Raw genomic sequence first — 102,916 nt, 5'->3', positions numbered from 1 at the left:
CGGCTAAGTGGATAAGTTGGCTAATGACCGGCGTTGAAAACCCTTGCCGGGTAGGTTGCTAAGCCTACATTTACTATATGCCCTTATGGGCGCAGTACCTCGTGGTCACAAATGCCGCCGCCGTTCTGTTTGAGCATCCAGACGCAATCCATCTGCGACGGATAGACGCTCTTGATACCCCGGCTTGCCAGTCCTTTGAGGTTGAGGTCGGGAAAGGTCTGGTGCGATCCGTCATACTTCGGACGCACGAAACAGTTGAACTTGCGGTTGTACATCGTTGTCAGCCTCTCCTTGAACTGCGGCGACTGCTCTTCCAGCCATTCCGAGAACCCGTTGCGAATCTCGTCGATCTTGGCGTTGGCGAGCTGTATGCCCTCGCTGTCACGCACCTTGATGTCATTGCCATGCTCATCCTTTCCTATGGACTTCATCATGTCAGGGCAGGTGTTGTGCAGGGCGTGTTTCAACAGGTGCATGCCGTCATAGTTCCGGTAATAGCCCTTCACTAAAAACTCGTCCGTGATTTTCATGGTGCGGTAGCCGCACGCCACCGAAAACTCGTCCATGCTTGCGGAGTAGGCGATTTTCACGTCCGTGTCGAACAGGTGGCTCATATAGGCGGCGTACACGCCCGTCGGAATCCAGCGTTCCCCGAAATTGAAGTCGAGGTCCTCAAAGGCGATGCGCTGCGGCTCGGCTTCTTTCAGAGCCTCCAACGCCTGCTTCACTTCCGGCATACGTCCGTTTTCGGGGTTGTCGCCTATCCATGCCTCGATGCGCTCCGCCTTCTCTATCACGTTCCCGGCGATGAACCTGTCCTTTATCTCGTAACCGGTTACGAGCGGGTTGTAGAAGATGCGTCCTTTGAGGGCGTCAAGCAATCCCTCTTCCGTGCTGTCGGTTATCTCCCGCATATAGTCGAGATTGACCGTGCCGAACTTGTTGAGCGATGCGGATAACGCCTCTTCGGGAGAGCTTACGTTGGCATGGCTCTCCACAGAGAAGGAAACGGGACGTTCGAAGATGTCCGCCTTGACGAACCTGCCGTCCTCCGCCCGTTCCAGCGAAAGGATGTCGCGTCCGGCGGCATCCATCATCAACAGTTTCACGTTATGCTTGGCATTGAGGTTGCCGTAGCGCATGACAAACTCATCGTAGCAGGTATTCAACGCTCCGCGTTGCGCAGACCCTTCATCGTGATACTCCGCCTCGTAGCGGTAAAGCCGCTCGTATGCGTCACGGAGTGACACATACAACATCGCTTTCTCCTTCTGGTAGCCGGTCAGGTCAAGCGGTTGGAATGTCGCGCCGTAAGGCGTGAGGCCCTTCAAATAACCGAGATTGCGTGAAGCATCCAGTACCATAGAGCCGTCACGGTAGTGCGGCTCCAGCATACCGTTGAACGGACGGGGAGAAAGGTCGAGAGGTTCCTCCTTCGGCTTTTCCGTTTCAAATTCAGGGAAAAGGGAAGTTGTTGTCTCACTTGCGTTATTGTCCGTAACGGGAACGGTTGCGACTTCCGGCTGTGCTTCGGGTCGTTTTGTCGCTTCCTTTTCCGGCATGTTAGTGGCGGGAGCGGCTTTCACCGCCGTCCCGTCCACCCGTTGTTTCTCCTGATGCTGTGCCGCCAGCCTGCGAAGCTCCTTGCGTCGCTCCGGCGTGAGGTCCATCATCATTTCATAGAAGCCGTTGATGGGCGGATTGGTGTCCCAATCCAAAGTGGCGTAAATATCATCCGGATCGGCTTTGGCTGCGACACTCACCGGCTTTGTTTCATGGCTGTCCCTGTTCTCCGTCAGCGGTGCGGCAGACGGCTGTGGCGGTGCGGTCGTAACCTGCGCCTGTGGTTTGGGAGGCATACGCCTTGCCGGGCTTCCCTTTTTCGCTGTCTTTTTCTTCTTGGAGGGTGCGTCCTGCTTGCGTACTTCCTCGGTCATGCCCCAGAGGTCGAGCAGGGAGAGCTGCACGCCCTCCGAATAATCGGGGCGGCGCGGCTCTATCTCCGGCTTTTCTTCCTCCGGCTGCGGTGCTGCCGCTTCGGGTTTCGCTGCCATTTCATGACGTGGCTGTATCTCAGGAGTGACAACCGGTGTGGAAATGGTTTCTGTAACCGTGCTTTTCCCTTGTGCCGGATGCAGGCTGTGCATTTCATACAGTTTTCTGTCCAACTTATACAGCTCGATATCCATATGTTCCCGCAAGTCCTCCGCCATTTGCCCGATGCCGCCCCGGTGCATGACTTTATAGGCAGGTTTCCCGTAAGGGTCCGTGCCGCTTATCAGATCCGAGTGGGGAATCATGCCGATGCTGCCGACATACCCGTTCTGGAAACTGCCTATCGGTGTCTTTTCCGTCTGCACGAACAACTCTTCATAATCGTACAGCTCCCGTTTCTTGCCGCTGTTCTTTTGAAGGATAATCAGGTCGCTGCCCACCTCCGTACCCGCGTTGTCCGTGAAGAGGTTGTTCGGCAGGCGTGCGACACCCACCAGATTGGCATTACGCATCATATACTCGCGTATAGGCGCGTTGGACGGTGCGTCCAGCACTCCATGCGAGGTGATGAACGCCACGATGCCGCCCTCACGCACCGCGTCAAGGCTTTTCAGGAAGAAATAGTTGTGTATTGCCTTCTGTGCGGAACGCCTTGCCGGGTCTTGGCTTCCTGTAAACTCCGGGTCGAACACAGCCACGTCGCCGAACGGGATGTTCGAGATGGCAAGGTCGAAATAGTCCGTGAAGGGCTTCTCTATCTTCTCGAATCCCTGCACCCTTACCTTTTGGTCGGGATGCAGGTGTCCCAATATCTTGCCCGTCATCAGGTCTTTCTCGAAAGCCATGACATCCGCGTCCGGCTTGTTTTCCAGCACGGCATCCACGAATGCGCCCACACCCGCCGACGGCTCCAGTACACGGTCGGGACGTATGCCGTGTTCATGCAGTACGTCCGCGATAGTGCCGGTTATCTCCGGCGGGGTGTAGAAAGCGGTCAGCACGGACTGCTTCATGGCATCCACGTACCGCTTGTACTCCGTATCGTCCTTGCTGTTTTCACGCACCAGCCTGTGCAGCTCCACCGTCGGGGCAAACAGTTCGAGGTCCGATTTCGCCCAATGCACGGCATCCGTCAGTTCCTTTGCCGGGTTCAGTATGCACTTCAACCCGCCGAAACCGCAATACTTCCGAAGTATGGCTTGTTCCTCGGCGGTTGCCGTCCTCCGTTCCCTGTCAAGGATGAATGCCGTCCGTATCGCCTCGATGTTGTCCCGCAGCCGTTGTTTGCGGTTAAACGCCATATTCCCCGATATAAAGGACGACGGCTCCCGTCAGCTCCGTGTAGAGCAGGTCGTATTCGGGCGACAGGGCGAAATTGTCGTCCGAAAGGTCATAAGCGGAGAATACATTACCGACAGGCGGCAGCAGCTTTCGGATGAAGGCCTCGCGTTTCTTTTCCGGCACTTCTTCGGCAAACTCGTTTTCCACGACTTCGCGGAGGATGGCGTACTTGGAATAGCGAAGCCCCCGCAGGAGCGTGTCCATCGCCAACTCCTGCGCCCCTTCGGGCGGATAGCCTTCGAGCCGCGCACGCTCATACGTTTCGGCGGCACGGTCGGCGCGTTCCCGGATGAAGGCATCATCGGAAGCCTGTTCAAACTTGTTCGTGCGGAGATAGTCCAGCAGGTACAGACCGTAATAGGAAAAGTCGGTCTGACCCTCGTTTTTCTTCTTGTTGTTCATTACTTTGGAATTTAGTGGATTGGTAATGACGGGGATAATCGTCTGGAAAGGAGAAAGAAAAGGCACTCGGTATCCCTCCGAGTGCCACCACTAAATCCAAAGTATGAGTGTAATCCGGTATCGAAGAACAATTCATTACTCTGAACCAGTGGCAAAGTTAATACTATTTCTTCCGTCCTGAAAATTTCCTGCTCGTTTTCCTTTCGGGGAACACGAAAGTCGTGTTATAGTCCCCGTCAAAGGCGACTATGGCATCGAAGCTCTTGCCCTGCTTGCTCTTGAAGCCTTTGAGCAGCTTCGTATGCCCGTCGGTGAGCAGCTCTTTGATCTCGTCGTCGGAAAGGGTGCGGTTCGCCTTCAGGCGGAACACGGGCAGCCCGCACTCCGCATTGTCGCAGCGTACCACCTTGCCGTAGAACTGCATGCTGCCCGTCCCGCACTTGGGACACTTGCAGCCGGAATCCCTGCGGGAGAACAGCTTGTTGCACGAGAGCAGTTCGGAGGTGATTTCGCGTGTGTACGCCTCTATTTCCCTGCGGAAAGTGTCTGCGGGCAGTTCCCCGCGCTCGATGCGTGCCAGATTCTTCTCCCATTCGCCCGTCATGGCTACGTCGGCGATGCGCATCGTCTTCACGACAGAGTAAAGGGCAAGCCCTTTTTCAGTCGGCACAAGCGATTTCTTGCAGCGTTCCATGTAGCCGCGCTTGAAGAGCGTTTCGATAATCGCCGCACGGGTGGCGGGCGTGCCGATGCCGCAGTCCTTCAACGCCTGACGCAATGCGTCGTCCTCTATGTCCTTGCCCGCCGTTTCCATTGCCGATAATAGTGTGGCCTCAGTATGCAGCGGCTTGGGTTTGGTCTTTCCCTCCGTGATGGAGCAGCCTTTCAGCGTCAGCGTGTCGCCTTCCTGCCAATTGGGGATGGCGGTTTCTTCCTTGTCCTCCCCGCCATAGACGGCGCGCCATCCGGCTTGCCTGATAACGCTGCCTTTCACCGTGAACTCCACTCCGGCACACTCCGCCGTGACGGTGGCGGTGTCCTTGACGCATTTTTCGGAGAACGCCTCGATCATGCGCCCGGCAACCATCTGATAGACGGTACTGTCCTCTTTGGAGAGGAACAGCGGTTTCTCGCCCGTGACGAGCAGGGCGTGGTGGTCCGTCACCTTACCGCCGTCCACGCTTCTGCGTGTCGGGACGCATTTCGGCTGCACCTTGCCTTTCCATTCGGGCAAAGCCCCGATGAAGGCGAGCAGCTTGGGGATTTCGGCGAACACGTCTTCGGGGATGTAGCGGCTTCCGGTTCGCGGATAGGTGATGAGCTTCTTCTCGTAGAGCTTCTGCGCGATTTCAAGCGTCTGTTCCGCCGTGAAGCCGTGCTTGGCGTTGGCTTCCTTCTGGAGCGTCGTCAGGTCGTACAGCAGCGGTGTTTCCTCCGTCTTCTCCTTGCGTTCGGCTTTCGTGACGGTGGCTGTGCCAGCCGACTTCACCTTATTATATAGTTCCGTCGCAGGCTCTTTCTCTTTCCACTTTTCGGAAGAGGAAAACTTCACCGTTCCTTCATTGCAGCCGTCCGTTGCGATATGGAGCTGCCAGAAGGCTTCGGGTGTGAAGCGGCGATTCTCCCAATAGCGTGCGCACACCATCGCCAGCGTGGGTGTCTGCACCCGCCCGACGGAGTACGTGCCGTGTCCGGCGGCGATGGAGAGTGCCTGCGTGCCGTTGATACCCACGAGCCAGTCTGATTCGCTCCGCGCTTTGGCAGCAAGATAGAGGTTGTCGTATTTGCCGCCTTCTTCAAGGTTTCGCAGTCCCTCGCGGATAGCCTTGTCGGTAAGCGAGCTTATCCAGAGGCGGACGAACGGGGTGGTGCATCCGGTGTAATGGTAGAGGTAGCGGAAGATAAGTTCACCCTCGCGTCCGGCATCGGTCGCCACGATGATCTGTTCGCTTTCCTTGAAAAGACGGGTGACGGTTTTAATCTGAGCCACCACGCCGCTGTCGGGCTTGTAGCCCTTCTCCGTCTTTACCTGACGGGGGACGAGCGTGAAGGTGTCGGGGATGACGGGCAGGTTGTCACGGACAAAGCCGCGTATGCCGTAGCCGTCGGGCATGGCAAGCTGCACGAGGTGTCCGAACGCCCATGTCACGGCGTAGCCGCCTCCCTCGAAATATCCTTCCTCTCTCTTTGTCGCGCCCACGATGCGGGCAATCTCACGTGCCACAGAAGGCTTTTCTGCAATGATTGTCTTCATATTTTTTCTGTCGTTTTGAATTTTACAAATGTTACTTCGGATTTAGTGGCGGACACGGGATTACATCTTCATGCCCTTGTTGTTTCTTTTCTGCTGCTGTTGCTGTGCGGTGTCCTTTGGGGCGGTCTGTCCCTTCCGCAACGGCTCCTTCAGGTTCTTGGTAGCCTCGTTGGTCTTGCCCTCGCTGTTCACTGCCACCTGTGTGCGGCTCTCGTTGGACGGGGCGACCTTCTGCGCGTTGTCGGGATTGGTGTCGTAGCGGTACGGGCGTCCCTTCTCCGAATTGAACTTGATGTACATCGTGGCGTGGAAGCCTTGCTTGTCGGTCACGTTCTCTAATTTCACGGCTTTGCCAGCCACGTAGTCGGCTTTCTGCTGTTCGGTGAAGTCCACGCCGCTCCATTTGCTGATGGGGCGGATGCTGCCGTCGGCGTTCGTCCACGTGTTGCGGCGTTGCTCCTTGTTCGTGCCCCCGGCATTCTCCGTACCCTGCGCCTGTCCTTGTGCGGGGTTGTTCTTCGTTTCCTGCGTCCGGGCGGCACGGGGGGACCTGCTGGTTCCCGGCACGAACTCCACGCCGCGCTGCTCCACGTTCACTTGCAGGGTGGTGAGGAACTTCCTGCCGTCCTTGCGCTCGATGAGCTTGTCACGCACGGGCAGCCCGGCACGCAACATGTCCTGCTCCTGCTTGGTGATTTCCGTCTTGCCGATGCGCTCCGGTATGCGCACCTTGTTCGCCGGGACATCCGTGATTTCGTTCGTCTTGCGGTCGATGCTGACGAACGAGGGGATGATCTCGCCCGTTTCCCTGTCCACGAGGTCCACGACCCTGCCGAGGTTGCCCGTTTCGCACAGGTTCTTCCGGTCGTCGTCGGAGAACTTGTGTTCCTTGTACTCGTCGAGTTTCTGCTCCTTGCGGATGAAGTGCGGCACAAGGCTGACATTACCCTCGCCGTCCCTCTTGAAGGAGAGGCGGGCGTCCAACTCGAAAGCCTCTCCACCGAAATTGGGCGACACCCTCACCAAGTCGGACTTACCGTAGTTGAGCATCCTGTCAAGGTTGCCCGACTTTTCAAGGTCGTCGCGCTTCACGCCCCATTTCTCCTCCAACTCCTGCCAATTGATCTTGCTCTCGTCGATGGGCTGGTAGCCCCGGTTGCCCTGCGTCTGCTGCGGGCTTTCCTGATTCTGTTCGTTTTTCTGTTCCATTTCTTCCTGTTTTTTAGGTTCGTCATCTTGTTTCTGTTCCGGTTGTTCCTGCTTTTCGGCGGACTGCTCCTCCTGTACTTTCTTTTCGTAGCCGGAGGTGTCCACCTTGTGGGGCGCAAGCATCTCCTTGTTGCCGTCGGGGTCTTTCAGCAAGTCCTTGATAACCTCCAGCAGCTTGTCGGCTTGGTCCGCCGCGACACGGTAGAAACCGAAGCGGCTGGGTTCCTTGCACTGCCGGAAGAAGTTCTTGAAGAAGTTGTCCAGCACGTCGCCGTGCCGGTCGAATTGCAGGAAACTCTGCGCGTTCTCCGCTTTCGCGGGGATGCGCTTGGGGGAACCGTCGGCGTTCAGCCCGGCTACCACGCTGATTTCGCCCGTCTTCTCGTCACGGACAACCAGCACGTCCTTTTCGTCTTTTTTCTTTGCCATCTGAAAAATGTTTTAATGGTTATTTTTGAAAGAAATTATGGATACGAGCCTTGTAGAAGGCTATATCTTCCTTGCGGAAGTCCTTTACATGTTCGGAGAGGAACGTCAGCACGTCCGCCTCGCTGTAATAGGTCTTTTTGCCGAGTGTCTTGTAGGGCAGCGCGCCGATGCTGCGGTAGCGTTGCAGGGTGCGCTTGCTGATCTGGAGCAGCATGCACAGGTCTTGGTTGTCGAAAAGCCTGATCCCGTCCATCGGGTTCGGGGCTTTGCCGGACGGCTGCATGGAGAGCAGCATCTCGTCCTGACGGTCGAGCCGTTCCATCACCTTCTGCATCCAGTTCTCAAAATTGTTGCGGGTAAGCAGTTCCATGTCCTATGTCCTCCTTCCTTTGGGTTTGCCGCCCGTGCGCAGCGTGTGGTTGCGTTTCATCTGTTCCGGTGTCGCGGCATCTCCCGTGACGGTACTGTCTTCGAGCAGGCGGTCTATCTCCGACTGCCGGTAGCGGCACTTGCCGCGCAGCACGACATAGGCGATGCGCTGTTCGCTGCGCATGCGCTGGAGGGTGCGGCAACTCACGTTCAGCAGGTGCGCCGCCTCGCGAGTGGTGAGCAGCCTGTCGGGGGATTCTTCCTTCCTCCCGCCGGAAACGGCACGCACGTGTGCCGCTATCTCGGCTATCTGTTCCGTCAATGCGGTGAAGACGGAACTTTCCATCGTTATCACTTTCATATTCAGTCCTTTCTTTTGGTTTCTGCGGCAAAATTCAGCAATAAACCAAAGGGGCTTTAACAGCTCACTACGTGGCTCACGTAAGATTTTTACGGATAATGGCTCCGTTACCCGGACAGACGGCGCAACAAGCTGCCTTTTAGCGGGAAACGGTGCATGTTCATAGCGGCTTCGTTACCTTTGCGGCAAACTCTGAAATGTTTTGCTTATGGAAATAGTATCTATCGAGAAAAAGACCTTCGAGATGATGGTGGCGTCCTTCAACGCCCTCGCGGAGAAGGTAGCCGCCCTGAGGCGCAGGAGCGACGGCGGGCGGCAGGAAAGATGGCTCACGGGCGAGGAGGTCTGCGGGCAGTTGAGAATCAGCCCGCGCACGTTGCAGACGTTACGCGACAAGCGGCTTATCGGCTACTCGCAGATAAACCGCAGGTTCTATTACAAGCCGGAAGAAGTCAGGAGACTGATTCCGCTTATCGGTACGCTCTATCCCGGCGGCAGATAATCTTATTATTCACCCACTGAATCCAAAGTTATGATGAACGAGAACAACGATGTTTTTACACTGGAGGACGAGCCGCTTGCCACAGTGGTGCAGAATATGCGCAAAGGCTCTAAATGGCTCTCCGCATTTTTGGAAAGTTACCGTCCGCCGCTGGACGGGGAACGTTACCTGACGGACAGGGAGGTGGCGGACTTGCTCCGTGTCAGCCGCCGCACCTTGCAGGAGTACCGCAACAACAGGGTGCTGCCCTTTATCCTTTTGGGAGGGAAGGTGCTTTACCCCGAATCCGGGTTGCGTGAGCTGTTAGAGGTGAACTACCGCAAGCCGCTGGAATAATGTTCTGGCATTCCGGAATAAAATGCGTACCTTTGTAGTTAAAAATGAAATACCATTATGCTTCGGAGTGAATTTGCAAAATTGTTAGAATCCACAATAATTCCTGAAGGAATAGAGCAAGAGGACATAAAATCTCGAATCTATCCAATAAGTGCAGCATTGATGTCAATGTTGCCGCAAAAACTGTATAGATATAGGAGTTGTTCAACATTAAACCTTGATGCTTTTGATAAGGATTTGGTTTATGCTGTTACTGCTGATAAGTTTAATGACCCCTATGACACTCTTGTTTATTATAGTTTGGATAATATTCAAGAGCAAATGAGAGCCTGTTGTACAGAAGAATTTCTTGAACAATTCAAACAGATACTTGAAAATAAAGATTTTGATTTTCCTCCAAGTGTAATCCAATTTTTCGGAAAAAACAATTTGGCAGGTTTTAAAAAACAGGTAATATCATGTAATGGTATAAATCCATTGAGATTAGCTCTTTTTAGTGCTGCAATGGAAAACATATTGAAAGAAATCCTATTAAAAATGGGGGATACATTAAAGATCGTATCTACGATAGCATGTTTAAGCGAAAACATAGATTCTGTTATAATGTGGAGCCACTATGCCCAAAATCATGAAGGGTTTGCATTGGAATATGATTTAAGGTTCTTATTAGAACAAGGAGAAATGAATTGTTGTATTTTGCCTGTTATATATGATAACGACCGTTTTGATGCAAATAGCTTTATTCAATGGTATATAGCAAAGAGTTTGGGGCTGGATGTTAAAAATATAGATTCACTATCACATTTGAAAATGGCTATTCACAAATCCACACAGTGGGAATATGAAAATGAATGGCGTATTATTCATTCCGAGAAACAACCTGCCACACATTCTCGTGCAACAAGCCTGAAAATTGTTCCTAAAGCAATCTATTATGGAGAGAGAATTTCAAATATCAACAAGAAAATATTGCATTATATAGCACAAGAAAAAGGAATTGCGGAATTTGATATGTACATTGATTGTGGCTCATTAAAGTATGAGATGTTATATAAGCCATCTCAATTTTGATACCTCATATTCTTTAACAAATAATTCGTATATTCCAAATTGACTATCTTAAAGTTAAAACGGACAGCTTGATGGTTGTCCGTTTTTAATTGATTGTCATCGTCTTTTCAGCAGTAACCGCCTTTTCCGCTATGTACGAATACCATGTAGGCGATATGCTTGTCTTTTGCGAGTGCCTTGTCCATCAGCCAGCGGCGGAAAAGATGGGCGTGGTAGGTGTTCAGCCGAAAGGCGACAGGGATGATGATTTCCAGCGAATACACGTCGGCTGAAAGCCCGTTTTCAAGCCGCATGTAGCGGCACACCTCGTAGTCGTTCAGCACGTCCGGCTTGCGGACGGCTCTGATGGCGGCGTTCACTGCCGGGACGCCCGTGTGGAACAGTCCGGCGATTTCTGTGGCGGTCATCCATATCTCGTTACCGGTTACGCTGACCGTGTTGTCCTCTATGATAATTATATCACGTTTCATGGCTTCTCTGTTTTAGATGGTGCAACCTGCAAATTCCTCGATGCCGTTCAACCTTGCGGCAAGATTCTCCATGTCTTGGTTGAGCTTCTCTTTGGTGATTTTCGCGTATATCTGTGTAGTCTTTATGCTCTTGTGTCCCAGCATGGAACTCACCGTTTCGATGGGTACGCCGTTGGAGAGGAACACCGTCGTGGCTGCCGTGTGGCGGCTCTGATGCCACGTGATGTGCTTGGTGATGCCGCAACGCTTGGCGACGGAACGGATTCCGGCAAGGCACGTGTTGTAGTGGGGAACGGGGAAAATCCTGCCGTTCCCGCACAGCCCCCGGTATTTGTCGATGATGCGCTTTGCGATGTCGAGCAGGCGGATATTGGATACCACGCCCGTCTTCTGGCGGTTGATGTTTATCCACTCGTGTTCGTCGAAGTAGGTATGGATGTTCTCTTCCGTCAGGTTGCGCATGTCGGCGAACGACAAGCCCGTGAAGGCGCAGAACAGGTAGAGGTCGCGGTAAAGCTCCTGCTTGGCGTTTTTCAGCCTGCCATCCATCAGCAGCCGGATTTCCTCTTTCGTCAGGAAACTGCGTGTCGTTTCCTCCTTCTTGATTTCATACTCGCGGAACGGGTCGCGTGTGAGCCACTCGTTGTTGATGGCGATGAACACCATCGTCCGCAAGGGGCAGACATACAGCCACACGGTGTTGGTGCAGCAGTGCTTGTCCGTGCGAAGGAACATTTCGAAGTCGGAGATGAAAGCGGACGTAAGCTCTTTCAGCGCGATGTCCTTCACGCGGTAGCGGATGGTGAGGAACTCTTGCAGGTGCTTGTAAACGGTCTTGTACTTCAAGAGCGTGCCTTTGGCTTTCATGCCAGCATCCACCTGTTTCTCGTAGTCCTCGTTGTGCTGGCGGAACACCTGCATCAGCGTGTGGTAGCGGTGTTCCAGTCCGAGAAAGGCGTTCTTGACCTTCTCCGCCGTGACGAAATTGTCACGCTCCATGATTTCCTGATAATGTTTGTTGATGCGCACACGCATCTTGTCGAGCATGCGGTTCGTTTCGAGTGCCGCCGAGCTTCTGCCCGTGACACGTCCCCCTTTGGTGTCCCACAGCTTGGGATCGACGGTCAGTTTACAACTGAACTGCGTCTGGCTGCCGTCCACCGTGATGCGTCCCATGACGGGTACTGTCCCGTCCTTTTTCACTACCTGACGTTTGAGGTAGTAGATTACTGAAAATGTACTCTTCATCGTCCTTAATTTTTTTAGGTTCAAAATTAGTTGGTGAAGAGTCCGGTGTCGGTACGCAAAACGGGGAGGAACGGCGCAATCTTTTTTCGTAACCGGATTTATTGCGTGGGTTGTCAGTAACTCACTAATCTTTAACGCCTTGTTTCGCTATCCGTGTCCGTTTGTCGCCCTTTCGGGCATGGTTACGGACAAGTAACGTAGCGGCGTCCTGATTTGGCTTCAGCGGTGATTGCGATGGCTTCACGAATAATCGGAAACCCGACTGAAACCCTTGTAACTCAATTCTATCACTATATCTTTCCGCATTTCACTTTTTTGTAGTAACTTTGCAATGGAAAGCACCAGTATTTATTGGGTTCCTATTTGGCGCATTTTGGAATGCGATTTTGATGTTAAATTGGTTAACCCTTATTTCATCCGTCAACTCCCTGGTCGTAAAACTGATATTAAAGATGCCCAATGGATTGCGACTGTTCTTCAGAAAGAGCTAATTAAGGGAAGTTATATTCCTGATTCAAAAATACAGGAATTACGTCAGTACAGTCGTCGTATCTTCCATTTGACTCGTCGCAAACAGCAAGCTGAATCTGCTATCGATCTAACGTTGCAACGTTGCAATATTCGTTTGAGTAATTATGTTTCTGATATTGGTTGTAAATCCATGCGTAAGGTGGTCAATGCATTAATCTGTGGTGAAACTGATTCTGAAGTATTAGCTCTGTTGGTTCACAAGCGTATTCGTAATAAACATTGTCATGAGGTTATTAAGTCGTCTTTGACTGGTATTGTATCTTCATCAGACAGAGACATGCTTAAAATGAGTTTGGAAGAAGTGGAACTTTATGATCGTCAGCTTCTTGAGTGTAAAGAGAAAATGCGAATAATTTGCGAGGGACATTATGCCGAGGAACTGGAAATCCTTCAAACAGCTCCTGGGATAAAAGAGGAAAGCGCTATGAGAATCATAGCAGAAATCGGTGTTGACATGAAAGCCTTTCTAACAGCATCAGCTTTAGTTGGCTGGGCTGGATTAAGACCGCGAAATGATCAAAGTGCAGGAAAGATCAAAGGAAGAAAGACTTTACATGGAAACAAGTATTTACGTGTTATGCTTACACAATGTGCATGGGGAGCCTGCAGGACTCAAACATCTAAATTTTATAGCAGATATCATACCTTGAAAAAGAGAATGAATCACAACAAGGCTTTAATGGCAAATGCTCGAAAGCTACTCGTTGTTATTTGGAATTTATTAGCTAAAAAGCAACCTTATATGCCATTGGTGAATTAATGGTTGCTTCTTAATGAGCGTTCCAAGACCCTTATATTTGTGGTGGAGTAAACCCCGTTTTTGCAAACTGGTATACAGGCACGCTCTGGCAAGGAATTGCGTCTGAGACAAACAAGCTCGAAGAGGAAATTATTTATCACTCTCTACATAGACAAAATGTAGGGACAGCTACAAAGTGATCTTATTTTAACGGGAGTTCGAAATAAGGTTAGTGTAACTTTTATTACACAGAAAATAATAAGAAAAAAGGGACCCTTATACAGACTCCCTCCCAAAGATCATACATTTCATAGTCAAGACTGTGGCAATGTTATCTCTTTGTGTTTTTCATAGTTAAAATCTTTTCGTCAAAGGACAGGTTTATTTTTCTTTAATACAAACTTTTTGTTATATTTTTACACATACATGTTATTAAACATGGCTTGACTGTTATTCTGAGGAAGGTTATGGTACTTATTTCGAACTCACGTTTGTTTATTTATAGAGGAAATATACCTTAATAAAAAACACTTTCACTGGTTTGAAATTGATTATCATCACCAGTAGATATTCAGAAGCAAGCACACATTTAAAAACGAATATTTTTCAATCTACAATATAATATTTTATCTATTTTCATTTATTACCAATTGGTAAGTTCATCCGGAGGTTAAAGGCCTACCTTTGCGGGCGTTATTATTAAAAACCAATTGATATGCAGAGGGATAGCCTTGATTTCAAAAGCATGAGCGTAGGAAAACTATTTACCAAATTACTGGTTCCTACCATTATGGGAATGGCCGCATCGGCACTATTTACCGTTGTAGACGGTATTTTCGTCGGGAACGGGATTGGAAGTGATGCAATGGCAGCAGTCAATATCTCCGCCCCTATTTTTATGATTATTACCGGAGTCGGATTGATGTTCGGCATGGGAGGCGGGATACTCACTTCCATCAACTTGTCGCAGGGTAAAAAGAAAGTTGCAAATATTAATTTTACCCAGTCGGTCATCGCATTGGTATTCATCAGCCTCGTTATGACGTTGTTGCTAACGATATTTCCGCATAAGATAGCCACCCTTTTCGGCTCCGATGAATATCTGATGGATATGGTGGTTGAATATTTATTCTGGTTTTCCATCAGCCTGCCATTTACGGTACTGGTGGTTGCCCTTCCGTTTTTTATCCGGCTGACGAATCCCAAGATATCCATGTGGGCGATGCTGGCTGCTACCGTTGTGAATATTATTCTCGACTATTTGTTTATTTTTGTTTTCAAATGGGGATTGTTCGGGGCAGCGATTGCAACAGATATAGGTGAGTTTGTTGGTGCCGCCATTATGATTGTCTATCTGTTCCGGCATTCGATAGCCATACGGTTCGTGTGGTTGAAACTGAGTGTCAAGAGTCTGCTGTTGACGCTCCGAAATGTAGGTTATATGATTAAGCTCGGCTTTTCCGTATTCCTTAGTGAGATAACGATATCCGTTATGATTATTTCCGGCAACTATGTTTTTATGGATTATATGGGAGCCGACGGCGTAGCGGCTTACAGTGTCATTTGCTACCTGTTCCCAATCATATTCATGGTTTTCAACGCAACCGTACAGTCCGCACAGCCGATTATCAGCTATAACTACGGATGCGGCCAGATGAAACGTTCGGATAACGCTTTACGTTTATCCATGCTTTTCACTTTGGTATTCGCATTCAGTATCATGCTCCTGTTTATATGTTTTACCCGGAGCATCGTTACTCTTTTCATTCCCGATACAGCCAGTGCGGCATGGGGATATGCAGTAGCCGGCTTACCGCTGTTTGCTACCGATTACCTGTTTTTCGGTATCAACATCATTATAATCGGTTATTATACCAGTATCGAACGGTTACGGCGTGCGATATCACTGACAGTTTTACGGGGAATATTGCCTGTCGTATTCTTTTTCACATTACCTTTACTACTGGATGTCAATGGTATATGGCTGGCAGTAGCGGCAGGGGATATTACCACGACAGTTGTTATCGTCATTTTATTAATTGTAGATAAAGTACGTAGGAATGGATAAATTAATTGAAGAAATAGACAACCGGTGTAACCTAAGCGATACGGAAATGACATTGCTCCGGCAGACACTCCGTATCCTGCATTTCCCCAAAGGTAGTATTGTCATAGGGGAAGGCAAGACGGACGATTCCATCTATTTTCTGGACAAAGGTGTATGGAGAGCCTACATCGAAGAAGAAGGCGAACAGCAAACCCTTTGGTTTGCTATCCCCGGGGAGACCATATTCTCTTCCTGGGGATATTTCCGCGGACATCCTTCACGTTACACAATCTGTTCGTCGAGTGACAGTATTGCCATCGAAATGAGAAACAGCACAATACAAAAACTGTCGGAGTCTTCGCCGGCTTTTCTGAAATGGATACAAGGTCTTCTGATGGATATACTCGTTAATGAAGATGATGTTCTGGTCGATATATCCAGCCCGAAGGCGGAAAAGCGTTACCTGGCTTTCATCAAAAAGATGCCGGAGTTGTTTAATAGCGTTCCTTTGAAAGAGATAGCCGGATATATCGGTGTAACTCCCCAGTCACTCAGCCGCATCCGGGCCGGGCTGAACAAAAACAAATAGAAAAGAAAGTAACCTTAACAGCCAACGTTTTAACAGACATTAGTTGTTAAGGTTATTTCATATTATAAACAGATGCTTTCTATAGCGCGATTTTATTTATTCCAGATATAGCGATAATTAAATCTTCGGTTAGGAGCCGCATCACCATCTACACACAATGATATAGGATCTTTCAAATTAGCAGGATTATCAGTCCATTTAAAATCAAAGACAAATGAATCACCAATTAATCCTAAATCTGCACGAGGTATTGATAATTCCAATTGATTTCCATTCACCCGATATGACAATGTATTTACTTTCTTCCACTCTCCGGCTTGTTCATCATACCTCATCAATTCTGTCGACTGCGCATCAACAACCTTTTTATTTACTATAAAATCATAACCGTACCAGCCGGTCGAAGCATTATTATCCGCATCGATAAGTAATAACATCCAGTTCGGATCAGAAAATGGGGACAATTTATCCATCGCTTCCACATAAAAGAATATGTTATCCTTATCTACTGCAACTTTCGATAAAACAATATCATTTCTACCAGAATTATTTACATAATGATTTCCGCCATATCCTTTATGGTCACGATGAGTTACATCTCCTTTGGTATCCCGATATTCAACCTTGACTTTATCCCATTCCTTAAATGTCCCGTCTATTCGGATTTTCTGGTATCCACTACTCTGTGGTATGGGACGAACTCCTTTATAACGACGAATATTCTGTGCCATCTGCATATAATAGTTATCCGTATAGCCACCTTTCATAGGTTGGATTGTACGATTAAATTCTGCATTATACTGATCTACAAAATAAAACGGATTTTTACGTCCCAAAAACTCTGTCGGTCCGGGTAATTCAGACCCGGGAGCTTTCCCTGAGTTATATTTTCCAGCAGTCCATTCATTCCAGTCATTCAAATACAGAAACTGAGGATCGTTTTTCAATGCTTCATCCCAGCGATCCTGAAAATAGATACCGTATGCTGTAGGATCATTTACTGTTTTCCCTAGCCAGGAGACATAAGTCGGTTCAGGCATATCATGGTCATTCAACTTCGGTTCCTTTTTATCACGAGTCCAGGATTTTCCAATTATGGAAATAGGATGTTGAGCCGGAGTAACTGCAGCTTGTTCATTTTCTCCTCGATAAGTTGCAACCAAATCCGACGGTGACATTTTACATACTCGTTCGTCACCCAAATCGTAGCCAAAACTCCAGTTTCCTTCTGTTCCGACAAAACGTTCACCAGCCCACTCATAGTATCCCCACCACATGGTTCTGAGCGTGAAAAAATCTTTCACATCCTGGGTATAATCCGTATAAAACTCGTTTATGTAATCCGGATCATTATAGTGAGGATGTGAAGGGTCAGTCAATGCTTTGGGATCATAATGAGGATTCGGGTTCTTCACACCTCCGCCATTAGCATCCATTGTCGGTTTTCCGTTATACAACAGTAAAGGTTTATCTCCCCAGTAGAACCATAAATCCTTATATTTGTTTTCTTTATATACTTTATCATATAAATCTTGTACAACAGAAATCACAGGTCCGTTGAAAGCCCAAAAACAAAATTGAGGGACTTTGTTACCTTCTGCTTTCATTTTTTGCATCGTTGTAAACAGAGTTTCCCACTCATCCCAATAACGGACTGCATTTGTTACATCCATAACTAATACATCCACACCGGCATCGGCCAGCATCGACATATCTTTACGAATCACATATTCATCACGACTAAGGAAATATCCCAATTCAGGTTCCCCCCAATGGTAAGAACCTTCTGTCCATGCCGAATGATTAGCATCCAGACGAGCTTCGGGAGCTTCTTCCAACACCTTACTTACATCAGCACGATAAGGAGCCTTCAAATTAGCCAAATTATCCGAATGCCACGTGATATAAAAAATACCAACCACACGACGCTTATCATTCTTGACATTTCCGACCTCTTCTTGTGTCGGCATAGTCCGTCCCAAAGCATCTGTTGCCACCCAGGTATCAGAATAAGTATCCCAACAAGAATCAGGCATATTCACATTCGAATGAACGGTATCCTTTTGATTTCCACATCCCGACAGGGCCATTATCCCTATCAGTCCAAAAGTCCATAATTGATTTATACAAAGACCATTAACATGTTTCATAATCTATAAATTCAGAGTTTATAAAAATAAGACAAAACTGATTCAAAACGAATTATATATTTCTTTATTCTTTATAAATTTCTATTTGGTATACTCCCGATGGAAATTTATAAAGAGACACTTCCTCCTCGCTTCCAATAAGTGGATAATCAGCCTTATTAAAAGAACGTTTGTTTACATGTACCTTTTTACTATCAGGTAATGCTACAATGCCTGATGTATTAGGAGGTAATGTTATTATCCATACCAGACTATTTTCTTCTTGGGACCATTCGCTTGCCGTTCTCCCATAAGGTGTTTCTATCGAAGCTTTTGCCCAGGAAAGATAAGATGTCATTGTTGGTTCAAAGTGTATAACTTTAAAACCCGGACCTGACACATCCGGTCGTATGCCTGCTATATCTTCATAAAACCAAGTGTCATAACCGCCCTGCATGGGATGATTAAGTGAAGATCCTGCCAAACACTTTTCCTTACTCTTTCCATTTACCGGAAGAATCTCCCAAAGAGATGTAGCATCAGCATCCGTCCACATATAAGCAAAACTATTCTCACCTGTTTTAGTAAACATATCCCATGCCATTTTACTATTGCCAAAACGTGATAATGCTTGTCCAATACGCCCTAGACCAAATATCCCCGTATGCATAAAACCATCATATTTTTCTTTCATATTCCTGACAATCGCATCAGAAACAGCTTTTTCATCTCCGGCAGGAACCAGTCCAAAATCAAGAGCCATTGCATCAGCAGTCTGACTACCGAATGTTGTACTTTCTTCATCGTAAAATTCGGCAACAAAAGCAGCTGCAATCTTATCCTTCAAACCACTGTAATATCCGGCATCATCATTCTTTCCTAATATAGCAGCCGTTTTAGCCAAAATCGAAGCATCAAGATAATGGAAAGCTGTAGAACTCAAAGCAACAGGACAATCAATCGCATTGTTCCCTTCCGGCGGACACCAGTCACCCAATCCATAAGGTACAATATGTTTGGTTGAAAGCGTATCATTAAGCGTTAGACTCTCCACGTGATCCACCCATTGTTTCATTTCCTGATAATATTTATGCAAAGGCTCTTCATTGCCGAAATATAAATAAGTGTACCAGGGTAATTGAACTACGGCCGTCCCCCAATCCGGAGAAGCGACTCCACAAAGACGTTTTCCCGGAGAAATCATATACGGGATTCCCGGCGCTTTATCTGCAAAATAAAATATTGTATTAAAAAGTTTTTGATGAAGTGTATTTTTCTCAAATGCGGAAGAAGTCGAACTGATATCTTCCATATATTTCATCCAAAAATTATTCAGGTCAAAATTATAATTCTCAAAAGGAGCTACGGTATGTGCATCTCCCAACCAACCACATCGTTCTCTGTGAGGACAATCCGTCGGCAAACCATGCGTATTATTGAGCATTGTCCTGACCGCTAACTCATGCAATTTATTAATTTGTTCATCAGAACATTCAAATTCACCTCTCTTATTGACATCCGTATGTACAACAATTGTCTTTATCCAATCCAATTCAGGCTCCGCTGCCATACCGGAAAGTTCCAAATAGCGATAGCCATGGTAGGTAAAACGAGGGTTCCAGACTTCCCGACCGTTTCCGGCACAAATATATTCATCTGTTTGTACAACACCTGTAGCAAAGACTCCGGTTGTATTATATTCGATTGAACCATCCTCACGAAGAAGTTCTCCCATCCGCATTTTCAAATGTGTTCCTTTTGGCTGATCTACCGTTATTTGTGGTACACCGGCAATATTACCCCCAAAGTCAAATATCCAATTTCCGGAAGGATCCTTCCATTTCTTTATCGCTCTGATTTCATTCTTCAAACGAATAGGTTCCATAACCTGAGGAAACAAATTCACCGGAATAACACCTTCTGCAACTACAGCATTTTTCCATCCATTCAGTTGAGTTCCAACTTCTGACCAACCTTTAATTTCCTTTGTAGCATCATACACCTCACCAGCATATATATTACCCTTTAACACAGGTCCGGAAGTCCACAGCCAGGATTCATCTGAAACAATCATTTCCTTAGAACCATCCTCATAAGTTATTTCCATTTGTAATCTAAAAAGAGGATCGCCATATTTAGCCCAAGGTCCCCAGACACTGTTTTGCCCGTACCAACCTTCACCAAGTATCACACCTAAACAATTTTCACCTTTCACTAACCCGGATGTGATATCAAATGTAGAATACAGGGCATACTGCTCATAATTCGTTTGTGCAGGGTCAAGGATTCGTTTTTTATCGACAAGTTCACCATTCAAATAAAGATCACCGCATCCTAAACCACAAAAATAGACAACAGCTCTTTGTAGTTTCGATTCTGCCTTCCCTGTATCAAATACTTTACGAAAATAAGGCATCGGACTATCTTTTTTCCAAACAGAAGTTATCCACTTAGCTTTCCAATCAGACGTATTTAACCCCAAAGAGAAAAAAGAAGGTTCACTCCAGGCCGTTACTTGTCCTTTCCCATCCCAAATGCGCAAACGCCACCAATAGAGTGGCCCTCTTTCTAGTATTGCGATATCCGGACGTACATTCACTTGCTGTTCTGAAACAGTCTTTCCTGAATTCCAAATATAATTACCATCCTCCAAATCCTCTCGGGAAGAAGCAATCTCTATTTCCCAAGCAGACTGAATAAAGCCATTCTCCTCTGACTCGATTTTCCAACTAAAAACGGCTTCATCTATTCCTTCTGGGGTTACCAGACCACGACACTTCAAATCCACCACCTTCGCTTTACTCCCGACACAGTTATCAGTACATCTCGTAAACCCTAAAAGAAAAATGAAAAGCAATAATAAACAAAGACTCTTTGACTTCATACATTTCCTATTTAATCGTATCAGACGCAAATATCATATAATGATATATTTTAAAGACTTCTCCATATCTCATAGAAGAGGGTGATACTATAAATTTTTGAAACTCCTGTATACACCCTCTCTATCATTTATCGAAAAATCATTTAAATCGTATATTTCTGATATTTATTGTAACATCAGCATTTGTACCGAAATCACAACGCATATAATCACCTGAATTACCCCAGCCGACAGTAGCCATTCCGGCTGTATAGTCCTGTTCAAATGTTGTCCATTCTTCTGCTGCCGGAAACTCTATCGTTGTCGAATTAGCTTCAGATGGTCCGGAAGACGAAGTACACCAGAATATTTGTAACTTAACACTTTTAGTAGACTTATATCGGAATACCATGGTAGAACCTTTTTTTGCGGCAGCTAAGCCATTTGAATAAATATAAGGGTCCCCTCCTGTTGTTACAATCGTATATTCATTTGAATTCTCCGGATTAGAAGCAACCAATGTCATATCATTAATTGTAGCCTGGAAAGTTACATATTCCACATCGGGATAAACAACATCATCCGGATCAATAACCGGAGTAATCACATACTCTTTTTCTACAGACTTTCCACCATCCGCTTGATTCACTGCATAAACCGTCAATTTTGTTTCAGCGATAAAACCGGTAACAACATATACCCCTGTTTGAGTTGCATCAATAGTAACTTCCTGTTTCACATTATTTTTATCCAGATATGAAGCTATCAGGTCAACTCCCACAAATGTCTCATTTGTCCAGAAAATCTTTGCACCACCACTTGCCGGTTCCATTTCAACGGTTTCGATTACATAATCTTTTGCCTCCTCTATACCCTGAGGAACACCTTTCACCGTTACAGAAGATGAGGATTCTCCACCATATCCATAAGATGTCAAAACAAACTCATGTTCTTCCGTATCTGTAAATCCTCCAACAACAACCGATACGTTGTTATTAGCATCAGCACTATATTTACTAACCTTTTTATTCACATTTTCTCCTTGGGAATTTCTATAGGAAATCAATGTATAATAATAATTGGCATCTGTTGGATTCATCCAATTCAATGTGACGGAACCAATAAAAGGTATACACTCCACATTGCTGACAGGATCTATATGGCCCTTATTATTGTCATCATTGTCGCATGCATAAATAAAAAGCGAGATGAACATTACTAATAGAATATATTTCTTCATTGTATACTTTTTTTTAATTATATCTTCAATTACCATCCCGGATTCTGCCAGTTAGCACCCGTATGTTTCAACATCTTGGCTACTTCTGTCTGTTTAATCGGGTAGAGCAAATATTTCTCTGAATTTGTCCCACGCGATGCAAGTTTGATTCGATTGTATGTGAAAGTACCATCCTCCTCTTTTACAATTTTCATACCTGTCACAAAATCATCTGTTTCATTTAAAATTTTCCAACGACGAACATCAAAGAAACGATGTTCTTCGAAAGCTAATTCTACACGACGTTCATTTCTATAACGTTTTTCAAAAGAATCTTTCGACATGCCTGACGATAATGCCGGTATACCGGCACGAACCCTGATTTTATTAACAGCATCTCTGGCTGATAACGCCTCTGCCCCTACTTTGGATACCACTTGTCCATCCGGACCTACAGCCTGATAAGCAGCCTCTGCAAAATTCAAATATAATTCAGCCAAACGAAAAATACGCATAAACCCATCTGCATCCTGCCCGATTCCGGATTTGAAATTATTGAATTTACGCATATAATATCCCGTACGAGTATAACGGATATCCGTCACCTTATCAGAGATACCACAATTTCCACCCACATATGTTCCTACAACATCTCCATTAGGTTGATCTAAATATCGAATAGCCCCATTATAATAAACCGACGCATAGAAACGAGGATCACGATTCGCATACGGATTTTTCGGATCATAAGAAGATGCCGTATTTAATATCGGCCGCAAATGCTCTGCATCCGAATAACCTAAAATGGGTTGAGTACCATCAATCATTTCATAACTATCTACCAACTCCTGCGAAGGTCCAGCTCCAGCTTTTTCCATACCATTTGTAATAGGAGTCCCGGCAAACTTCCAGACATTTAAACGCCAGGAGGTCGTTTCATAGATAGTTTCCCTATCCCATGAACGGCTTGGATCTGAACGAGTAATGAAATAATAGGCATATGCATTCTGAGCGATTGCAGGATCCGGAGCCTGACTATACAACTCAAAACCATGTTGCAAACAAAGATCTAAAGCCTCTTTGGTAATTTCTGTTGTTTTCTCCCATGTGTATTTACTGCTTCCGTTCTCATTCCATAAAGGACTTGCTGCATATAAAGCCGTCTGAGATTTCACAGCACAAGCAAAAGCACGTGTCAATTTTCCTCTTTCGTTATCATTTATTTGCCAACGAAAACCAATTGATTGTCCTTCGGACTCTACCGTAGCCAAAGCCTTATCACATTCTGAAATAATAAAATCTGCACATTCCTCAAAAGAGGCACGTTTATCTGTCGAGAAATCATGATTCGTCTCGTAAGGAGTTTCTATTAGAGGAACTCCCCCATAACGTTTTATCAATTGTAAATAATAAAACGCACGTGCAACACGAACCTCGGCAATCCAACCATTTTTTTCTACTTCATTAAAAGTATAAGTGGCCATTTCCGGATCATTTATACAAAGCAAAAAAGTATTACAACGACGAATACCTTCAAAATAATGCGACCAAGGATCCATATAACTGGCTGTTAAAGGATTATATTCAGGAGTCGTATATCCTTTATACCACTTGGATACCGGTCCGTCCTGATTGTCATTTGCATCATGGGCTTCATCACAAAAAGAAGCCAAAGGAGTATTCGTATTTTCATACGTAAATCCAACCTGAGGCATATATCCCAAGCAATTGGAGTAATAAGCAGATGTACGTTCATATCGATTAAAAATATCATTCAACGACACACGCCCATCGGAAGCTATATCCAAATCTGCACAGGAAGAACAACACAATGTAAAAGTAACAACTAATATATTTATCAGATTCTTCATAATATCTATATTTAAAATGTTAAGCTCACTCCAATATTATACACTCTATATGGTTGGAAAGTACCCATGTTAGCTATTTCCGGATCTATATGTTTTGAACGCATATTATCGATTGTAAACAAATTCTGTCCACTTAAAGAAAAACGGATTTTTTCTGCAAAAACCTTCTTTGAAGTATTCAATGGTAATGTATAAGCAACCTCCGCGTTCTTTAAGCGTAAATAAGATGCATCCATAATAAAGAAACTGTTTGGCTGATGGTTGATAGATGCTTTCAACGATAAAGCCGGATAAGTTATTTCTTCTCCATTATTCCAACGTTCAGGAGTCCATGCTTTTAAATGAAGGTCTGTAAATACACCCTGATATTCCGATTCATATGCACCTACACCACTTATTGTTTTTGAATATTTACCAACGCCTTGAAATAAAAGATTAACTTCAAAACCCTTATATTTAAAACCTCCGGAGAAACTATAGTACTGCTGCGGTATAGAAGTGTTTAAAATCGGAGCTTTATCTTTTTCATCTATTATTTTATCACCGTTTAAATCCTGATAGATAAAATCACCGACACGAGGAGTTCCGAAAGCATAACTCAAACCGCTCTTTTCAAGTTCTTCCTGAAAATTAAACATGCCATTGCCATTGCTGTAATCAATCAAATATCCCCACTGTTGCCCATAACTAAATCCCTCTGTACGGTACGGATAAGCATACTCATTTGAATAAGGAGATTCATTAATATTAATAACCTTGTTTTTATTATAACTGAAAGCGCCGCCTACATAAAAAGACCAATCTTCATTAATCTTTTTGTCATACATTGCTTCAATTTCAAAACCATGATTTTCCATTTTACCCGTATTCGTTTTTGGATAGTTGGAAAGTACAGTTCCTTGATATTCCGGAACTAAACCGGCACTACTTACCAGCATATTATCGCACAAAAATTTATACCAGTCAAAAGAGATGGTCAATTCATTGAACAGCCCCAGATCAAAACCATAATTTTGCTTTTTCATCTTCTCCGCCATCAAATCCGGATTACCTTTTAATCCTTCATTACCACTTACATCAATATAATCCAGATATAAAAATCGTTCCCCACCCAGCTGATCATTTGCTGTAATACCATACGAGGCTCTTAATTTCAAATTACTTAACCAAGTCCAATTCTCCAAAAAAGCTTCATCCGAAACAACCCAGGCACCGGAAATAGCCGGAGTAGCAATATAACGGTTATCTGGGTGGAACTGTTCAGAACCGGAATATCCCAAATCCGCTTTTACAAAATAACGGTCTTTATAACCATACGTTGCTGTAAATCCTAAACTTTCACGTTTATATGGCAACATACCGGAACCAGAAGAGACCTCTTTCTCTTGTTGCAAATAAAAAATATACCCCATGGCGCTAATACTATGATCATCAAACCTACGTTTATAATCCACATTTGCATAAAGATTCAAATTGTAATAAAATGTAGAGCTTTTTCCGTAAGAAAGAGGAGTATTGTTGTCTGAACCTAATAATGAAAAATCCAACTTTGACAAGTCTTTTGAACGGACATAACGTTCAAAATTCTGAGTTGTAGTTGTTTGATTCACAGAATTAGTTTGATAAGCCATTGTCCCACTTACAGAAAGACCTTTAGTAAGAAAACTCATATCCAAAGTCAAACCAGCTTGAGCGTTTATATTGGCAACAAGAGCCTGAATATAACCAGAACGGTTCAGCATCCCGTAGACAGGAGTTTTCTCATTATCATGTGTTACAACTTGATTACCGTTACTTAGACCGTCTCCTGACGGAGTTAATGGACCATACATCGTGGGTGGCAGATTAAATATATGGTTATAAATAGTCTCATTACCATAACCTGCAGTCTTTTCTGTTTTAATATTACCGGACAACCGCATGAAACCACTTAAATAATCATTTATTTTCACATCAATATTCGAACGGAAATTAAACCAGCTATTTTTAGGAGTCGGATCATACTTCGAACCACTTTCATTAGCTGTTTTAAACGGCAATTGCTGGTGCATATAATTCACATTAGAAAAATAACGAACTCTCTCAGTTCCACCTTTTACATTTACACCTACTCTGGACATTAAAGTCAAAGGACGTATAAACATTTTATACCAGTTATTATTCGGATATAATTCATTACCTCCAGCTTGGAACAACTCGGTATCCGTCTTAGAAAACTGGGAATACCCCCCCAGACCATCATTATAGCCTGCCTGATTTCTCATTGTAACATAATCGGATGAATTAACAAATAAAGGTTCTTTTGTCATTTGCTGGAATGACTGGTCAAAATTCACCTCTACTTTTGTTTTTCCAATGTGTCCCTGCTTAGTCTTAATCGAAATTACCCCATTGGCTCCCTGAATGCCATAAATAGCCGTTGTAGCAGCATCCTTCAATATAGTTACCGACTCTATTTCTTTAGGAGTAATATATGTATAATTCGTATTAGGACAAATAATTCCATCCACAATCACTAGCGGTTCCCGTCCATTAATGGTAGAAAGCCCTCTGACCAATTGTGTTACCCCTGTTGACGAAGAACTCAATGCTCCACGGGATAATTCAGCATTTGTTTCTATCGTCGTCAACCCCGTAAACCGACCTGCAAAAGTTTTTGTCAGATTTGATTCAGGAGACTTATCCAAATCTGAACCTAAAACTCTGGAAACAGCTCCGGTTACCGCCCTTTTAGGTAACGACATATATCCCAAATCTATGACCTCATCCATTTTTTCAGCATCATATGACAACTGAATAGATTCCAATCCTTCGTGATTTACGACAGATACTTTTTTATCATCATAACCGATATATGAAACTGTAATATATTGGCTTCCATCCTTTATATCAATTTCATACGCACCATCAACTTTTGTCAGATATTCGCATTTTCCGTTTTCCGACTTCAAAAGAGCCCCAGAAATCGGCTTTCCAAACTCATCAATGACGAACCCTTTTAATTGAATAGAAGGATCTTGTGCCCAACCTAATATTCCCGGAGAACTCAAGCAAGCACAAATAGCCAATATGGATATTTTATTTTTTATGTAGCTCATAATTTAGATTCTTTTCAAGTTATACAGAATATTACCATCCCTGATTTTGCCAGGAGACTCCCGTTGTTGACTCCAAACGGGACACTTCGTCCAATGGTAATGGCAATAATAAATCTCTATTCTGATATCCACCACGTGGATTTGTAGATATATTATATCGTTGATAATTGAACGAGCCATCATTATTTTTTGTAATTCTCATTCCTGTCAACCACTGGCATGTAGCATTCAAATTACCTTCAGGCTTCTGCCAACGACGTAAATCAAAATACCGAACCTCTTCCCAAGCTAATTCAACGCGTCGTTCATTATGAACACGTAAAATCATTTCATCTTTCGACAAACCGGCTGGCAACGCAGGCATATTTACACGAGCCCTTATCTCATCCACGGCAGCTTTGGCTTCTGCCAAATGCCCTGATTCTGCTGCAGCTTCCGCATAATTCAGAATAATTTCTCCTAACCGGAAAAATTTCCAGTTTGAATTATTTATTTGATTTGTATTTGAAGCCTGGGGAGTAACTAATTTCCTATGATAATAACCAGTACGACTATGAGCTCTGTCAGACGGATCCAAACTCATTCCATGTCGGCCATTCACATAAGTTTCAACAGTAAATACTTCTCCATTATTCCAGATTAAAGAATCACCATTACATAAAACTGTTGCTGTCAAACGCGGATCACGATTTTCATACGGATTTTTAGGATCATATATTTTATTATCTGGATTATAATTCGGTTGCATATGCTTTTCGTCCAAATAAGGTTTAGCCAAATCCAGTATAGGCTGCCCATCTATTGTTTCGAAAGCATCAACCAGCTCCTGAGTAGGACATGTTCCACATTTATAAGTACCATCCATAGAACTTCCTATATAACCGACATGCCATACGAAAACACCTCCGGCACGATGTTGCCAAATTGTTTCTTTATCACGTGGTTCTGCTGAATAGTCTGCATTTTGACAAACCAACTGATGAAAAGCAGCAGCGTCATATGTTCCAAATGTCGAAGGATTAGTACATGTGGTAAATAATGCATACCCATTCTTTTTCAATTCCTCTACAGCCTGTTTATTCATCTGATATGCTTCTTCCCAATGATCTTCTCCTGCATTAAACAAAGGGCTGGCTGCAAACAACATCATTTTAGATTTAACAGCCCAAGCTAATGCTTTAGTTGCCCGCATTGCTTCATCTTCCGTTGTAATACGCCAGGGTAGTTCCGCACAATTGAGACCGGCATCACAGTCTTCTGCTATAAATCGGGCAACATCATACACGGCTTCTCGTTTCAATGTAGAAAAATCAGCATCAAACGCTATGGTTTTATCCACAATAGGAACTTTGCCAAACCATTTAACCAACTCTGAATAGAAAAAAGCACGCATAACGTGTGCCTCTGCGGTAAAACGGGCACGTTCTGCTTCACTATTTACAGCCGCAGTCCCTATATTTTCCAAAAACTGGTTGCACAAACGTATTTGTTGCCAATATCTGGACCAATAAGCATTATTAGCTGCACCATGTCCATCGTGCATATCTCTTATCGGATGGGAAGACGCTGATTCATTCGCATTATACATTGATTGAATACTTGTTCCCTGTACTTCTTCCGAAGACCACCCTTCATCACTACAAGCTGTCACTAAAGGATCAAAAAACCAATAAGCATATCCCTTTTGAGGAATATTATTATAACAAGCATTCAACAAAGCACCTACTTTATCCGGGTCTGCATATATTTCCTCCATAGTGAGCGTTCCATCAGGAGCTACATCCAGGACATCAGAACAAGAATTCAATGTTCCCAACAGAACAATTGAAGATATTAAGAAATATGTTAGTTTCATATAACTCTCCTTTCAATGATTAAAATGTCACATTAATACCAAAATTCATCATCTTAGTAATCGGATAATTAAGCTCTGCACTTTGCTCTGGGTCAATTGCATCAGTTTTCATGGCCTTCCATGTCAATAGATTATTCCCGTTTACATAAACTCGTGTACTATTAATTCCGACTTTTTTCAAAAGTTTTTTAGGCAATGTATACCCCAGTTCTATATTCTTCAAACGCAGGAAAGAACGATCCATAATAAAGAAATCATTTGCCTTCTGGCTAGTTCCGGGTGAGGATGCCAAGGCTGGATATTTAATTTCTTCACCATTAGCATAACGTTCAGCAGTCCAAGCCTGCAAATGATAATCACTGTAGAAACCAACCAAACCGAACTCTGTAGCTCCCCAACCAGTATATACACGGGATGCTTTAGCTATACCGGAAAACAAAAATGAAAAATCAAAATTCTTCCAGTTTACAGAACCAGAAAAGCCATAAGTAATACGAGGTATATCACTATACTTGATCGGAGCCTGGTCCTTCTCATCAATTACACCATCTTCATTTATATCCACATAAAGAAAATCACCCAAACGAGGAGTTCCTCCTACCTGATAAGTAGCCAAAGCGTTGTCCAGTTCTTCTTGTGTATTAATATATCCATTACCATTACTATAGTCTATTTTATATCCGAAACACTGTCCTATACTGTAACCTGTACTTCTGTAACGATATGCATAATCAGCCGTTTTTTGTGCTTCATCCATAAAACGTTGGGTATTCTTATTATACGCGAAATTTCCCTTTACAGTAAATGACCAATCATCGTTTAATCGCTTATTGTAAGTTGCCTCCAACTCATATCCATGATTATCAATACGTCCCATATTGACTTTTGGCAGATTACCAAGTGCTACTCCCTGAATTTCAGGTACTGTACCACGAGATATCAAAACTCCTTCACGTTTTTCCTTAAAATAATCAAAAGTTAAAGACAGTTCATTAAACAACTGTATGTCAACTCCATAATTCTGTTTATAAGCAATTTCCCAACTTAAATTGGTATTTCCTAATTTCCCTTGTGAAATGGCTTGCCCACGTCCTAAAGAAGGAATAACTCCACCACCACTCGTAATGTTACTTATATACAAGAAACGTGTACTACCTAATTTATCATTACCCACTTTACCATAAGAAGCACGTAACTTCAAATTAGAAATAGTCTTATTATCTTTCAGGAAACTTTCATTACTAGCCACCCAACCTGCGGAAAAAGCAGGAAAAAAACCAAAACGATGTCCTTTTGCAAATTGCTCGGAACCGTTATATCCAATATTTACTTCAGCCAGATAACGAGAATCATATCCATAAGTAGCACGCGCTGAAACACCTAACATATTATAAGGTAAATCTGCTGCATATTCCTGCCAATTATCACGTTGAACCAGAGCCATCCCTGTGACATCATGCACTCCAAATTTCCGGGCATAATTCAATGAATACTGCATATTCATATAATAGTTGGTCGACATAGACTTTGAGAGAGAAATAGCATTATTTTCATTCGTTCTCACTTTTGTATAATAAGATTGGTCTTCCGCCGTTCTGGCAACCGACACACCATAAGCATCATACGATCGGACTCCCTGTAAAGTAGTCACAGCTTTTGAGTCAAAAGAAATCATAAATTTATTACTAAGTCCTTTCGTTATGAAATCTAATCCCCAATCCACGATTAACGATGAATTCAAATTAGTATTCGTTTCCTGCTGATACCCTCTACGGTTTATTTCCCCATAAGTATTGCGGTCCTGACCAGACTGATTAACAACCTCACCAGCCGGAACAGATGTTCCATCTATCAACGTATAACCCTCTTGAGTCAGTGGTCCCGGATCTGTCGGAGGTGTTCCCCAAATATAAGCCCTCATATTTTCAATCATAGCAGCGACACTTCCTCCAAAAAGAGTTTTTGTTTGTGGAGTATTTACCTTTTCCAAGTAAGAAGCCAGATTCAAAGAAAGCTTTAAATTTGAAAGTACTTTATAATCCAGGTTTGCACGAAAATTATAACGATCCGATTTATAACTCGGATCATATCCCAGATCCTTCTCCGATTCCGTGCGGAATTGGCCTCCTTGCCCCAAATAAGCAACATTCATGAAATAGCTCAATTTTTCTGTTCCTCCACTCAAATTCACGTTAACACGAGTTTGAGGAGCCCATTTTTTAAAAAATTCACTATATACATCCCTATCCGGATAAAATACAGGATCTTTACCAGACCTATACATATCGATCATATAATCGGTGTAAGGTAAATCCGCTTCAGAATATCCATCATTGCGAAACGCCTGATTACGTAACTCAGCAAATTCCCAGGAGTGAATACGATCTGCCTGGGCAGTAAATTGCTGCAAACTATAATCCGCAGAAATACTTAATTCTGTTTTTCCTACCTCACCACGACGTGTGGTAATCATTATAACACCATTAGCACCACGAACGCCAAATACTGCAGTAGCAGATGCATCCTTTAATATAGATACGGAAGCAATTTCATTCGGGTCTAACGTAGAAATATTATCACGTGGCACACCATCTATTAAAATAAGAGGATTTGCTCCATTTGTCGTACTGGCCCCACGTAAATAAAATGTAACATCATCTCCACCCGGTTGTCCGGATGTCTGCAAAGCGGTTAATCCCGGTAGACGTCCAGCCAAAGCGGTTGACAAATTCGCAGCAGAACTTTGTTTCAGTTCTTTCGTCTGTATTGCAGCGACTGCTCCGGTTACAGACACTTTCTTTTGGGAACCGTATCCAACCACTACTACTTCTTCCAGTGTTTCTGTATCTTCAAGCAATGTAATAGATACAGATTTCTGGCTCCCTGCCTTTATTGTTTGTGTCACATATCCAATATAGGATACACGCAACACAGACTGTGGAGTGACTTTAATGGAAAATTTACCATCTGCATCGGTAACAGTTCCGTTTGTAACACTTTCCATAATATTTACACCAATCAACGGGAAACCGTCTTTATCCAAGACAATACCTGTTAATAGCGAAGTTTGTTGTTGAACTCCTGCCTTTTCGTTTTTTTCCGGTATAACATTAGATTTTTCCGAATACCCATAGAAAGGGGTTAACAACAATGAGGTGATCAGCAAAGCTGATTTGCCTCCTAATTTTGTTAATCTGACATTTTTCATAAAAGATTAGCTTATTGTACATTATAGTAAGCAAGCTTAATAACAAAGTATATACACAATTATTCACGTGCATTTGAGAGATTCACAAGTTCTCATTTTTGACAAAATCAAGAATACTCATTTCAGAAACAGTTCAACATCTTTACTTCAATTTTTACCCTAAAATTCTTATGAAAGGGTAAAAGATTCAACAATTTTCGTTTACATATCACAATAAAAGTTTGTATTATTATCATAATTAACCGAATTCTAGCCAAAGAATACTTCGGCAAAGACATAAAGATTTCACTACGGAGCAAAAACCATGTTTTTACTCCGTTCAAATGACGATTTAACAAAAAACAAATAGGATTTTTCAGGATAAAGAAGCTTATTTTTATCCTGTTTCTTTATATATAGGGATGGATGATTTACAAAGGATAGTCAAAATAGCACTTTTCAAAAGCACTAACCAAATACAAGATTTTATTATAGAATAATATAATTGACAAAAAGATTTGTCAATTATACAGGTTATAACCTGTATAATTGACAAAAAGATTTGTCAATTATACAGGTTATAACCTGCGTTTTTTCGGTTTCATTAATCTGTTTCATCTGTTCTACACGGTATATATTTTTACTAATATCAAAGGAACAAATTATTTTTTTATTAAATATAAAAAAAATGATTTTTCAAGTTTCATTTTTGACAAATACATCTGATATAAATATTTCTTATTTCAAATGCATTCCCAATTTCTATTTTTCCAACAAATAAATCAATATATCTCCGGGAGAGATTAATAAAGTAGCTGTATACGATTCAGCAGAAACAAGACTTCCGTCTTTTAATACACGTTTCACGGAGGGATCTGCATAAAAGGTAAGCTCCATTGTATCCATCAGACTTCTGTTTACAATAGCAAGATATTTCTTACCTCCATTTTCCAGCAATGAAATAATGGCTCCATATCCATGTGTATCCAAAACCTTCACCTTTTCAGGAAGAGTGGTCAAACGTGTCGTACCTCTCGGTATAACACTTCCTGTATGTCTGACCGACAAAACTTTTGCCCCCAAAAAGATTCCGGCAATTGATCTGATCTCGGCATTCATATCTTTCACCAAATCATAAACTTCCGTTCGCTTACCATCCAAACCAATCGGTCCGTGTTGATAATCATAAAAAGAATCACCAGCCGGTGTCCAATAAGTAAAATACTGTAACCCTTGGGCTCCATAAACCAGATTACTATATAGTTGTAACCGTAAAGAAGCGCGTGTCGGAACAGGATATGGTCCATGTTTGGTAGCAAGAGCAAACGCCCAGAAATCCTTACCGATTTTTCTTGCTTCATCTGAGAAATCTTCCAGATTTTCATACCATTCAGCTTTCAAAACATTATCTCCAAGAACCGGATAATGGTCGAAAGAAAGAAATGGTAGAGGAACCTCTTTATTAAAACGGGTAATATAATCACGATAATTCTGAACACCCAAAAACCTCAAATGCTCCTCACCTCCTGTCGGAAATAAGTTCAGATAGCAAAATTTGCGATTATCTACAGCTTGTATTCTTTTAGCCCAATCACCTAGCGCTGCAAAATCTGCAACAACAGGCTCATCCCGTAAAAAATAACCTGCAACCGCCGGATGTTCCATAAATTTCCGAACAGTTTTTTCTGGTTCTTTACGTAACTCAGGACAAGCTATTATTAGCTGCACACCTACTTTATGTGCGGCGTCAAGCGCTTTTTCCACTTCTTCCAAACTTGAATACTCACTAAAGTTTATAGTAAATCCAGCCTCTTTCAGTTCCTTGAAACGCTCAACGGTCGCTTCATTTGCCCTTATGCCATACCAGGCTACTATGGGTATCTGTGCCGATAAATCCAATCTTTCCTGTGCTTGTCCTATTCTTGTAAACAGTAACAATAAAAAGATCATTCCCAATACGAAATAATGTTTCATAAAATATTTTTTACTAATTATCCTTCTCATTTCAAACTAAGATCCAACCTTTTTCCTGCATAAACTGGTAAAATCATCAGGGTAAGACGATGGTCAGCCACCGAACAATTAATTTTTTTACCATTAAAACGGACTTCAGCTTTTTTCATATGTGCAGGAAGAGGTATGCTTATTTTACCCTCACCGGCAACATACATCTGATAGCGGGACATATCATTATCTACAGGCGAAAATGTTAAATCCACGGGGGTATCTGCAAATTTATAATGAGTTCCGTCAAGAGTAATTTCATTACACTGCTGTCCTGAAAATGCAATCAGCTGTTGACCGTCTAAACGAAAGCCTAAAGATAAACGTCCTACATATGATACCTCATGCCCGTTAATTTTTGCCTGTTTCAATTCTATCCGATCTGATGGAAGAGGATTTTCAAGCAATACTTTTTCATCATCTTCCTGATTTCTTGAGAAACCTCCAAACCAACTTTCAGCATGTGTACGATAATGTGCTACTACCATGGTTGTTGAATTCGGGAAAGAAGAAACAAAATATTCACCAGTCCTTGAAAGATACGACGGATTATCATTTACCACAAACTTTCCGGTAGAAGGATAAGCATTACAAGCATTTAGTATTTCAAACAAAGTACGGGTTTCATACCCCAGGCTTGCCGATTGGTCATCACGTGGACGGAAACCACAATAACAAGCAATTCCTCCATCAGGATATTTAAGCATTGTCCCAACCACTTTCTTGTCTGAATAAGCTATAATCTCCGCATTAGAAACGGGAGTTACCGGATAAATCCGGTCCACAATAAAATCTGTCAGGATTGACTGATCCGGAACATCAGACAAACTCCCGGAAAAATCAATCATTTTCCCGGATGCAATTTCCCCCATATAACAATCATGGTTATACTGAGCTCCAAACAGTTTCTGCCACTGCCTGGTACAATTTTCCCCACTTTTATCGATCAGAGGCGGAGTACTGAACCAGACAACCTTTCCACCAGCTTTAACAAAACGTTCCATCATATCCAGTAATCCTTTTTCCGGTAACGGCTCAAACATAACAACCAATGTTCCGTACTTTTTTTCTGCGACCTGGATATGTCCGTCCGATTGTACAGTTCCCATTTCAAGCAATTTATCAGTTGTCAGATAATTTGCATATCCATATTGCGTCATCCAACTTCCAAAACGCGGTTCCACAGCAACCAAATTCATCGGATAAAGAATCAACACTTCAGTATCGCGGTGCACATTTCCTGTCATTAAGCGGATTGGCTCACTCGGACTGGCACCATACGCATAATTTATAGCCATTTTACGTTCCAGAGCTTTATCCGGCATTCCCCAAGCTGCTGCATAGGCATTCGGATATTTATTGATAACACCTATGGATGCAGCCATTGCCGCCCCGTAATAATTACGGTCACTCCAACCACCTTCAGCAAAATCATTACCGGTCGGTTGCAGATATTCACTCCATTTAAAATAATCATAACAAGCAGCAGACGCCTGATGTACCGTATTACCCCAGATAAAATTGGATGTATATTCATATTTATAACGATTGCCATATAGTTTCTCACAATTCCAATAGTCTATCGTAGGACTCTGTGCCCATGATGCATGCGCCGACGTACTCAATTCATGCCCAAACAGCTTTTCACCATAATCTTTCGCATTTTTGAATAAGTTGACTACATCATCATTCAACATTCGATAATAACGGTCACGTAATAAAAATGTACGATGTATTGCATCCGGTGTTTCTCCCAAAACATATTGAATATTGACAACTGCATCAGTTGTAGGACGGAACATCGGAGCTCCGTACGCAAAATAGAGCATGTAGCGATCATCAAATTTCTGGTTATACTTCTCTTCATACCGACATGCCATATTTTTAGTCAGATAACGTTCTGCAAACTGACCTTCTTCGTGATGTCCAAAATAAAACCAATCTTGTTGAATATGCATTTCATCAGAATACAGGGAAGTCAGATTTACTTTTTTATCATGGTACTTCTTTAACAAGTTACTCAAGAAAGCCGGAGCTTCCGGATCAAAGTAATCCATTTCCTGAGTTTCATATTCTAACATAACCATAACCCGATCAAAACCTGCACATTGGATTCCATCACCATAGATACGTAAGCGCTTCATCGGAATTGTTCCCTGATCAGAGCCATTGATAGAATCAATCTCCTCATATTTCACATTTTCCAATAAAACAATATCATCCGGATTTACAGATCGCATAGATGTAGATACCACCTTTTCTTTAAAAGCATAAGCCTTTACACCTTTAAGTTTAACCGGAGTTTGTCCCTTATTATTCGTCCAAAACAACTGCTGCCACATCTGCAAGCTGAATTGTCCTGTACGGGGATTCCTCAATCCGACTTTATAAGCAAGCCAACGACCGCTGTTACCCGTTTGATTTTTATATGCCAAACCCAATTCAAGCGGACTAAGCAGGCTCAAACAAAGTCCCATATCCTGTTTAGAAACAAAATCGCTGACAACTTTTATTTTATCAACATATTCATCCATATCAGGAGTTAAATTTCGTTCCGTATTCTTATCTGTACGATATTGACGGAAAAATTCATCAAACGCAATAATCAGTTCTTTCGATCCATAACTCTTTCCTCGTTTACAAACATCACGAAGACTTTCCAAACGAGAATCATACCCCAACGAATTATCTATTTTTTTATCAGGATCTGTTAAATCGTTTAGTTGTTGATCACTTGTCAGAATAATTGTTTGTGCCTCAACAGGACTGGTTGTCAAGGAAATTCCCACAAACAAATTTAAAATCCATTTTACAATTGTGCTTTTCATAATTTAAAAATTTAATTAATTTGAATATTACACAACAAAAATAGGACTCCTTTATTTCTATCAATTCACAAATCTGACATTTATGCCTACAATATTGACACATGAATATTACAACAAATGTTATTCATATTTTGAAAAAAGTACGGTATGATCCGGAAATAATAGGATACTGGGTAAGTTTTTTACTAAATGGACATAAAAAAAGCCACCCTGTAACAGGATGGCTTTTTTTTTCTATCTTGGGGGTGAACGATGGGACTCGAACCCACGACCCTCGGAACCACAATCCGATGCTCTAACCAACTGAGCTACGCTCACCATTTCAGTCTCGTTGAGTATTTCTCTTTAAGACGGTGCAAAGATAGATGTTTTTTCTGATTCCGCAAGCGTTTTCAAAGAAAATTATACAAATATTTTACTTGTAAATCGCTTTCTTCCCGGCTAACAGCGTGTTACGCATCAAAGAAATGATTGTCATAGGACCAACACCTCCCGGAACCGGCGTAATATAAGAACATTTAGGAGCGACTTCGTCGAACTTTACATCACCGGTCAGCTTATAACCGCTCTTGGTTACACTACTCGGCATACGGGTAGTGCCAACGTCAACTATTACGGCACCTTCTTTCACCATATCGGCTTTCAGGAATTCAGGAACACCCAAAGCAACAATGATGATGTCAGCGTTCAGGCACATTTCTTTCAGATTCTTTGAACGGCTGTGACAAACAGTTACCGTGCAGTTTCCCGGATAATTTTTCTGCATCATCAGGGTTGCCATCGGTTTACCGACAATATTGCTGCGTCCCAGGACTACGCAATGTTTGCCGCTTGTTTCGATTTCATAACGTTTCAGCAATTCCAGAATACCGGCCGGAGTGGCAGAAACAAAACAAGGAAGACCGATCGACATACGTCCCACGTTGATCGGATGGAATCCGTCAACATCTTTACGGTAATCGATCGCCTCAATAATCTTTTGCTCTGAAATATGTTTCGGAAGCGGAAGCTGCACAATGAAACCGTCTACATCCGGATCGTTGTTCAGTTCGTCTACCCGGCGAAGCAACTCTTCTTCGGTCACATCGTCCTCATAGCGAATCAGCGTCGATTTGAAACCGATTTCTTCACAAGTTTTTACTTTACTGGCCACATAGGTTTCACTTCCTCCATCATGACCTACCAGAATAGCTGCCAAGTGGGGAATCTTACCTCCTGCAGCTTTGATCTGGGCGACTTCTTCCGCCATCTCTTTCTTCATCTGAGCAGAGACGGCTTTTCCGTCCAGTAATTGATAATGATTGTCTTCCATAATATATCTCTTTAGTTTTTATCTTCTAAACGATGGGAATTTCTTACTTCCCGGTTTGGCAGCGGTAAGCATGCGCATCATCTTACGGGTTTCATCAAACTGCTTGATTAGCTTGTTTACCTCCTGGATAGTCGTTCCGCTACCTTTGGCGATACGCTGACGGCGTGAACCGTTCAGGATAGCCGGATTAACACGTTCGTCCGGCGTCATGGAATAGATAATCGCTTCGATGCTCTTAAAGGCATTATCGTCGATATCGATATCTTTCAAAGCTTTACCAACACCCGGAATCATAGAAGCTAGTTCTTTCAGGTTACCCATCTTCTTGATCTGCTGGATTTGGGAAATGAAGTCGTTGAAGTCGAACTGGTTCTTAGCAATCTTCTTCTGCAAACGTTTTGCTTCTTCTTCATCGTATTGTTCCTGGGCACGTTCTACCAAAGAAACGATATCACCCATACCGAGGATACGGTCAGCCATACGTTCCGGGTGGAAAGTATCCAGTGCATCCATCTTCTCACCGGTTCCGACAAACTTGATCGGTTTATCGACTACCGTACGGATAGAAAGGGCGGCACCACCACGGGTATCACCATCCAGCTTAGTCAGAACTACGCCGTCGAAGTCAAGACGTTCGTTAAATTCTTTGGCTGTGTTCACCGCATCCTGTCCGGTCATAGAGTCGACAACGAACAATGTTTCGTCCGGTTGGATAGCACTTTTGATAGCGGCAATCTCTTTCATCATCTGCTCGTCGATCGCCAGACGACCCGCCGTATCGACAATCACTACATCGTTACCCTTGGCACGGGCTTCGCGGATAGCGTTCATCGCAATCTCTACCGGATTCTTGTTTTCCAGCTCCATATAAACAGGAACACCGACCTGCTCACCGACAACACGCAACTGTTCGATAGCCGCCGGACGGTAAACGTCGCAGGCAGCCAGCAACGGCTTCTTGTTTCTTTTGGTTTTCAACATATTGGCCAGCTTTCCGGAGAAAGTGGTCTTACCGGAACCCTGTAAACCCGACATCAGGATAATAGCCGGATTTCCACTCAGGTTAATATCGATAGCCGTTCCTCCCATCAGGCTGGCAAGTTCGTCGTGAACGATCTTAACCATCAACTGGCTGGGTTTAACGGAAGTAAGTACATTTTGTCCTAACGCTTTTTCTTTTACCGTATCGGTAAATGACTTGGCTACTTTATAGTTTACGTCGGCATCAAGAAGGGCTTTGCGCACATCTTTCAGTGTTTCAGCCACATTAATCTCGGTGATCTTGCCTTCACCTTTCAGCAGTTTAAACGATCTGTCTAACCTTTCGCTTAAATTTTCAAACATATTCGTATGTGTATTTATTTTTTTCTTTCTAATTTCTAACGTAATAGGGTGCAAAGGTAAGAAAAAGGATGTAAACCTCTAAATCTTTTTATTCTGCCAAGCTGCTTTTTTCAAATAAATTACACTTGCCAGCAGCAGTCCGGTGTAATAAACAACTTCGGTCAGAAAACAAATAGCAACCGGAAGATGTAAACGCATCCCTGCCACATAGATAAACAATGTATAAAAGACAAGTGTCACCAACTCCATCGCAAAGGCAGAACGGGTATTTCCCGTACCTGTCACACCATTAAATACGATATTAGCGACAGCCGCTATCAGCAAGGCTCCGGCAATCACATAAAGCGAAGGTATCGAAGCATGTATCAAAGAGGCGTCATTCGTATAAACCGACAAGATAGCCGATGGGAAAATACAAGTGATAAAAACACATACAGCCACAATACCCAATGAGATATAAGAAAGCCGCCGGATAATCGGGATAACCTGGTCGGTATGCCCCGCACCAATGCTATTACTGACAAAAGAGTTGGTTGCCGTGGATAAAGAATTAACCGGAATCAACAGAACGATATACACACTGCGCACAATATTGGCAATCGCCAACTCCCGTTGCCCCAGATGCTCCACGGCTACAAAAAGCATGAAATAAGTGCTCAACGATATAAAATACTGTAACATGGTAAATATAGAAATACTTAACACCCGTTTCAGCAGCCTGATGTCGAACGACCGGAATTGATTCAATGCATATTTCTTTATATCCACCGTCAGACGGGTATAAACCAAAAAGAAAACAATCGACACCCCCTCTGCTATCACCGAGGCGATAGCCGCCCCTTTGATACCCATTTCAGGAAAACCACCTTTCCCGAATATCAGCAGGTAGTCGAGCAGCACATTCGTCAATGCCATCACAACAGCGTTCAAGGTCAATACCTTTGTCCGGGTTATACCGATAAACAGCGCCCGGAACATCACATTGACGAAAGAGAAAAAGAATCCGAACACACGCCAGTCGAGGAACTCTTCCGTTGCTCCCAAAATCGTATCGGAAGAAATCATGAACCGCATAATATCTTTAGCAAAGAGACGGGAGAAAGAAAACATCACAGCCGCCAGTGCCAACAGAAAAAATACCCCCTGTATCATGACCGGTCCTACATCACTGTACCGCCGTTCACCATTTCTGCGGGCCATCACAATCTGAGATCCCGTACTGAATCCGAAAGCAATCGTAAACACACAAATATAATAGAGCCCACCCATCGCGGAGGCTCCCAGTTCAACTTCCCCAACCCTTCCAAGGAAAGCCGTGTCGGTCACATTAATAATGTTCTGCGCCAACAAACTCAGAAAAATAGGATAACTTACATTCCAGATTTGTTTGTTCGTATACATATTCTACTCTTATTATTTTCTAAATGGGGAAACACAAGACCATAAAAAAAGCCCGCCGGCAACCGGCGAGCTTCTTTATTGTTGTTTAAAAACATTCTAAATGCTGCTACCGATGCTCTATATCAGTCTATTCGTTGCTGTATCGGGAAACACAACAGCCGGTTTAAATGTTTTGGCTTCTTCAAAATCCATCATGGCATACGACATGATAATGATGATATCGCCAGGCTGTGCCTTGCGGGCTGCTGCACCGTTCAGACAAATCACGCCCGAACCGCGTTCGCCTTTAATGATATACGTTTCAAAACGTTCACCGTTATTGTTGTTCACAATAGCCACCTTCTCATTGGCAATCAGGTTGGCGGCATCCAGCAAATCTTCGTCGATAGTGATACTACCGATATAATTCAGATTAGCTTCTGTTACCGTCACCCGGTGAATCTTTGATTTAACTACCTCTATAAACATCGTTTTCTGTATAATTTGATTACCATTAAATGTCCCTCAAACGAAAGTAGGGTCTTTTGCATTTAAAATAAGGGACTTTTGTTTTCAAAATAAGGGACTTTTAAACTCAAAAGTCCTGACTTTTTTTCGAAAAGGCAATCACCTTATTTATCAGCTACTTATACTTTATATTATCAATCAGGCGAACTTCACCGCAATAGACCGTGATACAGCCGACTGCATAATCGGTATCCGACCAGTTTTTGATCGACTCCATGGTGTTTCCGTCTACGATTTCATAATATTCCACCCGCATAACAGGGTCGGCATTAATCGTATTCACAACATAATCAATAACCTCCTGTACGCTTTTTCCGGCTGCAAAGTTAGTACTTTCTTTTAACGTACGTGCTATTAACGGTGCTTTTTGACGTTGTTCCGGTGTTAAACGAACGTTACGACTGCTTAAAGCCAACCCGTCGTCCTCACGCAAAATCGGGCAGGCGTTAATCTTTACAGGGATATTCAACTGTTTTACCATGGCACGGATGACAGCGATCTGCTGGAAGTCTTTTTCTCCGAAGTAGGCATTATCCGGCTCTACGGCATAAAACAGCTTGCTGACAATCTGGGCCACCCCGTTAAAATGTCCCGGACGGCGCGCCCCTTCCATCACGGCCGAGACTGTTCCGAAATCAAATGTGCGGGTATCCGGTTCAGGATACATCTCCGCCTCTGTCGGAGCAAAAACATAATCACAACCGGCCGGTTCCAATAATGCACAGTCCTTATCCAACGTGCGGGGATAAGTCGCTAAATCATTTTTGTCGTTAAACTGGGTCGGATTTACGAAAACGCTGACAACGCACACATCGTTTTCTTCCACGCAACGCTTAACCAGGCTCAGGTGTCCGTTGTGTAATGCTCCCATGGTGGGAACAAAGCCTATTTGCTTGTTATGCTGCCTTTCTTCGGCAAGATAACGCTTCAATTCTTGAATGCTGTTTACTATTTTCATCTTTTTAGATGCTTATTGACGGTGCAAAGCAAATAAATAATTACGGTAAATGAAAGAAATTTATTATCTTTGTGCCGTCTTTATAAAACTAGTTTACAGAATGGATGCAAAAAAAATCTTGTTTATAGCTCAAGAAATAACACCCTACCTTCCCGAATCTGAGATTGCAACAATATGCAGGAATCTGCCGCAAGGCATTCAGGAGCGTGGTCGCGAAATCAGAACTTTCATGCCTAAATTCGGAAATATCAACGAGCGACGCAATCAGTTGCACGAAGTGATCCGCCTGTCGGGTATGAACCTTATCATTGATGATACGGATCATCCGCTAATCATTAAGGTAGCATCCATTCAGGCCGCACGCATGCAGGTGTACTTCATTGATAATGAAGACTTCTTCCAGCGTAAACATACTGTCAGCGATGAAGAGGGAAATGAATACGAAGATAACGACGACCGTTCGATCTTCTATGTACGTGGAGTACTGGAAACAGTGAAGAAACTTCGCTGGATACCGGATGTGATCCACTGCCACGGATGGATATCTGCACTGACTGCATTATACATAAAAAGAATGTATGCAGATGATCCATGTCTTAAAAATGCAAAAATAGTCTATTCTATTTATAATGATGATTTTAAAACACCGTTAAGAAAAGAACTGGCTCAGAAACTGAAAACAGACGGAGCCAAAGACAGCGACCTGAAAGGCATTAAGGCTGATACCAGCTTTGTCGGCTTGACGAAACTGGCTATCGATATGGCTGACGGTGTGATACAAGGTAGTGAAACGATCAACCAGGATGTACTGGACTATATTGCAACCAAGAAAGATACTCCGTTCCTTCCTTATCAGTCGCCGGAAACTTATATGGATGCATTCAACGAATTTTACGATGTCGTATTAGATTCTAAATAAGTGAGAGAAAATGATGAAGATCAAGCCTTTATTAATTGGCCTGGGCTTAGGAGTAACAATCCTGAGTGGGTGTAGTGATGATTTGAATCTGGTTGGCTCGACAATTCAGCCTGACGGAGACAAAATGCCCGTATATGTAGATACTTTCCAGATGCAAGCGACAACTTTGCTGATGGATTCGGTATATGCAAGAACTACTAATGGACTTCTCGGGGAGTTCTATGATCCGTTATATGGTAACGTGAAATCTGATTACATCTGCCAGTTTTACTGTCCGGATGACTTCAAGTTTAAGCATGAACCTATTAATGGACAGATTGACTCTATCGATTTTAAAATCATGTATCAGAACGGTGCCTGGGTAGGTGATTCTTTAGCACCTATGCGTGCCCAGATATATTTGGTAGACAAAGAACTGGAAAGAGATTTTTATACGAACTTCGATCCGTTGGAGTATTGTGACATGCAGAATTCATTGGGCATGCAAACATATACTGCATATGATAATTCTGTGCCTGACAGCATTCGTAATGCCATTGATTCTAATGGTGATCGCACTTATATTCCGACCGTTACAATCCGGATGCCTAAGGAGTTCGGTCAGAAGTTCTACGATGAATCAATCAAAAATCCAAGTACTTTCAGCAGCCAGGAGAACTTTAATAAATTCTTCCCCGGATTGTATATAACAAATACATATGGTAGCGGTAATATTCTGCAAATTACCTATTCAACTTTCTCGATCTACTATAAGTACAATTTGAAAGGCAGCCAGGGTCAGGATTCCACCGCATATTCCAATGAAACGTTCAATGTAACCAAAGAAGTATTGCAATTGAACCGTTTCAAAAATACAGATTTGACTTCGTTGTTAGAGGAAAATGATTCAATTGCTTATCTGAAAACACCGGCAGGTGTATATACACAATTAACAATTCCTGCCCAGGATATAGTTGAAAGAATCGGAGACCGTGTTATCAACAATATACCTCTGACAATAAAAGCACTGCCGCAGGAAAACTGGCAATGGGCTCTTTCTGCTCCTTCAAATTTACTGTTGCTGCCTAAAGATTCCTTGGCTACTTTCTTTGTGAATAATAAGATAGAAGATAAAAAAACATCATTCCTTGCTAGTTACAGTACTAGTAGTCGATCTTATTCGTATGATAATATCTCCAATCTGATGCAGGAACATATAAAGAATAATCCTGACAAGGATATGGTATTGCTTTTGGTTCCGGTTGAACGTCTTACAGGTCAATCAAACAGCTACTACGGACAATCCCAAACATACACTACGGCAATAAATAATTATTTACTTCCTTCCGGAGTCAAGTTGCTCAAAACAAAAGAAGCGACAAAAATTGTCATAACAACAACGGAATATAAGTAATAATTTTAAATTCATAAAAAAGCGGATAATCAAAAAAAATTATCCGCTTTTTTTTATGAAAGGCTATTATATTATTTCTTCTTTGCAGCCTTCTTTTTCAACTTATCGACTTCTTTCTGAAGTGTCTCAATCTCAATACCCTGATTCTTAATTGTAGTCAATAATGAATTTAATTCTTCATTATCCACATCAATTGGGTACAAAGCATTCACACGACTAATAAAATCTCCCAGGATATTCATATAGTTTGTAAATGCATCATAAGGAGAATCATAGATACCACGATTCAACCAAATCCCCGTATTCTTTGTAGTCATGAAACGGAAATTATTACTTGCCTGCAAATAATCCCAGTCTTGCTTGATACGACGGTCATCACACAAATGAACACGTTCTGCCACACTATAAAGCTTATTGAATGCTTCACGCTGCATCACATTACCCAACCAACAACTGATATCTCTTTCTTCATCTATCCACGACATCGGATAAGGGACATCAACCTGATCCACTGATTTCAATTTAGTCACAATATCTGTCGGTGTAGAGAACGTAATACCTCTTTCTTTTGCACAAGCAGGCAATGCTTTGATAAAACTCAAGATATTAGAAGATAACGGTTGGGCAATTCCCAAAGCCCCAAGTTCCATAAATATATTGATAACCTGCTCTTCTTCAGGAAATGCAGCAATCCAATCCATATACTTATCAGCAAACAATGGATACTCACTCCAACTTGAATTAGAAAAACGCAAACTAATATCATCCGACAATTTGAAATCACGAAGCAACAACTTCAGATTCGGGTTATATGCACAATGATATAAATAATGAGCGCTCTTCCAACCTAAAACATGCTTAGCACCTTCCGTCAACATACCTTTAAATCCCATGCTGGCAACCAAAGCACCGATTTCATTCGAATAGATCAAGCTTGAATTACGGAACACTTTCGGAGTTTGTCCGAATACCTGTTTGATCTTTTTCTTCATACGGTCTACCTCTTCCCGGAAACACTCTTCATTAGCCAATGAAGACAAACCGTGCGAATAAGGTTCACACAAGAACTCACAGCAACCGGTATCATTCAACTGATGCAACAGTTCGATCACTCTGGGGGCATATACCTCCAATTGCTCCATGGCCACACCAGAGATTGAAAATGCAACTTTAAATGCCCCACCATTCTCTTTTGCCATTTCAAGCAATGTTGTCAGAGCAGGAATATACGAACGTGCTGCAATATCACTGATACTGCGTTCATTTTCATAATCATCATAGTAGTAATGATCGGTACCTATATCAAAGCAGCGATAACGTTTCAGATGAATGATTTGATGTATTTCAAAATAAAGACAGATTGTTTTCATATCTAGTTATTGTTTTATTATTTACCGTAATTCTTTAAAACTTCCTCATAAAGTGCTCGGATTCGCAAACCGACTTTTTCCCACGTAATGCCATCGACCTCCTTCTTTCCTTCTTCCTGAAGGTATTTGAAAAGAGATTCATTCGTACAAAGAGAATAAATAGCGTCGGCCATTGCATTGATATCCCAATAATCTGTTTTAATCACTTTATCAAGAATTTCACCGCATCCGGACTGCTTTGAGATAATAGAAGGTGTTCCGCACTGCATCGCTTCCAACGGAGCAATACCGAATGGCTCGGAAACGGAAGGCATCACGAACACATCACTGTTTTTATATGCTTCATACACCTGGCGTCCACGTTGAAAACCCGGAAAATGGAAACGATCGGCAATACCGCGCTCAGCGGCCAAATTGATCATGGCATTCAACATATCACCCGAACCCGCCATTACGAAACGGATATTGCGTGAGCGTTTCAATACCAAAGCTGCCGCTTCTACAAAATATTCCGGTCCTTTCTGCATCGTGATACGTCCAAGGAACGTAACCACTTTTTCTTTCGGATGCTCCGGACGAGGTATATCCAGCAACTCCTGCGAAAGCGGATAAACGGCATTGTGCATAGCAAAACATTTACGGGGATCCTGATGATATTCACGGATAACCGTCTGACGAGTCAGTTCCGATACACACATGATACAATCTGCATGATCCATACCGTTCTTCTCCATCGCATACACGGTTGGATTCACCTTTCCACGCGAACGGTCAAAATCAGTCGCATGAACATGGATACATAATGGTTTTCCACTTACCAGCTTCGCATGCACACCTGCCGGATAAGTCAGCCAGTCATGCGCATGAATTATATCGAACTGCTGTTGCCGAGCTATAACTCCGGCTATAATAGAAAAATTATTGATCTCATCATGAAGATTACCCGGATATCCCCCGGCAAATTCCATACATCCCAAATCATTGACATGCATATGAGAAAAGTCGGCATAAATATGATCGCGAAAAGCATAATACTGCTCCGGCGTCATATAATGAGGCAACCGCGACTTGACATAGTTATAATCGACATCACGCCACACAATCGGCACCTGGTTCATACCGATGATATTCAAAAAACCTTCTTCTTCCCCGGTCGGCTTCGGAAGACAGAAAGTCGTTTCTACATCTCCCTGCAAACTCAATCCTTTTGTAATCCCATAGGATGCTACAGCAAGACCACCATATATTTTGGGAGGAAATTCCCATCCAAACATTAATACTTTCATATTGGCTCCTCCTATTAATAATTGTATTTACTCAATAAATATAACACTCGCAATATTTCTGCCACATTCATAGCAAAAGAAACAGCACCGCGTCCTTTGAAAGGAGGATTTCCATCAAACAGTTCAGAAATAGATCCGATACAGTGAGAAGACATCTCATCTTCATAACCGATCAAATAGCGTTCAATAAAACCCAAGGCACTCATTTTATAAATACGAAGATAAGCTTCGAAATAAAAACCTGCCAACCATGGCCATGCAGTACCTTGATGATAGGCATAATCGCGCTGAATCTGAGGCCCTACATAATTCGGATTATAACCTCCGCTCTTCGGGCTCAACGAACGAAGACCTTTTGGCGTAAGTAATTCTTTCGTTACAATATCAAGTACTCCTTTTTTCTGGCTGGCATTCAAAGGAGAATAATCCAAAGCTACGGCAAATATCATATTAGGACGGACACTCCAGTCCATCATATTTCCATCTACATAATCTAACAAATAACCGTACTCGTTCAAAAATGTTTCGAGAAACGACTTACCGCTTCTTTCAGCCAAAACAGATAATTCAGTACTTAATTGTTCATTTCCTGCCTCACCCAGCAATTCGCCTACAAAACATAGGGCATTATACCACAAAGTATTAATTTCTACAACAAAACCAGTCCGAGGTATTACCGGTCGCCCATTAGCTGTAGAGTTCATCCATGTAACAGCCTTCTCTGTTCCGCGAGTATACAACAAACCGTTGTCAAGTAAAGACAGATTAGGATGTTTATTACTGCAAATAAATGCCATGATATCCTCCAACAATACACCATATTTCTCACGACATGCATCGCGTGACACCATCTTAGCATACTGCTGGATACACCACACAGCCCAAAGTAAAATATCGGGATGATCCATTTCATAAACCCGTAGGTGGCTCGGTTCATTATTCATGAAAGCATACAAAGCTTTACGGGCTGTTTCCATCACAAGCTCAAATTTGGACTTTTCGTTGATAGCCAGCGTCAGTCCCGGCAAGGATATAAACATGTCGCGGGCACGGCACTTAAACCAGGGATAACCGGCCAGAATATAAAACTCGTCACCCTGCTTATTCAGAAATTGATGAGCAGCATTGATCAGACAATGTTTAAATGTATCACGCGGAGTACGCTCTTCCATTTCTTCTTCAAACGTCTTTTTCAACGCACGTGTACCCGTCTCGGAAACACCTCCGGAGAAAACAATACTTTCACCCTTTTTGATATCTACTTCAAAATACCCGGGAACATAAAGGTCTTCATTGAAATCATACCCTCTCTCCTGTTCTTTCGGATATTCGATACCACGATACCAGTCCGGTTGAAAATGGAACTCATTCTTTTTATTTAACTGCATGTACAATTCGGGATATCCCGGATACATACATGTCTTAATACCGTTTGTGACAACCTGATACTCACGACTAGCCTGTGAATTCTCATGGGTATATTCACGTACACTACGAAAAGCTAAAAACGGACGCAAACGCAAGGTTGTAGCAGAATGCGCATCCAACAATGTATACCGAATCAAAATCCGGTTTTCATGATGAACAAAAAGCTTTTCTTTTTTCAAAACAACTCCACCTACTCTGTAGATTGTTGTCGGTACTTTCTCACATTCAAATTCACGGATGTATTTATGCCCGTTCGGACTATAGTTATCACCCTGATACTTATGGAGACCTAAATTAAATTCAGCCCCATGCTGTATAACCGTTTCATCCAACGATGATAGCAACACATGGTTTTCATCATCTAGTTCTGGCACCGGAATGACAAGTAATCCATGATACTTTCGCGTATTACAATCCGCGATAGTTGTACAGTGATAGGCTCCCGAACGATTCGTACGAAGAATCTCCCTTGGTAGAGACTCCTCCAGGTTTGTCATAAGAGTCTTGTCAAATTTAAGATAACTCATAATTTTATATTTGGTTTTAAGTTTATGCTTATATAATGAAAATGATATGATATACAGACCAAATGTATCACTTAAAAACAAAAAAAACAAATCAGCTTTCATATTTATTTAGAAACTAACTTTTTTTACAACGCCAAAACGTTTGATAAATAACTCCTTAGAAAATTAGAAGCTTCCGTTCATGTGTTGTCAAACACATGAACAGTTGTTAAAAACTCAAAACAAGCTACTTTATGAATATCTTAGACTAACCCCCAAAAACAGATCTGCATACTTTTTGAAAAAAATACACACAGTAAGAAGAAAACAAAAAACCTCTGCAGAAAGTTATAAAAACACAAGCGGGAAACAATAGTATACCAATTGCTGGCAAATACCGATACAGACAGACTTTATTGCCGATGCAATAAGGATTTGTTGCCTATCCAACTGTTTGTCGATAGCTATCGGTAAGCTTGCTTACATCTGTCGGTATAATTGTCGATAATTATCGGCTATTATGCTTATAACTATCGGCAAACAATTGGATCGGCAACACAATTAAGAAATATAGAGGGAATTTATTCTGTAGCACAGCTATTTTTTCCATCTTTGTGCCGGAAATAAACAGGTTGTTTCCGGCAATATATGGACTATAATAATATATAATGTATAAGAGATATGACACAAACAACTCATAATCCGTTTTTCTTTAGTTATAACACCCCTTTCGAAACCCCTCCTTTCAACGAGATAAAAAACGAACATTTCGAACCGGCTTTCGATGAGGGAATAAAGCGACTCGATAGTGAAGTGCAGGCCATTGCCAACGATACACAGCCGGCAACCTTCGAAAATACAATCATCGCTCTGGAACGTAGCGGTAAACTGCTGAACAAAGTCAGTTCAGCCTTCTTCAATATATTGAATGCGGAAGCCGACGACGAAATGATGGAGATCTCACAAAGAATCTCCCCCAAGTTGTCGGAAAGCTCTAATAATATCTTTCTGAATGAAAAGCTATTTGCACGTGTCAAGAACGTATATGAACAAAAAGACAGGCTCAACCTTTCTACAGAAGATACCAAGCTGCTGGAAGAAACATTTGAATCGTTCTCCGTTCGTGGTGCCAACCTGAATCCGGAAGACAAAGAGAAATACCGCAAATTAAGCACAGACCTGAGCGTACTATCTCTGAGATTCGACCAGAATGCATTGAAGGACAAAAACAGGTACGAACTGCTTCTCACCGATGAGAAAGATTTGTCGGGCCTTCCCGAAAGTATTTGTGAAGCCGCAGCTCTCCGTGCCAAAGAAAAAGGGAAAAAGGGTTGGTTATTTAACCTGACTGCACCGAGTTATATCCCATTCATGCGATATGCCGATTCACGCAAATTGCGTGAAACAATGTACCGGGAATACATGAGCGTAGGGAACAAGGGAGACGAATATGACAATAAAGAGATCATCCGCCAGATCATCAATATTCGCCTGGAGATAGCCAGATTGATGGGTTACAACACCTATGCAGAATATTCGCTTAAGCATACGATGGCTAAAAATCCGGCTACTGTTTATAACCTGCTGAATCAATTGCTCGATGCCTATAAACCTGTCGCCATCAACGAATATAATGCAGTACAAGGGTTTGCCATGGGTATGGAAAAAGAAAATATCACCGTCATGCCCTGGGACTGGAGTTATTATTCAGAAAAACTGAAAGACATCCGTTTCGATGTAAACGATGAAATGACACGTCCCTACTTTGAACTGAACAATGTCAAAAACGGTGTGTTCGGACTTGCCACACAGCTATACGGCATCACATTCAAAGAGAACAAGGAAATACCGGTTTATCATCCGGAAGTAGATGCTTATGAAGTATACGATGCAGACGGTAAATTCCTCTCCATCCTGTATACTGATTTTCATCCGCGCGACGGAAAACAATCGGGAGCCTGGATGAACAGTATCAAAGAGCAGTATCACGAAGCCGACGGAAGCGATAGTCGCCCACAGATTATCATCGTCATGAATTTCACACGTCCAACGGAGACTAAACCGTCTTTACTGACTTTCGACGAAGTAAATACGCTTCTACATGAATTCGGACATGCCCTGCACGGAATGTTTGCCGAAGGAAAGTACGCCAGCCTGTCCGGTACAAATGTATATCGCGACTTTGTCGAACTGCCTTCACAACTCATGGAAAACTGGCTGACGGAAAAGGAATTTCTCGACCAGATCGCCGTACATTATGAAACAGGCGAAAAAATCCCGCAGGAACTGATCCGGAAGCTAGTCGATGCATCCAACTTCAACACCGGCTATTTCTGCTGCCGCCAATTAAGTTTCGGCATGCTCGATATGGCATGGCATACACAGAACGAACCGTTTGAGGGAGATGTCATCGCCTTTGAAAAACAAGCTTGGGCACGGACCGTTATCGTACCGGAAGTTCCGGGCACATTCATGAGCAGTAGCTTCGGACATATCTTTTCCGGAGGCTATGCCGCCGGATATTACGGATATAAATGGGCGGAAGTATTGGATGCTGATGCATTTTCTGTATTCAAAGCCACAGGCATATTCAACAGGGAAACAGCTCGCTCGTTCCGTGAAAATGTCCTTTCAAAAGGAGGAACCGAAGACCCGGCAATCCTGTATAAACGCTTCCGCGGACAGGAGCCGACCATCGACGCCCTGCTCATAAGAAACGGCATCAAACAGACTGAACCGAAAGCTAATAGCAATTGATATAAAAATAGCTAAACATACAATAGTTAAATCAATTATATTTACCTTTGTCAGCTAAAGTAATAAGTACAAAATCAGGTAAACAATGTGCGAAAAAACAGAGAAACAATATGAATTAGATAAACGTTATCTGCGGATGGCTGCCGTTTGGGCTGAAAATTCATATTGCAAACGACGTCAGGTCGGTGCACTGATAGTTAAGGACCAGATGATCATTTCCGATGGATACAACGGGACACCTGCCGGTTTTGAGAATGTCTGTGAAGATGAAAATAATGTGACCAAGCCCTATGTATTACATGCCGAAGCGAATGCAATAACAAAAGTGGCGGCATCTTCAAACAGCAGTAAAGGAGCGACGATCTATGTTACTTCGGCCCCTTGCATCGAATGCGCCAAGCTGATCATCCAATCGGGCATTAAGCGTGTTGTATATTCAGAAAAGTACCGGATGGAAGACGGATGCAATTTATTGCAACGCGCCGGTATTAGTATAGATTATATTGATATAAACGAATAAATATACGTTTTTATGGACAAAAACAGAAGGTTGACCATCTGGTTACCTGTTATCATTGCAGCAAGTATTGCTCTCGGAATTTTTATCGGGAACAATTATCTTTCTCTTACACAACATGGCAAGCGCCGTATGTTCTCCAGCGGGAATAAAATAAATGCCATACTCGATATTATTGGTGAACAATATGTCGATACCGTTAATATGGCGAAGCTGGTGGAAGGCACCATACCTAAAATATTCAGTGAACTGGATCCGCACTCCGTTTACATACCTGCCGAAGACGCAACGATAGTGAATGAAGACCTCGAAGGATCGTTCAGCGGTATCGGTGTATCATTCAATATGCAGACAGACACGATCCTGGTGATCAGTGTTATCTCCGGAGGTCCGGCTGAAAAAGCCGGTTTATTGCCATTCGACCGTATCATTACAATCAACGACTCGATCTATTCAGGAAATAACACCAGCCAGGCAAAAATTATGCGTACGCTGCGCGGAGCAAAGAACAGTACGGTTAAACTGGGAGTGAAACGCGGAGGTGAACCGGAGTTGCTTTATTTCGATGTTACACGCGGTGATGTCCCGGTCAACTCAGTGGATGTTTTCTACGAAGTAAGTAAAGGTATCGGCTATATCAAAGTCAGCAAGTTCGGCCGGACAACTTATAACGAGTTCATTACAGCTATCGCCAAACTGAAAGAAGCAGGATGTAGTTCTTTTGTTATTGACTTGCGTGGAAATACGGGAGGTTATATGGATGCCGCCATCAATATGGTCAACGAATTCATGCCGGAAGGAAGACTGATCGTTTACACGGAAGGTAAGGCCTTCCCCCGTAACGATGTCTATACAAACGGAACCGGCACTTGCAAAGAGGCTCCGATCGTTGTCCTGACAGATGAGTTCTCGGCTTCTGCCAGCGAGATTTTCTCCGGAGCGATCCAGGATAACGACCGTGGATTGATCATCGGCCGCCGTACGTATGGAAAGGGATTGGTTCAATCACCGATCAAACTGAGCGACGGTTCTGAAATCCGCCTGACAATCGCCCGCTACTACACTCCTTCCGGAAGAAGTATCCAAAAAGATTATGAAATGGGTAATTCCACCGATTATGATCAGGATATATACAACCGATTCATCCATGGTGAATTCGATTCAGCCGACAGTATCAAGAATACGCATACGGAAAAATATAACACCATGATGGGACGTACGGTCTATGGTGGCGGCGGTATCATGCCGGATATATTTATTCCACGCGATACAAGCGGAATTACAACGTATTTCACAAGTATCGTCAACAGTGGCACACTTTATCTGTATGCACTTGAATATTCAGACCAGAATCGTGAAAAATTATCTTCGTTCACGACTTATCAGGATCTGTACAAGTATCTGCAATCGCAGCCATTGCTATATGACTTCACGAACTTTGCCGCAACCAAAGGGATCAAGAAACGCCCGAACCTGATCAATATATCAGGAAAGCTGATCGAAAGCCAGTTGCAGGCATATATCGTACGCAACTTTTTCGACGAAGCCGGATTCTATCCGATCTTCCTGAAAGACGATCCTACGTTATTACGTGCTATCCAGATCATAAACGAAGGTAAATCCGTTCCTACATTAGAGAAAAAAGATGCAGACAAAGGAATTGCAGGAATCCAAGCAACAACTCCGAAAATACATAGCCTCGCTAAAGAAATCGTACAAGAAGACTACATTGCTTGATCTTTCCGAAGAAATAATGAAGCGGCTGGAAGAGACTGAACTCTTCCGGCAGGCTTCCTGTATCGCTTTATACAACGCGATACCCGGCGAAGTCCAAACGGCCGGTTTTCTTGAAAAATGGTTTGAAAAAAAACAACTTCTCCTACCGTTGATTGTAGGCGATGATCTCCGCCTGTTACCCTATAACGGCACTGACAGCCTTAAACCGGGCATCTTCGGCATTATGGAACCTATCGAACAGGAAACAACTGTCGATGAATCGGAAATAGACCTGATCATTGTTCCGGGTGTAGCTTTCGACCGGCAACTGAATCGCATGGGACGCGGTAAAGGATATTACGACAGACTGTTATCCACATTGCAAGCACCCAAAATCGGTATATGTTTCGATTTTCAGCTACAAGACACAGTCCCTACCGAATCTTTCGATAAGAAAATGGATATGATCATTACGGAAAAAGAGATTGTCAACGGATAATAATATCGTGTATAACGGTTGCCCCGGCATACTCATTCAGACTCTTCACCAACCGTTCACGGCATAAAGTCAGCTCACTTCTCAAGACAGCAGAAGTCAACGATACATATAATATATGATCGCGTACATATATATTACGGGTATATTGCATAACCATCGGTCCGAGCACTTCTTTCCAGGCACGTTCCACACGAATTTCCAGAATCTTTTCATAAAGTTCCGTATTATCTTCAAAGAAATCTCTCAGGACTTCACCGATCGCTTGTGTATTCTTTCGCTTCATGGCTGATCCTCCATCGGTTGAACTTCACCCTGTTCTACTCTAAACAAAGCATAATCATGATTCATTGCCTGCAGGATTTCATCCAGGTATTTCCGGTTGGTATCGGTAACAAATATCTGCCCGAAACTATCTCCACTGACCAGCTTGATGATCTCAGCCACTCGTTCCGCATCCAGTTTATCAAATATATCATCCAAAAGCAAAATGGGAGTTGTCTGCCCTTTCCGGGTCAGAAAAGCAAACTGAGCCAACTTCAGTGCTATCAGATAAGTTTTATTTTGTCCTTGCGAACCGGCCCTGCGGATTAATTGTTCGTTCAATGTCATTTCCAGTTCATCTTTATGAACACCGTTGGAAGTATATCCCAGAATACGGTCACGCTCCCTGTTGGCAGCCAGCGACTCAGCCAGATTCCGGTCTGCCAGTTGGGATATATACCCCAATCCGACCTGTTCGGTAGAACGGCAGATAGTTTGATAGTATTCGTTAAAAATAGGAATAAAACTTTCCACCAGCAGCTGGCGCTTCTCGAACACCATCCGCCCATACATATCCAATTGCATTTCCAGCACTTCATACAGAGATGTATCTGTATTTTGATTCTTCAAAAGAATATTCCGCTGGAGCAAAGCCTTGTTATATTGTATCAAGGCATGCAGATATTGTTTGTCCTGTTGCGAAATGATCAGATCCAGAAAGCGGCGGCGTTCGTCACTCCCCCCCCGGATCAGATCTGAATCCGCCGGCGACACCATAACCAAAGGCAGGAGTCCGATGTGTTCGGACAACTTATCATATTCCTTTTTATTCCGTTTGAACTGTTTCCGCTGGCGACGGCGGATAGCACAGAATATATCCTCGTTTCTCCCCTCGTAATCATATTCACCCTGGATAACGCACATATCCTGATCATTATTTATAATCTGACTATCAGGAGTATTGATATGACTCTTGCAAAACGAAAGATAGTGGATCACATCCAGCAGGTTCGTCTTCCCCATCCCATTATTTCCAAAGAAACAATTCATTTTCGGAGAGAAAGCGACTTCCGCCTGAAGAATATTTTTATAATTGAGAATAGAAAGCTTTTTGAGTATCATCTGTACCTTATTAATCGTACAAAATTAAAAAATATACTTCTAAGTATAGATTATATCAGTAAAAAAAACTACTTTTGCGCTTTGAATTGCCATTGGCATAAATCAGTAGATAAAAATAATAAATAACTATAACACATTATGGCTACTAAGGAAAAAAACACCAACACGGAGTTAGAAGTAGAAGAAATTGTTTCAAGATCAGAGCAGTTCATTGAAAACAATTCAAAAAAGATCATTTACGGAATTATAGCTATCGCACTCGTTGTTGGAGCTGTTTTAGGAATTAAACACGGTTATTTGATTCCTCAGGAAAAGAAAGCAGCCGCTGCTATATTTAAAGGAGAACAGTATTTCGCTAAAGATTCTTTCAATCTGGCTTTAAACGGTAATGGCGCTGACTTTGACGGATTCGAAGGTATCATCGACCAATATGGAAGTACTGCTTCCGGCAACCTGGCAAAGGCTTATGCAGGTATCTGTTATTTCAAGATGGGAGAAACTGAAAAAGCTCTTGACAAACTGAAATCATTCAGTGGAGACGACAATATGATTTCTCCGGCTATCATCGGCCTGATCGGTGACTGCTATGTAAATATGGGTAATGTAAAAGAAGGTATCAGCTATTTCGAAAAAGCTGCTAAGAAAGCAGACAACGAAGTGATCAGCCCGGTTTATCTGAAAAAAGCAGGTATTGCCTACGAAAACCAGAAACAATATAGCGATGCAGTTAAAGCATACACTACGATCAAAGAAAAATATTTCAACTCAATGGAAGCTGCCGATATCGACAAATATATCGCTCGTGCTTCTGCTGCAAAATAATATTATCATTACGATATGAACTATATAAAAGGATGTCCATCAAAAAAGGCATCCTTTTATTTTAAATAGAAAGTTATGGCTACAGCTTATCAAAATTTATCAGACTACGACTTCAACAGTGTTCCTGACGGTTCAGAAATGACGTTCGGTATTGTAGTCGCAGAGTGGAATAAGCACATCACCGAGAAATTACTGGAAGGTGCCTGCAACACTCTGGAAAAACATGGTGTAAAACCGGAAAATATCTATGTGAAACGTGTACCGGGTAGTTTCGAACTGACTTTTGGTGCAAAACGCATGGCTGAAACAAAAGATGTAAACGCTGTGATCGTTCTTGGCTGTGTTGTCAGAGGCGATACTCCACATTTTGATTATGTTTGTTCAGGCGTTACACAAGGTGTTACCGAACTAAACCTGATGTATGATATCCCATTCATTTTCGGTCTGTTAACTACGGACAATATGCAGCAATCGGAAGATCGTGCAGGCGGTAAGTACGGAAACAAAGGGGATGAAGCAGCAGTGACCGCATTAAAAATGGTTCATTTTTCTGACTAAACGCTTGCAGGTTTCAAAAATAATCGTACCTTTGCACTGCAATTGAAAATAATAGGGGCAGTTACCAGAGTGGCCAAATGGGGCTGACTGTAACTCAGCTGTCTTTCGACTTCGGTGGTTCGAATCCATCACTGCCCACTACTATTTCAAAAGCAATAAAAATTGCGGAAGTAGCTCAGTTGATAGAGCATTAGCCTTCCAAGCTGAGGGTCGCGGGTTTGAGCCCCGTCTTCCGCTCTCTGAAAAAAGGATAATCGAAAGGTTATCCTTTTTTTGTATACCAAAAGTCCCGACTTTCACAAGCCGGGACCTTACCTGATTACTAAATCAAAAACTATGAAAAAATAAAGTTGATCAACCTCTCCAAATGAATAAAAAGAAAAAACATAAATTTAATCATAGGCTACGAGTATTCTAGAAAAAGTAGTCCGACAAACGTCTTCATCAGACTACTCAAAGAAGAATCACTTCTTCTTTCTCTTTTTCATAGATAAGGTATGCCTATGCATCTATATACTTTAATACCTTTTATTTTTATCATTTATCTCTGATGCAAAGAAATAACAAAAAAACGGATCAAGCAAAGAAAAACAAAGCATGAAGAAGACAAAAACGATCCATGGATAGGACAAAATCGTTCTTATTTGTTTCTTTTGACTGCTCAGCTATAAAATCAGGAGTTTTTTGTCCTATGAGAACGACGATATTCACTGGGAGTCATATGGTATACTATTTTGAAATTACGCACAAATGTCCGGGAATTATTAAAGCATGATTCCGAAGCTACAACTTCAATCAGCTTATTAGAGGGTTCCAATAATAAAGCGGATGCATAAATAACACGCTGTTTATTTATATATGCATGAAAAGCAACGTCATCTTTCAACCTAAGAATCTTATTCAATGACTTTTTCTTAACGTTACATTGACGGACAATGATATCTACTGTTATATCTTTATCCAGGAAATGCTTTTCAGTCACTACATAGTGATGAATCTTATTATATATTTCTATATATTCCGTATTCTCTGAAAACTTTGATATTTTAGGAGGAGGTATAATTCTATCCAATATAAATATAAAAAGATAAAAGTCCGGACGTTCTATTTCGAAGAAATGCATTTTAATCTTTTGATTCATGAGTTTACTATATTAATTAAATATTTTAGGGCAGACCTGATATCGCTTATAGTAAAAACTTAATCAATATATTAGATCCAGAGTTAACAATAACAAATTCAAGCCCTACACATAAACAAATATAGGATTTAACATTTGCTTATCCAAAGAAAATATCTAAATAACATTCTATCCCCCATTTTTCTAGTCATTTTGCTTTTTATTTATAACTTTGGGGCAACATAAATCTATAAACGATCTACAGAAGATGAACGAACAGATAAAACAGATAGCGGAGCGCCTGGCCGGTCTTCGTGATGCATTGGAGATAGCTCCTGAAGAAATCGCCAAGGTCTGTAACCTGACCACAGAGCAATATCTGGAACTGGAAAGCGGCAATGTCGATATTTCAGTCAGTGTTTTACACCAGATATCACAGGCATACGGAGTGGAACTGACCACACTTATGTTCGGTGACGAGCCTAAAATGAGCACTTACTTTATTACCCGTAAGGGAAAAGGTATTGCCGTTGAACGTACCAAGGCTTACAAGTATCAATCGTTGGCTGCCGGTTTTGCCGGACGCAAGGCAGATCCGTTCCTGGTTACCGTTCACCCGAAATCCGAAGAAGAGCCTATTTATCTGAATTCTCATCCAGGACAGGAATACAACCTCGTACTGAAAGGACGTATGCTTTTGCAGATCAACAATAAGGAATTGATCCTTGAAGAAGGAGACAGCATATATTTCAACTCCGAACTGCCACACGGCATGAAAGCATTGGATGGAGAAAAAGTCAGTTTCCTGGCAATCATTTTATAAATCAGTAGACAGTTGACAAGCGAGAGCTGACAATTAATTATAAAAGCAACAACTATCCTTGTCCGTTAAATAAATAAATTATGTTAGAAAGATTCTTAGATCAGACGTCTTTTACGTCTCAGGAAGATTTTATAAAGAATTTCAAGATAAAAGTACCCGAGAACTTTAATTTCGGATATGATGTAGTAGATGCATGGGCCGCTGAAGAACCCGACAAAAAAGCTTTGTGCTGGACAAACGACCGGGGCGAACATATTGATTTCACATTTGCAGATCTGAAGAAATACACCGATCAAACGGCTGCCTATTTCCAGTCTTTGGGGATAGGACATGGCGATATGGTCATGTTGATCCTGAAACGCCGTTACGAATTCTGGTTCTCGATTATCGCATTGCATAAGTTAGGAGCGGTTGTCATTCCGGCAACTCACCTGCTGACTAAAAAAGATATTGTTTATCGCAATAACGCAGCTGATATAAAAATGATCGTTTGCGCCGGCGAAGAAATCATTACCAAACATATTATCGACGCCATGCCGGACTCTCCGACTATCGAGAAATTAGTCTCTGTCGGCCCAGAAATACCGGAAGGCTTCGAAGATTTCCATAAGGGGATCGAGGATGCAGCCCCATTCGTCCGTCCATCTCATCCGAACAGCAATGACGATATTTCACTGATGTATTTTACATCGGGCACGACAGGTAATCCGAAGATGGTGGCACACGATTTCACTTATCCCCTAGGACATATCGTGACCGGTAGTTTCTGGCATAACCTGCACCGCGACAGTCTTCACCTGACGATTGCCGATACAGGATGGGGAAAAGCCGTCTGGGGAAAACTATACGGACAATGGATCGCCGGTGCGACTGTTTTCGTTTACGATCATGAGAAGTTCACACCAGCCGATATGTTGCAGATGATTCAGGACTACAAAATCACTTCTTTATGTGCACCTCCAACAATCTTCCGCTTCCTGATCCGTGAAGATATGACCAAATACGATCTGTCATCCCTCCAATATTGTACGATTGCCGGTGAAGCACTGAACCCTGCCGTATTCGAAGCATTCTATAAGCTGACGGGAATCAAGCTGATGGAAGGATTCGGCCAGACAGAAACAACACTGACGGTTGCAACCTTCCCCTGGATGGAACCGAAACCCGGTTCTATGGGTGTTCCCAATCCTCAATATGATGTCGACCTGATCCGTCCGGACGGAACCCGTGCGGAAGATGGCGAACAGGGACAAATCGTGATCCACACGACCAGTGGCAAGCCTATCGGACTGTTCAAAGAATATTACCGGGATGCCGAACTGACTCACGAAGCCTGGCACGACGGCATGTATTATACCGGCGACGTTGCCTGGCGCGATGAAGACGGCTATCTATGGTTTGTTGGCCGTGCTGACGATGTGATAAAAAGCTCCGGTTACCGTATCGGCCCGTTCGAAGTGGAAAGTGCCCTGATGACACACCCGGCAGTCGTAGAATGCGCCATCACCGGTGTGCCGGACGAAATACGCGGACAGGTGGTAAAAGCAACAATCGTACTGGCTAATGATTATAAAGAAAAGGCAGGCGAAACCCTGATTAAGGAATTGCAGGATCACGTGAAACGTGTGACGGCACCTTACAAATATCCGCGTGTAGTGGAATTTGTCGATGAGTTACCGAAGACCATCAGCGGTAAAATCCGTCGCGTGGAGATCAGGGATAAAGACAATAAATAACCGTGAACGCAAAGATGGCATATCAGTTTAAGCGGATAGCTGTAAAGATAGGAAGTAATGTGCTGACAAGGATGGATGGCTCACTCGACGTCACCCGTATGTCAGCACTGGTCGACCAGGTAGCCGAACTACACCGGAAGGGAGTTGAAGTTGTTTTAATCTCTTCGGGAGCGGTAGCTTCCGGGAGAAGCGAGGTGAAGCCCGGCAAGAAACTCGATGCCGTTTCAGCCCGCCAACTCTACTCCGCAGTAGGCCAGGCCAAACTGATCAACCGTTACTTCGAACTGTTCCGCGAACATAAGATCGCCTGCGGCCAGGTGCTCACTACGAAAGAGAATTTCGGTAGCCGCACGCATTATCTCAACCAGAAACATTGCATGGAAGTGATGCTCGATAATAACGTGATACCGATCGTAAACGAAAACGATACGATATCCGTTACAGAACTGATGTTCACGGACAACGACGAACTGTCGGGACTGATCGCCACCATGATGGGGATGGATGCACTTATCATCCTGAGTAATATCGACGGCATCTACAACGGAAATCCTGCCGATCCTGCCTCTACCGTTATCCGCGAAATAGACGGCGGGAAACAGGACCTTTCCGAATACGTACAAACCAGTAAGTCTTCGTTCGGACGGGGTGGCATGCTGACTAAATGCAGTATTGCACAGAAAGTTGCCGACGAAGGTATAACCGTCATTATTGCCAACGGGAAAAAGGAAAACATTCTGCCCCAATTGTTGGTTAAAGGAAGTACGGAAATATGTACCCGTTTCATTCCTGCGGCCAAGCCGGTCAGCAGCGTAAAGAAATGGATCGCCCACTCCGAAGGCTTTGCCAAAGGAGAGATACATATCAACAAAGGTACCGAAGAAGCATTGACCGGACCACGTGCAACAAGCCTTCTATTAGTCGGCGTCACAGCCATTAAAGGAGAGTTTGAAAAGAACGACATCGTCCGGATCATGAACGAGAATGGCGTTCAGTTGGGTGTAGGTTGTGCCGGATACGATAGCCATGAGGCTATTTCACTTATCGGACAGCGCGACATGAAACCGTTGGTACATTATGACTATCTGTATCTGGATTAGAGACTAAACATAGCGACCGGTAGTAATCACTCCCCTCTTGAGAGGGGGTAGGGGGTGTGTTATCTTCCGCCATTCACGCAAATTATTACACACCCCCTGCCCCCTCTCAAGAGGGAAAAAGTTACTATCAAGAATGTCTATTAAGAACCTATTACAGCAGACCGTTGCCGCTTCACGCCAGCTGATCACGCTGAGTGACGAAGCCATAAACCGTATCCTGACCGATACAGCCGGCGAATTGATGAACCGGCAAGCCGAAGTGCTCGCAGCAAACGAGAAAGACCTGTCCCGTATGGACCCGGCCAATCCCAAATACGACCGTCTGAAACTGACAACCGACCGTTTGGAAGGTATTGCCGGAGACATGCGAAATGTAGCAACACTCCCCTCACCGCTTGGAAAGGTATTAAGCGAAACAACCCGCCCGAACGGCATGGTTATCCGCAAGGTATCCGTCCCATTCGGAGTAATAGGTGTGATCTATGAAGCACGTCCCAACGTGACATTCGATGTATTCTCCCTCTGTTTCAAGAGTGGCAATGCCTGTGTATTGAAAGGAGGTTCAGATGCTGACGACTCCAACCGGGCACTGGTCGGTATCATCCATCAGGTGCTGGAACGTCATGGCGTAAACCCGGCTGTTTGTTGCCTGCTGCCACCTGACCGGGAAGCGACAACCGAACTGCTGAATGCTGTCGGACTGGTCGACCTGATCATACCACGTGGCAGCAGTTCGCTGATTAACTTCGTTCGTGACAATGCCCGTGTCCCGGTAATCGAGACAGGAGCCGGTATCTGCCATACCTATTTCGACAAGGAGGGAGACAAAGAGAAAGGGCAAGCCATCGTAAACAACGCAAAGACGCGTCGTGTCAGTGTATGTAACGCTTTGGATTGCCTGATCATCCATGAAGACCGGCTCGGCGACCTGCCCTATATCTGCAATAAGTTAAAGGACAGCCATGTAATCATATACGCCGATCAACCGGCTTTCAACTCCCTGGCTGGTTCTTATCCATCGGAACTGCTTCAACCGGCTACGGAAGACAGTTTCGGTACCGAGTTCCTCGACTACAAGATGAGCATCCGTACGGTAGCCAGTCTCGACACAGCCTTGGAGCACATCGCCCGATACAGTTCAAAACATAGTGAAAGTATCGTAAGCGAATCGGCAGAAGCTATCCGCATCTTCCAGCAACAGGTAGATGCCGCCTGCGTTTATGCAAACGTATCGACCGCCTTCACCGACGGCGCACAGTTCGGATTCGGAGCAGAGATCGGTATCAGTACGCAGAAGCTGCATGCCCGTGGGCCGATGGCATTGCCGGAGCTGACTACCTATAAGTATATTATCGAGGGGGAAGGCCAGATTAGACAGTAGTAAGAAACAGCCTTTGTAGCCTATGTTATCATTCAATTAAATTGACTACATTTGCCATTCATATAAACAGATAAATAACATGAGACATTTCACTTGTGTACAAGATGTAGGCGACCTGAAGCAGGCGCTTAACGAAGCATTCGAGATCAAGAAAGACCGCTTTCAATTCACAGAACTTGGCAAGAACAAGACGCTGCTAATGATATTCTTCAACTCCAGCCTGCGCACCCGCCTCTCCACCCAGAAGGCTGCGATGAACCTGGGGATGAACACGATGGTGCTCGACGTGAACCAGGGTGCCTGGAAACTGGAAACCGAACGTGGTGTCATCATGGATGGTGACAAACCTGAACATTTGCTGGAAGCTATTCCTGTCATGGGTTGCTACTGCGATATCATCGGTGTCCGTTCCTTTGCCCGTTTCGAAAACAAGGCGGACGATTACAATGAAAAGATTATCTCCGAATTCATCCAGTACTCCGGTCGTCCGGTATTCAGCATGGAAGCGGCTACCCGCCACCCGTTGCAGAGTTTTGCCGACCTGATTACGATTGAAGAATACAAGAAGACTGCCCGTCCGAAGGTGGTTATGACCTGGGCGCCTCATCCGAAAGCCTTACCGCAGGCCGTTCCCAACAGTTTCGCCGAATGGATGAATGCAACCGATTACGAATTTGTCATCACCCATCCCGAAGGGTATGAGCTCGACCCGAAGTTCGTCGGCAATGCCCGTGTAGAATATGATCAAAAGAAGGCCTTCGAAGGTGCCGACTTCATCTATGCCAAGAACTGGGCCGCCTATGCCGACCCGAATTATGGCCAGGTATTAAGCAAAGACCGCGCCTGGACTGTCGATATGGAAAAGATGGCGCTGACCAACAATGCTTATTTCATGCACTGCCTGCCGGTTCGTCGTAACATGATCGTCACCGACGACGTGATCGAAAGCTCGCAAAGCATCGTCATCCCCGAAGCAGCCAACCGGGAAATCTCAGCACAAACAGTATTGAAGAAGATATTGATGGGGTTGTAACCTGAAAGAAAACCTGTCCCCCGTGCCTGACACGGGAGCAGGTCGGTTATGTCACCTATGGGAAGTCACCACGTCTACCTACTTGGTAAGCTATGTCTACCTACTTGGTAGGCATCATCTACCTACTAGGTAGGCAACGTCGACTTACCAGGTAGACAACATTCCCCTTTGAGGGTAGTTGTTTTCAACCCTCCCGAATACCTATTTAATGGTTCATTAGTATATTATTAACAAATATATGAAACATCTATACCTCCTCTCTTTATCCCTATTCTTTCTCCTGACCGGATGCAATCAGCCGAAACAGTATTACGAAGTAACCGGCATGCTTCATACTCCCTATCAAATCAAGTTCGAATATACCGAATCGCTGGAAAATGAAATCAGTGCTGAACTTCAACGCTACTACCATTGCCTTAATCCGTTCGATTCTACCTCCGTCATCTCCCAGGTAAACCAAAACAAAGATATAGAGGTCGATGATCTTTTCATCGAAGTCTTCAATAAAGCGATGGAAGTATCCGGACAGACTAATGGCATCTATGATATTACCTGTGCCCCGTTTATCAACCTTTGGGGATTCGGATTCAGCAAGAGTGACAGCGTTACGCCGGCCATGATAGATAGCATACGCCCATTTGTCGGTTATCAGAAAGTCCGTTTGGAGGGACGGAAGGTTATCAAAGACGATCCCCGCCTTCTGCTGAATTGCTCCTCTTTGGGAGACGGATGCTGTTGCGAAGTCATCGCCCGTCTCTTCGACAGTAAAGGTATCGAAAACTACCTGATCGATATAGGTGGTGAAACGACAACCAAAGGCGTCAACCCTAAAGGTGAATGCTGGCACATTGGGATCACCAGGCCATCCGATGATCCGATGGGCACGAATAAAGAGTTGCAGGTGATCCTCCTGTTATGCGGACGCCACGGCCTTGCCACTTCCGGCGACTACCGCAACTTCTACATCAAAGACGGAAAGAAATACGCCCATACCATCGACCCGAGAACAGGCTCTCCTGCCGGACAACCGATCCTCAGCACAACCGTTATCGCCGCCGACTGCATGACCGCCGATGCTTACGCTACCGCCTTCATGGCTATGGGCCGCGAAGAAGCCCGCAAAATCCAACAACAACATCCGGAACTGGAATATATGTTTATCTATGCAGATGAGAATGGGGACTATCGCACGGATTATACGGAAGGATTTAAACAGTATTTGTTTCAGAGACCATAATCCTTGATAACTCATCCTATAAATCAAGGCCTTCCCCCTATTCCATCCGAACATATTCCGTTTCCGATTGTTCTATTATAAAACATAACATAGAACATCATGGGCTTCAACATCGCAAAAACAAATAAGAAACGCGTAGTCATCATAGGGGGTGGCTTCGGCGGAGTAAAGCTGGCCAATAAACTGAAGGGGAGTAATTTCCAGGTTGTCCTGATAGACAAAAACAATTTCCATCAGTTCCCGCCTTTGTTGTATCAGGTAGCATCGTCCGGGCTGGAACCGGGCTCAATCATATTTCCTTTCCGGAAGATATTCCAGAAGCAGAAAGACTTCTATTTCCGGATGGCGGAAGTGAAAGCCATCATTGCCGAACGCAATCTGATTGAAACATCCATCGGTGAATTAACCTACGATTATCTGGTGATTGCCTCGGGAACTATCACCAACTTCTTCGGCAACAAGACCATCGAAGAAAAGGCTTTGCCGATGAAGACAATCCAGGAAGCTCTCGAACTCAGGAATACCCTGCTCTCAAACTTCGAGAAGGCGACAATCTGTACCGACCCGGAGGAACGGCAAGCACTAATGAACGTAGTTATAGTCGGTGGCGGTGCAACAGGTGTTGAAATATCGGGAGTATTGGCTGAAATGAAAAGATTCGTTATGCCCAAGGATTATCCGGACCTGAAACAGTCGGACATGCACATCTACCTGGTGGAAGGTTCTCCCCGGCTACTCGGAGTAATGTCGCCCGAAGCATCAGCCAATGCAGAAAAGTTCCTGAAAGGAATGGGAGTAAACATCATACTCAACAAACGCGTTACTGATTATCAGGACGGGAAAGTGATACTGGACGACAACTCCACCATCGCAACCCAAACACTCGTATGGGTTAGCGGAGTAACTGCCACCCACTTCGAACATATTGATAAAGAAGCGTTAAACCGCGGTGGACGAATAACGGTAAATGAATTTAACCAGATGCCGGGAATGGCAAACGTTTTTGCCATCGGAGATGTCTGCTTCCAAACAGAGGAAGACTACCCGAACGGCCACCCACAGGTAGCCCAGGTAGCAATCCAACAAGGTAACCTGCTTGCCGACAACCTCAAACGGCTGGAATCGGGCAAAGAATTGAAAGCCTTCCATTATCTAAATCTCGGAACACTGGCTACCGTTGGACGCAATAAAGCAGTGGCCGACCTGAAAAAGTTAAAGCTGCAAGGGTTCATTGCCTGGATGGTGTGGATGGGGGTACACCTCCGTTCTATCCTGGGTGTCAAGAACAAACTGATGGTACTGATCGAATGGGTATGGAGCTACTTCACATACGACCAGTCCATTCGCCTGATCCTGTATATCCCTAAAAAGAAAGTGGGGAAGAGTTAACATTCAGCCCCCCTTCCCCACCTATATAGTTTCGTTTATTACAAACTATAGGTCAATGTCAGCCAGGTCACCCGTGCATCCCGGTTGCGTACTTGTTCCATGTGCATTTTACTTGTATCGATAAGGGTTGTCTCTTCCAGGCTGTCAAAGATATTATTGATACTCAGATTGGCACGCAGTTTACGATACATGAAATATTGGGAAAGCCCGGCATTCACACTGCTGTGGCTTTTGATTTTACCCTGCGGAGTCAGTTGGTCCGAGATAAAGAAACCATCCAGCTGAAACTCCGTGGTCGGGGTGATATAGATACTCACACTTCCTTTCAGGTCGGTGCAAACCATTGACTTCTTCTCCTCATACCCAACCGTTCTGCCATCAATTTCATCTCTGTACACATTACCGGAAAAACCGATATTCAGGATACGGATAGGATTCCAGTTTCCGGAAAGTTCAAAACCCAATGCCTGGCTGTGGCCTATATTCTCTTTCTGCCAGATAGACTCCTCGTTTATCACTTCCATAATCCGGTTCGATTTATTACGGTAATAAATGGCCGGAGAGAAACGGAAACGATTTGCAACCAACAGATAAGACAATTCCAATGAATGAATGAACTCATCCTTCAAATCCGGATTCCCCTGTGACAGATGAGTCGGGTCACTATAATTGGTGAAAGGACTCAAATCCGCTCCATTAGGACGAATCACGCGTTGCAGATAACTCAATGACAAACAACCCGCGTTACCGGTCTGCAAAGAAAACTTTACCCGGGGATATACATGAAAACGAGTATTGCTTTTCTGTGTTTTGAATTTCTGCGCATTGACTTCCGCCTGTAAACCGGCTTCGGCAGAGAAGCGGTCCCAGCGTCTATCGACCGAGGCGTACAACAAATGGGTATTCCGGTTGAAAGAATAATCGTATGTTTTATTGGCAACGGGAGTCCAGGTATTATCATCCAGGCCGATGTCGTTTGTCTCCGTCCTGTAAGTTTCATCCTTGATACGTCCGATATATCCGGCTTTGAAATACCATTCATCGGCAAACAACTTACTGAAGGCAGCAGAAAAATAATAATTATGCTTGTCCTGATTGATGAACATATTGTCTTTCTTCAGGATATTTCCGGTTCCCGGCTTCTCATTTTCATAGTAATTGTCCTCATCATAACCGAAGTCATTATAGTTGAATGTTACACTTAACTGATCCTGCGGATTAGAAAAGCGATGGTTCCAACGAGCCTCCAAGGCATAAGCATCTTGACGCTGGTCGTTATAACGATAGCGGGTTATTTGGTTCTTTACACTTCCATCCGGGTTCAAGACCTTATTATTGATTCCCCCATAACGGCTGTAATCCATCAAATGATATAATCCGTAGACAGTCAGCAAGTCTTTTGAAGTCAGGTCATACCCCACACTCAGGTCGGCCAGATGAACATCCGGACGTGCCGATGCATTATTATTCATTATGGTTGTACCGGCATCCGTTTTTGTCGTCTTGTCAAACGAACGTTCGCGGTATTCTTTCCGGTAATTATATTTCCCAATAATATGAAATTTCCCCGGATGCAGATTTACGATTGCCCCGGCATTATACCGTTCCTGCAATCCCGCTCCCAACGTCACCGTCAGCGGTGAATCCGATTTTGTATAATTAGTAGAGGAAAGGTTCAGTACACCGGCATCCCCATCAGGCACCAGCGAAATATCAGGCAAGGCAGACATTGATATCCGGTTGAAAAATAAAGCTGGCAACTGGATAAAGACATCTCCGCTATATTCCTCCAGCAATCCGTAAGGAATACCATTAATCAGCATCCCTGCTTTACCCGACCCGCGATAAGTGACTCCCCCTTCAATATCGGTCACCAGCGAAGGCATTTGCCGGAAGGCTTCGGATACTGTGCCCGTCATACTGCTCAGGTTCTTGTCTACCTGAAGACGTTTAACCTCACCGCCATTGAGACCGGCAATACGTTTACCCTGTATTTCCACATTCTGCAACTGCAAATTCATGTCAACCGGGGTCTGGGCATACATCGTATGACTTAACAATGCGACAACTGGGATAATGATTCGATTTCTTTTCATATTGAATACCATTATAAACAAAAAAAGTCTGTATGTTTGAGCATACAGACTGTCCTTTTAACTGATTACTGAATATTATTCAGCAGGAGCAGCTTCTGTTTCAGTAGCAACAGCAGTTGAACCGCCTTCAGCAGGAGCAACTTCTTCTGTTACTGTTTCTTCTTCAACAACTGCAGGAGTAGTTTCTTCTACTGTAGTTTCTGTTTCAGCTACTTCAGCATTTGATTCTGCAGATTTGTTACCACATGATGTGAAAGAAACGGCTGCAACGATAGCAGCAAATGCAACTAACTTTTTCATTTTGTCTTTAATTTAAACGGTCTATAATATCTTCTTGTTGTTGTAAAACGATGCAAATGTATGTATTAATTATATATGTTGTACAACATAAGATACTTTTTTTTCAATTATTTTTTGCAACAAGCGTAATAGACTGTTAATCAAGACATGGATACGTATCAGTAGTTGCTATACAAATACCTCTTGATACTCTTCTTCGGAGTTTTTTCAAACTCTGTCGGGTATAATTGTATTTCTGAAACAACTTCATAGGAAGCCAGCTGCTTATTTAACTCAACCCGGTTCTGTTCCATAATGACCGGCAGGTCGGTATGGGATATTCCGGTACCGTCTACCGTGTCGTAATCCGGATAGACCAGAGCTACCAGCTTGCCGTTTTTCTCGATAACGATACTTTCCATGACGAAAGGCAGGTTATTGATTTTCGACTCAATCTCTTCCGGATAGATATTCTGTCCGCTTGCTCCCAGAATCATCGTCTTGCTACGGCCACGGATAAAGATACGGTTATCCGCATCAATCGTTCCCAGGTCGCCGGTATGAAGCCAGCCGTCTTCGGTAAAAGCATTCTTTGTCGCTTCTTCATTCTTATAATAGCCTTTCATTACATTCTCACCCCGGACCTGGATTTCCCCTACCTTATTATAGGGGTCATCAGAATCGATACGTACTTCCATGATTCCTTTCAGGACTTGTCCGCAGGAACCGGGCACATATTCATAATTGTGGTCGTAGCTAATCAGCGGCCCGCATTCGGTCATTCCGTAACCGATAGTAAACGGGAATTTGATTTTATACAGGAAATCGCTCACTTCCTGGTTCATGGCAGCTCCACCGACAATCACTTCACGGAAGCGTCCTCCCATAGCATCCACCAGATGTTTACGAATCTGGGCATAAATGCGCGAATCCAGCAAAGGAATATTCAACGCCAGCTTCATCGTTGTTTTGCTCAGCTGCGGAAGAATCATCTTTTTGTATATCTTTTCCAGAATCAGCGGAACGGTGAGAATCAGGTTCGGCTTTACCTCTTCAAATGCTTTCAACAAGATTTTCGGAGAAGGAACTTTTCCCAACATATAGACATGGGCTCCCACCGCCATCGGTACGAGGAAGTTAAAAGCACAGCTATAGGCATGTGCCAACGGCAGGAAGCATAATTCGCGGTCGCCACGATACATCAAATCGAGCGTCTTGGCATAAGTTACATTTCCCGCCAGATTGTTTCCGGTCAACATGACGCCTTTACTGAAACCGGTCGTACCGGAAGTATAGTTCAGCAGGACAACCTTGTCGTTATCCAGTTCGGCATATTTTATATCGTTCTTGCTAAATCCTTTCGGATACTTTTCTGCCATCTTCTCATCCATCAACTTCATCAACTTCTGAATGCTTTCGCCGTCACGCTGATGCAGGCAACGGAAGTCGGAAAGAGAGAATACACCGCGTATCTCTTCTATCTTATCCTCTTCCAACGAATCCCAGATACGGTCGCTGACGAACAGGAAGACCGATTCGGAATGATTGATAATATGATGTACGTCGTTCGGGTTGAAATCTTGCAAGATGGGCACTATGATTGCACCATACGTAACAGCCGCCATATAGACAATACACCAGCGGGCACTGTCTTTACCGATCAGAGCGATTTTATCTCCCCGGCGTATCTGACATTCCTCAAACAGGATGTGGATACGGGCTATTTCCTTCGCTACATCCTCGAATGTAAAAGTGACGTTCTTGCTGTAATCTGTCAGTGCGGGTAACGACCAGTTTTCCTTGAAACTGTTTTCGTATATCTTAATGAAGTTTTCTTGTATCATAGCACAGATGCTTATATTTTGTGCAAAAATACAGACTATCCGGCAGATACACAACAGACAGGCTGAGTTTAACCCTTACCCGGTCAAACTCAGCCTCTGTTTGATTTCTTTATTTCTTATGCTTTATCAGCATAATCACCGGATTCGCTTCCTCATCCAAGGTCGCTGCAATTTCTTTCAACCGACCTTTCAGCTGTCCTTTTTCGTAAGCCTCCGTAAGGTCAGAGGCTTCTAATGACAGACTGACCGGTATTTCTTGATTTTTAGGCTTCGAGAAGAAAGAGACCTGTTTCTTATTCGAGTAATCAGCATTACATATAGTATAGTTGAAGATTGCTTTTTCCTGCTTGTCATACACCAAATCGGTACCCGGGAATCCTTTAAACGTTTTATAGTCCAATTCTTTCTTCATAGTCCGCATGAAATAATAGCGGTCGGTGATAATGGTCGGGAAAAGAAAGACTTCTACTTCCATGGATTGTATGGAGGGAGTCCTGACAATAGAAGGAGTCAGATTACCCTTCGGCGAATAGTTGTACACAGTATCGGAAGATGTATTCACAAGCGCCCAATGATCCTTGGCTGGAAATGTCAGATGAAACTCAGGCGTTACAACCAATTCATCTTTCATCACAACCGGTGTCTTCATCTCTTTAAAGGGAATTGGTATTTCCCGGGTGACACTTCCATCCTGCTTTGAAAACAGTATATGGCATGCTTGCCTGTTTTCTTCCGGCGTTCCGTAGTATTTCTTATAAGTAATCAGATGCTCCCGGTCGTAATCGAATACATCGTCATAATGACTGTTATCTGCAAATTTGAAACTTCTTTTAAAGTTTCCGGATAAGTCATATGCCAATATCTTCTTAGTATAGTCTACGACAAACAATTCGTTATTATCTTCATCCAGAATAATCCCTGAAATACCGGAATATTCCTCAGCTCCTTGCCCCAGACGGTTTATCTTTCGCAGGCCTTTACCTGTTTTCCTGTCAAAGACGAAGATATTTCCATCGTTCCGGTTTCTTACCAGCAAGAATTCCTTACCGATAGCTTCCACAATACCATGTGTGATAAACTCGTCAGTAGTTTCCAGCGGAACATATTCCACATCCATTATATCCTGGAGAATCAGTTCCTTTTCAGGATAGCTGGCAGTAACATCGACACTGATAATCTCGTCATTTTGGGAACCGGACTGTTGGCAATCAGTGCATCCCACTACGAAAAAGAGGATAATTGCCAGATTTACATTTAGTTTCTTCATTTCTTTCTGTTTGTTATGAATACTAATTACGAACGACCTTACGTTTGCACGAATAAATCGTACGAAATATACGTACTTTCTGGCGAATAAACAACTTAATCTATTTCTTCCTGTTTCTTATTCACAAAGAAAGGACAATAAAACAGTAAGTCATCCATACCTTTAATCTTCACAAACACAATGTTCTCCTTCTAACTGTAAAGGGAAAAGAGAAATAACGAGATTACTGAAACCACACAAAACACCAACAATCTACATGTCAATAATTTTAATTACATTTGCGCGATAATTCAATCGCAATGATAGACAAAACCGTATTTGAAAATAAAATAGCTGCTTATTATACCCTGGGTTGCAAGCTCAACTTCGCAGAGACCTCCACCATCGGGAAGGTATTGGCAGAGCAGGGCGTACGTAAAGCCCGTGCGGGTGAGAAAGCAGACATCTGTGTCGTAAACACCTGCTCGGTAACGGAACTGGCCGATAAGAAATGTCGCCAGGCCATCCGTCGCATCAGCAAACAGCATCCGGGAGCCTTTATTGTTGTGACCGGCTGTTACGCGCAGCTCAAACCGGAAGAGGTGGCCCATATCGAGGGGGTCGACCTGGTTTTGGGTGCAGAGCAAAAACTGGATATATTAATGTATCTGGATGACCTGAAAAAGAAAGAAGAAGGCGGCGCCGTCGTTGCCTCACAGACTAAAGATATACGGACCTTCTCCCCTTCCTGTTCGGCAGACGACCGTACGCGTCATTTCCTGAAAGTACAGGACGGATGCGATTACTTCTGTTCCTATTGTACCATTCCTTTTGCCCGCGGACGAAGCCGCAACGGTACCATCGCCAGTATGGTGGAGCAGGCACGGGAAGTAGCTGCCAAAGGTGGAAAAGAAATCGTGCTGACCGGAGTCAATATCGGTGACTTCGGCAAGTCGACGGGCGAGACTTTCATCGACCTGATTCGTGCACTCGACGAAGTGGAAGGTATCGTGCGTTACCGCATTTCTTCCATCGAGCCGAACCTCATTACGGACGAGGCCATCGACTTCGTAGCCTCCAGCAAACGGTTCGCCCCTCACTTCCATATCCCTTTACAAAGCGGAAGCGACGAGGTGCTGAAACTGATGAGACGCCGTTACGACACGGCCCTTTTCCGTCATAAGATTGAGAAGATTAAGGAAATCATGCCCCACGCCTTTATCGGGGTGGACGTGATTGTCGGGACACGCGGCGAAACGGACGAGTTCTTCGAAGATGCCCGCAACTTTATCGACAGCCTGGACATCAGCCAGCTGCATGTGTTCAGCTATTCGGAACGCCTGGGAACACAGGCGTTGAAGATTGCCCATTCGGTCGATCCGAAAGTAAAACATGCCCGCAGTCAGCAACTGCTGGATATTTCCGACAGGAAACTTCATGCTTTCTACGATGCCCATATCGGCAGCCAGGCGGAAGTTTTATTCGAACATACCCGCAAAGACGGCCGGATGCACGGCTTCACAGAGAATTATATTAAAGTCGAAATACCTTATAACAGTTCGCTGGTAAACGAAACCCGACGGGTGACGCTGACCGGATGGAACGAAGACCGTACCGCATTAAATTGTGAATTAGTAACTATCGGTTGATATGTGGAATAAAATTCAATACGGATTAATCTTTGCATGGGCCAAGCTGCATGCATTTTTACCGATGTCGGTACTGTATGTACTGTCCGATATCCTGTATGTACTAATCTATTGGGTGATTCGTTACAGGATAAAAGTAGTGCGCCGCAACCTGGAAGCCTCTTTCCCCGAGAAATCGGAAATAGAATTACGCCGGTTGGAAAGGGCCTTTTACCATCATTTTGCCGACTATATCGTCGAGACAATCAAACTGGCGCATATCTCTCCCGAAGAAGTATTGCGCCGTGCCCATATCAAGAATCCTGAAGTGGCAACCCGTTTGCAGGCAGAAGGACAAAAAACAGTGATGATGCTGATGGGCCATTACGGCAACTGGGAATGGTTCAGCGCCTCCAGCCTGGTATATACCGATTCGTGCCTGTGGCAAATCTACCGACCGTTAAATAACAAAGCTGTCGACCGCCTGTTCATTTATCTGCGCACCCGCTTCGGTTCTTATGGAATGAAGAAGAACGACACGGTACGCGATATGATGACGTTGAAGAAAGAAGGCAACAACAACATCGTTATCTTCATAGCCGACCAGACACCCAGCAAGGCAAACCTGCATTACTGGACTACCTTCCTGAACCAGGATACCGCTATGCTGAACGGTGCGGAACGTATCGCCCGTAAACTGGATTTGCCGGTCATCTTCCTGGATGTACAGAAAGTGAAACGCGGCTACTATACAGTCGAAATGAAGCTGATGACCGCCCATGCCAAACAGACTGCCGAGAACGATATTACCGAATCATACGCCCGCATGACGGAAAAGATGATTCTCCGCAATCCGGCCTATTGGCTCTGGACACATAAACGTTGGAAATATAAACGGGAGTAATCCCCTCCCCTCTCGAGAGGGGAAACAGTTACAACCAGTCACTATAATAAATATATCATGACAAATAATACGACTTCCTCCCCCCATCTGTCAACTAAAAAAGTAGCCATCGTCATCCTTAACTGGAACGGTGCGAAGTTGATGGAAGAATTTCTCCCGTCTGTAATAGCATACAGTCCGGCAGAAGAGGCAGAAGTAGTCGTGGCCGATAATGGTTCTACCGACAACTCGATAGCCCTGTTGCAGGAAAAGTTCCCTTCCGTCCGCATTATCCGGCTGGATAAGAACTACGGCTTCGCCGAAGGATACAACCAGGCACTCAAACAACTCGACAACGAATATACCGTCCTGCTGAACAGTGATGTCGAAGTAACCCCCGGCTGGCTCGACGCACCATTGGCTGCCCTTGAGGCCGATGCCACCATCGCCGCCGCCCAATCCAAGATACGGGCACAGCGCAACAAGGAATATTTCGAATATGCCGGAGCGGCCGGCGGTTATATGGACATTTACGGGTATCCTTATTGCCGGGGACGCATGCTCCATGTCGTAGAAAAAGATGAAGCCCAATATGATGCGCCTGCCGATATCCTCTGGGCAACAGGGGCCTGTCTGTTTATCCGTACCGCTGTCTATAAGGAAGTAGGCGGCCTCGATGCCGGTTTCTTTGCCCATCAGGAAGAGATAGATATGTGCTGGCGGTTACGTTCGCGGGGGTATCGGCTGGTATGTACGCCCCAATCGGTCGTTTATCATGTCGGAGGGGCGACTTTGCAGGTGGAGAGTCCCCGCAAGACTTTCCTCAACTTCCGCAATAACCTGCTGATGCTTTACAAGAACCTTCCCGAAAAAGACCTGAAGCCTGTTATGCGTGCCCGCTTCTGGTTGGATTATATAGCTGCTACGAAATTCCTGTTATGCGGCCATATTCAAAATGCCAAAGCTGTATATGAGGCCCGTAAAGCCTTTTTCGATATGAAACCGGAATATGAAGAGAAACGCAGGGAGAATCTGGCAAAGACAACGCTTCCGATTATCCCGGAACTGATGCGCAGCAGCCTAATCCTCGCTTTCTATTTGAAAGGGAAAAAGAAATACTCCGACCTTTAAGTTCTTTCTTCATAATATCTAAGTGGAAAGGATATGACATCTAACCTTTTTTGTCAGGACTTTTAGAAAAGAAAGATTAAGCATACATATATGTAAGGCATGCTTTACATATCCGAAAGTTTAACCTTACATATTTGTAACGTATATATTACATATTTAAAAGTCATAACAAAAGGGATTAATTGTCAGGACCCAAAAGGATAAAACCAGTAATGAACCGGCTTAAGGAAGCAGAGAGATAATATCCCACAACGAATCGACAGTAAAGAACCGCGGGTTTACGACAGGCTCATCCACCTTTTCATGTTCCCAGGTGGTGTGGTAAGGAATATGAACGGCATAACTGCCAAGTTCCAAAGGCGGGAGGATATCAGAACGGACAGAGTTGCCAATCATCAGAAATTCTTCGGGACGAATATCCAAATGCTTCAACAGCAGACGGTATTCACGGTCGGTCTTATCGCTCATGATCTCGACGTGATGGAAAAGATGCTCGATACCCGAGCGGCGCAGTTTCTGTTCCTGGTCGAGCAAGTCGCCTTTGGTCACAACAATCAGACGGTAACGGCCAACCAACGCATTCAGTGTCTCCTCCACTCCATCCAGCAGTTCTACCGGCTTGGTGAGTTGTTCCTTTCCCAGGGCCAGGATTTGCTCCAGTACGTTTGCCGGGACTTTACCGCCGGTGATACGGATAGCCGTTTCCAGGACAGACAAGATATAAGCCTTCACCCCGTAACCGTAAAGAGGCATGTTACGACTTTCCGTGCGGAACAGTTCAGTCGAGACAGTTTCGCCGTCTACATAGGGAGCAAGCAAAAGACGGAGTTTTTGCTCCGTCTCCAGAAAATAAGTTTCGTTTACCCAAAGTGTGTCGTCGGCATCGAAGCCGATCACCTGTATTCCTTCCATTATAAATTAGCTTGTTGCAATATGTCAATCATTATTGGTTTGAAACCGCTTACAAAACATTCCACGGCAATAACCATCAGGATAAGTCCCATCAGACGCATCATCACGTTGTTGCCCGTCTCACCCATATATTTGTTCAGCCGAGTGGATGCCCGGAGGATCAAGAAGGTGATAAAGTAGACCGAAGCAATCACGCTTACCAGCAATATCTTCTTTATCAGCGTATTCGCATCTTCCATCAGCATGATACCGTTGGCGATTGCACCGGGGCCGCAAAGCATCGGGATGGCTAGCGGGGTGATAGAGATATCGTTCACATACGTCTTTACCTCTTCATCCTTCAGTTTTGCCTTGGAATAACGTGCCTGAAGCATGTCGAATCCGATGGTAAAGATAATAATACCGCCGGCAATACGGAAACCGTTTGTAGAGATACCAAAGAACTTGAACAGGAACTGCCCCGAGAAAGTGAAAACCATCAGAGTGATAAAAGATACGATGGTGGCACGGCGCACAATGGTTTTGCGTTCATCGTCACTCATCCCGTTAGTCATCGTCAGGAAAACCGGCATAGTACCCAACGGGTTTGTCAGGGTAAAGAAAGAAGTGAAGCACAAGAGGGCAAAAGGGAGTAAGGTATCCATAATATGCTAGTTTAAAGTTATTTCATAACAAAGATCAAGCGACTGATGGTAACTGTTTCCCCTCTTGAGAGGGGATAAGGGGTGTGTTATAGTTCTGCCTAAACACTTGCTTTAACACACCCCCTGCCCCCTCTCAAGAGGGGAACAGTTACTCCTGTCACTAAATTGTTTCTATTCATCCCAGACTAAATAAGCAGATACCAACCAATGGTTCAATTTATTGCCATCTATCTCCTGAGCTTCGGGGATGCTTACGGTAAATGTGTGTTCGCCCGGTTGGATATCGGTCAATTCGACCTCCTCAGGCATCACATCGGAACCCGGACACCAGTTGGAACGGGAAAAATCGGAAGAAGCGACAGGCTCTTCCACTTCTTTCTCCGCATATCCTTTCTCTCCGATATAAGAGGCCAGACGTTTCTCCAACCACACGCCCGTTGCCGGATTGAAACGGCGGAAAGAGGCACAGTCATTACGCCACGGGATAAAGTTCAGCACTTCTTTGCCATCCACAGAAACAATATTGCGCTTCTGTACAAACTCGTCGCCACCACTATGACCACCATGTCCGGTAACGATATATTTCAGACGCACGTTCTTTGCTCCTTCCGGAACGGTAAAGCCGGTCGACACATCTTTACGGGCAAAAATATCAGGATAAGACTGACCGATATAGTAAACCGTATTCATCAACGGTTCCACATGTCTTTTAGGCAATGCGTCACAGGTTATATCCGATTCGTCCACATCAATGGTAACACTGGCAATATATCCTTCGGGAGTCCAGGTATCGATAAAGACACCTACATAAGCCCCGCCTTCCAGTAAAGGATACAGGTCGGTGATATTCTGCTCCCAGCTCACACTATCGGCCCACTGGTCGATATAAACAGGCTTGCGTTTGCTACTCAGGCTATCGTCTGCACTGCTGTAATGACCGACACCAAACGGGGTCATAAAACGCATCAGTTCGACAGTCGGTTCATAATCCTCACCGGAAACAATACCAATCAAGTTTTCCAATTTCGTACTGTCTACTGCGGGGAATTGCTTCTCTCCTTTTGCTATGTTCAGCAAATTGATAGCCGACTCTTTGGGGAGGATGAAGCAGGAACCGGACTTATCCCAACGGTCACCGTTGGAGGCGATTGTTACTTTCAGGTTCACGGAGACATTGCGTTTATAGTCGGGCAATGTAACCTTCTTCAGGATGATACGTCCGTTTACCAGATGGTAGATACTATCTGCTCCCGGTTCACTGTAACCGGCATACTGGTCCGGGGCGAACTTCACCGGAGTGTCGTGAAATACCTGCACGGAATAATCTCCCATCGCCGGTAATTCCCGGTGGCCGCATGCTGTCAACAGCATCGCACCGGCCAATGAGAATGATACTAAGATTTTCTTTGTCATTGTTGTTTAGAATTTAGTAAGTTCCTTAATCAGCTGCTTCTGTCCGGTTACTTTATCGGCGTGGATACAAGGGCCGGTTACACACCCGCCTTCGCAGGCCATCACTTCGATAAACTGTGCCGGAGCCTTTCCCGTCTTAGCATAAGCACGAAGCAGGGCGACGTTCTTCTTTGTCAGGTTAGCTACCTGTACGGCATTTACCTGTTCTTCTTTCAGATAGACTTTCACGGCATTTATCACACCGCCGCTCTGGGCAAAGCCATGTGCTTCACGCACGGAATTATAGAGGACGGAGAACGGTTTCGCTTCTTCCACCTTTATACCCAGGCCTTCCAGCACCGAACCGATTTCCTCGAAAGTCAGCGTAAAGTCGACTGCCGGGTCCATCTTTACTTCTTTACGTTTAGCAACACACGGGCCGATGAAAACGACTTTGGCGTCCGGATGTTTTTCTTTCACGAGACGGGCCGTATAATACATCGGGGAACCGGTTGAAGAGATATATTTCTTCAGGTCCGGAATATGTTTCTCTGCCAGCTGGACATACGACGGGCAACAGCTGGTCGTCATGAACGGTTGTCCTTCTTCCAGCTTTTCCTTCAGTTCTTCCGCTTCCCGGCGGGTCGTTTCCATCGCCCCCTGGGCGACTTCCACAATCTCCTCAAATCCCATTGCCTTAATCGCTCCGTACACACTTTCCACCGGTGCACTGAATTGTGCCAGGATGGAAGGGGCCACGATGGCAATCATCTTCTCCTTATTGCGCAAACGTTGCAGTATATCAAACACTTGTGATATTTCGAAGATAGCACCGAAAGGACAGGCATTGATACATTTACCGCAGTAGATACATTTTGATTCGTCGATATGCTCCACGCCGTATTCATCTTTGCTGATAGCCTTGACCGGGCAAACTTCTTCACAAGGAATCGGTATATAAACAATTGCATGGTAAGGACAGTTCTGGTGGCATTTGCCGCAACTGATACAAGTGTCATGGTCAATCCGCGCCTGTCCGTTCTTTTTGAACTGGATGGCGTCTTTCGGACAGTTCATATAACAGCTACGCGCCACACAACCACGGCAGAGGTTGGTAATTTCATAGTTTACCTGTACACAGGAGGAACATGCTTCATCCACCACGCACATCAGGTTCTCTTTCTTGTTTTCCGAACGAAGCAGCACCCGTTTAGCATACTCGGAGAGCGGTGTCAGTTCGTCAACTTCGTCCTGCATATCAAAACCCAGAAGAGGAAGTGTCTTGTATTTCCATACGGCACGTTCCTTATGTACGCAGCAACGGCCTATTACTTTCGATTTACGGGGACTCAACTCTATGGGCAAACGGTCAATCTCGTCGAGCAGACGATTTTCCTTCCAAAGTTTAACTAACTTCGCCATCAATCCGTGGCGGACAATCATTACGTTGTTGGTAAATGCCATGGTGCTTTGTTTATTTGTGCTTTAAAAATGCAAAGATAGAGAAAGTTATCCAAATACTAACCGTAGCTCTCCCTTAGAATTATAGAGGCGCTGTAAACATCGCCCCCAAAAGGCGGGTTCAACTTGGAGAGTTTCAGTTCGATAGCCAGAAGTTGCGGAAAAGTATCCTTCAAGGCTGCCAGGATACGTCCCGCCGCATGTTCCAGTAATTTGGAAGGGATAGCCATTTCACGCTTTACAACTTCGTAGACAACGGCATAATTTATCGTATCTTCCAGGTCATCGCTGGCTACCGCCTTTTCAAGGGGAGCCGTCAATACAAGGTTTACCACAAACGTATTGCCGACACGTGTCTCCTGCGGGGAGACCCCATGACAGGCGTAAAATTTCATGGTTTCCAGTTCTATTTGTACTGTCATTTTTCGTTATTTTATCTGTAAAAGTAGATAAAGTAAACCTTTCTGCAAAAAAATAGTCTATATTTGCGATTAAGCAAACAAACTATTTATGATGGGAATAAAACAAAAAGATGAAAACTCTGCCGGTGGCCTACATAACACCCTCGCCGCCGGAACAAACGTAAAAGGTAATATTATTACAGAAACCGATTTCAGATTAGACGGACAGGTAGATGGCGACATCAATTGTAGCGGAAAAATCGTAGTCGGTCCCAAAGGACGTGTAGTAGGCAACATTATTTCTACCAATGCCGAAGTCCTTGGCGAAGTGGAAGGTTCCGTACGTGTCACCGAAAAACTGGTACTGAAAGCTACCGCAAATATTAAAGGAGACGTGTTTGCCCAGTCGCTGGAAATAGAGCCGAATGCCCGTTTCAACGGTGTTTGCAACATGTCATCCGATATGACAAAGAAAACAAAAGCCCAGTAATTTACCGGGCTTTTTACTTTTATAGACTGTTACTTATTTTCTTCCTGAGGCAACAATCAGTTGCGCAACCTTATCATTAAACTCCTCTTTTATCAACAGACTTTCCAGCGGTATATGCATCCGGTAGCACCAGTAATGGTTTGAGTTGGCCGGGACATTGATTCGTTCGGCTTCGATGTCTTTCCTCTTCACCGTATCGTCAATAGCAAACCAATCCTGTAAAGGAATAATAGTCAGCATAGAGTTTGTTGCCAGATGGTTTGTGATAATCCGGGAGGCAATTTCCGATGAACATTCCCCGGGAGCCTGCCCTTCATAATGCAATACATTATTATAATAGCGCTGTATCTTTTCGCGGTCTTCCTTCCACCAGTTGCGGAGCGGTGACATATCATGGGTAGATGTAGTACAAACAGAATTATACGGCAGACTGAACAAATCGGAAAACTCCCGCTGAGGAGTCTTTGGCATCCGTTCAATCTCCAGGCTCAGAATCTGTAACTTGTTCATTACATCAGGTACCGATTCGGGAATCATCCCAAGGTCTTCCCCGCACACCAGCATATTGGTACTGCCCACTAAAGGAGTCAGCCGCTTGAATGCCTGTGCCTTCCAAAAGTCGTTATGACGGTGATAGAAGAAATCCCAATACAGCTGGTCGAAGGCATACTTTTCGGATGTATTCAATTCACTATATATATAGGAATGGCTGGCTGAAATACGCGGATGGAATTTTTCCTTTTCCTGTGGGTCACGCAAAAACAACACTTCATTGGCTATGGCAAACAATCCGTCTTTTATGCGTAAAGAGACTTCGTCTGTTTTCCCATCGAATATGGCTTCTATCTTCCGTTGCGTATCACAGAATGATTTCAGGACGAAATGATTGGATGAAGACTGTGCCAGATAAGTACCTTCTACCTCTTCTGCCAAATCGCCGAACAACTCGGGCAGGAACTTTCGGTTAATATGCGGTGTAGTAAAACGTGCTTCATTGAAAGTTAATCCGTACTGTTCAATCTCTTCCCGGGTAAAAGGCAAAGCTGGATTAAAATGTCCGCAAAGGCCTTGTATATAATCCAATGGGACTTCCCAGATACGGAAAAAGCCTAAGATATGGTCGATACGGAAACAGTCAAAATAGTCGCTCAACTTATGGAAACGTTTCTTCCACCAGGAGAAATGGTCTTTCTCCATAATATCCCAGTTATAAGTCGGAAATCCCCAGTTCTGTCCATTGACAGAGAAGTCGTCGGGCGGAGCTCCTGCCTGGCCGTTCATATTGAAATACTGTGGTTCTGTCCAGGCATCGATACTGGTACGATTCACTCCGATAGGGAGGTCGCCTTTCAGGACAATGCCATTCTTACGGGCATAGTCGGATACCGACTTGAATTGAGTATGTAATATGTATTGCAGGAAATAATAAAAGGATATCTCCGGATAGGCGCCGCTGTCTTCCGAGCAAAGTTCGCGTATCTGAGACTTATTATAGATTGCATTCTTATCCCACTTCGTAAAGTCGGAAGTCTGGTACTTCTCACGCAGATAACTGTAAGCGGCATAAGGCATCAGCCAGGATTGGCTTTGTTCAAAAAACTCATGGTATTCCGGACTCGACAGAATGGCTTGTCCTTCCTGACTGAAGAACTCACGGCAATAAGCCAGCTTATATCCTACCGCCGCTTCATAATCGACAAAATCTTTTGCATTCAGCTCTTCCTGTTTTGCCTTGTAGAAGGCAACCCTGTCTGCATCCTTCAGTTCGCCCATCAAAGGCAGGCTGATATACATCGGATGGAGCGCATAAACAGAAATGGCACTGTAAGGATAGGAATCCCTCCAGGTATGGCTCATCGTCGTGTCATTCATCGGCAACACCTGGATAATGCGCTGGCGGGTTTTCTTTGCCCAGTCAACCAACATACGGAGGTCTCCCAAATCACCGACACCGAATCCTTGTTCCGAACGTAAAGAGAATACAGGGATAACTGTCCCCGCACACCGCCACAACGGTAAGTTATCACGAAAAGACAGACCGGAAACCACTACTGTTTCTCCGAAATCCTGCGGAGGCAAGTTCAGCTTCCTGTTTTCGTCTTCCTCCCAATATAATGGTTGGTGTTTGTCATTATCATATACCAGGAACTTATATTCCAACGGATAAATGATATCATTGGCATCCAGGTCGATATGCCAGTCGGGAAAGGTATCGCAACTAAGTATCAACGCTTTATCCGGATGCCAGTTTCCCAGGCATTCCTGGTTTCCGGTGATGGCAACACTCTGCCATTTCTCCACCCGGGGAGCCGATATCTTGATTGTCAGCTTCTTTCCGCTCTTAACAACTCTTTCATATGTATTACAGGGATGTGCAAACAGACTTTTAGTAAAAGCCGACGAGTAGAATGCCAGATTAGCCGGACGTATCTGCCAGTAGTCATATAAAGTATAATGATTGGCATGTCCTTCAAATGTGACCTGATGATTTTTCTCCCACTCTTCAAATATCTGCTTATCGTTTATACTTAAAAAGTAGCGGTATTCTATGGTCTGTTGCGGCGATGTAAGTTCCAACTCCAGCTCAAGCTGCCAGTTTCCATCCCCTTTGTAGTTCATCTCTTTAGCCAAAGCAGGCTCCCATGAGCCAAGCTCCGGAAGAGACCCTACTATACATAACTTCTGTCCCCAAACGGTATGGAAGTTTATATTAAAGGTGACTTTCATGTGTATCAAATTTAGTTCCGGAGACGAAGGTATAAAAAATGCGGGGAAAATCCCCGCATTCCTATAAAAATATTTGTTATGTTACGCTTATCCACACTTTGAAGCTCCACAGTTCGTACAGATCAGACACCCTTCCTGATAGATAAGGGTTTCCAGACCACAGTTCGGACACACCTGTCCTTTTACTTCCGTACCATTCGGCAGATACTTCTTCAATGCACGTTCAACCCCATTCTTCCAGGTATTGATCGATTCATTGTTCAGTTCCATTCCCTGAACCAACTTGATAACCTGGTCGATAGGCATGCCGTAACGCAATACGCCGGAGATCAGTTTCGCATAGTTCCAGAATTCGGGATCAAACTTTCCGTCCAGACCTTCGATAGTCATCTTGTAACCACGCTTGTTCTTGAACTGGAAATCATAATGTTTCTTGCCGTCTTCATCATAACTCTTGATAATCGTTCCTTTGGATACATTCTTCGGCAACATGATACCTTCGTCATCATCGGCAAGACCGGTAAAGATCTCATACGGACGACCGTTCAGCAAACCGACAAAAGCGATCCACTTTTCGCGGTTGTTCTGGAATTTCACTACATCAGCTTCCAGTTCACGCGGACGGGTGGAAACAATCACCGGCGGTTGCATGCAATTACAATCATCTTTCTTCTCTTTTTTCTTTTCTGTCGAGAGCAGTACACCTGAACGGGAACCGTCACGGTAAACCGTACAGCCTTTACATCCGCACTTCCATGCTTCAACATACAAAGAATCTACCAATTCTTCCGATACGTCAGCCGGCAAGTTGATAGTTACACTGATAGAATGGTCCACCCATTTCTGGATACGTCCCTGCATCCGGACTTTCTGCAACCAGTCTACATCGTTTGAAGTAGCTTTATAATAAGGTGATTTAGCTACCAACTCATCAATTTCTTCCTGGGTATATTTCTTGATAACGGAATAACCGTTAGCCTGCATCCAGGTTACAAACTTATGATGGAATACGACATATTCTTCGAATGCGTCGCCGGTTTCATCCACAAAATCGACACGCGTTTCCGCATCATTCGGGTTAACCTTACGACGACGTCTGTACACCGGAAGGAATACCGGCTCGATACCGGAAGTCGTCTGCGTCATCAAACTGGTTGTTCCTGTCGGAGCAATAGTCAGACAAGCAATGTTACGACGACCGTACTTCAGCATATCTTCATACAATCCCGGATCAGCTTCACGCAAACGGTTGATAAACGGATTCTTTTCCTCACGTTTCGAATCATAGATTTCGAAAGCGCCACGCTCTTTAGCCATCATGACGGAAGAACGATAAGCCTCCAAAGCCAATGTCTTCTGGATTTCTTCAGCACACTCTGTTGCCTCATCCGTTCCGTAACGAAGTCCCAAAGCCGCAATCATATCGCCTTCAGCAGTGATACCCACACCGGTACGACGGCCTTGCAGAGTCTTCTTCTGTATCTTTTCCCACAAATGACGTTCCGTTTCCTTCACTTCCATTGATTCCGGGTCAGAATCGATCTTTTCAAGGATCTTCTCGATCTTTTCTGATTCCAGATCGATAATATCATCCATGATACGTTGTGCCAATGCTACATGTTTTTTGAACAGATCAAAATCGAAGTAAGCATCTTTTGTAAACGGATTTACTACATATGAATAAAGATTGATAGCCAGCAAACGGCAACTGTCGTAGGGACAGAGAGGTATTTCACCACACGGATTGGTTGAAACCGTACGGAATCCCAGATCGGCATATGAATCAGGAACAGATTCACGCAAAATAGTATCCCAGAACAAAACACCGGGTTCAGCCGACTTCCATGCATTATGGATGATCTTCTTCCACAAAGCAGCCGCATCGATTTCCTTTACTGTAGTCGGTTCATTTGAATCAATCGGATATTGCTGTTTATATGAAGTTCCGCTAACAACGGAATTCATAAAATCATCATCAATCTTCACCGAAACATTTGCCCCGGTAACTTTTCCCTCAGTCATTTTTGCATCAATAAAGGACTCCGAATCCGGATGCTTAATCGATACACTTAACATCAGCGCCCCACGACGACCGTCTTGTGCAACTTCGCGTGTCGAATTAGAATAACGCTCCATAAACGGCACCAAACCAGTAGATGTAAGAGCTGAATTTTTAACAGGAGAGCCTTTCGGACGGATATGCGACAAATCATGTCCCACACCTCCGCGACGCTTCATTAACTGAACCTGCTCTTCATCAATCCGGATAATTGCACCATATGAATCGGCTTCTCCGTCCAATCCAATAACAAAACAATTAGAGAGTGAGGCAATCTGGTAATCATTGCCAATCCCCGTCATCGGACTTCCTTGCGGAACGATGTAACGGAAATGATCAAATAGGTCAAAAAGCTCCTGCTCTGATAAAGGATTAGGATACTTTTTCTCTACACGGGCAATTTCACTTGCCAGACGGTGGTGCATATCCACGGGAGATTCCTCATAAATATTCCCGAATGCATCCTTCAAAGCATACTTGTTTACCCATACTTTAGCGGCAAGCTCGTCGCCCGTAAAGTAGTCCAGTGAAGCCTTAAACGCTTCATCGAATGTGTAAGTTTTATGGTTCACGATAATTACTGTATTAATAATAGTGCAAGTTTAAGAATACTTTATTTATTGACCAAATTATTAAACAACTAAAATCGAAAAGAATATCAGGTTTTCCAATTCATTTCATACCATATATGAAAATCAACATATTAACATTTCGCAAATCCAAAAATATTTTCCAAAAAGAAAACCACTAACATTTCCATGTTTCCCAAAACAGAAAAAGGATGCCATATAAAACGACATCCTTTCCACCTATATAAAATGATTTATCAGCTTCTTAATTTAACCTCGATCTCTTCAACAGACGAACGGAAAGACTTGCTCGTTTCCATCTGGTCCTTGATTGTTTTGCAGGCATGCAATACTGTGGCATGATCTTTCTTTCCTACAATCTTCCCAATATGGGAAAAAGAACAATCGGTATACTTTTTGGCAAGATACATCGTAATCTGACGAGCCTGCACAATCTCACGTTTTCTGGAACGCGTCTGAATGACTGCCTGATCCAGATTAAAATAATTACATACGATTTCCTGAATCATCTGAACAGAGAGCTGTTTTTTCTCCAGACGGACAGCCTGACTTACCACACGTTTAGTCAGAGGCAGATCTATTTCCTTATTATTAATAACAGCATTCGCCATCAATGAAACAAGGATACCTTCCAGGTCACGTACATTCTCAGTAACATTATTCGCAATGAAGTTGAATACCTCATCCGGAATAACAATACCGTCATGATTGATCTTATTCTTCAGAATCTTCTTTCTCAAATCAAGATCCGGACGGCTCAACTCAGCTGTAAGTCCCCATTTCAAACGGGTTATCAATCGCTCTTCCATTCCCTGCAAATCGACAGGAGCTTTATCTGAAGTAAGTATCAACTGCTTTCCCAGCTGATGAAGATGATTGAATATATGGAAGAATGTATTCTGAGTCTTATCCATACCGATCAATTCCTGGATATCATCCAATAGCAGAACATCGATATTCTGGTAAAAATTCAAAAAGTCATTCGTTGTATTCTTACGGATTGCATCAGTAAACTGAACACGGAACAGATGAGAGGAAACATACAACACCTTCTTCTCCGGATGGAGTTCACGGATACGGGTTCCTATGGCATGACACAAGTGTGTTTTACCAACCCCTGACGGTCCGAAAATAAACAATGGATTAAACGTCGTCTTTCCAGGATTCTGTGCAACAGCCTCACCTGCCGTACGTACTAACTTGTTGCTGGTTCCTTCAAAATAGTTATCAAAGTTATACTTGGGATTTAACTGCGGATCCAAATCCTGAGGTGCAGTCTGTACAAATGGATTAGGAGCCTTATTAGCATCTTTGGGAGTTATCTTCTTTACTGCTACCGAACCATTCTCTGCCGGATAATCTACGGTACCACCAGTTGTCTTATCTACCATAACACGGTAGTTAAGAATCGTACCCTGACCTATTACACGATATAATGTAACTTTCAATACATTTACGTATTTCTCCTCAAGGTATTCATAAAAGAACTGGCTCGGCACCTGGATCGTGAATTTATTATCCTCATAGGATAAAGGTACGATCGGCATGAACCATGTGTTAAAAGCGGCCTCCGGCACGATGTCTTTAATGACAGCGAGGCATTTATTCCACAATGTCTGATATTCAGTCTGCATGATTTATTACTCTCCCAACTATACTTTTTTTATTTTTCCGACTACAAAGTTTAGAAATTAATTCGGAAAAAAAAAGTGCCGAATTATTTGGTTCTTTTGAATGTTTAATATAGCATTTAGTGTCAACAAGTTATAGAAAACAAGTCTGATTTACAAACACTTAAACACTTACACATCCAAGAGCCCTTTATTTTAGGACACTTTTAATTATTACGCTATCCCACTGTTTCTCATGCAAAAAGGCCCGTAGACTACGTTATTTTCCTCTATCTAAAGACCTTATGCATCTCTAAAAATACGTTTAGACAGTTTTTTCCTTAATTGGAAAAATTCTAAATAAGATTAGATGATTTAATATTCTTTTCGGTTAAAAAACAGAAAAATGAACATATCTTTTCGGATTCTGCTTCAGATCCAGTAACAACCTTGATGCATTTATCATCGTACTATCCAGATTATTATATAAACTTCTGTCATTCAGCAACAACCCTAATGTATTATCCTTCTGGTTCAACTTATCTGTTGTCAGTTGCAGATTTGCCAAAGTCGCATTAATGGAATTGACGGTAGTCGCCAGATCCAAACCTTTTAAACTGGTGCTCACTTCATTAAAATTACCGGTTATCACTTTCAAATCAGACATAATACCCGGCACGTCTTTACTCAGCATAGTATTCAACTGACGAGTAGAAGCCTCCAGGTTACCTGTAGTCCTCGCTATATGATCGAGAGACTGCGTGATAGCCGGATGATTGATCAGTACCTGCAAACCGCCCAGTATAGAATCCAGCTTAGGCAAAAGGGCTTCCACTCCCGGCAGAATCTTCTCCTGCACAGACTGCATCATATCCTCTTCCATCTTCCCTTCAATCGTAGCCCCGGGCTTTAAATAATCCTTTACATATTTATTCAGATGGATATGAAGTTCGCCACCACTCAGAAGCGTCTTTATAATCGTAATGTAACTTCCCGTCGTAAGCTTCATTTCATCATCCAGACTGATCTCTACCGTTATTTTATCTGTATTCTCATAATCATAAACAATACTTCTTACCAATCCCACTTTAAAACCATCGATATAAACAGGACTGGATACCGTCACATCCTTCACATTATGAAATGTAACGAAATAATGATTTACCGGTTTAAATAAATTTATACCTTTCAGATAATTAATCCCGAAATACAGCAACGCCAAACTAATAATACTTACAAGTCCAATCTTTGCCTCTTTGGTCAATATACTTTTCATCCTTTTAAATTATATGTTTCTCTTTTAATACTTTACCTTTTTGCCATCTTTAAATGCTACGATAAAAGCATCTTTAAAGTCTTTAGCAGCCTGTCGGCGCAACTTCCTGATCGAATCGAAATCGGTCGTTTCGCCATAGGTGTATTTATAGATTCCTTTCTCCACAAAGAAGTCTACATTCTTATATCCTTTAAACACTTTTGCCCCCGGAGAAAGTTTTTTATCCGAGGTAAGAATTTGCACTTTATAGACAAATTTCCCTGTTGCATTCGATTTTGTCCGAGTCGCAGCAGTAGTTTGTTTCTTTTGTGAAGAAACCGAAGCATTTTTCTTTTTATTCAGAATATCCTCTTCACTACCGGCAGGCACAGCCTCTTCCGTTGCTTCATATTCAACATAAGACACCTCCGAGCTTGTTATACCCTGCACAGATCCGGATAACCCTCCCTGCTTTCTGTCGTATTCTTTCTTATACCTGCTGAATGCGTCATACAAAGCACTCGCCAACCGGTTTTGCCCATCCGAAGATTTCATAAAACGCTCCTCATCCCGATTCGAAATATACCCCAGTTCGACCAAAACACTTGGCATACTAGTCTTCCTCAAAACCAGGAAACCGGCTTGCCTTACCCCTCTATCTGCCCGTTTTGCCGAGACAAAGCATTTTTGTATCTCTGAAGCAAAACTAACGCTCTGCTCCATATGCTTGTTCTGCATGAACTCAAAAATAATATAGGATTCGGATGAATTCGGATCAAAACCTTCATACTTCTGCTGATAGTCATCTTCCAGCAAAATAGCAGAGTTTTCACGCATAGCCACAGCCAGGTTTTCGTCGGTACGAGCCAAACCTAACGTATAAGTTTCCGTTCCACGAGCAGTGCTACCTTTTTTGACTGAGTTCGTATGGATGGATATAAAAAGATCCGCCTTATTACGGTTAGCTATATTCGCACGTTCATCTAGTTCTATAAAACGATCTGTCTTACGGGTATAAATAACTTTTACATCGTCATGACCGGCGGCTATCTTATCCCCAAGTTTTAAAGCCACAGAAAGATTAATAGCTTTTTCATTAATAACAGTACCGCGAGCCCCAGGGTCCTTTCCTCCATGACCGGCATCAATCACGACAGTAAAAGTCTTCTCTCTCGCCTGAAGTACAGGAAGAGTCAAAAACAAGGCCATCAACAGATTAATATATAGAAAAGATATTCTAGCCACAGTAAACGATTTTATGCAAATTCGGGGCAAATGTAGCATTTTTTTACTGATAAAGAGAAGTCTTTTTCTATAAATAATTAGTCATAGCCGGTTTAACGTCGTTCATTCCGGTATCCGGCTCATAGGATAACAGAACAAAACCAGATGAATCTTTATACAATATAAAAGTAGTCCACCCAACTATATAAAACCACAAAAGGGCAAATCCCGAAGGACTGCCCTTTTCAACTTTATATCGTTTACTGAATTATTCAGAAACCACTTCGAAAGGAATTTCAACAGAAACTTCCTTGTGAAGTTTAAGGATTGCTTTGTAGTTACCTACTTCCTTAACAGCATCCTTAATGTAGATAATCTTACGTTCTACTTCGAAACCAGCTTTTGCCAAAGCTTCAGCAACCTGGATATTTGTAACAGAACCGAAGATTGTACCAGTTGAGCTGGTCTTTGCACCGATAGTCAATGCAACGCCTTCCAACTTTGCTGCCAATGCCTGAGCATCTTCTTTGATCTTAGCCAATTTGTGAGCACGCTGTCTCAGGTTTTCAGCTAATACTTTCTTAGCAGACTCAGAAGCGATTACTGCCTTACCCGTGGGGATTAGAAAGTTACGTCCGTAACCGTCTTTTACTGTTACGATATCGTCTTTGTAACCTAAATTGATTACATCTTCTTTCAAAATAACTTGCATATTCTGTCTCCTCTCTTTTTATTATTTCATTAAATCGGTTACGTAAGGAAGCAACGCCAGGTGACGAGCTCTTTTTACAGCCTGAGCGATACGACGCTGGAACTTCAAAGAAGTACCTGTGATACGACGCGGAAGAATTTTACCCTGTTCGTTCAGGAATTTCTTCAGGAATTCAGGATCTTTGTAATCGATATACTTGATACCGTTCTTTTTGAAACGGCAATATTTCTTTTTCTTAACGTCTACTGAAGGCGGAGTTAAATATCTGATTTCTGATTGAGTTGCTGCCATGATTAATTCTCCTTTACTGTTTCTTTAGATGATTTCAGATTTCTTCTCTTAGCGGCATATTCTGCTGCATATTTGTCCTGGCGGAAAGTCAGGAAGCGGATCACACGTTCGTCACGACGGAAGTGAACTTCCAAAGTAGCGATAGTTTCCGGATTTGCCTTGAATTCAACCAGCTGATAGAAGCCTGTTGTTTTCTTGTCGATAGGATAAGCTAATTTGCGCAATCCCCAATTTTCTTCGTTCACGATTTCAGCACCCTGTTCTTTCAGGAGGTTCGTGAATTTTTCTACCGCTTCCTTCATCTGTGCGTCAGACAAAACGGGAGTTAAAATGAAAACGGTTTCATAATTGTTCATAAAACGCTGTTTTATATTTGTTAGTACTTAAAAATTTGCGGGGCAAAGGTAAGAAGTTTTTCCGAGTATACAACACATTACGTGTTATTTTTTACTCCAAACGTCTGCTACTTCCTCTTTTAATAAACCGGTCTCAGCACATTTCCGTTCGCATCTTCCGGATAAAGCGCACCTTCGGCATCGAGTTGTGCCGTCATTGCTTTTACCATCTTGACCAGTAATTTTGGATTTCTTTCCGACACGTCCAATGATTCGCCCGGATCTTTCTTTAGATTATACAGACGGTAACGGGGTTCGGACGGATTTTCCGGATTATAATAATAAATCAGTTTCCAATCTCCTTCTATATAAGTAGTAAAGTAACTTCCCCGATGCTCATGTGGGAAATGCATCAGCACAGTTTCCGGACGGCTATTGTTTCTCTTTCCTTCCAATTGGTCCCGCAGGTCGACACCATCGATAATATGGTCCTTCGGATTTTTTGCTCCGCTCAACGAAACAAGTGTCGGATAAATATCCATAACAGTCCCCATCTGTAACTGGACACCACCGACTTCAATCGGTAATTGTTTTTGAAGCGGATTATTCATATCCGGCTTACCCCAGCAGGCAATAAACGGAACGCGGACACCACCTTCAAATTCAGAGCCTTTCTTTCCACGCAAAGGAGCAGAAGAAGTGTAACCTTTATCATCACCCAAAGGGGCATCGGAACCATTGTCACCCAGAAATATAATTAATGTATTCTCGGCAATCCCTAATTCTTCTAGATGATCCATAATATCACCCAGCGATTTATCCATTCCTTCGATCAACGTAGCAAAATCAGCCGCGACTTTCGGCCTTCCCGTATAACGGTAATGATCGGCAAAACGTTTATCTGCCTCAAAAGGAGAATGAACAGCATAATGGGACATATATAAGAAGAAAGGCTTCTTCTCCCCTACAGCCTCAGTGATCTGCTCATTGGCTTCCAATGTCAGAGCTTCGCTCAGGAATGTATCTGTACCATGATACTTTTCTAATCCCGGTACGGCACGAGCCTTCTGTCCTTTGATATGTCCGTATCCGTTCTCCCCGTAATAACTACCCGGATGCCCGATGGAAGAACCGGCAATATTCACATCAAAACCTATATTCTGAGGCAGTTCACCGTCGCTGTTCTGGCAACCGAAATGAGCCTTGCCGACATGGATCGTTTTATATCCGGCATCGTGCAGCACACGGGGCAATGTTACATCATTCTTCGAGATACCTTTCCAGTTCCAGTCTGTCGGCCCGAAAGGTGTTTTGTTATTTGTTTCAGAATTGATCCAGTTGGTCGTTCTATGTCGGGTCGAGTTCTGGCCGGTCATGATAGATGCACGGGAAGGAGAACTGACACTTTGCGCATAGAAAGTAGAAAAACGAATTCCCTGGCGAGCCATACGCTCCATATTCGGAGTCTGATACCAGTCATTCAGCGGATAACGGACCGGATTACCTGCCTCATCCGTCAGAAACGGAAGCGAAGTATCCATAAGGCCCATATCATCGACCAGAAAAACAATAACATTCGGACGTTCCTGTGCCACGAGCGGCTGTCCGGCTAAACATAAAAGAGTTGATACACAAAGAGTTTTTTTCATAACATTTTATTTTAATAATACAAATGAAATCTATTTTTACATGACAGATATTCCAACTAGCACTATAGTCTCTCCTTGTTCAGACAGCTCCTTTTTTGACCACCTACAAGAATTTTTCGCAATCACCCTTCAGCATAAAACGCCTAAACATCAAGCATTTAAAAGAGCATAAAAGCTAAAACTTGACTATAAAAAGTCTCTGGAGAAAACAACCGACATAATTTCTTTTATTTCTGTAACCAACGATTTAGATGATTGCCCGGAGACACGACAACGAACTTATAAAACTGCGATGCCGGTAGAACCTGCAGATCGACCGTATAACTTTTCACGCCGGCCGGAAGTTCCGCGAGCTTAGTCCACTCATCCTTTCCGCCTTCCCTGAACTTATTAGCGGAAGCGGCATAGACTGTGACCGGGGCATTTCCTGTGTAGGATTTCCAGGACAACTCCACCGTATTATCATAAGGCAGAGTTTGCAAATCATAAATATCGGTCTGCCCGATAAACGGCATGCCATCCTGCTCCCAAAGTACAGCCTGCGGGATTTCAAATCCCATATAACGGCAAATGGAAGGAGCAATATCCGTGATAGCCAGGGAGCCTTTTGTAAAATGACTGTTTACAGGGATATTGGTCGAAATCCAGGTAGTACGTTCGCGCCAGGACTGTCCCCCGTGACCATGCCCATTCTCTCCGCGTCCGTGATCGGTTGTAACAACAACCATCCATTCTTCATCAAAGTTTGCTTCGCGGTACTTGACAGCTTCCCAGATACGGGCAACCTGATTGTCAGCCTTCCGGACATATTCGTCGAAGAAAGCCCCGTTTCCGGCAATATGCCCTGCGTCGTCGGTGTACCACAGATAAACCCAGCTCAGGTCGGGAGCCTCTTTACGGATACCTTCTGCGGCATCCTTCGATATTTGTTCATCTATATCGAAGATATGCAAATCCTTCTCCTTTTTAGGGAAACGGACCGTATCCAGATCGTAACCGTCTTTTACATAATCTATTTTAAGATTGTTTGTTTCCTTCTTCCCTTCCCCGATCAACACGGTACGGTTATCCGTCCAGCTGGAATAAATGGCTGTTTTATACTCTTTGGGTTGTTCTTTCGCGATCCTGAAGATAGTCCAGTAGTTATAATTGGGTTTCAGGTCCGAATTGCCGCCCACATTATGCTTATTAAACCAAGTAGATGTCAGCAAATTGGTATATCCGATCGCCGAGATCGTAGCGGTCTGGGAATATCCTCCTATCTCACCTCCGGTATAAGCCCTGCCATAGGCTCCCCTCGACGCTATATCAAAAATCGCCGGAGTATGCAGTCTCTCGATCTGGTCGGCAGGAACCCCGTCGATGATTATATACACTGCCTTCTTCGTCTTGGCAAACAAACCGGTGCAACACAGCACCATCAGTAACAAAGAATAAAAACGTCTCATAACTATCTTCCCTTATTGATCATTAATGAAGTCCTAAAAGTACACAATTATTTTATTTAATGAAATAAAGAGCAGCATAAATCAAACTAACCGGAAAGACTTGACTATTTAGTTTGTTTGTCATAGACTTTTCGTATTTTTCTCCCTTATTCTTTTTCTTTTGAGCAAGCTAAAAATCAATTTTGAGCATGCATAAATTTAATCTCCGGCATGCTCAAAATTAAATTCATGCATGCCGGAATGAATAAAAATACAAGAGGAAAGAACTAAATAGTAATATAGAAAAGATTAAAATACAATGTCTTCCGTTCTAATTGTTTACCTACCTTTGTGACCGGAACAATGATATACCCCTCGTGGTTATAAAAGGAAAACGATTATGAGACGCAAACTTTATTTTACATCTTTATTTATTCTACTGGCAATCAACCTGTATGCCCAATATGTACCCGATGTATTGGGAGACGGATACCTGCGTCGTACTTTTCAAATGCCCGACGATTACGAAGGGAAAGTGGTCTGTACGCTGGTCAAGAAGCCCCAGTTGCCCGATGTAAAACAGGCGGTCCTGTATATTCATGGTTACAACGATTACTTTTTTCAGAAGCAACTGGGTGATAGCGTGAATGCACACGGTTACAACTTCTATGCGATGGACCTGCGAAAATACGGGCGTTCCATCCTCCCCAACCAGAATCCATTTTTCTGCAAAAGCCTTACGGAGTATTTCGCGGATATCGATACGGCACTGGCAACCATACGTTCGGAAGGGAATGACAGAATCCTGTTGATGGCTCATTCCACGGGAGGATTGATCACCCCATTATATCTGGATAGTAAAAAGGATAACCTTCCGGTCGACGGGTTGATATTGAACAGTCCTTTCCTCGACTGGAACTTCGGATGGTTTATGGAAAAGATTGCTATTCCAGCTGTGGCATTTATAGGGAGATTCTTGCCGAACCTGACCGTACAAGGCTATGGCATTGCATCTTACGCACACAGCCTGTTGAAGCAGTTCAAAGGGGAATGGGAATACGATACAAACTGGAAGATGATTAACGGGCATCCTAAAAAGGCTGGCTGGATAAAGGCTATTCAGGAAGGGCAACGAAAAGTAAGGAAAGGCCTGCACCTGGATTGTCCGGTTCTGGTCATGTCGTCCGACAAGTCATATCCGGAGACTAAAGAATGGCATAACGAATATCTATCTTCCGACATAGTACTGGATGTACACGATATCCAGAAGTATGCTCCGAAGCTGGGAGAGTATGTGACCCGCGACACGATACCGAACGGCATCCATGACCTGATACTCTCCGAAAAAGAATCCCGCGACCACACCTACCGGACGGTTTTCGACTGGATGAACCGGAAAGGCTTCTGATCATTTTCTGCCGAGAGCCGAGATATGTTGCTTCATCTGGTTATTCATATCTTCCAGAATGTAACGGTTGACATAACTAAAGCTAAAACGGAAAAAGTAATCGCGTAACGTCCCGGCATTGGCGGGAGATGCCAGACTATGCAGATGGTTCAGCGCAATAAAAGTATACCCCTCACGGGAGATGCGGTTGTAAAACTCAATTTTAGTCCGGTCCAGCGCGATAATGTCCCCGTCGCTTTCAGCGAAACCGTTCATCGCTTCCTCCCAAGTGATCTGCGTACGTTCTTCATAAACGGCCCAGCGGTACACATCCTTGCCGTTTACCTTTTCGGGCAGTGTGTTCGAATGGTGAACCAGGATATAGTCGTTCCGCATATCGCTGTCACTGTGAATCCAGATATCCAATACCTTATATTGTGCTGAGTTATCGAACTTGATATATCCGTTCTTGCATATCTGAGGAGAAAAGACATTCCGCTCCACATCCGTGAAATAGATCAGGTTGCTGCCAAAGAAGTCTTTTCTGGAGACAAACTCGGAAAAGAGTTTTGTGATCTTTGCCTGGTCCGAACAATGGACAAACTCGGGAAGTTCCTTAGGAAAGTTCTTCCGGCAGATCAGGCTGAACTCTTTCAATAACTCACTCGGATCACGTTCTTTCTGGATCTCTACAAAAGCCAATATCTCATCCACCGAACGGAAGCGCCGGCTGTTATCCTGTGTCAGACAACGTTCCACGATCTGGTCATACAGTTTCAATGCCGGGAAAACCTTGCTTATGCCAGCATCGTTACTGATATTTCCGAAAGCATACCATTGCAGCACCTCTCCGATCGCGGTGATATCTGAATAACCGGCATCGTTATTCTCCAGGATAGAGACATCCGTCAGGACAAAATCATTATGATCGTCCACCAGGATATTACGGGGAGTTATAGCTCCATGGCTGATTCCCATGCTATGCAGGAACTGCACGGTGTTCGTCAGGAAACGGAACAGCTTCAAGAAAGTATCCATCGAAAGTATACTCCGGTATTCTTCCAACGAACATTTATACAATTTCATCACAAGGACCGGTATTTCCTCCCCTTCGACAGTTACGATATCAAAGTCGGCATACTGGACAATGTTATTTCTTGTCTCCAGAAGCGATATTTCCAGGTATCTTGCTTTAAGTTTATTTAACCACTTCCCTTTTCTTGAGTCATCGCCATTAAACAAAAAGAATTTCAAGGCAACATCTTTTCCATTCATTCTCGCTTTGAAGACTATGCCTGCCTCATTCCTCCCTAAAGGTTTGGAATCTAACTGACATTCCCCCAAAGATAATGAAATTCTATACTTTTCAGCATCAAGAAATTCAAACAAAAGTAGCTTATCATCCATATCAAACGTTGTAAATCAAGCAGTGACAACAAAGATACAATTATATTTGTATTTTTATAATGCTTAAGCTTCTTTTTTAAATGAGTCTCTTGAAGCATTATATTTATCATTACCTTTGTTGCGGACAAAAAAGTAAATTAAATGAAAGCCTTACATATTATATTAATAGGAATAAGTTTGCTTAGTATTTCTGTTCGCAGTTATTCCCAGATCAACAAGATACAAGATTCCACAATTTATAAAGCCGAGCTGTTCGGTTCGGCAGCAACCGGTTCGAACACCCCGTTCTGGATGGTCAGCAACCGCTATGGAGTTGTTCCGTTGGATGCAGGAAACGGGCTTTTGAATGCAGGAGTTTTTCATAACCAACATTTCGGTTCGAAGTTCTACTGGGGCGCAGGGTTGGATCTCGTTGCAGCCGTACCACGCCACCGTAATGTTTTCATTCAACAGGCTTATGCGGAAATAGGATACAGAAGCATGCTGCTCAGCATTGGAAGTAAGGAACGGTATAATTCGTTATGGGACCGTAACCTGAGTTCGGGTGATATGACTCAATCGGCTAATGCCCGTCCTATCCCGGAAATTAATATCAGTATGCCTGAATTTACATTAGTTCCCTTAACTAAAGGGTGGCTACAGGTGAGAGGTGATTTTGCCGTAGGTAAGTCATTCGATACCGATTACCTGAAAGATTTCGCCAACTCGAAACAGACTTACGTGAAGAATGTATTATGGCATCATAAATCCTTCTTCTTCCGCATTAAGGACACAGAAAATAATTTTCCTTTATCCTTCACAGCCGGTGTTCAGCATTTTGCCCAATGGGGAGGTACTTCCACTAATCCCAGAATCGGCAAGCAACCACAATCTTTTAAAGATTTCATAAGAGTAGTTTTCGGACAAAAGGGTGGCGACGACGCAACAGCATCCGATCAGATCAACGTACTGGGCAGCCATTACGGTTCTTACGATTTCAAATTAAGTTACACACAAAAGGACTGGGGAGGACATTTTTATTATCAACATTATTTCAATGATAAGTCGGGGATGGAGTTTGCCAATAAAACGGACGGCTTATGGGGTATTCAAGTCGATTTACCAACTATTCCCTGGCTAAATAAAATTGTAGCCGAATATCTGGTAACAATGAATCAAAGTGGACCGATGCACTTTATCACATTCGACCGTGATAAATGGAAAGGCGGCCGCGGAGGTGGAAACGATGATTATTATAATAATGGAGAATACCGGACTGGTTTTTCTTATTTTAACCGTGGAGTAGGTTCACCGCTGATTCCCGCACCGGAATATAACACAGACGGTACTTTAGGCTTTGAGAACAATCGTGTTAAAAGCTGGCATTTCGGCGCAGAAGGCAATATTAACGCACTCCTGTCCTACCGCGTATTATTCACGGCAATGAACGGTTGGGGGACCTCTTATATCCCATACCTGAATAAGAAATACGGAACTTCCAGCCTGGTCGATATCAACTACACGCATCCCCGGTTAAAAGGATGGCAGTTTACCGGATCAGTTGCAGCCGATACCGGAACGATGCTGGGCAAGAGTGTCGGGTTCAGTCTGGGTGTAACCAAGACTGGTTTATTGAAAGCATGGAACTAATTTCACTTATACTTCTCCCATAAGGCAGAAGCAATGATCGCCTGCGTCCGGTCTGCAAATTGCTGCATCCCTTTATGGGAAGGGTCCATATCTTCGGTTGAAATAGCCGGATGAATGATCATCTCCATTTTATGCCGGTGCACATTCAGCGATCCGATCGGCAAAACATCAAAAGGTCCGTTCAATGTAATCGGCACAATCGGCAAATGTTGATCGAGAGCCATCTGGTAAGCGCCTTTTTTAAAACGGATCATTTTCCCGGTATAGGTCCTTGAACCTTCCGGAAAGACAACAACAGAGGCACCGTTTTTGAGACACCGTTCCGCCTCCTGCACACTGCGGGCTGCTGCTTTAGGCGTAGAATTATCCACAAATATAAAACCAGCAGCACGACAGGCGGCTCCCACAAAAGGAATCTTTCCGATACCAGCCTTCATCACCCACTTGATCGGGACGCCCAGAAAACCATAAATAAGAAAAATATCAAATGCCCCCTGATGGTTTGAGACAAACACGTATGATTGTTTACGATCTATATTTTCCCGACCTCTTACTTTTACGGGACAGAGTGCCAGATAACATGTCAGCCGGGACCAGATCATACCCGGGTAATAAGCAAAAATCTTTTCTCCCCCCAACAAACAACCAGCGATGACAGTTAAGGCTGTAACGATCGTGAGCACCAGAAAGACAGGCACAAAAAACAGCCATAAATAAACTAAGTAAAGTATTCGTATCATATATAACTGTATTGATCCTACAAATATAACCGCTAAATTTGATGGATTCATTATTTTTATTCTAAAATATTTTTGCAATCGGGTTATTATTACTTTATTTGCGGTAGAAAAGAAAATTATTATAAAAACATCTATAACCATGAGCGAATTAGTCAAAAATCTTGGGGTAATCGTACTCCTAATCGGTGTAATCATCCTTGCTGTACCGGCTATTACCGGAGGTGTAACCAACACTATCCTTATCGCAGGTTTGGCAGTTATCATCCTTGGTTACGTCGGTCACATTGTTATCAACAAGAAGATGGGGTAACACACACAAGCTTCAAAAAATTAAAAAGGGATCGTTTCTGATAATTGAAACGATCCCTTTTTAGTTTAAAACACGATAAATCAGGCTTCCCCCTGAACGCCTCCCATCGGTGGAATAAAATCTTCAAAATTAGCCGTCTTATTTCCTACTTTCAACTGTTCTTCATATTTTGCCAGGTTATCCTGCAATGCAAAAAACAAGCGCTTCGCATTATCCGGAGTCAGGATCACACGACTTTTCACCTGTGCCTTCGGAGCTCCCGGTACCACACGGATAAAGTCGAGTATAAACTCTGATGTTGAATGTGAAATAATTGCCAGGTTTGCATAAGTACCCTGTGCCATTTCTTCTGACAGTTCTACCTGTATCTCGTTAGAAGGTTTGTTATTGTTCTCCATTTTCTTTATGTTTTATGTTTAACAAATCGAACGCAAATATACTGATATAAGAAGTATCCATGAAATATATTGGAAATAAAAAGGGCCACCTTCACAGGCGACCCTTTTCCAGTTGTGTTTTTAATTCTCAATTCTTTAGACCAATGTAAAAAAAATACCTTATTGTGTTTAATATTTATTATCCTGACTTTTAGGCTAAGGTTTTTTCTGTTCAGACGTATATCTACATTCAGAACGATACAAAGATACAAACTGTAGAAAAAAACACCAAACACAAATTAGTCATTAACTAATATTCCTCCGATAATTAACAAAATAAAACACATATAAAATAGGTTATAAATAGATTTACTCCGAAGTGCATTCCATTACAGACCAATATTTTCTATTTAATTACCAAAGTTGCAATAACCGGACAATGATCGGACGGATACAGATGATTAAGTGTATCTGTAAGTACACCGTTAGTCAAAACCTTTATGTCTCCTTTCATGAAAATATAGTCGATCCATTCTCTCTTTTCAAGAGGAATACGTCCGTAGTCATGGAAAGTCCATTCCGGGCCATATTTCAAATCTGCCACTTCACGGGTATGGATCACATGGCGCGGATCGCTTTTATCTGTCAATACTTTTATCGGATCATCATCCGGAGTCGCATTAAAGTCGCCTGTAACAATAACCGGTAAGCCTTTAGATAGCTTATGTGCTTCTTCCAGCACTAAAGAAGCTCCCTCATGGCGGGCTACTTTTCCCATATGATCCAGATGAGTGTTCAGGAAGAAAAACTTTTTCCCGGATTCTTTATCTTTAAAGATACCCCAGGTAGCAACACGTTCGCAAGCTGCATCCCAGCCTTTTTTACCTACGGCATTCATATCTTCGGCCAACCAGAAATTACCACTGTCTTCAAGTTCGAAACGGTCTTTTTTATAGATAATCGGAGCATATTCACCTTTGGTCTTTCCATCTTCCCTACCAACACCGACATAGGCATATTCCGGCAGACGTGTCAAAAGATCCGTAAGCTGGTGATTCAATACTTCCTGCGCTCCAAAGATATCCGTATTATAAAATTTAACCAGATTAGCCGCTAAATCCTTTCGGTTACTCCACTGATTATCTCCGTCAGCATTCGTATCCATACGAATATTGAACGTCATTACCTTCAAAGGAGCAACCGGCTGTTTAGCCGACAAAAAGCCTGCAAACAATAATACAGACAGAATACTTAACAAAATCTTTTTCATATGTAAATAAATTGCGCTCCCTATCTCAAGAGAGCCGTTTAAACCATTAATAAATTGATTTTTTTAGA

At 43.4% G+C, this 102,916-nt stretch carries 78 protein-coding genes, 3 tRNA genes and 1 pseudogene; 30 read left to right on the top strand and 52 right to left on the bottom strand.

The window, feature by feature from the left end; translation table 11 throughout:
• Positions 1-95: 95 nt before the first annotated feature.
• The 6 genes and pseudogenes from HMPREF1535_RS24970 to HMPREF1535_RS24945 all read right to left on the bottom strand — a co-directional run.
• Positions 96-3,296, bottom strand: a pseudogene (locus HMPREF1535_RS24970) (N-6 DNA methylase); the annotation flags it as partial.
• Positions 3,286-3,738: a DUF1896 domain-containing protein gene (locus HMPREF1535_RS24965; protein ID WP_046147970.1), complete on the bottom strand. Its 453-nt coding sequence runs from the start codon at positions 3,736-3,738 to the stop codon at positions 3,286-3,288. The pseudogene HMPREF1535_RS24970 and the gene HMPREF1535_RS24965, both read right to left, overlap by 11 nt.
• A gap of 163 nt (positions 3,739-3,901) precedes the next feature.
• Positions 3,902-5,992, bottom strand: coding sequence for a type IA DNA topoisomerase (locus HMPREF1535_RS24960; protein WP_046147969.1), 2,091 nt, complete (start codon positions 5,990-5,992; stop codon positions 3,902-3,904).
• 60 nt (positions 5,993-6,052) lie between these two features.
• On the bottom strand, positions 6,053-7,630 hold the full coding sequence (locus tag HMPREF1535_RS24955; protein ID WP_046147968.1) for a DUF3945 domain-containing protein: 1,578 nt from the start codon (positions 7,628-7,630) through the stop codon (positions 6,053-6,055).
• 19 nt (positions 7,631-7,649) lie between these two features.
• On the bottom strand, positions 7,650-8,000 hold the full coding sequence (locus HMPREF1535_RS24950) for a helix-turn-helix domain-containing protein (protein ID WP_009016627.1): 351 nt from the start codon (positions 7,998-8,000) through the stop codon (positions 7,650-7,652).
• Between the two features lie 3 nt (positions 8,001-8,003).
• Positions 8,004-8,360 (bottom strand): helix-turn-helix domain-containing protein, encoded by a 357-nt coding sequence (locus HMPREF1535_RS24945; protein ID WP_046147967.1) that lies wholly within the window; start codon positions 8,358-8,360, stop codon positions 8,004-8,006.
• A 208-nt stretch (positions 8,361-8,568) separates the two neighbouring features.
• Here HMPREF1535_RS24945 and HMPREF1535_RS25610 point away from each other — a divergent pair, with 208 nt between their 5' ends.
• Genes HMPREF1535_RS25610 through HMPREF1535_RS24930 form a run of 3 tightly spaced genes read left to right on the top strand, consistent with a single transcriptional unit; the run spans position 8,569 to position 10,269 of the window.
• Positions 8,569-8,862, top strand: a complete 294-nt coding sequence (locus tag HMPREF1535_RS25610) for a helix-turn-helix domain-containing protein (RefSeq protein WP_082207589.1) — start codon at positions 8,569-8,571, stop codon at positions 8,860-8,862.
• A 30-nt stretch (positions 8,863-8,892) separates the two neighbouring features.
• Positions 8,893-9,198, top strand: coding sequence for a helix-turn-helix domain-containing protein (locus tag HMPREF1535_RS24935; protein WP_008151629.1), 306 nt, complete (start codon positions 8,893-8,895; stop codon positions 9,196-9,198).
• A 57-nt stretch (positions 9,199-9,255) separates the two neighbouring features.
• The gene (locus tag HMPREF1535_RS24930; protein WP_046147966.1) at positions 9,256-10,269 is read left to right on the top strand and encodes a DUF2971 domain-containing protein; all 1,014 of its coding nucleotides are present in this window, start codon (positions 9,256-9,258) and stop codon (positions 10,267-10,269) included.
• Positions 10,270-10,376: 107 nt separating this feature from the next.
• On the opposite strand, the gene HMPREF1535_RS24925 is transcribed toward HMPREF1535_RS24930, so the two are convergent.
• The gene (locus HMPREF1535_RS24925) at positions 10,377-10,739 is read right to left on the bottom strand and encodes a virulence RhuM family protein (protein ID WP_009016622.1); all 363 of its coding nucleotides are present in this window, start codon (positions 10,737-10,739) and stop codon (positions 10,377-10,379) included.
• A gap of 12 nt (positions 10,740-10,751) precedes the next feature.
• Positions 10,752-11,987, bottom strand: a complete 1,236-nt coding sequence (locus HMPREF1535_RS24920; protein ID WP_046147965.1) for a site-specific integrase — start codon at positions 11,985-11,987, stop codon at positions 10,752-10,754.
• A 331-nt stretch (positions 11,988-12,318) separates the two neighbouring features.
• Here HMPREF1535_RS24920 and HMPREF1535_RS24915 point away from each other — a divergent pair, with 331 nt between their 5' ends.
• From HMPREF1535_RS24915 to HMPREF1535_RS24905, 3 genes are all read left to right on the top strand, one after another.
• Positions 12,319-13,278, top strand: a complete 960-nt coding sequence (locus HMPREF1535_RS24915) for an IS110 family RNA-guided transposase (RefSeq protein ID WP_046147964.1) — start codon at positions 12,319-12,321, stop codon at positions 13,276-13,278.
• Between the two features lie 694 nt (positions 13,279-13,972).
• Positions 13,973-15,325 (top strand): MATE family efflux transporter, encoded by a 1,353-nt coding sequence (locus HMPREF1535_RS24910; protein ID WP_082207588.1) that lies wholly within the window; start codon positions 13,973-13,975, stop codon positions 15,323-15,325.
• Positions 15,318-15,893, top strand: coding sequence for a Crp/Fnr family transcriptional regulator (locus tag HMPREF1535_RS24905; RefSeq protein WP_007654061.1), 576 nt, complete (start codon positions 15,318-15,320; stop codon positions 15,891-15,893). The genes HMPREF1535_RS24910 and HMPREF1535_RS24905 overlap by 8 nt, the downstream gene beginning before the upstream one ends.
• A gap of 92 nt (positions 15,894-15,985) precedes the next feature.
• Here HMPREF1535_RS24905 and HMPREF1535_RS24900 read toward each other — a convergent pair whose 3' ends face one another.
• From HMPREF1535_RS24900 to panC, 15 genes are all read right to left on the bottom strand, one after another.
• Entirely contained in the window at positions 15,986-18,043 is a 2,058-nt protein-coding gene (locus HMPREF1535_RS24900; RefSeq protein WP_046147962.1) for a glycoside hydrolase family 71/99 protein, read from the bottom strand.
• Positions 18,044-18,107: 64 nt separating this feature from the next.
• Positions 18,108-20,906 carry an alpha-L-rhamnosidase gene (locus HMPREF1535_RS24895; protein WP_046147961.1) on the bottom strand — a complete coding sequence of 933 codons (2,799 nt, stop codon included), beginning with the start codon at positions 20,904-20,906 and terminating at the stop codon, positions 18,108-18,110.
• Between the two features lie 139 nt (positions 20,907-21,045).
• Positions 21,046-22,125 (bottom strand): DUF4959 domain-containing protein, encoded by a 1,080-nt coding sequence (locus HMPREF1535_RS24890; protein WP_007654064.1) that lies wholly within the window; start codon positions 22,123-22,125, stop codon positions 21,046-21,048.
• A gap of 29 nt (positions 22,126-22,154) precedes the next feature.
• Complete coding sequence (locus HMPREF1535_RS24885) at positions 22,155-23,975, bottom strand: RagB/SusD family nutrient uptake outer membrane protein (RefSeq protein ID WP_046147959.1); 1,821 nt, start codon at positions 23,973-23,975, stop codon at positions 22,155-22,157.
• An 11-nt stretch (positions 23,976-23,986) separates the two neighbouring features.
• Positions 23,987-27,073, bottom strand: a complete 3,087-nt coding sequence (locus HMPREF1535_RS24880; RefSeq protein WP_046147958.1) for a SusC/RagA family TonB-linked outer membrane protein — start codon at positions 27,071-27,073, stop codon at positions 23,987-23,989.
• Positions 27,074-27,104: 31 nt separating this feature from the next.
• On the bottom strand, positions 27,105-28,928 hold the full coding sequence (locus HMPREF1535_RS24875) for a RagB/SusD family nutrient uptake outer membrane protein (protein WP_007654073.1): 1,824 nt from the start codon (positions 28,926-28,928) through the stop codon (positions 27,105-27,107).
• 19 nt (positions 28,929-28,947) lie between these two features.
• A complete protein-coding gene (locus tag HMPREF1535_RS24870) occupies positions 28,948-32,136 on the bottom strand; it encodes a SusC/RagA family TonB-linked outer membrane protein (protein ID WP_046147957.1) in 3,189 nt (1,062 codons plus the stop codon).
• Between the two features lie 741 nt (positions 32,137-32,877).
• Positions 32,878-34,089, bottom strand: coding sequence for a hypothetical protein (locus HMPREF1535_RS24865; protein WP_007654077.1), 1,212 nt, complete (start codon positions 34,087-34,089; stop codon positions 32,878-32,880).
• Between the two features lie 26 nt (positions 34,090-34,115).
• Positions 34,116-36,947, bottom strand: coding sequence for a hypothetical protein (locus tag HMPREF1535_RS24860; RefSeq protein ID WP_046147956.1), 2,832 nt, complete (start codon positions 36,945-36,947; stop codon positions 34,116-34,118).
• 240 nt (positions 36,948-37,187) lie between these two features.
• A tRNA-His gene (locus HMPREF1535_RS24855) sits at positions 37,188-37,266 on the bottom strand.
• 96 nt (positions 37,267-37,362) lie between these two features.
• On the bottom strand, positions 37,363-38,259 hold the full coding sequence (gene folD, locus HMPREF1535_RS24850; protein ID WP_046147955.1) for a bifunctional methylenetetrahydrofolate dehydrogenase/methenyltetrahydrofolate cyclohydrolase FolD: 897 nt from the start codon (positions 38,257-38,259) through the stop codon (positions 37,363-37,365).
• Positions 38,260-38,277: 18 nt separating this feature from the next.
• Complete coding sequence (ffh, locus tag HMPREF1535_RS24845; RefSeq protein WP_007654088.1) at positions 38,278-39,603, bottom strand: signal recognition particle protein; 1,326 nt, start codon at positions 39,601-39,603, stop codon at positions 38,278-38,280.
• Positions 39,604-39,681: 78 nt separating this feature from the next.
• Positions 39,682-41,004: an MATE family efflux transporter gene (locus tag HMPREF1535_RS24840; RefSeq protein WP_007654089.1), complete on the bottom strand. Its 1,323-nt coding sequence runs from the start codon at positions 41,002-41,004 to the stop codon at positions 39,682-39,684.
• Between the two features lie 117 nt (positions 41,005-41,121).
• The gene (gene panD, locus HMPREF1535_RS24835) at positions 41,122-41,472 is read right to left on the bottom strand and encodes an aspartate 1-decarboxylase (protein ID WP_007654090.1); all 351 of its coding nucleotides are present in this window, start codon (positions 41,470-41,472) and stop codon (positions 41,122-41,124) included.
• Between the two features lie 154 nt (positions 41,473-41,626).
• Positions 41,627-42,469, bottom strand: coding sequence for a pantoate--beta-alanine ligase (gene panC, locus HMPREF1535_RS24830; RefSeq protein WP_007654091.1), 843 nt, complete (start codon positions 42,467-42,469; stop codon positions 41,627-41,629).
• Positions 42,470-42,569: 100 nt separating this feature from the next.
• On the opposite strand from panC, the gene HMPREF1535_RS24825 reads away from it, so the two are divergent.
• On the top strand, positions 42,570-43,388 hold the full coding sequence (locus HMPREF1535_RS24825; protein ID WP_044215231.1) for a glycogen/starch synthase: 819 nt from the start codon (positions 42,570-42,572) through the stop codon (positions 43,386-43,388).
• 13 nt (positions 43,389-43,401) lie between these two features.
• Positions 43,402-44,781, top strand: coding sequence for a DUF4270 domain-containing protein (locus HMPREF1535_RS24820; RefSeq protein WP_046147976.1), 1,380 nt, complete (start codon positions 43,402-43,404; stop codon positions 44,779-44,781).
• A 71-nt stretch (positions 44,782-44,852) separates the two neighbouring features.
• Here the strand turns inward: HMPREF1535_RS24820 and HMPREF1535_RS24815 are convergent, their stop codons facing one another.
• The 3 genes from HMPREF1535_RS24815 to HMPREF1535_RS24805 are packed head-to-tail and all read right to left on the bottom strand — an operon-like array spanning position 44,853 to position 49,392.
• The gene (locus HMPREF1535_RS24815) at positions 44,853-46,151 is read right to left on the bottom strand and encodes a glycoside hydrolase family 57 protein (RefSeq protein ID WP_046147954.1); all 1,299 of its coding nucleotides are present in this window, start codon (positions 46,149-46,151) and stop codon (positions 44,853-44,855) included.
• 17 nt (positions 46,152-46,168) lie between these two features.
• Positions 46,169-47,437 carry a glycosyltransferase family 4 protein gene (locus HMPREF1535_RS24810; protein ID WP_010800450.1) on the bottom strand — a complete coding sequence of 423 codons (1,269 nt, stop codon included), beginning with the start codon at positions 47,435-47,437 and terminating at the stop codon, positions 46,169-46,171.
• 14 nt (positions 47,438-47,451) lie between these two features.
• Complete coding sequence (locus HMPREF1535_RS24805; protein WP_044215229.1) at positions 47,452-49,392, bottom strand: glycogen debranching enzyme N-terminal domain-containing protein; 1,941 nt, start codon at positions 49,390-49,392, stop codon at positions 47,452-47,454.
• 660 nt (positions 49,393-50,052) lie between these two features.
• On the opposite strand from HMPREF1535_RS24805, the gene HMPREF1535_RS24800 reads away from it, so the two are divergent.
• The 4 genes from HMPREF1535_RS24800 (at position 50,053) to HMPREF1535_RS24785 (ending at position 54,860) form a co-directional block, all read left to right on the top strand.
• The gene (locus HMPREF1535_RS24800) at positions 50,053-52,128 is read left to right on the top strand and encodes a M3 family metallopeptidase (protein WP_010800451.1); all 2,076 of its coding nucleotides are present in this window, start codon (positions 50,053-50,055) and stop codon (positions 52,126-52,128) included.
• 85 nt (positions 52,129-52,213) lie between these two features.
• The gene (locus HMPREF1535_RS24795; protein WP_007654099.1) at positions 52,214-52,648 is read left to right on the top strand and encodes a dCMP deaminase family protein; all 435 of its coding nucleotides are present in this window, start codon (positions 52,214-52,216) and stop codon (positions 52,646-52,648) included.
• A gap of 12 nt (positions 52,649-52,660) precedes the next feature.
• Entirely contained in the window at positions 52,661-54,382 is a 1,722-nt protein-coding gene (locus tag HMPREF1535_RS24790; protein WP_046147953.1) for a S41 family peptidase, read from the top strand.
• On the top strand, positions 54,375-54,860 hold the full coding sequence (locus HMPREF1535_RS24785; protein WP_007654101.1) for a 5-formyltetrahydrofolate cyclo-ligase: 486 nt from the start codon (positions 54,375-54,377) through the stop codon (positions 54,858-54,860). The genes HMPREF1535_RS24790 and HMPREF1535_RS24785 overlap by 8 nt, the downstream gene beginning before the upstream one ends.
• On the opposite strand, the gene HMPREF1535_RS24780 is transcribed toward HMPREF1535_RS24785, so the two are convergent.
• Complete coding sequence (locus HMPREF1535_RS24780) at positions 54,850-55,143, bottom strand: DciA family protein (protein WP_007654102.1); 294 nt, start codon at positions 55,141-55,143, stop codon at positions 54,850-54,852. The two genes, HMPREF1535_RS24785 and HMPREF1535_RS24780, sit on opposite strands and share 11 nt — an antisense overlap.
• Positions 55,140-56,243, bottom strand: coding sequence for a DNA replication/repair protein RecF (gene recF, locus HMPREF1535_RS24775; protein ID WP_046147952.1), 1,104 nt, complete (start codon positions 56,241-56,243; stop codon positions 55,140-55,142). The genes HMPREF1535_RS24780 and recF overlap by 4 nt, the downstream gene beginning before the upstream one ends.
• A gap of 138 nt (positions 56,244-56,381) precedes the next feature.
• Here recF and HMPREF1535_RS24770 point away from each other — a divergent pair, with 138 nt between their 5' ends.
• The 4 genes from HMPREF1535_RS24770 to HMPREF1535_RS24755 all read left to right on the top strand — a co-directional run bounded on the left by HMPREF1535_RS24770 (position 56,382) and on the right by HMPREF1535_RS24755 (position 57,860).
• A complete protein-coding gene (locus HMPREF1535_RS24770; RefSeq protein ID WP_007654107.1) occupies positions 56,382-57,065 on the top strand; it encodes a tetratricopeptide repeat protein in 684 nt (227 codons plus the stop codon).
• A gap of 75 nt (positions 57,066-57,140) precedes the next feature.
• Positions 57,141-57,623: a 6,7-dimethyl-8-ribityllumazine synthase gene (gene ribH, locus HMPREF1535_RS24765; protein WP_007654108.1), complete on the top strand. Its 483-nt coding sequence runs from the start codon at positions 57,141-57,143 to the stop codon at positions 57,621-57,623.
• A 55-nt stretch (positions 57,624-57,678) separates the two neighbouring features.
• Positions 57,679-57,761: transfer RNA gene (locus tag HMPREF1535_RS24760), tRNA-Tyr, on the top strand.
• Between the two features lie 26 nt (positions 57,762-57,787).
• A tRNA-Gly gene (locus HMPREF1535_RS24755) sits at positions 57,788-57,860 on the top strand.
• Between the two features lie 436 nt (positions 57,861-58,296).
• Here HMPREF1535_RS24755 and HMPREF1535_RS24750 read toward each other — a convergent pair.
• The gene (locus tag HMPREF1535_RS24750; protein WP_224265887.1) at positions 58,297-58,746 is read right to left on the bottom strand and encodes a helix-turn-helix domain-containing protein; all 450 of its coding nucleotides are present in this window, start codon (positions 58,744-58,746) and stop codon (positions 58,297-58,299) included.
• A gap of 265 nt (positions 58,747-59,011) precedes the next feature.
• Here HMPREF1535_RS24750 and HMPREF1535_RS24745 point away from each other — a divergent pair, with 265 nt between their 5' ends.
• The 7 genes from HMPREF1535_RS24745 to HMPREF1535_RS24715 all read left to right on the top strand — a co-directional run bounded on the left by HMPREF1535_RS24745 (position 59,012) and on the right by HMPREF1535_RS24715 (position 67,442).
• A complete protein-coding gene (locus tag HMPREF1535_RS24745) occupies positions 59,012-59,566 on the top strand; it encodes a helix-turn-helix domain-containing protein (RefSeq protein ID WP_007654110.1) in 555 nt (184 codons plus the stop codon).
• Between the two features lie 80 nt (positions 59,567-59,646).
• Positions 59,647-61,302: an AMP-binding protein gene (locus HMPREF1535_RS24740; protein WP_046147951.1), complete on the top strand. Its 1,656-nt coding sequence runs from the start codon at positions 59,647-59,649 to the stop codon at positions 61,300-61,302.
• A gap of 14 nt (positions 61,303-61,316) precedes the next feature.
• The gene (gene proB, locus HMPREF1535_RS24735) at positions 61,317-62,402 is read left to right on the top strand and encodes a glutamate 5-kinase (protein WP_046147950.1); all 1,086 of its coding nucleotides are present in this window, start codon (positions 61,317-61,319) and stop codon (positions 62,400-62,402) included.
• A gap of 133 nt (positions 62,403-62,535) precedes the next feature.
• The gene (locus HMPREF1535_RS24730; RefSeq protein WP_046147949.1) at positions 62,536-63,783 is read left to right on the top strand and encodes a glutamate-5-semialdehyde dehydrogenase; all 1,248 of its coding nucleotides are present in this window, start codon (positions 62,536-62,538) and stop codon (positions 63,781-63,783) included.
• Positions 63,784-63,862: 79 nt separating this feature from the next.
• Positions 63,863-64,816 (top strand): Rossmann-fold NAD(P)-binding domain-containing protein, encoded by a 954-nt coding sequence (locus HMPREF1535_RS24725; protein WP_046147948.1) that lies wholly within the window; start codon positions 63,863-63,865, stop codon positions 64,814-64,816.
• A 238-nt stretch (positions 64,817-65,054) separates the two neighbouring features.
• Positions 65,055-66,053 carry an FAD:protein FMN transferase gene (locus HMPREF1535_RS24720; protein WP_046147947.1) on the top strand — a complete coding sequence of 333 codons (999 nt, stop codon included), beginning with the start codon at positions 65,055-65,057 and terminating at the stop codon, positions 66,051-66,053.
• Between the two features lie 99 nt (positions 66,054-66,152).
• Positions 66,153-67,442, top strand: coding sequence for an NAD(P)/FAD-dependent oxidoreductase (locus HMPREF1535_RS24715; RefSeq protein WP_046147946.1), 1,290 nt, complete (start codon positions 66,153-66,155; stop codon positions 67,440-67,442).
• 38 nt (positions 67,443-67,480) lie between these two features.
• Here the strand turns inward: HMPREF1535_RS24715 and HMPREF1535_RS24710 are convergent, their stop codons facing one another.
• The 4 genes from HMPREF1535_RS24710 to HMPREF1535_RS24695 all read right to left on the bottom strand — a co-directional run bounded on the left by HMPREF1535_RS24710 (position 67,481) and on the right by HMPREF1535_RS24695 (position 72,928).
• Complete coding sequence (locus HMPREF1535_RS24710; RefSeq protein ID WP_046147975.1) at positions 67,481-69,538, bottom strand: outer membrane beta-barrel family protein; 2,058 nt, start codon at positions 69,536-69,538, stop codon at positions 67,481-67,483.
• Positions 69,539-69,613: 75 nt separating this feature from the next.
• Positions 69,614-69,838 (bottom strand): hypothetical protein, encoded by a 225-nt coding sequence (locus HMPREF1535_RS24705; RefSeq protein WP_046147945.1) that lies wholly within the window; start codon positions 69,836-69,838, stop codon positions 69,614-69,616.
• 158 nt (positions 69,839-69,996) lie between these two features.
• Positions 69,997-71,661 (bottom strand): AMP-binding protein, encoded by a 1,665-nt coding sequence (locus tag HMPREF1535_RS24700; RefSeq protein ID WP_046147944.1) that lies wholly within the window; start codon positions 71,659-71,661, stop codon positions 69,997-69,999.
• A 109-nt stretch (positions 71,662-71,770) separates the two neighbouring features.
• The gene (locus HMPREF1535_RS24695; RefSeq protein ID WP_046147943.1) at positions 71,771-72,928 is read right to left on the bottom strand and encodes a 6-bladed beta-propeller; all 1,158 of its coding nucleotides are present in this window, start codon (positions 72,926-72,928) and stop codon (positions 71,771-71,773) included.
• A gap of 299 nt (positions 72,929-73,227) precedes the next feature.
• Between HMPREF1535_RS24695 and mtaB the strand changes: the two genes are divergently transcribed.
• The 3 genes from mtaB to HMPREF1535_RS24680 are packed head-to-tail and all read left to right on the top strand — an operon-like array spanning position 73,228 to position 76,549.
• Positions 73,228-74,556 (top strand): tRNA (N(6)-L-threonylcarbamoyladenosine(37)-C(2))-methylthiotransferase MtaB, encoded by a 1,329-nt coding sequence (gene mtaB, locus HMPREF1535_RS24690; RefSeq protein WP_046147942.1) that lies wholly within the window; start codon positions 73,228-73,230, stop codon positions 74,554-74,556.
• Between the two features lies 1 nt (position 74,557).
• A complete protein-coding gene (locus HMPREF1535_RS24685; protein ID WP_046147941.1) occupies positions 74,558-75,439 on the top strand; it encodes a lysophospholipid acyltransferase family protein in 882 nt (293 codons plus the stop codon).
• Between the two features lie 57 nt (positions 75,440-75,496).
• Complete coding sequence (locus HMPREF1535_RS24680) at positions 75,497-76,549, top strand: glycosyltransferase family 2 protein (RefSeq protein ID WP_046147940.1); 1,053 nt, start codon at positions 75,497-75,499, stop codon at positions 76,547-76,549.
• A 222-nt stretch (positions 76,550-76,771) separates the two neighbouring features.
• Here HMPREF1535_RS24680 and HMPREF1535_RS24675 read toward each other — a convergent pair whose 3' ends face one another.
• From HMPREF1535_RS24675 to folB, 5 genes are all read right to left on the bottom strand, one after another.
• Complete coding sequence (locus tag HMPREF1535_RS24675; protein WP_046147939.1) at positions 76,772-77,461, bottom strand: HAD family hydrolase; 690 nt, start codon at positions 77,459-77,461, stop codon at positions 76,772-76,774.
• Complete coding sequence (locus tag HMPREF1535_RS24670) at positions 77,461-78,105, bottom strand: MarC family protein (RefSeq protein WP_010800468.1); 645 nt, start codon at positions 78,103-78,105, stop codon at positions 77,461-77,463. The genes HMPREF1535_RS24675 and HMPREF1535_RS24670 overlap by 1 nt, the downstream gene beginning before the upstream one ends.
• A gap of 171 nt (positions 78,106-78,276) precedes the next feature.
• Positions 78,277-79,518 carry a PNGase F N-terminal domain-containing protein gene (locus tag HMPREF1535_RS24665; protein ID WP_046147938.1) on the bottom strand — a complete coding sequence of 414 codons (1,242 nt, stop codon included), beginning with the start codon at positions 79,516-79,518 and terminating at the stop codon, positions 78,277-78,279.
• Positions 79,519-79,524: 6 nt separating this feature from the next.
• Positions 79,525-80,961, bottom strand: a complete 1,437-nt coding sequence (locus HMPREF1535_RS24660) for a monomeric [FeFe] hydrogenase (RefSeq protein WP_046147937.1) — start codon at positions 80,959-80,961, stop codon at positions 79,525-79,527.
• 56 nt (positions 80,962-81,017) lie between these two features.
• On the bottom strand, positions 81,018-81,380 hold the full coding sequence (gene folB, locus HMPREF1535_RS24655; RefSeq protein ID WP_010800470.1) for a dihydroneopterin aldolase: 363 nt from the start codon (positions 81,378-81,380) through the stop codon (positions 81,018-81,020).
• Between the two features lie 88 nt (positions 81,381-81,468).
• Here folB and HMPREF1535_RS24650 point away from each other — a divergent pair, with 88 nt between their 5' ends.
• Positions 81,469-81,849 carry a bactofilin family protein gene (locus HMPREF1535_RS24650; protein WP_007654145.1) on the top strand — a complete coding sequence of 127 codons (381 nt, stop codon included), beginning with the start codon at positions 81,469-81,471 and terminating at the stop codon, positions 81,847-81,849.
• Positions 81,850-81,882: 33 nt separating this feature from the next.
• On the opposite strand, the gene HMPREF1535_RS24645 is transcribed toward HMPREF1535_RS24650, so the two are convergent.
• The 10 genes from HMPREF1535_RS24645 to HMPREF1535_RS24600 form a co-directional block, all read right to left on the bottom strand.
• The gene (locus HMPREF1535_RS24645; RefSeq protein WP_046147936.1) at positions 81,883-84,576 is read right to left on the bottom strand and encodes a 4-alpha-glucanotransferase; all 2,694 of its coding nucleotides are present in this window, start codon (positions 84,574-84,576) and stop codon (positions 81,883-81,885) included.
• An 87-nt stretch (positions 84,577-84,663) separates the two neighbouring features.
• Positions 84,664-87,207 (bottom strand): adenosylcobalamin-dependent ribonucleoside-diphosphate reductase, encoded by a 2,544-nt coding sequence (locus tag HMPREF1535_RS24640; RefSeq protein WP_007654147.1) that lies wholly within the window; start codon positions 87,205-87,207, stop codon positions 84,664-84,666.
• A gap of 254 nt (positions 87,208-87,461) precedes the next feature.
• Positions 87,462-88,859, bottom strand: coding sequence for a chromosomal replication initiator protein DnaA (gene dnaA / locus HMPREF1535_RS24635; protein WP_046147935.1), 1,398 nt, complete (start codon positions 88,857-88,859; stop codon positions 87,462-87,464).
• Between the two features lie 367 nt (positions 88,860-89,226).
• Positions 89,227-90,111 carry an MlaD family protein gene (locus HMPREF1535_RS24630; RefSeq protein WP_046147934.1) on the bottom strand — a complete coding sequence of 295 codons (885 nt, stop codon included), beginning with the start codon at positions 90,109-90,111 and terminating at the stop codon, positions 89,227-89,229.
• Positions 90,112-90,135: 24 nt separating this feature from the next.
• Positions 90,136-91,335, bottom strand: a complete 1,200-nt coding sequence (locus HMPREF1535_RS24625; RefSeq protein ID WP_392391981.1) for an N-acetylmuramoyl-L-alanine amidase family protein — start codon at positions 91,333-91,335, stop codon at positions 90,136-90,138.
• A gap of 247 nt (positions 91,336-91,582) precedes the next feature.
• On the bottom strand, positions 91,583-92,026 hold the full coding sequence (gene rplI / locus HMPREF1535_RS24620; protein WP_007654153.1) for a 50S ribosomal protein L9: 444 nt from the start codon (positions 92,024-92,026) through the stop codon (positions 91,583-91,585).
• 21 nt (positions 92,027-92,047) lie between these two features.
• The gene (gene rpsR, locus HMPREF1535_RS24615) at positions 92,048-92,317 is read right to left on the bottom strand and encodes a 30S ribosomal protein S18 (RefSeq protein WP_007654155.1); all 270 of its coding nucleotides are present in this window, start codon (positions 92,315-92,317) and stop codon (positions 92,048-92,050) included.
• A 2-nt stretch (positions 92,318-92,319) separates the two neighbouring features.
• Positions 92,320-92,673, bottom strand: coding sequence for a 30S ribosomal protein S6 (gene rpsF / locus HMPREF1535_RS24610; RefSeq protein WP_007654157.1), 354 nt, complete (start codon positions 92,671-92,673; stop codon positions 92,320-92,322).
• 119 nt (positions 92,674-92,792) lie between these two features.
• On the bottom strand, positions 92,793-94,301 hold the full coding sequence (locus HMPREF1535_RS24605; RefSeq protein ID WP_010800476.1) for a sulfatase: 1,509 nt from the start codon (positions 94,299-94,301) through the stop codon (positions 92,793-92,795).
• A gap of 227 nt (positions 94,302-94,528) precedes the next feature.
• Positions 94,529-95,749, bottom strand: coding sequence for an alkaline phosphatase family protein (locus HMPREF1535_RS24600; RefSeq protein ID WP_046147932.1), 1,221 nt, complete (start codon positions 95,747-95,749; stop codon positions 94,529-94,531).
• Between the two features lie 379 nt (positions 95,750-96,128).
• On the opposite strand from HMPREF1535_RS24600, the gene HMPREF1535_RS24595 reads away from it, so the two are divergent.
• Positions 96,129-97,136: an alpha/beta hydrolase gene (locus HMPREF1535_RS24595; protein WP_046147931.1), complete on the top strand. Its 1,008-nt coding sequence runs from the start codon at positions 96,129-96,131 to the stop codon at positions 97,134-97,136.
• Here the strand turns inward: HMPREF1535_RS24595 and HMPREF1535_RS24590 are convergent, their stop codons facing one another.
• The gene (locus tag HMPREF1535_RS24590) at positions 97,137-98,522 is read right to left on the bottom strand and encodes a protein kinase domain-containing protein (protein WP_046147930.1); all 1,386 of its coding nucleotides are present in this window, start codon (positions 98,520-98,522) and stop codon (positions 97,137-97,139) included.
• A gap of 141 nt (positions 98,523-98,663) precedes the next feature.
• Between HMPREF1535_RS24590 and HMPREF1535_RS24585 the strand changes: the two genes are divergently transcribed.
• Positions 98,664-100,151: a capsule assembly Wzi family protein gene (locus HMPREF1535_RS24585; protein ID WP_007654167.1), complete on the top strand. Its 1,488-nt coding sequence runs from the start codon at positions 98,664-98,666 to the stop codon at positions 100,149-100,151.
• A 2-nt stretch (positions 100,152-100,153) separates the two neighbouring features.
• Here HMPREF1535_RS24585 and HMPREF1535_RS24580 read toward each other — a convergent pair whose 3' ends face one another.
• Complete coding sequence (locus HMPREF1535_RS24580) at positions 100,154-100,891, bottom strand: lysophospholipid acyltransferase family protein (protein ID WP_044215226.1); 738 nt, start codon at positions 100,889-100,891, stop codon at positions 100,154-100,156.
• 139 nt (positions 100,892-101,030) lie between these two features.
• On the opposite strand from HMPREF1535_RS24580, the gene HMPREF1535_RS26045 reads away from it, so the two are divergent.
• Positions 101,031-101,201: a hypothetical protein gene (locus HMPREF1535_RS26045; protein WP_165364523.1), complete on the top strand. Its 171-nt coding sequence runs from the start codon at positions 101,031-101,033 to the stop codon at positions 101,199-101,201.
• Positions 101,202-101,281: 80 nt separating this feature from the next.
• Here HMPREF1535_RS26045 and HMPREF1535_RS24575 read toward each other — a convergent pair whose 3' ends face one another.
• Both HMPREF1535_RS24575 and HMPREF1535_RS24570 read right to left on the bottom strand, forming a co-directional pair.
• Positions 101,282-101,599, bottom strand: a complete 318-nt coding sequence (locus tag HMPREF1535_RS24575; RefSeq protein WP_046147929.1) for a DUF3467 domain-containing protein — start codon at positions 101,597-101,599, stop codon at positions 101,282-101,284.
• 385 nt (positions 101,600-101,984) lie between these two features.
• Positions 101,985-102,848, bottom strand: a complete 864-nt coding sequence (locus HMPREF1535_RS24570) for an endonuclease/exonuclease/phosphatase family protein (protein WP_007654171.1) — start codon at positions 102,846-102,848, stop codon at positions 101,985-101,987.
• Positions 102,849-102,916: the final 68 nt, after the last annotated feature.

The organism is Parabacteroides goldsteinii DSM 19448 = WAL 12034, from assembly GCF_000969835.1.
Classification (GTDB): domain Bacteria; phylum Bacteroidota; class Bacteroidia; order Bacteroidales; family Tannerellaceae; genus Parabacteroides; species Parabacteroides goldsteinii.
This window is presented reverse-complemented; position numbering and strand designations above follow the sequence as displayed.

Excerpts from the sequence above, each read along its gene's own strand:
- HMPREF1535_RS24965 (WP_046147970.1), bottom strand. The coding sequence starts at position 3,738 with ATGAACAACAAGAAGAAAAACGAGGGTCAGACCGACTTTTCCTATTAC.
- HMPREF1535_RS24960 (WP_046147969.1), bottom strand. The coding sequence starts at position 5,992 with ATGAAGACAATCATTGCAGAAAAGCCTTCTGTGGCACGTGAGATTGCC.
- HMPREF1535_RS24955 (WP_046147968.1), bottom strand. The coding sequence starts at position 7,630 with ATGGCAAAGAAAAAAGACGAAAAGGACGTGCTGGTTGTCCGTGACGAG.
- HMPREF1535_RS24950 (WP_009016627.1), bottom strand. The coding sequence starts at position 8,000 with ATGGAACTGCTTACCCGCAACAATTTTGAGAACTGGATGCAGAAGGTG.
- HMPREF1535_RS24945 (WP_046147967.1), bottom strand. The coding sequence starts at position 8,360 with ATGAAAGTGATAACGATGGAAAGTTCCGTCTTCACCGCATTGACGGAA.
- HMPREF1535_RS25610 (WP_082207589.1), top strand. The coding sequence starts at position 8,569 with ATGGAAATAGTATCTATCGAGAAAAAGACCTTCGAGATGATGGTGGCG.
- HMPREF1535_RS24935 (WP_008151629.1), top strand. The coding sequence starts at position 8,893 with ATGATGAACGAGAACAACGATGTTTTTACACTGGAGGACGAGCCGCTT.
- HMPREF1535_RS24930 (WP_046147966.1), top strand. The coding sequence starts at position 9,256 with ATGCTTCGGAGTGAATTTGCAAAATTGTTAGAATCCACAATAATTCCT.
- HMPREF1535_RS24925 (WP_009016622.1), bottom strand. The coding sequence starts at position 10,739 with ATGAAACGTGATATAATTATCATAGAGGACAACACGGTCAGCGTAACC.
- HMPREF1535_RS24920 (WP_046147965.1), bottom strand. The coding sequence starts at position 11,987 with ATGAAGAGTACATTTTCAGTAATCTACTACCTCAAACGTCAGGTAGTG.
- HMPREF1535_RS24915 (WP_046147964.1), top strand. The coding sequence starts at position 12,319 with ATGGAAAGCACCAGTATTTATTGGGTTCCTATTTGGCGCATTTTGGAA.
- HMPREF1535_RS24910 (WP_082207588.1), top strand. The coding sequence starts at position 13,973 with ATGCAGAGGGATAGCCTTGATTTCAAAAGCATGAGCGTAGGAAAACTA.
- HMPREF1535_RS24905 (WP_007654061.1), top strand. The coding sequence starts at position 15,318 with ATGGATAAATTAATTGAAGAAATAGACAACCGGTGTAACCTAAGCGAT.
- HMPREF1535_RS24900 (WP_046147962.1), bottom strand. The coding sequence starts at position 18,043 with ATGAAACATGTTAATGGTCTTTGTATAAATCAATTATGGACTTTTGGA.
- HMPREF1535_RS24895 (WP_046147961.1), bottom strand. The coding sequence starts at position 20,906 with ATGAAGTCAAAGAGTCTTTGTTTATTATTGCTTTTCATTTTTCTTTTA.
- HMPREF1535_RS24890 (WP_007654064.1), bottom strand. The coding sequence starts at position 22,125 with ATGAAGAAATATATTCTATTAGTAATGTTCATCTCGCTTTTTATTTAT.
- HMPREF1535_RS24885 (WP_046147959.1), bottom strand. The coding sequence starts at position 23,975 with ATGAAGAATCTGATAAATATATTAGTTGTTACTTTTACATTGTGTTGT.
- HMPREF1535_RS24880 (WP_046147958.1), bottom strand. The coding sequence starts at position 27,073 with ATGAGCTACATAAAAAATAAAATATCCATATTGGCTATTTGTGCTTGC.
- HMPREF1535_RS24875 (WP_007654073.1), bottom strand. The coding sequence starts at position 28,928 with ATGAAACTAACATATTTCTTAATATCTTCAATTGTTCTGTTGGGAACA.
- HMPREF1535_RS24870 (WP_046147957.1), bottom strand. The coding sequence starts at position 32,136 with ATGAAAAATGTCAGATTAACAAAATTAGGAGGCAAATCAGCTTTGCTG.
- HMPREF1535_RS24865 (WP_007654077.1), bottom strand. The coding sequence starts at position 34,089 with ATGAAACATTATTTCGTATTGGGAATGATCTTTTTATTGTTACTGTTT.
- HMPREF1535_RS24860 (WP_046147956.1), bottom strand. The coding sequence starts at position 36,947 with ATGAAAAGCACAATTGTAAAATGGATTTTAAATTTGTTTGTGGGAATT.
- folD (WP_046147955.1), bottom strand. The coding sequence starts at position 38,259 with ATGGAAGACAATCATTATCAATTACTGGACGGAAAAGCCGTCTCTGCT.
- ffh (WP_007654088.1), bottom strand. The coding sequence starts at position 39,603 with ATGTTTGAAAATTTAAGCGAAAGGTTAGACAGATCGTTTAAACTGCTG.
- HMPREF1535_RS24840 (WP_007654089.1), bottom strand. The coding sequence starts at position 41,004 with ATGTATACGAACAAACAAATCTGGAATGTAAGTTATCCTATTTTTCTG.
- panD (WP_007654090.1), bottom strand. The coding sequence starts at position 41,472 with ATGTTTATAGAGGTAGTTAAATCAAAGATTCACCGGGTGACGGTAACA.
- panC (WP_007654091.1), bottom strand. The coding sequence starts at position 42,469 with ATGAAAATAGTAAACAGCATTCAAGAATTGAAGCGTTATCTTGCCGAA.
- HMPREF1535_RS24825 (WP_044215231.1), top strand. The coding sequence starts at position 42,570 with ATGGATGCAAAAAAAATCTTGTTTATAGCTCAAGAAATAACACCCTAC.
- HMPREF1535_RS24820 (WP_046147976.1), top strand. The coding sequence starts at position 43,402 with ATGAAGATCAAGCCTTTATTAATTGGCCTGGGCTTAGGAGTAACAATC.
- HMPREF1535_RS24815 (WP_046147954.1), bottom strand. The coding sequence starts at position 46,151 with ATGAAAACAATCTGTCTTTATTTTGAAATACATCAAATCATTCATCTG.
- HMPREF1535_RS24810 (WP_010800450.1), bottom strand. The coding sequence starts at position 47,437 with ATGAAAGTATTAATGTTTGGATGGGAATTTCCTCCCAAAATATATGGT.
- HMPREF1535_RS24805 (WP_044215229.1), bottom strand. The coding sequence starts at position 49,392 with ATGAGTTATCTTAAATTTGACAAGACTCTTATGACAAACCTGGAGGAG.
- HMPREF1535_RS24800 (WP_010800451.1), top strand. The coding sequence starts at position 50,053 with ATGACACAAACAACTCATAATCCGTTTTTCTTTAGTTATAACACCCCT.
- HMPREF1535_RS24795 (WP_007654099.1), top strand. The coding sequence starts at position 52,214 with ATGTGCGAAAAAACAGAGAAACAATATGAATTAGATAAACGTTATCTG.
- HMPREF1535_RS24790 (WP_046147953.1), top strand. The coding sequence starts at position 52,661 with ATGGACAAAAACAGAAGGTTGACCATCTGGTTACCTGTTATCATTGCA.
- HMPREF1535_RS24780 (WP_007654102.1), bottom strand. The coding sequence starts at position 55,143 with ATGAAGCGAAAGAATACACAAGCGATCGGTGAAGTCCTGAGAGATTTC.
- recF (WP_046147952.1), bottom strand. The coding sequence starts at position 56,243 with ATGATACTCAAAAAGCTTTCTATTCTCAATTATAAAAATATTCTTCAG.
- HMPREF1535_RS24770 (WP_007654107.1), top strand. The coding sequence starts at position 56,382 with ATGGCTACTAAGGAAAAAAACACCAACACGGAGTTAGAAGTAGAAGAA.
- ribH (WP_007654108.1), top strand. The coding sequence starts at position 57,141 with ATGGCTACAGCTTATCAAAATTTATCAGACTACGACTTCAACAGTGTT.
- HMPREF1535_RS24750 (WP_224265887.1), bottom strand. The coding sequence starts at position 58,746 with ATGCATTTCTTCGAAATAGAACGTCCGGACTTTTATCTTTTTATATTT.
- HMPREF1535_RS24745 (WP_007654110.1), top strand. The coding sequence starts at position 59,012 with ATGAACGAACAGATAAAACAGATAGCGGAGCGCCTGGCCGGTCTTCGT.
- HMPREF1535_RS24740 (WP_046147951.1), top strand. The coding sequence starts at position 59,647 with ATGTTAGAAAGATTCTTAGATCAGACGTCTTTTACGTCTCAGGAAGAT.
- proB (WP_046147950.1), top strand. The coding sequence starts at position 61,317 with ATGGCATATCAGTTTAAGCGGATAGCTGTAAAGATAGGAAGTAATGTG.
- HMPREF1535_RS24730 (WP_046147949.1), top strand. The coding sequence starts at position 62,536 with ATGTCTATTAAGAACCTATTACAGCAGACCGTTGCCGCTTCACGCCAG.
- HMPREF1535_RS24725 (WP_046147948.1), top strand. The coding sequence starts at position 63,863 with ATGAGACATTTCACTTGTGTACAAGATGTAGGCGACCTGAAGCAGGCG.
- HMPREF1535_RS24720 (WP_046147947.1), top strand. The coding sequence starts at position 65,055 with ATGAAACATCTATACCTCCTCTCTTTATCCCTATTCTTTCTCCTGACC.
- HMPREF1535_RS24715 (WP_046147946.1), top strand. The coding sequence starts at position 66,153 with ATGGGCTTCAACATCGCAAAAACAAATAAGAAACGCGTAGTCATCATA.
- HMPREF1535_RS24710 (WP_046147975.1), bottom strand. The coding sequence starts at position 69,538 with ATGAAAAGAAATCGAATCATTATCCCAGTTGTCGCATTGTTAAGTCAT.
- HMPREF1535_RS24705 (WP_046147945.1), bottom strand. The coding sequence starts at position 69,838 with ATGAAAAAGTTAGTTGCATTTGCTGCTATCGTTGCAGCCGTTTCTTTC.
- HMPREF1535_RS24700 (WP_046147944.1), bottom strand. The coding sequence starts at position 71,661 with ATGATACAAGAAAACTTCATTAAGATATACGAAAACAGTTTCAAGGAA.
- HMPREF1535_RS24695 (WP_046147943.1), bottom strand. The coding sequence starts at position 72,928 with ATGAAGAAACTAAATGTAAATCTGGCAATTATCCTCTTTTTCGTAGTG.
- mtaB (WP_046147942.1), top strand. The coding sequence starts at position 73,228 with ATGATAGACAAAACCGTATTTGAAAATAAAATAGCTGCTTATTATACC.
- HMPREF1535_RS24685 (WP_046147941.1), top strand. The coding sequence starts at position 74,558 with ATGTGGAATAAAATTCAATACGGATTAATCTTTGCATGGGCCAAGCTG.
- HMPREF1535_RS24680 (WP_046147940.1), top strand. The coding sequence starts at position 75,497 with ATGACAAATAATACGACTTCCTCCCCCCATCTGTCAACTAAAAAAGTA.
- HMPREF1535_RS24675 (WP_046147939.1), bottom strand. The coding sequence starts at position 77,461 with ATGGAAGGAATACAGGTGATCGGCTTCGATGCCGACGACACACTTTGG.
- HMPREF1535_RS24670 (WP_010800468.1), bottom strand. The coding sequence starts at position 78,105 with ATGGATACCTTACTCCCTTTTGCCCTCTTGTGCTTCACTTCTTTCTTT.
- HMPREF1535_RS24665 (WP_046147938.1), bottom strand. The coding sequence starts at position 79,518 with ATGACAAAGAAAATCTTAGTATCATTCTCATTGGCCGGTGCGATGCTG.
- HMPREF1535_RS24660 (WP_046147937.1), bottom strand. The coding sequence starts at position 80,961 with ATGGCATTTACCAACAACGTAATGATTGTCCGCCACGGATTGATGGCG.
- folB (WP_010800470.1), bottom strand. The coding sequence starts at position 81,380 with ATGACAGTACAAATAGAACTGGAAACCATGAAATTTTACGCCTGTCAT.
- HMPREF1535_RS24650 (WP_007654145.1), top strand. The coding sequence starts at position 81,469 with ATGATGGGAATAAAACAAAAAGATGAAAACTCTGCCGGTGGCCTACAT.
- HMPREF1535_RS24645 (WP_046147936.1), bottom strand. The coding sequence starts at position 84,576 with ATGAAAGTCACCTTTAATATAAACTTCCATACCGTTTGGGGACAGAAG.
- dnaA (WP_046147935.1), bottom strand. The coding sequence starts at position 88,859 with ATGCAGACTGAATATCAGACATTGTGGAATAAATGCCTCGCTGTCATT.
- HMPREF1535_RS24630 (WP_046147934.1), bottom strand. The coding sequence starts at position 90,111 with ATGAAAAGTATATTGACCAAAGAGGCAAAGATTGGACTTGTAAGTATT.
- rplI (WP_007654153.1), bottom strand. The coding sequence starts at position 92,026 with ATGCAAGTTATTTTGAAAGAAGATGTAATCAATTTAGGTTACAAAGAC.
- rpsR (WP_007654155.1), bottom strand. The coding sequence starts at position 92,317 with ATGGCAGCAACTCAATCAGAAATCAGATATTTAACTCCGCCTTCAGTA.
- rpsF (WP_007654157.1), bottom strand. The coding sequence starts at position 92,673 with ATGAACAATTATGAAACCGTTTTCATTTTAACTCCCGTTTTGTCTGAC.
- HMPREF1535_RS24605 (WP_010800476.1), bottom strand. The coding sequence starts at position 94,301 with ATGAAAAAAACTCTTTGTGTATCAACTCTTTTATGTTTAGCCGGACAG.
- HMPREF1535_RS24600 (WP_046147932.1), bottom strand. The coding sequence starts at position 95,749 with ATGAGACGTTTTTATTCTTTGTTACTGATGGTGCTGTGTTGCACCGGT.
- HMPREF1535_RS24595 (WP_046147931.1), top strand. The coding sequence starts at position 96,129 with ATGAGACGCAAACTTTATTTTACATCTTTATTTATTCTACTGGCAATC.
- HMPREF1535_RS24590 (WP_046147930.1), bottom strand. The coding sequence starts at position 98,522 with ATGGATGATAAGCTACTTTTGTTTGAATTTCTTGATGCTGAAAAGTAT.
- HMPREF1535_RS24585 (WP_007654167.1), top strand. The coding sequence starts at position 98,664 with ATGAAAGCCTTACATATTATATTAATAGGAATAAGTTTGCTTAGTATT.
- HMPREF1535_RS24580 (WP_044215226.1), bottom strand. The coding sequence starts at position 100,891 with ATGATACGAATACTTTACTTAGTTTATTTATGGCTGTTTTTTGTGCCT.
- HMPREF1535_RS26045 (WP_165364523.1), top strand. The coding sequence starts at position 101,031 with ATGAGCGAATTAGTCAAAAATCTTGGGGTAATCGTACTCCTAATCGGT.
- HMPREF1535_RS24575 (WP_046147929.1), bottom strand. The coding sequence starts at position 101,599 with ATGGAGAACAATAACAAACCTTCTAACGAGATACAGGTAGAACTGTCA.
- HMPREF1535_RS24570 (WP_007654171.1), bottom strand. The coding sequence starts at position 102,848 with ATGAAAAAGATTTTGTTAAGTATTCTGTCTGTATTATTGTTTGCAGGC.